The organism is Sediminibacillus halophilus (assembly GCF_900103695.1).
GTDB classification, from domain to species: domain Bacteria; phylum Bacillota; class Bacilli; order Bacillales; family Amphibacillaceae; genus Sediminibacillus; species Sediminibacillus halophilus.
On sequence record NZ_FNHF01000002.1, the window covers coordinates 115,059 to 229,683 of the forward strand.

Here is a 114,625-nt window from a genome sequence, read left to right on the forward strand (position 1 = left end):
AGTTAGTCGAGTAGCCAGCCGCTCTGTTGGATTACCTGGATGTCTAACCGAGTTAGCACCTTTTACAATGGTTTTATCTTTTGGATCCTCATCAAAGGGATACATTATTTCTTCTCTAAGAGAAGCTATCTCTCTTAGTGTTTGATGGTAGTTGTACCATTCGGATTCAGCATGTTTAAATGTTATTTTTTTTGGCTTATTGGCTGTCGTCATCTTAATGTCCCCCTTATCTATTCCCGTCCGCAAAGTCTAAGCGGACCTTATACTTGATAGCGTTTATCTCTTCTCTTGTCGTATCTAATGCGTTCTGCCATCGTTTCCAGTTCCCAAATGCTTCTGCTTCCGCTTTCCTCAGATCAGTTACAGCTAGTTCCGCTTTAGCATCTTTGTACTTATCCGCTGCCAGGTAAGCTTCAGCATATGCCTGCTTCCTGGCAGCATAGATGGTTTTATATTGCTCGGCAAACTCGCCGGCAAGCTTTCCAATGAAGACCAATTGCTTTGATTTTAAATCGATTAACTGTACCTTTGACTCTTCCGGAACCCGCTTAATGACTTTGTGGTACTTGATCACTTCTTTTACATATTCGTCTATCCAGTCTTTTTGAGACTTGCTGGAGCGGTCCAGTTCATTCATTCAGCCGCTCCTGGAATTGGATTAGTTCTTTATCGGTCATACGGTCAAAGGCTTGTTTATTCCATCCGCTTCTCCATGCTAGTTCTTCAATGAGCTGCAACCGCTCTTGATCTGTCATCCAATCCCTCCGTTTATGTGTCGAAGTTTCTTCGAAATGCGCACTAACTATAGTTTGTCTAAAAGCTCCAAGTTGCAAAATGTGCTTCTCGATAAGGCTTTGTCGTTACAGTCCAAACATCTCTCTTATTCCTCATATCTCGAATCGCTCTGAAAGATTCATTGCCATGTTTACCATCAAATGAACCTCTTGGTCTATCTGCTCTTCTTTGTTGATGTGGTGGACCAAATGAACTAATCGAACCTCTTATATCTTGCGTACCATAAATCGCTGGTTCCTTAATTGCCACATGATCGTAATAATACTTCGGTGATTTGCTCAACAAGAAGATAAACTCGTGTGATCTTGTTGGCCTGTCCGTAACACTTTCAGGCATTGCATTAGGTTTGTTCCATACTATGTCTGACCTTAAATACCAACCATCTTCCTGTAACGCAAAAGCTACTCTCCAAGGAATACCTATTAAATCTTTGGGCTTAAAACCTTCAAACTTAACTTTTGATTGAACACTATTAGGATCAGGTACATAAGTGTGTTTTTGTCTATTTTTTTGTTTCCAAGCACCCTTACCACTCCCGGCATAAGAATCACCAAGATTAAGCCAAACAGTTCCATCATCTTTTAGAACTCTTTTTACCTCTCGAAATAAGATCACTAAATTTTGAATGTACTCATTAACAGTGGTCTCCAACCCAAATTGGCCATCCACACCATAATCCCTTAATCCATAGTAAGGTGGACTAGTTACAACTGTATTAACAAAATTGTCAGGGAAATTATTTAGCACTTCGATACAGTTACCTTGAATTATGTTGTTCAGTTTCATGATCTACCTCCCCCTCAGCACGATGAATTTTGAGTCAACTCCGATTAAACTCCCTCAACCTATCCAGTAACGCCTCATCCTCCATCCTGGCCAGCTCGCTGTATGTAGCCGCGGTGTGTCCGACCAGGATGGTGATGATTACTTGCCTTTGTTGTGCGTTCATATATCAAAAACCGCCTGTCGAAAGCGCAATAAACGGTTCACCTTCCCAATACATTTCAACAATCTCTTTTACTGTGATTAACTCTTGACTGTCTTCGCTTTTACGAATCTTTGCATCCATTGGAACAATTTCCACCAAGTCATAGTCGTATAATTCATCGTCTTTGATTCCGGTTAGATTCTGATAAAACTCCTTAGCTTCTTCTTGTGTATAAGCTGCTACGGCATCACTTTCGCAAAGTTGAAAAACCTTTACATCCTTCAATCCTTTTTGTTCAGCAATTTTCAATCCCATTTTAGATAACCTCCCGTTTATTTTTTGATTTTCTTTCCGTTCACTTGTTCCATCAGCCGCTCCAAGGATTGCTCTGCATTTCTCTTAGCGTTTCTTCTGAGTGTTTTAGCAGACTTCTTTTTACCCATCTTCATCCCTCCTATATATTTCCATTTATAAGAACATCCGTTCGTGTTATACTTAAAAATAAAAAGGTGGTGTTACCATGAACCCTATAATTGAACGAACAATTTACAGCTTTATCCTACTTCCTTATGTCTTGAAGATATTTAAGCGAGATAGGCACCAGTTTTATAATTCCTCTTCTAAAGTGAAATGGATCTACTTAGATATGCTTGATGCTTCCATCGAAACTGTCCAGGAGGATTACAATGCCGTCCGGCAACAAGTATTCGCTAAGTACCATTTGAACGTTAAGTATGTTGGCAAGGAAGATGATATGGTTCAGTACAAGTGGACTCACAAAAATGAATCAGGAGTAATTTGGATTTCATCCGCTGAATTACGCGAGAAAACCAAACGATTAATGAGTGATTATCTTTATGGTCCACTTGCTGTTGAGGTAACTCCTTCCGGTAAACCATGGCCACCCTTAGATGATGAATAGGCAAGTTTTAGCCCTTTTTCACTTATAAATCATAAAACACCCGTCTGGACTTGTTTGACTTTGATTGTCCGACAGCTCTCACTCGCATACTCAACTGTTAAATCACTAATGCTGAGTCTTTCCATTGGCGTGCCATCTGCAGCATGAAAGTGACCCATTTTGTATAGTGCGCTTTCCATCTTTCTCCTGTTTTCAGCGGCCTTTTGATTCCTTTTTTGTTCGTTTACTGATATTACATTCATATAGAATCCTCCTTTTCAATTATCAAAAGAAACAACGGAGACTTCTAGTAATTCTAGTTTTTCTCGATTATCGTTTATCCGATCCAAACCCTTCTGACAGAATTCTTTATCCAGCTCGAAACCTATCCAATTGCGCCCCGTGTTATCTGCGGCAACGGCTGTAGTACAAGATCCCATGCAATTATCTAAAACAACATCCCCTGGGTTGGAGTAAGTTTTGATTAAGTACTCAAATAATGCCAAAGGTTTTTGTGTTGGATGAAAGGTCCCGCTTTCTCGAGGTATATCTAAAACCGATTTCGGATAATTCGTGTGAGTTGTTGTGTACTCTTTCATCAAGCTAGGATCATTTTCTTTAAAAACCCCGGCGACTCTTTTCCTTCGACTTTTCCTTACTTTAACCAATGGAACAATCCCTTGAGGATGATAGGTCGGCAGCTTTTTATAAAAGATACATATATTTTCATGATTCTTTAAAGGCATACGCTTTGCGTTCTGAAAACCTGTTGTATGTCTGCCTTTTTTCCACACCCACTCGTATCGGAACCAACTCAGATTGCTAGAAACCAGTCTACTGGTGAATGGTTGGCTAGCCGTCAGTACAATAGCTCCGTGGTCCTTAATAATCCGCTTGTACTGCTTCCATAATTCATCGAATGGGATAATCTCATCCCATTTACATTGGGTTGTACCATAAGGAAGATCACAGAGAATCATATCGATAGAATTGTCGTCAATCCTCTTCATACCTTGGATACATTCGTTGTTGTAGATTGTGTTTTTTTCTAAAGTCATTTCTTTTCCCCTCTCAAATATGGTAATATTGCCAAGGGGAACATATGTTCCTATATGCTATAGAGGCTTGGAAAAAAGCCTCTTTCCTAATCTACAAAGACTTTTTCTCGTACAGATTGCTTATGGATTTATTACCTCCGTTAATATCCAATCTCCTGACGCTTAAAGTTTTCAGCATTTTTCTCTTCATAGGCTTTGATTACTTCTTCTTCAGAAAATCCCAGCTGTCCACCTAATTCAAGATAAGCAGTGAAACCGAATAACCAATTTGTTTTATATTCACCCATCATATTGTCATGATAGTTCCACCAAGCATTGGTTAAGCGGCGATTGATGACAGCAAATTTAGTCATAAGGTCGCCGTGCCCGTTTAACACAAAGTCGCCGTCCCAATTGATTCCGATCTTATTGCCGAGGGAAAGATTGAAATGCAGTCCATCGATATATTCTTCTAAAGTTGGATTCACATAACGAAATCCTTTTTCCTCGTCTAAGTATCTTTTGTTTTTTCGTGGTAATCTGTTATGGCTCCAATGTTTAAAGAAACGCGCTTCGTTTGCCAACTCCGCTACTTCTACCTGGAGAGCGAATATCGTATTCAGTGTCAAGTCCTGCCCGCGCAATCCTTTCTTTTCGATGATGTAGTTATCTAGTTTTTGCTGCAGCTCCGCTAATCTTTTAAAATTCATTCAGCTTCTCCCCTAACTTGTAATAGCAGCTTTATATTCATATTTCTTGACGCACATTTCCGGTAAATTAGCTCTGACAAGAGCTTCAGCAAACGGTGGTGGTACCGAATTGCCGCACCTAGCAACTTGCTGGCTTTTCGGGTATCTATTGCCTTCATAATCACGGCCAATGATGTATTCATTTGGAAACCCTTGCGCTTTAAATAGCTCATGTGGCTGTAGCATCCTCATGCCGATATCGACAATCTTGTAATCTTGATCAGCAATTGTTACCAGTCCAAAACGGTCTTTTGTGGAAATAGTATGCAACGGTTCATCTAATGATTGGCCAACGCCTTGCCCGTAATATTTGATTAAAAACGCCGACACAAGAGCATGATGGTCTTTAACTGTAATGGTATGCAGCGGTTCTTTCATACTGATGCCGGAACCCTTATAGTTACCACCATAATGTTTGGCCAAGAACGCTGTTACTAAACCGAATCTATTAGCAGTAGGTATGGTGGCAACTGGTTCATCCAAACTACTTGCCCTTGTTTCCTTACCTTGGTGAGTATAATAATGCTGAATAAAGCAAGCCTTGTTTTCCACAATGTACGGGTTATTTGATTCAATTACATACTTTTGGAGTCCTCGGCTTATTCTAAGTAATGTATTTTCTTTAAGTGGCTGTTTTCTGGTAAATATGCTCGGCGCTGGCAAAGACCAGTCTATAATTTCCCCAGCTGTACGGTATGGCTTCTTTAACCCCATCTGGACATTTATTTCGCTAGGATCCCCGTGCGTTGGTTCCGGCCATTCAATTGGCTTGCCATCACATCTGGCAATAAGGAAAAGCCGTTTTCTCGTCGTTGGAGCTCCGTAATCGCAAGCTTGCAATTCCCTCGTATCTACTTCATATCCAAGTGCTTCTAGTGATTTGCGGAACGACCGAAAAGTCATTCCTTTTCTCTCAGGATCCGGAACCCAATCGCCCTTGTCGTTCTTTTTTAGTGGACCCCAGGTTTTGAATTCTTCCACGTTTTCCAACATGATCACTCTGGGCCGTACAGAGATTGCCCAATCTATAGCTATCCAAGCAAGTCCTCTTATCTTTTGGCTGACAGGCTTTCCGCCTTTGGCTTTGGAGAAATGCTTGCAATCCGGCGATAACCAACATAGACCGACTTTGCGCCCTTTCGTTACTTCTTTCGGGTCAATGTCCCAAACACTCTCGCAGTAATGCTCTGTTTCGGGGTGGTTCGCTTTGTGCATAGCTATGGCAGCTGGATCATGGTTGATGGCTACATCTACATTCAATCCTGTCGCCAATTCAATTCCGGTGCTTGCTCCTCCTCCGCCAGCAAAATTATCCACGATAATTTCTCTAAACAAATCTAATTGGAGCTTGATGTTGATTCCTCCCCTCTCCACTCTTTGATATCATCCAACGTTGCCCGCTTAACTAGAAATGGCTCACCATGGATGAAGATAATGTCTGTCGTATCGTCATCTAGTTGTTTTAATTGTTCTAAGACATTAGCGGCTGGACCGGATCCACTTACCACCCGTATAGCTCGGGGAGAATGGCTCCGCTTTTCAATAAATCCGAATTCCTCCAGCTCGTTCAGGTGCCGATGTACCGAAGATGTGGAAGTTAGTCCTACATGGTCCGCTATCTCTTGAACGGTTGGGGCATAACCTCTTTCCCTCGTTGATTCTTTGATGTATTCCAAAATTTCTTTTTTTCTATGTCCGTGCTTCATGATTTACCTCCTGGTCAGAAGGGAAGATCATCGTCTGATATGTCGATTGGCTCCCCTGTGTTTTCTTGTGGCGCAGTTTCTTGTCCGGATCCGCTGCTGTTATTTTTGCTTTTGCTTTCCAGAAACTGAATGCTTTCGGCAAGTACTTCCGTTACAAACACCCGCTTGCCGTCCTGTCCTTCAAAGTTTCTCGTTTGTAAGCGGCCATCTACACCAATAAGAGAACCTTTGTTCATGTATTGAGCCAAGTTTTCAGCGGCTTTCCGCCATACCACGCAATTAATGAAATCCGCTTCCCGTTCGCCTTGGTTATTGGAGAACGGCCTGTTGACTGCGATGGTAAAGTTGGAAACCGCCACACCATTAGGCGTGTATCTCATTTCAGGTGTTTTAGTTAATCTGCCAACCAGTACAACTCGATTTAACATCTAACCCCTCATTTCTGTGTAAAGATGATATAGGTGAACTTCTTGGGCTTGCTGAAGAACGTTTCGACCACTTGGCCTTTTGTTCCATCCGGCAGCTTTTTATATGATTCTTTCACGTAGATTTTCATAGTTTGCTAGCCTTCAATTCTTCCGATTCCATGAAAGTCTCAAACTTCCGGTTGTCCGGTGCATCAATGAGGCCCTGTTTCCAGCAGTCGTATTTATCAAAGTAGTAATAAGGCCCGAACCGTTTAATTGCTTCTTGCCGTAAATCTTCCGCTGCTTCCGGATGTTCATGCACATAGCGATGACAGCCTTCGCAAAGCGGTGCTCCATTCCTTGGATTGTTTCTGCCGCCTTGTGAGCGAAACTTTCGATGGTGGTAGCTGACACAAGGATTCATGCACACCACACAAGTCTCGCCGTAAATACGGTCGATTTCTTTCCGCTGCTTTTTGGTGAATTCAGTCCGCCTGGCCAAGGTCGGTTTTTTGTAGGTGTATAACTGATCTGCTTTGCTATAGGGATTCACTGCTCCAAACCTCCTATCCGTTCGTTTGCTCTTGTTGCGCCAAGTAATTTCTCACCAACTCTTTGGTGTCCTCGACCTCTACTTCTTCTGTTCCTGGATCCGCAGGACTTTTCTTTTCGGCTTTTTGTTGTTCAAACCAATCCGGAACAATCTCTTGTTTAGGAGGTCGATAGTAAGGCTTGCTATTGGCTTTTTTGTTTTTGAACTCTACTTCTTCGGCTTCAACTTGCTCCAAAGTTTTGATGTTTTTATCTGACCAGTTTTGCAATATACCTTTGGCATAGCCCCAAGAGCGTTTACTTTGATCTAATGCCTTCGTTAGTGCGAGCAATACCATTTCCTCACCCATGTCCTCAATCCAGGCCAGTATTTCTTCGGTAATATACGGGGAAGCAACTCCGAAATTATCTAAGTAAAATCGAATAGCGTCAGTTGGAGCAGCTGCATGGTTATTTGTTATTGTTATTTCTTTTTCTTGTTCTTCTTCTTTTTCTTCTTCTTCTTCTTTTTCTTGTCCACTTGTCGTCCACGAGTCGTGTAACGATTCGTAAAACAGAGCCTTTACACTTTCGTTAGGAATTTGTTCTGCCACAATGGAAATAAAAGAAGAGTCTTTAACCTCTGGCAATTCTTTTTTAACGCAATCCATTACAGGTTTTCCGCCTCGATTGAGGTTGTATTTGCCCCAATTTTTAATGACGATCTCCCTGGTATCCTCGTTATACAAAATCAGTTTATGGTGATTGATGAACCGATCAAATAGAGCTTTAACTGATTCCATGGAATATCCCAGTTCAAAAGCAACACGCTTCTTGGTAATCGTGTAAATCCCTATCTGTGTTGTACTGGGATTGGTCAGAAGATAAAGAAAAAATAGCTTGTCTTCTGGTGTCATTTCTTCTGTCACATTGGCGTCTAACCAAAAATCCGTATAAACAGGTCTAAACTTAGCCACTGTTTTCCCTCCTGTTAGTTGTGGTATAATGCTATTAATTGCTGGAGAAAGGGCTGATGGTGGTGCATCAACCCGTTTCTTCGTCTAAGAGCTTGTCCAGCCAGTCAACGCCTTTAGGTGTTACATAAGTCTGCGGCTTATTAATGACTTGCTCGCCCATCTTGATGGGTTTTTCTTTTACAACAAAGTATCCTCGGTCCATGTATGCCTGGTACGGTGTATTGTTGGCCATGAGGATCTTTTTTTGTTTCAACTTGCGGAACAAAATATTTCTGCCAATCCCCAAGGACTTTGCAGCTATACTCATGGTTTGATAATTTTCACCGCTGATAAAACGATCATGGGCTTCTACTTTCGGTCGGTTCCGTTCCGCTTCTTCCTGTAAATCCGCTGCCAGTCGCAAAGCTTCAGAGAATGTCTGAGGTACATTGGACGTATAGCTTCCCGTTTTCCTAATCGAAGGCAAAACATCATGAGTAACCCAACGCTTGAATTGCTTTGCTTCTTTTTTTCTACTGCCAAGTACCATAGAATAAAGACCAGACTCGCTAACAACAACTTTTCTTGGGTTTCCAATACCATCATTTAAAATGAGGGTATTCTTTTCGTCTTCATCCAGCCGTTTAACAGTTTGAGAAGGGTTGCCGATTTCTAGCACATCGCATATATCCGAAGCAACAAACCAAACAACTTCATCTACTACTGCAGTCCTTACTTGTCTTCCATCGTATTGAAAGACTTTTTGCAATTCATTCATTTCTGGACTCCTTTCCGCATAAGGTGTTACAAAGGGACGAGCTCGTCGCCCCCTCCAACTAAGCGATGATGTGGATTTTACCCTGGCCTATCTCTACTTTGAATTCCTGGATTAAGTATTTTCTGATGCTTTTCATGGCTTTGATTTTCCAAGCGCCCCCGTCTGCTTCAAACAAGGCACATTTCGGACCTTCCTGCATGCGGAAGATAAACTCACTTTCTGGCTGATCGATTTCTACAAAAGTTCTACGAGGGGCAAGCGTAACCGGATTAGGTACTTTTACATCCGCAACTGTAGTCACCCCTACTTTTGCAGTAACAACTTGAGAGGTTCCATCATCGCCTGTACTACGGACATTCTCTTCTTGAACATTGCTGGCTAGTTTTAGAAGGGCTTTACGATCGTCATTTGGAACAAAAGCGGACTGCAATTTGATATTGAATGATTCCGTATCATAAAAACGGTCATAGGAGAAGTTAGGTACCATAGCTTCCGCCTTAATCCAGTGTCTCCGCTCTTTGTTCTTGTTCGTTTTTGAAAACACAGAAACTTCTGTTGGGCTTTCGACATGGATCATAAGGTTTTCTTCCGTATCAAAATTGGATAATAGGTACTCGACCAAGCCAGAAAGAGTATTGACTTCAATCGCTGCCGGACGTGGTTCTTTAATCAGATGGAGCGGTTTGGTAGAATACTCTTGGCCATCAACTCTGATTGTTTCGGTTTGGCCCAGTTCCGTAAGATACTTTATTGCTTCTTTAATCATGATTGATTCACAACCTCTCGTTATTTTGTTTTTCTAAAGTCAAAGATTTTCTCACCGGTATCGGTATTGACCGCTTCACCGTCAAAATACGTCTGGCCCTTCAACCCAGACTTAAGTTCCTGGCCGACTACCTTCCCTTTTTCATCATGTCCCATGACAATGCTTGTAGGTACTGACACAGCTGGAGCCAATTTGGAACTTACGTCGATAATGGTATCTGCGATATCCCGTTTTTCATTTGGCTTAAATGTCAGCTTGATTGTAACGGAACGTTTCACAGAAGCATCGGTGTTCCGGTCTGCGATGTTTTCCAAGACGTTCCCCATTTCGTTTTCAAACCGCTCCTGTAGTCCACCGTTGGCTAATTCGCTCAATTTGATTTCCAATTGTTTCACCCCTCTTTCTGATGCCGACAACGCATCGGCTCAAGTAGTAAGCGGCTGCCTTCTACCCACGACGACAGGTTGTCCCCGTCGCACTTGCGAAGCTTGACCCGCTCCGCTACAATAAAAGTTAAGTAGGTTTTGAACTCACTGTTCCAGCAGTGGGTTTATTTTTTGTCTCCCTTTATATATAGAGCAACTTCATTAATGAGCCTTTCAGTTTCTTGGTCTGGAGCATTTTGTTTAATGCTGAGTAGTTTTTCAAGAACAGCTTCCTTTTGTCCCGATGATTGGTATTCACGGATGAACAGTCCTTCTTCCGAAGCCAACATTTCCAAAGATGTTCCAGGCTCCCATCCGTTTACCTTTCTTACTTCCTTAGGCACAACCACCCGTCCTAGTTCATCTAGCTTCCTTACAATGCCAAGAGCTTTCATATATAATCCTCCTCCTTTTCAGATAAAGAATAATGCAGTAATTACACCTACGATTAACAGAGCTCCACATAGGTTTTCAGCAAAGTCTCTTGCGTTGTACAACTGATTTCACCTCCTTTCAATAATTGGCAACCTCATAAGCCAGCCAGAAGACTGTCACAATCATCCAGAAACCGTACCAGCTATTTATGAAAAGTTTGGATTTTAACATCAGAACCATGCCTTTCTTGCAGCGGCTTCATGAGCGGCGTTTTGGTCCCGCTCTACCTTTTTGTGATTTAGAGCTTGTACCAGTTTCAAAGATTTAAAGATTTCCTGTGCAGCTTCTTCTGCAGCTAACATGTTGCCAGCTAGCGATTCCTGGATTACTGTTAAATTAGCTTGCTGGATGGTATTTAGTTGATCATTGAGGACTTCGAAATCTTCAGTGAGAAAATGCTGCTCAAAATTCATTTGGTCTGCCACCGGCATCCTAATCCCTCCTTAGTACCACTGGCCGGATGGTGTGTAGTGGAACCAGTCGCCATTTTTAAAATAGACTTTCACAGTTTTCAGCTTTGTCCCATTTCATCTTTTTAATATTTTCAACAGAATAATCTTCACTTGCTCTTACACCCATGGTTTTTAGATGTCTTTTATGTGTTTTATCAAATATTGACTTTTGATGATCCGTAAGCTTTTCAAAACCTTTCATGTTCTAACCCTCCTAATATATAAAACGCAGTCACTGGTTATTTCGCGCATCCTATAGGACTCTTTCTCTGGAGACTGATCGATACAGCTGCATAAGTTCCGGATGATTCGCTTCGAAATCAGCTCGTCTTTTTCCCCAGGCAAGAGGAATCTGATAAGCAGATTCCAAGTCACTCATCAAGGAAGCTAATCGACTATCCTTGATTTCCTGCTTGGCATTTGATTCCATGATTTCATTGAAGCGTTTTGTATATCCTTGCATTTCACCGAATGTCATTTGTTCTACAGTTACTGGCATTTGCTATCACCTCCTCTGTTTCAACCATTCATTTAAAAATCGCTTTGTTTCTTCAGCTGGGAAGTACCACTTGCCCCCAAGCTTCACCTTGGGAAAATCTTCTTCAAAGAAGAAAGTATTTTGTATTGTATTCCAGCTCATGCAAGTTCGGCGCTTTAGTTCATTTGAATCCCAATAAACTTTTTCAGAATCCAATTCATCTAAATGCTTATGGATAGCCTCTTCATATAGTTGTTTCAATTTACTCTGATCAACCTGAAGTTCTATCAAAGCGATCAACACCTTTGTAATCCGATTCTTGTCTAATTAAATTAGATTCATGGTCAAAAAAAAGATTTTCAAAATTTGCATCTACTATTTTAGAAAAATGTTTCGCAGTACCTACACTCATTTCTTCGGGATTTCGCTCCCATTTCATGTAAGTATGCACATGAACACCCAACATTTCAGCAATTTCCTTTTGAGTAAAACCTGCTAGTAGTCTGGCTTGCTTTAATGTTAATCTCAACTACTACACTCCTTTCGAAAGTTCTTGCATCCATATTAATCTAATTAAATTAGATTGTCAACGATTAAATCTAATTTAATTGTATTGTGATGTTGAATATTTTCTACATTAAAGTTATAATCTATATTAATTAGATTAGAGAGGTGTTCATTTTGGCTATAAAAGAAAATATGAAGAAACTACGCGAAAGATATGATTTAACTCAACAAGAATTAGCTGAAATAGCTAAAGTTACAAATAAAGCAGTTTGGGCATGGGAAAATGGATTATCAGAACCAAGAATGGGAGCGATCGAAAGAATAGCAAACCATTTCAATCTTAAAAAAAGTCAACTTATTGAAGAGGGGGGCTTGGAGGAAGTTGAAACAATAGCAGCACATCATGATGATGACTGGACTGAGGAAGAATTAGAAGAAATAGAAAAGTTTAAGGAGTACATCCGGTCTAAACGTAACAGATAAAGGGGCGATTTTATGTATGAGCAACTACTTGCAGAAGCAGACGCTCTAAACATTGAAGTATTGGAAATGGACCTGAAGCCTCGGACAAAAGGGCTCTATGGTGATAAAGTAATTTGGTTAAACAAGAACATTGATACCACTGTTGAAAAAGGGTGTATTCTGGCCGAGGAAATTGGACATTACCATATGACAGTTGGAGATATACTTAACCAGTCCAAAATCATGAATATTAAACAGGAGAAACTGGCCAGAAAATGGGCATTCAAAAGGATTATTCCTCTGCACAAGTTTATTGAATCTTTCGATGCAGGCTGTAGATCCAGATTTGAAATAGCGGAAATGCTAAATGTGACTGAATCATTTTTAGAAGAATGCTTAGACTTTTATCGTCAAAAACATGGTACAGAGGTAAGAGTGGATGATAAGCATATCTTATTTCTTAACCCTCTTGCTGTGTACGAAACAATAAACTAGAAAGGAGTATTATACGTGGCCACTTATAGAAAACTAAAAAGCGGTAATTGGCAAGCCAGGGTCTCAAAGGATGGAGAAGAATTTAGCATCGGTACTTTCCGAACTAAGAAAGAGGCACAAATAGAAGCGGCAGCTGTTGAAGAGAAGATATACTATGGCCATACATTAAATGACAGGGACAGAATATTTGAAGATGTAGCAAATGAATGGCTCTTTGAACACAAAAAGAATTCAGTGAAGGATTCCACTTTTGAACAATTAGAGGTTATAGTGCGATTACACATTCTCCCCTTCTTTGGCAACAAAAGGATTATGCTAATCAAACGACCGGAGATAAATCGTTGGCTCAATAAATACGCAGAAAAGAAAGACAATGATGGGAACGTAAAGTACTCATACGGTGCCAGGCTTAAATATTTATCTGTCCTAAAAAGCATTTTTCATTATGCTGTGTACGATTTAGAAATTCTTGAAAAGGATCCGACTCTAAAATTAAAAATACCTGTAAAAGACAAAACCGTACAAATAAACAAAGAAATAAAATACTATAACCTACAGGAACTAAATCAACTACTTGATTTTATGGAAAATTACAAACACCAAAGGTTCAAAGAATATCGTTTGTACTATGTCTTGATATATTTATTAAGTCAAACAGGCTTAAGAATTAGCGAAGCCTTGGCCTTAAGATGGACAGACATAGATGGAGATATGTTGACTGTAGAAAGACAAACAAGTAGGGACAAAAATAATCAACTGAAATTAACATCTTTAAAGACAACTTCTTCTTATAGAACGATTAAGTTAGATGAGGATCTGATAAAAGAGGTAAACAGATTTAAGTTGGAACAAAATCAAGTGATACTGAAGTATAAATCTTTTAAACGTAATCCAGATGGTATTATTTTTCAGAACTACCTGGGAAATTATTTAACACCATCTACTGTACGAGAGTCTATACAGAAATACTGCAAATGGGCTGACGTGGAATATAAAGGAACACACGTATTTAGACACACACATGCAGTTCTCTCATTGGAAGCTGGCGCCTCGATTTTTTATGTTTCAAAAAGGTTGGGACATAAAGACACAAAAGAAACCACAAAAACGTACTTGGATATCACCGAAAAAATAGAAGAAGACGAACTCAATAAGTTCGCCTCCTACACCAAACGGAAATCAAAATCGGCACAAAATCGGCACGATTCATATTCCTTATAATATATACCCCGGTCAGCCCCACCTGTACCGGGGTTTTTACATATTATCCTATTGAACCTTCCATTTCGAACTTGATCAGACGGTTCATTTCAACTGCATATTCCATTGGCAGCTCTTTCGTAAATGGCTCGATGAAGCCCATGACAATCATTTCTGTCGCTTCTTCTTCGGAGATACCGCGACTCATCAGATAGAATAACTGCTCTTCTGATACTTTGGAAACTTTCGCCTCGTGCTCCAACGAAATATTTTCATTCAAAATCTCGTTGTACGGAATCGTATCGGAAGTTGATTTGTTGTCCATAATCAACGTATCACATTCGATATTGGCCCGGGCGCCTTCTGCTTTACGTCCAAATTGAACGATACCGCGATAAGTTACTTTACCGCCATGCTTGGATATCGATTTCGAAACGATGGTCGACGACGTATTCGGAGCAAGATGATGCATTTTTGCCCCTGCATCCTGATGCTGGCCTTTCCCTGCCAATGCGATAGACAAGGTCATGCCACGGGCGCCTTGCCCTTTCAGGATGACTGCCGGATATTTCATCGTCAGCTTCGAACCAAGATTTCCGTCAATCCATTCCATGGTAGCATTTTCGTCACAAATCGAACGCTTGGTAACCAGGTTATAAACATTGTTTGCCCAGTTTTGAATGGTAGTGTAACGGCAGTAAGCATCTTTCTTAACAAAGATCTCAACGACTGCACTATGCAGGGAATTCGTTGTATAAACAGGAGCTGTACAACCCTCTACATAATGGACGGAAGCACCTTCATCTACAATGATTAATGTTCTTTCAAATTGACCCATGTTTTCCGAATTGATCCGGAAATAAGCCTGAAGCGGTGTGTCCGTTTTTACGCCCTTCGGTACATAAATAAAGGAACCACCAGACCACACAGCAGAGTTAAGTGCCGCAAACTTGTTGTCAGAAGGCGGAATAACTTTTCCGAAATACTCTTTAAACAAGTCCTCGTTTTCTTTTAATGCAGTGTCGGTGTCTTTAAAGACAATACCCATCTCTTCCAGGTCCTCCTGGAGACTATGGTAAACGACTTCTGATTCATACTGGGCAGAAACACCAGCAAGATACTTCTGTTCTGCTTCCGGAATCCCCAATTTATCGAAAGTATTTTTGATTTCTTCTGGCACTTCATCCCAAGAACGTTCGGATTTCTCAGAAGGCTTAACATAATACGTAATTTCGTCGAAATCCAATTCAGATAAATCGCCGCCCCATTGTGGCATTGGCTTTTTATAAAATTGCTCGAGAGCTTTCAGTCTGAAGTCGAGCATCCATTGGGGTTCGTCTTTCTGACGTGAAATTTCTTCAACAACCCGTTTTGTCAGGCCTCTTTCCGTGCGGAAAATCGAAATATCCTTGTCATGGAACCCATATTTGTAATCTTCAATTTCGGGCGCTTTTTTCGCCATGTCGCAAACCTCCTATTAGGTAATTATCTTCCAAAAGTTGTTTCTATTGCTCTTCGCCTACGCCCTTTTCCATTGCCTTCCACGCCAGTGTGGCGCACTTAATCCGGGCAGGAAACTTAGAAACACCCTGCAAAGCTTCGATATCACCTAAATCTATATCATCTTCTTCCACTTCATTGCCTAACATCATATCCGAGAAAATTTTGGACATCTTCAAAGCGTCGTCTACTTTCTTGCCTTTTATTGCCTGCGTCATCATCGATGCGGATGAAAGACTGATCGAGCATCCTTCCCCTTCAAACTTAGCATCCTCAACGATACCGTCGTTGACCTGGAGATGAATTTGAATCCTGTCCCCGCAGGTAGGATTATTCATGTCGATCGTCAAAGCATCGTCTGCCAAGCTCCCACGGTTGCGAGGGTTTTTATAGTGATCCATGATGACCTGTCTATATAACGTATCGAGATTATCAAAAGACATCTCCAAAATACTCCTTCGTTTTGTTTAATCCTTCCACAAGACGATCGACGTCTTCTGGAGTATTGTATAAATAAAAGCTAGCTCTGGCAGTAGCTGTTACCTCCAACCACTTCATCAACGGCTGAGCACAGTGATGCCCTGCTCTTACTGCAATTCCTTCAGCATCTAAAACGGTCGCCGTGTCGTGCGGATGGACATCCGTAAGATTGAAAGTAATCAACGCTGCCCGTTGTTCCGGTCCGTAAACAGTTAACCCGTCGAACGTCTTCATACGATCCATAGCATAAGCAATCAATTGTTCCTCATGGTCATGGATATTGTCCATACCGATATCCGTTAGAAAATCAATTGCAGCCCCCAGTCCGATTGCCCCGGCAATGATTGGCGTCCCGCCTTCAAATTTCCAGGGAAGTTCTTTCCAAGTGGAATCATAAAGGTTGACGAAATCAATCATTTCTCCGCCAAATTCTACAGGTTCCATGTTCTCAAGCAGTTCCCTCTTACCGTATAAAACCCCGATGCCTGTAGGACCGCACATCTTATGGCCGGAAAAAGCATAGAAGTCACAATCCAAATCCTGTACATCCACTTGCATATGCGGAACACTCTGGGCACCATCCACCACCATTACGGCACCATGCTGATGAGCAACTGCTGCTATTTCCTTAATAGGATTAATGGTACCCAGGACATTGGATACATGCATGACGGCAACAATTTTTGTGTTGTCCGTAATCGTATCCTTTACATCCTCCATATCTATTGTACCATCTGGTCGCAAGGGTAAATATTTTAAGCTTGCCCCTGTGGCCTTTGCAGCCTGCTGCCATGGAATGATATTACTATGATGCTCCATTGGCGTTACGACGATTTCATCGCCTTCCTTCAGGTTGGCCCGTGCATAACTATATGCCACTGTGTTTATCGACGTGGTGGTACCGCGTGTAAAGATTACCTCTTTCGTACTGGAGGCGTTTATGAAGTTCCGTACTTTTTCCCGGGCGCCTTCATATTTATCCGTAGCCCTTGTTCCCAGGGTGTGCACACCCCGGTGGACATTGGAATTGTCCTGCTTGTAGTAATCTTCCACTGCTTTGATGACAGAAACCGGTTTTTGGGAAGTTGCCGATGAATCCAAATAAACCAATGGATGGCCATTTATCTCCTGATTCAAAATCGGGAACTGCTCCCTAATGGCTTTTACATCCATTAATAAACTTTCCTTTCAATTACCTCTGTCAACTGTTCTCTAACCGCTTTGATCGGTATCTGTGTAACTACCGGAGCAAGGAAACCATGGATAACCAGGCGTTCTGCTTCCTGTTTAGAAATCCCACGGCTCATCAAGTAGTAAAGCTGGATCGGGTCGACCCGGCCTACGGATGCAGCGTGACCAGCCGTTACATCATCTTCGTCGATAAGAAGAATAGGGTTCGCATCGCCGCGGGCATCCTTACTAAGCATCAATACACGGGATTCCTGTTCAGCATTCGACTTAGAAGCACCATGCTCGATTTTCCCGATCCCGTTGAAAACAGATGTAGCACTGTCTTTCATAACACCGTGCTGCAGAATGTAACCATCTGACTGAAGACCATGATTAACAATTTTCGCCGTGAAATTCTGCGATTGTTTGCCGCGTCCTACAGTCACTGTCTTTGCGTTGGAAACGGAATTATCACCGATAAGATGTGTGATATTTTCCGATACAGTATTGCCGTCATTCATTTGTCCGAGTGCCCATTCAATTACTGCATCGCGGTAAGCGACACCCCTTCGGTTAATATATGCCGTTGTTCCCTGCGCAAAGTTATCAACTGCTCCGAAGGAAACTCTAGCGTTATCATGGGCAATTACTTCCGCTACAATATTTGCTACTGCTTCCTCTTCTTGATTATGTGAAATATAATTTTCCACATAAGTAAGGGAACTGTTCGCTTCTGCTACGACAATGACATGATTGAAGGAAGCCGCTTCAGCATCCTCTTGCCAAAAAATCGATTGCAAAGGCGCTTCGACCTGGACATTTTTCGGCACATAGACAAATACTCCGCCGTTCATCAAGGCTGCATGCAGTGCTGTCATGCGGTTTTCGTCCACCCCTACAGCATCTTTCATGAAATAGCGCTGGACAAGTTCTCCATGTTCAGCCATTGCCGTGTAGATATCGGTAAGGATAACGCCCTGTTCCTTAAGCTCTGAGGATAGGGAAGCATACGCTACCGACTGGTTGCGCTGAATGACCAGATTCTGATCTGTGTTTTCCAAGTCAAGGAACACTTTGATCTCCTGAGGAAGCTCCTCTAAAGACTGAATCGGCTCTCCAGCTGCTTCATGCTTGAAATTGGAGAAATTCCAATTTGTGATATTCGTTTTATCCGGTTTGGGCATTGGAAGCGCAGCAGCTTTTTCCAATGCTTGAAGGCGTAATGACTTCATCCATTCCGGTTCTTTATGCTTTTGTGAAAACTGGCTGATATATTCTTGGTCGTATGGCAGTTTTGTTTCTACAGTCATAGTACCCCTCCTTCCTGTTACGCTTCTTGCCCTACAGTTTCATCTTCAATGCCTAATTCTTCTTTAATCCACTCATAACCCTCTGCTTCCAAACGCTGTGCAAGCTCAGGACCGCCGGATTTAACCACTTTTCCCTGCATCATGACATGAACTTTATCCGGTGTGATGTAGTTCAACAGTCTTTGATAGTGCGTGATAATCAGGCAGCCGAAGTTCTCATCGCGAAGCTTGTTGATTCCTTTGGAAACAACCTTCAAAGCGTCAATATCCAAACCGGAGTCAATTTCATCAAGAATGGCAATTTCCGGTTTAATCATCATTAATTGAAGGATTTCATTACGTTTTTTCTCACCGCCGGAGAATCCTTCATTCAGATAACGCTGCGCCATGTTTTTATCCATTTCCAAGTAATCCATCGCTTCATCCATCTCTTTGATAAATTTCATCAAGGAAATTTCGTCGCCTTCTTCGCGGCGTGCATTGATGGAGGAACGAAGGAAATCAGAATTTGTTACACCGCTGATTTCGCTTGGGTATTGCATCGCCAAAAACAAACCAGCTTTAGCTCGTTCATCAACTTCCATTTCCAGTACGTCTTCTCCATCGAGAAGAACAGACCCTTGGGTGATTTCGTATTTTGGATGACCCATAATAGCAGAAGCCAGCGTTGATTTACCGGTTCCGTTAGGACCCATAACAGCGTGGAATTCGCCGCCTTTAATTGTCAAATTAACTCCCTTAAGTATTTCCTGGTCTTCAATCGATACATGAAGATCCTTTATTTCCAATGTTGAACCTGCCATAACAATACCTCCAGTTACTCTTTATTAATGCTGGAATGGATTTACACCCATTCTCAATTTATTCTCATTACAATCTTATATCATTTCGAATCTATTATCAACATTTTCAAATTTTCGATTAGCTTCTGCCTGACAACCGTTAACTACACGTATTTATGCCATCGCCCTATTTATAATGTAACATAAATCCCCTGCCGCCAAAAACAAGCAGCAGGGGATTTAATCTTTATTTTCTATTTGCATCCATCGTCAATTCATCGATGGATTTGCCGTTCAACTTCAGCAACAACACGGCGGCTCTGCCGATAGCTGTCTTCTCTTTCTTTTTCGACCTCGAGTCTCTTGTCAAGCTTTCTTCCATACTCCGCATAACCAATTCCATGGTTCTGCTGCATGGCCTTCTCCATCTCCGAGGTATAATTCAGACCTATACCACTGTCTGTGATAATGAATCCTTCCTTTCGGTGTTGTTATATTTTCTAACAAAGAAATTGTATCACGGATTCATTTCCCTTCCCAAACCGCAAATAAACAGGAAAATACTTTTCTGCATTGCTATGTTCCGCCAGACACGGTATAAATCATCCAACTTTAATAATGTTAGGAATATCTGCTGATTTCGGCTATTTTCAGAAAAATCAATCTCCAGGTGTAGCTGCTGGGACAATCGCCCCGTCATAATTATCGCTGATGAATTTTTGGATTTCTTCTGATTGCAATACTTCAACTAGTTTATTAAGTGCTTCATTATCTTTATCCTCTGAACGGACTACTACCTGATTAACATACGGAGACTCTTCGCCTTCCACAAAAATGGCATCTTCCGTTGGTACTAAGCCCGCTTCCAATGCATAATTCGTGTTGATCGCAACTAGCGCATCTTCTTCTGACTCATACATCTCGGGTAGTGTAGCAGCATCCACGTCCGGTGAAAAAGTCAAATTCTTGGGATTTTCCACAATGTCGTCCGTTGTGGCGCTAACCTTGTCTACACTTTCATCCAGTTTTATCAAGCCATTTGCTTCAAACAGGCTGAGAATACGTCCATGGTCGGCTACAGAACGGCTGATGATCACTTCTGTTCCTTCTGGTATCTCGTCGATGCTGGAGATGTTCTTGGAATATACCCCCATCGGCTCAACATGTACGCCGCCTAGGCTGACAAAGTCATAGCCGAATTCGTTAATCTGGTCTTGCAAATATGGCTTATGCTGAAAATAGTTGGCATCGATTTCGCCATCCTCTAAATCCTGATTAGGTAAGACATAATCCTGGTATTCTTCAATCGTAAGGGTAACACCTTCTTCTTCCAGGATTGGTTTTGCTTGTTCCAAAATTTCTGCATGAGGCGTACTGGATGCTCCTACTTTGATTTCCGTTGATTCGCTTCCCTCACCAGATGTACTTTCACCTGATTCACCTTCATCAGAGCTGCCGCAAGCAGCCAACACTGCAAGGATTGCAGCAGCTAGTAATAAGAATAAGTACTTTTTCATGAGTTCATTTCTCCTTTTTGTTATAATTTTGACTCTTTCCACTTGCGGTATCGCTACATTCCGCTACAGGATAACTGTATGTTGGAAATCGCCTTATCTTTTATCTAATTTATTTGCGATATAATCGCCGATAAATTGAAAAATAAATACAATTATTACGATGAGTACGGTACAGACAAACACGACATCAAAATCGTGTCGTTGAAAACCGTAAAAGTACGCAAAATCCCCAAGTCCTCCGGCACCGATTACTCCGGCAACGGCCGTATAACCGATCAAAGCAATTGCTGTTACGGTAATCCCGGATACCAGAGCAGGCATTGATTCCGGAATCAGAACCTTAAAAATGATCGTGTGCGTTTTTGCTCCCATCGCTTTTGCTGCTTCCACTACACCTTTATCGACTTCCTTCAGGCCGATTTCCACCAACCTTGCATAGAACGGTGCAGAACCGATGATCAAAGCAGGCAAAGCCGCCTTTGGCCCGCGAATCGTACCTATAAGAAAATCAGTGAATGGGAAAAGCAATAAAATCAAAATAATAAAAGGAATCGCCCGGAAAATATTAACTAGTCCGGCAGCCAGAAAGTTTAGTATTTTATTTTGCCATAAACCACCTTTGGCTGTAAGAAATAACAGAAGTCCTAGCAGAATCCCCAAAACGATCGTCCCTGCAAGGGAGATCAATGTCATATAGAATGTTTCACCGATCGCTGTCCAAATATCCTCCATTTTTACATTTGGAAAAAGTTCACTCAGCATCTGCATCCACCTCCACTTCTACAGAGGTAGTTTTTATAAAGGCAATCGCCCTCGCTATCTCCTCGTCAGAGCCTTCCATATGGACAAATAATGTTCCGTATGCCCCTTTTTGTGTTTGGGTTATTTTACCCTGAAGAATATTGACAGCCACATCAAACTGTTTTGACACCTGACTTATCAGCGCCTGATTGGTTGTTTCTCCAACAAAATGAAGCCTAGCGACTTTACCGTTCTGGTAATTTTCAAGTAAGTGGAGCGACTCTTCCTGATCCTTGTCCCCCATCACCTGTTCCACAAACCGCTTCGTAACCTGCTGTTGCGGATGCAGGAAAACATCCAATACATCTCCTTGTTCTGCTACTCTGCCAGACTCCATCACAGCAACTCGGTGGCAAATCTTGCGAATGACGTGCATTTCATGGGTAATCAAAATAATGGTTAATCCTAATTTCTCATTAATATCGACAAGCAGCCGCAAAATCGCGTCCGTTGTATCCGGATCAAGCGCCGATGTGGCTTCATCGCACAACAGCACCTTTGGATTGTTGGCCAACGCTCTGGCAATGCCAACCCGTTGTTTTTGCCCACCGCTTAATTGAGAAGGATAGGCATCCTCACGCCCTTTAAGACCGACTAATTCTATCAGTTCATCGACCCTGGCTCTCCTTTTCCCCTTCGAGATACCTGCTATTTCCAGAGGAAAAGCAATATTATCACGAACGGTACGGGACCAGAGTAAGTTGAAATGTTGAAAAATCATTCCTATTTCCTGGCGTGATTTACGCAGCTGTTGCTTTCCCATTGCGGAAATTTCTTTCCCATCAATATAAATTTGTCCTTCAGTCGGATCTTCCAGCCGATTAAGCAGTCGGATGAAGGTACTTTTACCAGCGCCGCTGTAGCCGATCACTCCGAATATTTCACCCTTGCTTACTTCGAGGTTGAGATTATCGACCGCGAGGACATCCTGGTGCTTGGCCGGATATACTTTTTTCAAGCCTTTAATTGTGATCAACTTTCTTCCTCCTCAGCAGTACTTGCCGAACTACCTAATAACGCTTTAGCGGGCATTAAAAAACGTCTTTCTGTTCAGAAGAGAACAGAAAGACGCAGTCATACTACTTTCATGTTCTCTCATCTGCCAAAGCTCGTCGCTTCGCAGGAATTGGCACCATTTTAACCAGTAAACTGGTTAACGGTTGCCGGGCTTCATAGGGCCAGTCCCTCCACCTCTCTTGATAAGAGATTGCTATATTTAATTAGGTCGTTCCTTAAGCGCTAAATAGGATTTTAGCATCAGGACAGTTAGGTGTCAAGCCAATTCATTAATAATAACTGCAATAATCGTTTTCCAATTTTGGATATGATAGGATTAAGAAGGAGAATAACATACAGAGAAGTAAGGAGTGGTAGGATGAAAGCCCCGAATTTTGAACTTCCGATGTTGGATTCGGACAAGACCTATCAACTGAAAAAGGATCTAGGAAAGGTTATCATGCTTACCTTCTGGGCATCCTGGTGCCCTGACTGTGCAGCAGATTTACCCAAAAAAGAGCAAATATACAAAACAATCAATAAGAAGGATGTAAAAATGCTGACTATCAATGTGACCGGGAGAGAGCGTTCGCCAGGTGAAGCAGAGAAATTTCATAAGAAATTTCTACAGCAGCCAGCATTGTCGGATGAAGGGACAAACGTTTACGATATGTACCGATGTCAAGGTGTTCCCACTACTGTCATCATTGACAAGCAGGGCAATATAGCGGAAAAATTTGGCGACAAAGCCCCTTTTTTGTCCATCGTCGAAGCACTGGGCAGGCAACTCGATTAAGGTAAGTAAAGTAGTGTTTCAAAAAGCAGACAATCGCTGTACCTTCCCTTCCAGGAGGCAAGTTCAGCAGGAAACATAGTCAATTTCCGCTCTCCGTTAAATAGTTTCACCGCTATGTCCTTCGTTGCTTTCACATGTAAAGAAACAGTAGACAAGCTTTGTGAATCAGCATGTAATTCAACGATTCCGGAATGGATTTCAATCCAAGCTGAAAAATCCTCAACGTTCACGATTATGTTCAAGTGCTTTCGCTCATATAAATGTAATAAATCATCGCGATTTTCCAAGCGTCGTTTCCAATCAACCAAAAGTTGTTCTGACAAATCTACCGCCTCCCTCTTACAGTAGTTCGCCATCCATTAGGTAATTCCTGCAAATCGGAAAGTACATTGATTGGTCTCGTAAGCATATGCAAAAAAGGAATGAATATTTCCCGAGAAATATTCATTCCTTTTTACTTCTGTATTTCTGCAGCTTTTCCTGAATATGCATCAATGACTGAAAAGCGTAGACTTTTTCCTGCACCCGACCATTTTCAACTATTAACAGGCAGGGAACACTTTCAACTTGATACGATTGCATGAAACCTGGAAAAAGAGAGGCGTTCATTTCATGGAAAAGCAAGTCCTCTTCTATTTGTTCCAATATTAACAGCATTTTCTCAGCCATTTTGCATGTCCCGCAAAAAGGGGTATGAATAAACACAAAGGCTTTTGAAAAATCTTTGAGTGTACGTTCATCCGAGATTGGCAACATATGATTCCTTCCCTTTCTTATTGCAAAGGGCTTACCATCACTTCTATAAATAAAGTGGATCCACCGCTATACTTCTGCTTAATAGAGCTGCTGCTAATTCCGCCTCAGGAGTAGCTGCCACTTCCCTGAAGGTTTTATCTACATAGATATGTTCTGCATGAGGAAGTTCGATGGACAATTGCTTTCGCAATTTATGGCCGGCACTATCTTCATCCACCAGTATAAAGACATCCTTATTATCCAGATCATATTCTATCAACAGCTCTTCCAGCCTTTCGACACCCAAGGTACCATTGGTACAAATAATTTCGATTTTTTCATCAATCACTTTCTGAATCTGTACTTTGTCGGTCCGCCCCTCCACAATAATCACTTTATCAGCATCATTCATAGCGTTCACCTGCTTTTAGTCGATAAGTTCAAAACTGCGGCCAGCTTAGCAATAATCCCCTGTCACATTAACGGTAACAAGGGATTGCGTTCACTCTCTTTAATCATTGTATTGATTATTTCTTTTTTGATGCATGGCATAGACAATATCATAAAAAAGAAAGCGCAAAAACAAAGAAACTTATTCTTCCTCAATCATTTCTTGATATTGATCTGCGCTCATCAGTTCGTCAATCTGTGAAAGGTCTTCTGTTTCCACAACGATCATCCACGCTTTTTCATATGGAGACTCATTGACAAATTCAGGGCTATCATCAAGATCTTCGTTTACTTCCACTACTTTACCATTAATCGGAGCATACAACTCAGATACCGTCTTGACGGATTCGACACTGCCAAACGGCTCGTCCGCTTCGATGGTATCTCCGACTTCTGGCAGCTCGACAAAAACAATATCTCCTAACTCGGATTGTGCATGGTCTGTAATTCCGATCCGAACTTTTTCCCCTTCCACTTTGACCCATTCATGTTCTTCTGAGTAACGTAATTCCTTTGGTAAACTCATTGTAAAACCTCCACTTTCGTTATCAGCTTTTGTTTCCTTTAGCTTGTCCAGTTGTCCTGTTACAAATGTCGTAACAGCGAACATCCTTTATCTAATATAGTAGCTCCCCAAGGCAAATTCCAGTGGTTTGCTTCACTAGATTATTTCCATGTTTCTTCATAAATTTCCGGTTTAAAACCGACTGTTGCTTTCTTCTCTGATTCTAATATGGGACGTTTAATCAACATTCCATCCGAGGCCAGCCATTCCAGCATTTGATCTTCATCTGCCTCTTTCAATTTATCTTTTAAGCCTAATTCTCGATACTTTTTTCCGCTTGTATTGAAGAATTTTTTCACAGGCTGTCCGCTTTTTTCAACGAGACTTTTCAATTCATTTTTGGATGGCGTTTGTTCCACAATATGTATTTCCTGATAATCCACTTCGTTATCGTCAAGCCACTTTTTCGCTTTTTTGCATGTTCCGCAGTTTGGATACCAGTAAAACTTCCTTGACATGGCAGCACCCCCTTCAATTTCTTCCTATATTATCATATCTTGCTGGTATATTTCATGCAAATCTGACAAGCAAGTTGATCAATCCGAAAAGTAAACTTGCTTCTTTTTGTCTCGCTTTGTTACTGAATAATCGTCGTAGTAGATAAAAACTGCGCAGTAATATCCTTCCTTTGCAGTCCCAAGGAAGGTTGCGGCAGCGATACATCGCACGAAGAAAATCATTTTGTATTTTCGAGGAGTCTACAGGTATTCCCTCCGCCAGGAACAGCTTCCTGTTTATAAATTGTACTAGCCATTTTCTCTGAATTACTGGGTACTGCATGTAGTTAGAAAAACAAGCAGAAAGTCCAAGAGAAAGAGAAAAGACGGAACCCCAACTGTCTCTTTCTGAAAAGAATTACAAATTTCCTGACAACCGTAAGGAAAAAGTTTCTACGCTTACGATAATCAGCACGCTTCTTAGCGCAGACAGCATCTGCAGACTCCTGCGGGAAAAGCGCGAGCTGAAGAACCACTCGGGAAAGCGGTATTCTTTACCAAGTTAGCTGAGGCCGTGCCCGCGGAAAGCGAAGCATGCTGCCGAAGCGGTAGTTAACACGCTTTTTAAATAGGCATGGCAATTTACATTACAGTTACTGCGCAGTTTCTATCCTATATGAAAAAACTCTCTTTAATCATTCCTCTGTTAGTGGTACCTTTGTTATTAAATCCGGCGACAATGTTGTACCACCACGTAAAAAGGGCCGCTACAGTCATTTGACTGAAGGCTGCCCTTTTTAGAAAGAATTAGTGATCAGACGACATATTTTTCTTCTTCGATAATCCGTTTGGCAATTTCCCGTTTCTTGGCAATGACATTAATCGGATCATGTCTCGTCAGCTTTCGCATCGCGGACAGCATCATTCTCAATGTATCGCCTTCTTCGCTCGCAATCAGTGTTTCCTTTGCATCGGCTTCTACTTGATTAAAAGCTTCCTGCACATATACCTGGGTATAAAGAAGTTTGAGCGAACTCGCTTCCAATCCGGACTTGTTAATTGCTTTTTCTGTACGCAAAATGGCCGCTTCCATGTTATAGACCTCATTGACTATATCAGCTATATTCGCAAGGATTTCCTGCTCCTGTTCCAACTTCTTCCCGTATTTCTGTGCAGCAAGACCAGCTGCCAACAAGCCGATTTTTTTTGCATTTTTCAGCAGATATTTTTCCTGCTCCAAAGGCTCTGAACCGACTTCTTCTGGCATTAGCATCATCAATTCTTCCTGAAGCGCCTGTGCTTTTTGCAGCAATGGCAATTCGCCCTTCATCGCCTTTTTCAGGAGAGAACCTGGAACTAACAACCGATTTATTTCATTCGTTCCTTCAAAAATTCGCTGGATACGAGAATCACGATACATCCGTTCCACTTCGTATTCCTGCATGAATCCATAACCACCATGGATTTGGACCGCCTCATCCGCCACAAAATCCATCAGTTCTGTCGCAGACACTTTATTCAACGAGCATTCCACCTGGTACTCAGCGATAGCAGCAGCAACTGCCTTTCCATCGTTGAGCTCCTCGCTGCTCAAATTGCTCATCCGTTGTTCGAACAAACCGACTGTACGATACACGGCACTCTCGTTGGCATAAGTTCTAGCAGCCATGGTAGCCAGTTTTTCCTGAATCAAAGAGAAGCGGGAGATTGGCGTGTTGAATTGTTTGCGTTCATTGGCATACTTGGCAGACAATTCGATACCGATTTTCGAGCCGCCTACACCTCCGATGGCCAACTTATATCGCCCGACATTCAATATGTTAAAAGCTATCACGTGCCCTCGACCGATTTCACCGAGTACGTTTTCTACCGGAACTTGGGCATCTTCGAGAATAACCGTTCTTGTGGAAGAACTTTTAATACCCATTTTCTTTTCTTCAGCACCTGTCGAAACCCCCGGAAAATCTCTTTCAACAATAAAAGCTGTGAATTTCTCTCCATCAACTTTTGCATACACAATGAATACGTCAGCAAAGGCTGAGTTGGTGATCCATTGTTTTTCGCCATTTAACAAATAATGAGTGCCGGCATCGTTTAATTTTGCTGTTGTTTTTGCGCCAAGTGCGTCCGAGCCGGATCCCGGCTCCGTTAATGCATATGCAGCGAGCTTTTCGCCTGTTGCCAATAGAGGCAGATACTTTTGCTTTTGCTCTTCATTTCCAAAAAAGACGATTGGAAGAGAACCAATTCCAACATGTGCTCCGTGAGTAACCGAAAATCCGCCTGCTTTGGAAAACTTTTCAGTGATCAGAGAGGAACTGATTTTATCCAGTCCCAATCCGCCATACTCCTCTGGAACATCGACGCCAAGCAGTCCTAATTCGCCAGCCTGCTTCAACAGTTGAACGGAATGTTCAAATTCATGGTTTTCCAGCTGATCGATTTTCGGCACTACTTCCCCTGCGACAAAGTCTTCAGTTGTCTTGGCAATCATGTGATGCTCATCTGTGAAATCTTCCGGAGTAATAATATCTTCCGGTTCTAAATCTTCTATGATGAATGCGCCGCCTTTAAACATTTTTTCTTTGGTTTCACTCATGTTCTTCTCCCCTTCTCGTTATTAAGTAGAAATGCCTTAAACCAGTTCGAATACGCCAGCAGCACCCATTCCTCCTCCAATACACATGGTGACAACGCCAAACTGCTCATTCCGACGTTTCATTTCATGAATAAGGCTGAGCGTCAATTTTGTTCCGGTGCAGCCGAGCGGATGCCCAAGCGCGATTGCTCCTCCATTCACATTTACTTTATCCTCATCCAGTCCAAGGGCACGAATGACGCGCAACGACTGGGAAGCGAATGCTTCATTCAATTCAAACAGCCCAATATCAGAGAGATCTAAACCAGCAAGTTTCAAGGCTTTTGGAATGGCCTTTATCGGTCCGACCCCCATGATTTCCGGTTCTACTCCGGCTAAAGCGAACGAACGAAACTTAACCAGTGGCGTCAGTCCCTCTGCTTCTGCTTTTTCTCGGTCCATAACAAGTACGGAAGCAGCTCCATCACTCATTTGCGAGGAATTCCCGGCTGTTACTGTTCCTTTTAGCGCAAATGCAGGCTTCAACTTTGCCAGCACCTCTTCTGTCGTATCGGCGCGGACTCCTTCATCCTTGCTGAACAAAAATGTTTTTTCCTCTACTTTGTTATCGGGACCGACTTGCCTTGCGGTAACTTCAACGGGAACCACTTCGTCATCAAACTTCCCCTCTTTCAGAGCGTTGGCTGCTTTCCTATGACTGTTGGCCGCAAAAGCATCCTGATCCTCGCGGGAAATATCAAACCTTCGGGACACTTCTTCAGCAGTATGGCCCATTGCCATGTAGTAGCCTGGCGCATTTTTCACCAGCTCCAGATTTGGTTTGATGACGTGGCCGCCCATAGGAATCAAACTCATCGATTCGGCTCCGCCGGCGATGATTGTATCGCTATGACCCAGCATGACGCGTTCTGCAGCATAGGCGATGCTTTGCAGGCCAGACGAACAATAACGATTGACTGTAATGCCAGGAACCTCCAATGGCAATCCTGCCAATCCGGCTATATTGCGGGCCATGTTCATGCCTTGTTCCGCTTCCGGCATCGCACAGCCGATAATCACATCATCGATATTGCCTTGATAGCCGTCAGCCCTTTTCAATGTTTCTTTGATGGTCAAAGCTGCAAGATCGTCGGGACGGACATTGGCTAAAGATCCTTTTTTAGCCTTTCCAACCGGCGTTCTTGAGCCAGAAACAATCACTGCTTCCTTCACAGCACTTCCCCCTCTTCTAAAATAAGTGTGGCATTAGTTGCGCAATGGTTTCCCCTTAAGCAGCATGTGCTGCATTCTTTCCTGCGTTTTTCTCTCACCGATCAAACTTAAAAATGCTTCCCGTTCCAAATCAAGTAAGTATTGTTCATCGACAAGGGTACCTGACTTCAGACGTCCGCCTGCAAGTACAAATGCCAGTTTTTCTGCTATTTTCACATCATGCTCAGATGCATATCCTCCAAATGCCAGTGACTTGGCCCCTAACAGCATGGCGGCATAGCCTGCCTCTCCAACAACAGGAATTTTTTCCCGCTTTGGCGGTTGGTACCCAGCCTTACTTAGAGCAAGCACTTTTTGCTTGGCGTCATGGAGTAAATGATCCGTGTTGACACTGATGGCATCCCGATTATTTAGAAAGCCGTTTTCTCTTCCTTCAGCTGCCGATGTCGATACTTTGGCAGTAGCAATTGTCTCAAAAACTTTATTGGCAGCTTTCTGCAAATCAAAATCGATTCCCTGCGGCAGATCTCTTACTTGTTTAATATATAATTCTTTGTTGCCGCCTCCTCCTGGAATAAGTCCTACTCCAGCTTCCACAAGCCCAATATACGTTTCCTGGGCAGCCTGAATGGAACTGGCAGGCAGACATACCTCTGCACCTCCACCGAGGGTCATTCCAAATGGTGCCGCCACAACTGGTTTCTCTGCATATTTAACTTTCATCATGGCATTCTGAAAATGCTTCACAACCATTTCGATCTCGAAGAAATTATCATCCTGCGCTTCCATCAACATCATCGCCAGATTGGCTCCCACACAGAAGTTTTTGCCTTGGTTGCCGATGACAAGGCCCTGGAAGTTCTTTTCAACCTCTTCCACGGAGTAGTTGATCATTTGGATGATGTCAAGACCAATAGCATTGCTCTTCGAATGGAATTCCAATCCAGCCACACCATCACCTAAATCAATAAGACTCGCGCCGGTATTTTTCTTGATGACTCCTTTTCTGTCTTTCAGAGCTTTTATGTTGATTTCTTTCTGGTTTGCCTGCTTTTGTCGGTACTCACCATCCTGATAATAAAGAAGGTTACCGGCTTCCTTTTTATAAAAAGATTCCGCACCTGTGGCAATCATCTGTTCTATCCATTCCGGGATGGTTTCGCCGTCGGCCTTCATCCGTTCTACCGCTTTTCCGACGCCGATTGCATCCCACATTTCAAATGGCCCGAGGCCCCAGCCGAACCCCCATTTCATTGCTTCATCAATCGAAACAATGTCGTCTGCGATCTCCCCCGTGAGCCGCGCAGCATACAACAAAACAGGTTTCGTAATGGACCAAATTAAATCGCCTGCCGGATCACCTGCCGAATATATAAGCGCTTTCATTTTTCTGCCTGGCCCTTTTTCTTGTTTTGCCTGTTCAGTGGCTTTGGTTTTTAGCTTCTTACGCTCCTGGTACTCCAGAGTGTCCGGGTTCAATTCATAGATTGTACTGCTGCCGCCTTGTTTTTTCTTTAAGTAGAAGCCCTGACCGCTCTTTTGACCTAACCAGCCTTTCTCATTCATGGTTTGAATGAATTCCGGGATTTCGAATACTTGTTTTTCGTGCCCTTCAACCTGATCATAGACATTTTTAGCCACATGGATAAAGGTGTCTAGTCCTACTACATCCAACGTGCGGAAGGTAGCACTCTTCGGTCTTCCAATCATTGGTCCGGTGATCGAATCCACTTCTCCGATACTCAATCCCTGTTTTCTCATCTCTCTGACGGTAACGAGCAGGCCATAAGTGCCGATACGGTTGGCGATAAAATTCGGAGTATCTTTCGCCTCCACTACTCCTTTACCGAGGATGTCCTCTCCAATTTGCTTCATTTCCCGTAAAACTTGCTGATCTGTCCATTTTGTCGGAATGACTTCGAGCAATTTCAAATAGCGTGGCGGATTGAAAAAATGTGTTCCAAGAAAATGTTGTTTAAAATCCTCTGAACAGTCTTCAGCCATCTTTTCGATTGAGATGCCTGACGTGTTAGAACTGACAATCGCTCCCGCTTTCCGATACTTGTCTACATTCTGGAATACCTGCTTTTTGACTTGAAGATTCTCCACGACCACCTCAATAATCCAGTCGACTTTTCCAAGCACGTCCAGATCATCCGTCATATTACCTGTATGGATCAAATCAAGACTGCCTCTGCTGGTAATCGGTGAAGGTTTTTGTTTTAGCAAAGCTTTTTTACTTGTATCCGCGAACTTGTTGCGGACCGCCTTGTCTTCTAAGGAAAGTCCCTTGGCCTGCTCCTTATCTGTTAATTCCCTAGGTACGATATCAAGCATCCAAGTTTCAATGCCGACATTTGCCAGGTGTGCAGCTATTCCAGACCCCATTACTCCTGAGCCTAAAACGGCTGCACGTCTGATTTTTCGAGTCATGCCTTTATCCCCCTATCATTTTGAATGAATACTCATTCATTACATGTGTAAAAAAAGTAGATAGTTTCCTATCTTCGTCTAATTCAACTATAAAGTATTTTCAGATATTTCGCAATCATTTTTTTCGGGGGTATATGCAGAAAATTTCCAGATTATATCAGTCCCCGCTTCTGGCAGGGACTGACCGGGAGCTATTTACCGAAGACTCCTTTGAGTACAAATGCCACATTGGCCGGTCGTTCGGCCAGACGCCGCATAAAGTATCCATACCAATCTGTACCGTAAGGAACGTATACCCGCATTTTATATCCTTCTGCTGTCAGTTCCTCCTGCCTTTCGACCCGTATACCGTAAAGCATTTGAAATTCAAATTGATCCCTGGGAATCCCATGTTCTTTTTCCAAGTGCTTTGTGTAAGCGATCATTTCATCGTCATGAGTAGCAATAGCGGTATAATTTCCGTTGAGCAAATGCATTTTGATGATTTTTTTATAATTTTCATCCACATCTTGTTTATCCGGAAAAGCAACCTTCGGTGATTCTTTGTAAGCGCCTTTGACCAGTCGGAGATTCGGATGATAAGCATTCAATTCTTCTATGTCTCCGACAGTGCGGTATAAATAAGCCTGGATAACAGTACCGATATTGTCATACTCTTCCTTTAATTCTTTGAATATATCGATCGTCTTTTGGCAGCGTTCGTAATCTTCCATATCGATTGTCACAAAAACACCATGTCTTTTACCGGCAGCAAGTATTTTTCGCATGTTTTCCATAACCAGTGCTTCCGATATATCCAGTCCCATGGAAGTCATTTTTAGAGATAGCTGAGAGTCCAGCTGATGTTCGGCAATTTTCTCAATCATCTCCACGCATTCATCAGCTGCCTGGCGTGCTTCCTGCTCGCTATCGATAAACTCACCAAGATGATCAACGGTAACGACCATCCCTTTTTGGTTCAATTGCTTAATAACCTTTGCAGCATTTTCTACTGACTCCCCCGCTACAAAGCGGCCGGCCCCGAAGCGAAGACCATATTTTTTTGCCAGCTTGGTAAAAAATTTGTTTTTGGATAAAAATAAAAAGAAGTTACGCAGGATTTGTTCCATTATAAGCCCCCCCAGTAATCATCCAGTACAGCGGAACCGCTTTCTTATAAAACGCCAACAAAGCAAACGGTTGCTTATCTATATCCGCCGCAGCCGATGTGAAAACTTTCAAACTAGTATGCTTTCTTATACTATTCTATCATTTTTATTAAGAAAGAGGTACTTTTTACATACAAATTTCGTCATGGTATTGCAAGTAGAATAAACCGGATTATATCGGAAATAATAAAGCTGAAAAACGACAGAATGTAAAGGGGGAATTCCTTTGAACCAGCAACCTATGCAGCACCCGCCGAATATGATTAGTTCAAAAGATTTGCTTTATTTGACCGATATGCTTTCCTGGAATTTGAATGCCAGTAAGAAAGCCAACTTTTATGCCAGTCAGTGTCAAATGCCGGAAATTCAGCAAGCACTTCAAACAACTGCCCAAATGCATCAGCGTCATTATCAGCAGATCCTCAACCATTTAAATACTCAGCCTGGAACTCTCAATTAGAAAGGGGATTAGCATGACTCAACAGCAAAAAGTTCAAAATGCAGAAACCCAAGTACCGAAGACACCGCAAATGAATGAAAGAGATTTTGTCAATGATGTATTGGCTTCAGAGAAATATTTGACTGGTGCGTACAGTATCGCTTTGAATGAGGCAAGCAATCAAGGGCTTTATCAAGAGTTAGCATCTATAAGCAAAGAAACACAGGATTGCCAGCGAAACCTTTACAACTTGATGTTTAAAAACGGATGGTATTCTCTGGAAAAAGCCGATCAGCAAAAAGTTCAACAAGCCTACCAGCAATACAGCGGATATATGAACCAATTTCCTCCACAGTAACTTGATAAAAAACTTAGTGAAAAACACTTTATAAGAGAGAATCCTTCAACGGATACTGTCTCGACCATTCCACTGAAAGCACATAAGTGGTTTCTTACGGAATTGCCGAGTTAATGCGCAGAGTAATAAAAACTAAAAAAACCGAACGAGATCGAATGCTTAGGAATTCGGATCATCGTTCGGTTTTTGCTTTAAATAGAAGATTTTTGTGTCAGACGAGTTTTGGTAGGTAATGATGCCTCGACTCTTTGAAGTTTTTGTCACTTATATCAGGTGGAGACTCCGTCGACTATTGTCATATTATAGAGATACTTGTAGGACTTTGGGCTTCCAAGGCCAATCCTGCCGTGTTATGGCAAAACTTTGCTTCGAACAAAATGCGTAGTGGCTTCGGCAGCATACTCCTAATCCGCGAGCAAGGACTATACAGAGGGTTCTTAGGTACTTAGGCGATTGAATTTATTTCGTCTGCGCTATGTTTTAGTAACGTAATGGTGACAATTCCTCAGAGTGTTCGGTTTCATCCAGTTTCTACAGCAGGCCATATATTTCGCGTACACCGTAATAAAACATTCTCACCTTGTTACTATCGTTGATTAGTAAGGATAATAGAAGCCCGAATTTACCGTATCGTAAGATACTCCATAGATTTCCATTTCGGTATCTATAGAAGATAATTAGGTCATATACCGGGGGAGGGAATGTATAGTGATTACGGTGGCCTACCAATCAAGGGACGTCTACTTCTTGAAGACATTTGGCAGCCGGTTGCGCCAGTACCGGCTACATCAGCGTATGACGCAAGAAGAATTGGCTGAGTTGGCTGGTTTTTCAAGATCCTATTACACAGAAATTGAAACCGGAAAAAGGAATATATCCTTGTTGAATATCCGCAGGCTTGCCGAAGCACTCGATATTCCCGTAAAGGATTTATTCGACTTTCCATTTGAATAAAGGTGTGGGGGAAGCTTATGAAAACAAAGACGATATTACAAGTGCTGCCAGAAGACATTTTGGCAGAGGACATTTATGCAGGAGAAACATTGATCATTAAAAAGGGAACAAAAATAACTGAAAGGCTTATCAACCGTTTGAAAAAACGAGGAATAAAGGAATTGAAGGTTTCACTTTCCGATACTCACACGATGACGAAGCGAAAACCAACAAATGACTCGCTACCATTTGCAAGAAAATTGACAGAAACAAGCATGGAGCAAAAATCAGAAGAAGAATTGGAAAAACTGTTTTTTCACATACTCGGAAAAATAGGTTATGAATATCGCTACGGAAAACTGCTGAACAAACAAGAAACGTTGTTGTTTCTAAAGCAGTTATTCATAAGCATCCATAAAAATTATCCCATCACAGACACGCTGGCAGCTCTTTATAAATGGGATTCCTATGCATATATCCACTCCTTTGATGTTTTCATCCTGGGGAGCCTTATGGCGAAAAAATTAGCTGTTACAGACATAGAGTCCTGTGCGGCAGGATATCTGTTTCATGATATTGGAAAAATAAAAACCCCACGCGATATATTACATAAACCAGCTAAACTGACGGGGGCCGAATTCAAACAGATTCAGCAGCATACAACTGACGGAGAACGGATTCTTCACTCTCTGGGCTACCAACAGTTAGATGCCTTTGCCCGCTCACACCATGAGCGATTGGATGGAACTGGGTACCCTGACGGCCTTTATGGTGAACAACTTCCATTAGAATTGCGGATCTTGTCTATCGTGGATGTTTTTTCAGCATTGACATTAAAGCGGGCATACAAGGAGGAATTACCAGCACATGAAGCGATAAAACTATTGCTAAAAGATCAACAGCAATTCGACTGGCATGTTCTTTATCATTTTATTGATTCACTTATGATTTATCCCCATGATGCAACCGTACTTCTTTCCAACAACGAGCAGGCAAAAATCTCAAGCGTCAGTAAATACTATCCTACCGTGCCCCAAGTACGGCTTCTAAAGGGGGGCGAACAATTTTCACTGCCTACCAATCTTTCGCTGACGGTACAAAAAATTTTGTCGTTCCAGCCCAAAACGGAGGAACAATTGTTCAGCGACTTTTTAAACTGCCTTGCTGCCGGCGATCATGAAGCAGTCACATCCTTGTATCAGACGCTTGCAGATGGACTTCCCTATCATCGTATATTCGAGAAGATTTTACATCCTGCAGTGGTCAAAGTCACTCAAATGGCAGCGCTGAATCAAATATCAGCTATTGCCTTCCAACAGAGTGAGAAAATAATTAACGCGTTACTGGATCAAATAGCAGAGGAGACAGAACCTTATACAAACTTTAACTCAACCGCAATCATCTTATATCCGGAGTACGGTAATGCGCGCTTGCATGCAAGATTGTTAGCCGGGTATTTACACATGGAAGCCGTCCAGGTAAAAATGACAACTAAGCCCGCCGGCCGCTTTGATCCGAACAAACTTTTCAATGATCAACACACGGATTACCTCATCATTCTGGATTTTCCGGATCACTGTTCTGCCGAGTTTACACAGGATCAGACAGCCCGATTAACGTTTTCCTCCTTTGATGAATCTAACACCATGCTTCTGTGGGAATCACTCCAGAAAAACAATAAAGTATTTATCCATATCCCAATGGATGTTCCTTTCATCCAACCTAACTAGTGACGTTTAATCAAGCCGATCCTCGTACCTGGAATGTCAGATTACAACCAACCCCTCTCTCCTTCTCTCCTCACTTAATGGCTCGCCAAGCAGCGAGTCTTCTTTATCTATAGTTTTGCTATTAATCCTTCGACCTCAACTCAAGGGTCATTCCTCGAGTAAATCCATCTCTAATATGGATGAACAAGGAATCTGCCCTTTTCTCTACTTCTTTAAAACGTAATCATTATTATTTACAAATCAAAACCATTACGATAAAATAAATGTTGATCTTTTCTATGGACAAGAAGAACAAGAAGATAAAGATGGAAAGAAATCTTGTTTACCACACAATTAGAAAACATAAAGAAACGAGGACAACGATGAAATGGAAGGTAATATTGCTGCTTCTGTTCAGCGGAATCTTGCTACAAGCCGGGTGCAGTCTCTCTTCTAGTCGTTATGACGATAAGGCGGAACATACTATCTATACGACTGTCTATCCCATCGAGTATATCATGGAAAGATTGGCTGGTGACTTCGTGGAGGTGACTACCATTTACCCTCCCGGCGCCGATGCCCATTCCTATGAGCCCACTGCCAAGACAATGACAGATATCGCAGAAGGGGATGCTTTCGTTTATCTTGGCGAGGAATTGGAGACATTTGCCTCCACTACTGCTGAAGCTTTACAACAAGAGAAGGTACGGCTGATCGGGCTTGCGGGCTATGAAGAGTTGTTTCATAGCGAAAGCACCGATGATAGTGATGGCGATCATGCTGAAACAGCCCGCCACGGCCATAACCATGGAAGCCATGATCCCCATGTGTGGCTCGATCCTCAAAGAATGCAGAAAATGGCCATTATCTTGGAAGAGCAATTAATGGACATATATCCAGATCGAGAAGCCGTTTTGCAGCAAAATCTTTCTTCATTACAAAAAGATTTAAAAAAGCTGGATCGACAATTCACAAAATCGTTGAGTTCCAGCAAGCATAAGGAAATTTTGGTCTCCCATGCCGCATATGGTTATTGGGAAGAACGCTATGGGATTAAGCAGATTGCCGTCAACGGCATTTCGAACAGCAGTGAACCATCGCAGCAGGATTTAATCAAAAATTATAGAACAGGCGAAGAAGCTAAAAATGGATTATGTAATTTTCGAGCAGAATGTCCAGGATAAAGTATCCAAAGAAATTCAAAGGGAAATAGACGGAAAGGCTCTGCAAATTCATAATTTAGCTGTCTTGACGGAACAGGATATCAACCAAGGGGAAGATTATTTTTCTCTGATGAAACAAAACCTTGAAGTGCTCAAAACAGCTACAGATTAACCAGCAAAAAGGAGGACGGCTGAATGAAAAACACGGTAATATCGATGAGAAATGTCGATTTCGACTATGATCAAAAGCCAGCTTTACAACAGATTAATTTTGAGATTCCACAAGGAGCATTCATGGGTCTGGTTGGTCCGAACGGCGGAGGAAAAACGACCCTGATCAAGCTGATTCTCGGTTTATTAAAACCACAACGCGGATCAATTGAATTGCTTGGTACTCCAATCAATAAATTTAAAAACTGGAATAAAATCGGATTTGTTTCCCAAAAGGCCAACACCTTTAACCGAGGGTTTCCTGCTACAGTAGAAGAAGTGGTATCAATGGGCTTGACTGCCAAAGTCGGTTATCTGCGTTTTTTCTCCCGTAACCATCGGGAGAAAATAAAAGAGGCGGTCGATCAGGTCGGCATGGCCGCTTATCTCCATGAGAATATTGGTGATTTATCTGGAGGACAGCAGCAACGCGTATTTATCGCCAGGGCGCTTGTAAGTGATCCAGAACTACTGATTCTCGATGAGCCGACTGTCGGGGTGGATACTGAGCATGTGCAGAAATTTTACGAGTTGCTTCACAAACTCAATCACGATAAAAACATTACCCTGTTGCTGGTCACGCATGATATTGGCACCATGACACGCCATGCGACAAATATTGTATGCTTGAATAAAACCATGCATTTTCATGGGAATCCGGATCAATTTTCTTCTTTATCCGACGCTGAACTATCCAACTACTATGGCCATGCCTTAAATTTAGTGTCTCATGAGCATTAAGGAGCGAAACAAACATGTTAGCTAATTTTTTTCAATACGAATTTTTACAAAACACTTTATATACTGGACTGTTGATCGGATTAATCGCTCCGCTTCTCGGTTCGTTTATCGTGGTCAGGCGGCTTTCCCTGATTGCCGACGCCCTGTCCCATGTAACGCTGGCCGGGATTGCGTTTGGTTTACTGATCGAAAAGAAGTTTGCCGCCGGCATTATAACCCCCTTCTATAGCGGAATGGGATTTTCGGTGATTGCCTCCATTTTCATCGAACAGCTGCGCAGTGTCTATAAAGCATATCAAGAACTGGCCATTCCCATCATCCTTTCTGGCGGGGTCGGCTTGAGCGTTGTCTTCATCTCGCTGGCCGATGGATTCAATACAGATTTATTCAATTACTTATTCGGATCTGTGTCCGCTGTCAGCCGGTCTGATTTATGGACAATCATCGTTATTTCCGTGATTGTATTGGCGGTTCTATTTTTATTTTTTAAAGAGCTGTTTATGTTATCATTTGATGAAGAACATGCAGTCGTTTCAGGTATTCATGCAAAACGGATTCATTTCTTATTTATTTTGTTGACGGCCCTCGTGATTGCGGCTTCTATCAGGATTGTCGGTGTGTTGCTTGTTTCAGCCTTAATGACGTTGCCGGTAGCGGCAAGCATCCGGCTTGCTAAAGGATTTAAACAATCCATTATATTGTCAGTTATTTTTGGTGAAATTTCCGTGGTTGCTGGATTGGTTTCCGGCTATTATTTTGAAATACCTCCCGGAGGAACAATCGTCATGACATCTATTATCATTCTATTGGCGGCATTAGCCGTGAAACGTCTCCGGATAAATTTCTTTACAAGGAGGACGCAGCAATGAACATGGAAGAAGCATTGGGTATTTTGAAACAGAAGGGTTATAAGTACACCAAGAAAAGAAAAGATATCTTATCTTATTTTGACCAGGAAGACGGTTACCGCAGCGCGAAGGATTTATTACATTTCATGGAGCCCGCCTATCCGGGCATCAGCTTTGATACGATTTACCGGAACCTTCATTTATTCGACGAATTGGCGATATTGGAATCAACCGAACTGGAAGGGGAAAAACATTTCAGAATCAGTTGTGTTGGTCATCATCATCACCATTTCATCTGCAAACAATGCGGAATTACCAAAGAAATCGATACGTGTCCAATGGATAATGTCAAAGGGGAATTGGGCGGCTTCCAAATTGAAGACCACAAATTTGAAATATACGGCCGTTGTCCGTCATGCCAAGCATCCTGACATTAGCGTCAGCAAACAATGGACAAGTCCAAGCTGAATGAATCGCCGAATACCGAACACCTATATAAAAAGGGCTGTCCATCTTCTTTTGGGACAGCTCCTTTTTATTATCATTGGAAATCTGTCAGGTTCACTAGAGTTCCTTTTTGTCTACTTATCACGATTGTACACAGTTCCCTCACCTTGAACATCGTTCTAATTTCAATTCTATTACTTTACCTAGCAAAACTCAAAGCAAGGGGTTTTTCGAATTAGTGGATTCTCCATTTTTCTCATAAAATCTGGCATATCCTTTACATCCATTCCAAGTAGTTATAGTTGTTTATAGAGAAATAGCAGATAAGTGTTGGTGCACATATGGCTTGAATTGTATGGGCATTGTATGGGCATGGAATGATGTTGTAGCGGTTAATCTTCATTGCGCATAAAAGTATAGCATATCCATTTAAATAAGCCATGAGTGCAAGTGTGCATTCATGGCTGCAATGTTTTATTAAATGCGTTTACTTATTTATTACCTGTAATACGAATGAACTATCAATTCAATGTTTTATAGTACGGTCAATTTCTTCCTTATTATTGGTAAAACCTGTATAAATAATATTTTTCTTTTTGCCGATAAGTCCTTCTTGTTCAATCACGATCGTTGGCACTAGGTTTGTACCGGCTGCTGACTGTAACTGTCTTTGTTTTTCTTCGGATTCGGTAATATCGACTTCTACGTACGGTACCTGGTCCTTCGACAAAAATTCTTTTAGCGACTGGCTTTCCTGGCAAGCTGCTTTCGTATAAATCTTGACCACTTGTTTCACCTTTATCGTCTCCTTTAACCAGTTAAATTTGCCTGGTAGAGGGCCAGGTCCCCTTCCTTCAGATACTGAGCCAACTACTTTTTTGTTGATTTGTTACCCGATTCCCAGTCTGGTTTTTCTTGAAACCGGTTACGGTTAAATTCTTTCGAAAGAACTACTTTCAGCGAATTAAGCGTGATTGATTACCTATTCCAATGGTTTAAAGCTGTACCTCTATCTCCCCTCCCCCATTTTATTCCTCCACGTCTTTTTGCATGCACAGTAATTTATAATATCGTCGTCCTGTTCCCCTTTTTCGTATGGTATCGAGATTTCTTTTTTTATTGATGGAACTGTTTATATGTTCGTTGACGTACTCTTGTTACAGGAAACGGTCTACACAAAAAAACATCGTCTTTTCATGAGATGGGCGCTCCTTCAACTGAAAAGACGATGTATATTCATTATTGATTACATTTTTACTTTACTATTGAAAATATTGATCTTTATCAATAACCACTAGGCTACGACTTTATCAATCACTTTCATTTCTTCATGATCAAGCATATTCTTTGCTTCTACTTGATATATTTCCTTATTCATATAGGATTCGATATCTTTTGCCTCTTCTTTTTCCCCTACCAGGTAAATGCGGTCCCATTGGTTGTCTTTGGCGAGCTTATCCAGCTTTGGTGCCAACCCTTTATACCACCGCTGCTGGTTCGCATTCACCCTTGCATTAAAGCTATCTCGGCTCGGATCCTTACCGCCTTTTCCCATCGACATTGGCCGTTTTTGTTCGGCTGTATATTCACGCCAGTCCTCTGTATCAAGATCCAATTCATAATGTTTCGTTTCCAGGATCGTGCCTAATTCAGCTTCAATTACCTTTACTTGGTTCTGTTGAACAAGAATGATGCCCGATTTCGGAAAAGTATTCCATAATTCTTTCAGTTGATCAATAACCGGAGCATCTTCCCAATGGAACTCCGTTTGTATCCGCATCTGTAATCGCTCAGCAAACCATACTTGTTCATCCGCAGAAGCGAACAAAACAATGCCTTTTTTTAGTGCCTGTTCATTCCCCTGGACAAAGCGTTCCACTTTTTCACGAACTGCTTGAAAATTTTCCAACTCTTGTTTGTCTCCACTTTCTTTCAGATAACTTTCAAAATGACTAAGTCCATTTTTTAAATGAATCTTCCATTCTCCACCTTGTTGCTCCGGGTCAGAAGGGTCTGTATTTAGATACATGGAGAGCACTCTGTTCGGACGTTGTAATTGAACATTTTCCAATTGCTTCAGCTGATTATCGAAATTCATCAAGGCTCACTCCTTTAGAAGTGTTTTCCATTTATATAAAGTGTGTATCCCTTCAAGCAATAATTAAAACCTGTTTCGATAAGTGGCCAAAGCGGTTATGATGGAAGGGAAGATACCGAAGGCAATGTATTTTTACGTTCTGTTGGAAACATGATAAACTTATAACCTAATCCCCAGAAAGAGAAGGATTATATGGCCAAAAAAGTAAAAGCACAGATACTTCAATTCAGTTTTATCGGTCTGGCCAACGCCGTAATCGACATCGGCGTCTTAAATCTCCTGTTATGGATATGGCCGACAGAAGAAACGCGCATGCTGTTTATCTTGAACACCGTTGCGTATTTTCTAGCGATATCAAATTCCTATATATGGAATGTAAAATACACGTTCAGTCATCATGCCCGTGTCAGTACCAAGGAAATTGGTTTATTTACATTACAAGCGATAGTCGCCTGGGTCATCAATAACGTTGTTTTTATCGGATTGAGCAAGTTACTACTCCAGTTTACCGCCCTGCCACTGTCGAGCTTTTTCGTACACAATATCGCAAAAGGAGCAGCAATGTTCCTCTCATTCTCTACCAGTTTTCTTTTGATGAAGTTTATCGTTTTCAGAAAGAAAAAAATTAAAAAAGTCATAAAAAAAGATAAGAGCTGATATCTGCTCTTATCTTTTTTAAGTTAACTACTTTACAATCATAACCGGACAATTTGCCCGTTTTGCCACTTTATGACTGACACTACCCAACACCATTTCCTGCAACGAATTCAATCCACGGCTGCCAATCACACAAACGTCAAACACTTTTTCATTCGCATATTTTACAATGCTCGGGCCAGGATCTCCATGAAGAATGTTGATCTCATAACGCACGCCGGCATGTTTTAACTTTTGCTCCGTAAATGCGAGCTTTTCTTTCCGTTTAAAGTCAATATCAACTGCATTCCAATTTTGCAAAACGTCTGCTTTTGATTTATCCCCATCAACAACATATACCACTTCAATGAAAGCGTTTGAATTATTTTGAGCTAAAAGTAACGCCTTTTCTACTGCTCTGATAGCATGTTCAGAGCCATCTGAGGCTAATAATATTTTATTAAACATTCCACGTCCTCCAGAAAATTAAAATTCTTTTCTTAATTATAACAAACATTCCTTCTTGTTAAAGATACATTTTTTGTCCAAAAGAAATACGGGCAGGAGCTTTGTTTCGCATCCTGCCCGTGCATTTATCAATGGTTTGCCGCTTTTGCGTCGGGTTTATTATAAACCGCACGCTTCTCGACCAACACGGAACTCTCATGATTCAAACCGATAACATTCACTTTTGTTCCATTATCCTGGTACTTCATAACAATTTTGTCAATTGCACCTACAGCTGAATCGTCCCATAAATGTGCTGCCTTTAAATCGATATCAATTTCCTCACATGCTTCTTTATAATCAAACGAAGCTACAAAGTCATTGACCGATGCAAAAAACAATTGTCCGGTTACCACATATACTTTCTTACGGCCTGCCTCCAGCTGTAAACTATGGACATGGACCTTGGAAATCTTGGCGGCAAAGAAGATGGCGCTCAACAATACACCAACCAGGACACCGATAGATAAATTGTGGGTCATTACAACGGTTGCCACCGTGACAACCATTACGACTGCGTCCGTTTTCGGCATCAAGTGTAAATGACGAAGTGAAGACCAATCGAAGGTACCGACCGAAACCATTATCATGACCCCAACTAGGGCAGCCATCGGGATTTGTACCAATAAATCATTGAAAACCATAATCAGAATCATGAGGAAAACACCTGCTGTTAAAGTCGATAATCGTCCCCTGCCTCCCGACTTCACATTAATAACCGATTGTCCGATCATCGCACAACCCGCCATACCACCAAAGAATCCGGCAACGACATTGGCAATACCCTGTCCTTTGGTTTCTTTATTCTTGTCACTCTCTGTATCCGTCATATCGTCGACAATTTGGGCAGTCAACAGGGATTCAAGCAAACCGACTACAGCCAGAGCCAATGAGTAAGGGAAGATAATCATTAATGTTTCCAAATTGAGCGGGATATCCGGCAACAAAAATAATGGTAGTGCCTGGGTAAGCTCTCCCATATCACCGACGGTCCGGACTTCGCTTCCCGTAAAGACTGCTATGAGGGTAATGACAATAATTGCGACGAGAGGAGCCGGTACCGCTTTGGTGAAGCGCGGAAGAATATAAATAATGGCTAAAGCACCTGCCACCATCGCGTACATGGGCCAAGATTCGCCAACAAAATGCTGTAATTGAGAAGTGAAAATCAAAATGGCCAGCGCGTTTACAAAACCAATCATTACCGATCTAGGCACAAATTTCATAAACCTGGCTAGTTTGAATATTCCCATCACAATCTGGATAACTCCGGTTAATATCGTAGCAGCCAATAAATACTGCAATCCGTGATCGGCAACCAAGGTAACCATAAGCAATGCCATAGCCCCTGTGGCTGCGGAAATCATTCCTGGTCTGCCGCCGACAAAAGCAATTACGACAGCAATACAAAAGGAAGCATATAAACCGACCATTGGGTCGACACCGGCAATAATCGAAAAAGCAATTGCTTCCGGAATTAATGCCAAGGCTACGACCATGCCAGCTAATACGTCTCCCTTGATATTGCCAAACCAACTCTGTTTAATCATAGTTAGGTTCAACACGACACCTCTTTCTTTTCTATTTATAACTTTCTGCACGAAAGTAAGTCCGCTCAAAACAAAGTGAATCTTACCACATCAGCATGAAATAGACAAACCCGCATGTAAACGTAAGTCATAGTATTTTCTCTTTCATTTTCTTCTTTTAGCTTGTCTTTTCGGCATAGTTTGGACAAGACATTTTTTTAACTTCTGCCAATAATTTTTATCAATCCGTACAGAATAAGCATGAACACATATTTTGGCTATAAAGGAGAGAATACCATGGAACATGTAAGAGCACTAGTCATCAAATTCGCAGTTACCGGGATTGTCCTTTACTCGATTCTAGGCATTTTTTATACAGCAACTGCAGGAGATATCTTTATCATCACTCTGCTTGTAACCGGAGTTGCCTACTTGCTTGGAGATCTATTTATCCTGCCGCGTTTTGGCAATTTGACTGCTTCCATAGCAGACTTCGGCCTAGCGTTTGCTGCAGTCTGGATATTAAGCGCCTTCTTTATCGGGACCGACGTAGCCGTAGTCAATGCAGCGCTGTTTTCTGCCTTGTTCATTGCAGCGGCTGAGGTCATTTTCCATATGTACATGCAGAACAGGGTACTGGATGATGAACCGGATTATGAGGAAGCAAACAGACAAACAACTGCTCGCCTGCAAACAGAATTTGCAGAAGAAAATGAAGGACAGGATATTATCGAGTTGAAGGATGGTAAAACAGAAGAAAAAAAGGACGAATAACCGGCCGCCCATGCCAATCTTTCAAGTAGAGCACTGGACAGGCTGGCCGATTGAAACGGGAACATAAGAAAACTATGAATTGTCGGGAAGCTTGCTGGCTTCTTCTGCAAGAAGCAGTCCAATCGACTGATTTTGTTTCCATATTGCAGGATAATGTTCGACAGGAACTGGCCGGGGACCAACATATGGAGAAATTTCAGGGGTGAACGCCGGTCTTCTCATCTCTGTTAAAAACCAATCTGTGTATCCACCCCCACTTGGATCGGGACCTGGGTCAACCAGACGATAACTGGTTTTTTCGCTTATCCTTTTCGCAATTTCACGGCTAATACCCAGCAGCTTCCCATCAATTTTATACTTCCAGTAAATTTCTTCTCCTGATGAGTGGTAAGCAGCAGCGATATGGAAGCAATGTTTTTTTGTGAATTGATAAACAGCCTTTGCTTCCGGCTCGCTTAGTGGATAAGGACCTTTATAATTCATCGGACCTGGAGTTTCGACAGAAGGGTTGATTGTTTCCCATCCTGCCGGATATTGGCGGTTAAGATCTACCCCTCTTATGTTTGCCTTCCATCCAGAAAAGTCAGTTTTGTTATCATTGAGCTGTAAAACGGCGTCTGGATGCTGGGCAGCTTCCGCTCCCTTTTGTACAAGGTTGACGCCATCAGGATTGACCATTGGAATAAACCAAATAGAGGTCCGGTTGAGAAGATCAGGTACCTCAAATCCAGAGTAGTTTTCTTTTTTATACCAAGCCATAGTGTAAGCCTCCACCATTTGCATCAATAAATAGGAGGTCAGCCATTCCCTCGCATGATGCGATCCGTTTAAAAGAACCTTTATCCTTCCTGTTCCCACTTTTAAAGCATAGAGAGGTCTGCCTTCTACGGATTCACCGATTACTTTTGCTTGAAGGATGTCCGGATAACCTTTTTCCAACTCTTGAATATCCGCTTCCATTTTCTCAAACGTATAGGGGGAATCATTCGTAATCAAATGCGTCATAGAAATGCTCTCCTCGATTCATTGGTTTCTGAGAAAGTGAGTGCGATCCAGGATGGAATGATTTGCATCCCATTTGTAAAGTGGTACTATATATATATTAACAAATGGATCGATAGGTGATGGAGTTCACCTTTAACCGCCGACAGGCTGATGACTCCTGCCAGTAAACGTTCTGGCAGGAGTCATTTTTATATTGGAAAATACTGGAGGTTTTTATATGATCTATCTTTATGTAGGGATAGCCGGATCGCTTGGCGCCATGTTACGATATGGAATCGGACTGGCTTTTTACCAGGGTGACGCCGTATTCCCATTTTCTACTTTACTCATCAATTTAACAGGGAGTTTTCTGCTAGCATGGCTGACAGGATTTGTTTTCACGAAAGCGACCATTTCTACTCCCGTTCAATCGGCTATTGGCACAGGGTTTGTTGGTTCTTTCACCACTTTTTCAACCTTGAGTGTAGAAACAGTCGACTTGTTCCAGGACGAAAGGTTGCTACTTGCCTTCCTATATGTGTTGATAAGCATATTCGGCGGTCTTGCAATGAGTAAGCTTGGTTACCATGCAGTAGTGAGGAGTGAATCAGAATGAGCGGAATATTATTTCTCTTAGTAGGAATTGGCGGGTTTGTCGGAGCGATTGCCCGCTTTGCAATCAGTCAATTAATAAAGCAGAACTATCGATTTAGCATTCCGGCTGCGATCGTGTTTGTTAATATTACTGGTTCATTTTTGCTCGGTTTATTGAACGGCCTGCAAGTCAGTACGTATATACTTCTTCTCATGGGAACTGGTTTTTGCGGTGCCTTCACTACTTTTTCCACTTTCAAGCTTGAAGCAGTCCAACTTCACCTCCGCAAACAAAAAAATGCTTTTATCTTCTATATTTTACTTACTTACATAGGCGGAATAACTCTTGCTTTTGCCGGCTATCGGCTCGGTATGTTCTTCCATTAAACCAAGCAGCAGCCTGAGCTAGCCAGGCTGCTGCTTTTTCAAACTGATTTTAATGCTTTTCCGGCAAGCATTTGAAGGACCATATCATCCATTGGCGGATTATGAAGTCCCGCTCTCACATTGCGGTAATATCGTTCGAAGTTGTACTGTTTCGATAACCCTCTGCCGCCAGCAATCCTTAGTGCCAAATCCACTACTTCATTGGCCGTGTTGGTAACGGATGTTTTGACTGCAGCAAGCTCTGCGCCAAGCTGTTCTCTTGACCCTGGTGATTCATCCCATTTCCTTGCGACACCGTACATGAAATAATGTGCTTGCAATAATTTCAAATCCATTTCACCAATTTTTTGCTTGATATGGGGTACTTCAGAAATAGGCGTATTTAAGCTGTTTGGCTGATAATTTTTAGCGAAGGTGACAGCATCATTGCGCGCGGCCACTGCAATTCCCAGATAGCAAGCCGGGATGTGGAGCAGCCAGCCCTTCGGTTTTGAGGATTTTCCTTGATTCACTTCAACCAAAGCCTGTTCAGGCAGTCTTACATCCTTCAGCACCAGGTCATCACTGCCCGTTCCCCGCATTGCCATGGTATCCCAAGTGTGTTCAACCTCTACACCAGGCGTATCACGCGGGATTAAAAAGGAGCCGACTGCTTCTTTTTCTTCTATATAAGCAGTTACGAGATAGTAGTCGAGTACACTGGCCATGGTGGTAAACGTTTTTCTCCCATTGACAATGTATTGATCGTCCTGCCTGATTGCTTTTGTTTCAGGTATGCCCCCGCGAGTCGGACTTCCGGTGGCCGGCTCGGACGCAGCACGATTGACCACCAGTTTTTTCTCTCCCAGTTCATGCGCGAAAGCTTCAAATTGATCTTGGCGCCATAGCTGTTGTTCACTGAGTTCCATTACCACTCCCATATGCCAGCCAATGGACAACGCTGCAGATCCGTCTCCTTCCGCCAGTTTCTCCTGCATCAGCAGCAATTCACTCAAATTAATATGTGCCCCGCCAAACTTTTCTGGAAGCGGCAATGTTACATATCCAACTTCTTTTAAGTCCTTTAGATTTTCAGGCGAAAACTGAGCCGTCTCTTCTGTTTCTTCCGTCCTTTGTTTGAACTTTGCTGCCAACCGGTCAGCTGTCTCCAGCAACTCCTGCTGTCGTTGATTTTCAACGAATGACTTTAAGAAATACGACACCATTATCACTCCGTTCTTCATTCATTTCCATCTCTTCTTCTATATTACATAAGGAATTTCTTACATTACAAGTTTTCGACTCGGGTTACTTGTATTTCTTATCTTTATGAATTAATCCAGCATTACCAGACCCTCGGCTTTCCGCATCTCTTTAGCTTTGGTATAGTTAACAAGGATAGCCGGAAAAAGGAGGAGGACTAACTATGCAGACACTTAAACAGGAAAGTCCTTTTTATTTAACAGGGCTGCTAATTCTCACCTTAGGAATTGGTCTAACCATTCAATCGCACTTAGGAACTTCTCCATTCGATGCCTTGCTGGTCGGATTGTATCGCACCTTCGGATTGACGATTGGCTCTTGGGAGATTGTCGTAGGTTTTTCTATGATTGTGGGAAATGCCTTAGCCAGAAAGAGCCGTCCTGAATTTAGCGCATTGATTACTTCCTTTATTACCGGAGCAGGTATTGACGGCTGGATATTTTTATTAAATAACAGGATAGAGCCGGAAACATTGGTCGGACAATCGGTTTGTTTCACTGCAGGATTGTTATGCACGGCAGTTGGAGTGGCGACCTATCTTCAATCAAAAATCGCGCCAAATCCTATGGACCGCTCCATGATTGTGATTACGGAAATCACCGGATGGAGTGTCACCTATTCAAGAGCTATGATAAGTATCATTCTGGTTCTTTTAGCTTTTCTGTGCAGCGGTGCAATCGGTCCAGGCACCTTGATTAATGCACTATTCAGCGGCGTTTTGATCAGCTTTCTGCTCCCTTATATTAAAATGCTAAAGCATAAGATAAGCATGAGAAATCATACTGCCTCTCATAGCTGAAGTGAAGGATCAGTGCTCACAGAGGGAGACTGGATATAATATCCTTGCTAAAAAAGCGAAAGCGCAGTCCATTTGTCATTTGATTGACACGGACTGCGCTCGTTTTTTTATTGTTTTTTAAATCGCTGGAACAGTTTTTAGTTTCTAAACAGGATCCAATGTAAGGCACCATTATTACAGCGAAAGAAAGTTAGTTGCCGTTTAATCTACGGCAAACAGCTATTCACCTCCTAAACAAGCAATGGCTCTTTGCTTTACACTTTAAAACGTCCAATCAACTCATTTAAATTTTCAGCAAGCTTGGAAAGTTCTGTCGACCTGCCTGCAATTTCTTCCATCGAACTGCTAGTTTGCTGAATGGAAGCTGAAGTTTCCTCGATGCCTGCCGCCGATTCCTCTGATACAGCAGCAATATCTTCAATCGACTGGCTCATTTGCCCGCTTTTTTCCACAATACTGGTCAAGTTCCCGGTTATGACCGTGACACTATCGACCATTTCATTGATAGAATAATTAATTCCGTCAAATGTTTTACCGGTGGTCTTGATTTGTGCTGTGCCGTTTTCCACTTCGTCATAACCACCCTGAAGTGCTTCGGCAACAGAGCCTGATTCTTCCTGAATGCTGGTGACGATACCTGTGATATCTGTCACCGAAGAAGATACCTGTTCGGCAAGCTTTCTTACTTCATCGGCCACTACAGCGAAACCCTTCCCTTGCTCACCCGCACGCGCTGCTTCGATTGCGGCATTTAAGGCAAGTAAATTGGTTTGCTCTGCGATATCCTTTATGACTCCAACTAGTTTCGATATTTCTTTTGATTGGTTGTCCAACCCTTTTACTTTATCTACGGCATTTTTGACAATAGAGTCGATTTTATTCATTTGCGTAATCGAGGAATTCATCATACGGTTGCCTTCCTCCGACAGTTCCAGAACCCTTTCAGACTTCTCATGAATCGTATTTCCGTTTTCGTGTGCTTCCTTAATTTTATCCGTGAAACCAGCCATCGATGCAGCCAAATCTGTCGTGGTATTGGCCTGTGATTCCGAGCCTGAAGAGAGCTCCTCCATCGTGACTGCAACTTGGTTACTTCCTTCTTTCACTTCATTTGCCGATTGGCTCAATTCTTCACTTTGTCCAGAAACGGTCGTAGAAACAGAGGTGATTTCCGTCACCAATTCCCGCATATTTTCGTTCATTTGGTTGACTGCTGTTACCAGCTGACCGACTTCATCCCGGGAATGAACCTTCAGAGGTTCATGGCTTAAATCACCTTCCGCTACCAGTTTCATCCGCTTCATCACACGGGAAACAGGGTTCGTAATCATACGGGCAGTCATAATTGCTATCAAAATACCTAGCACAGCAACAAGGATGGATATGGCTACACTGGTAAGCTGTGTTGTTTTCCCCGACGTAACCAGACCGTCTCCAACTGATTTGATTTCCGATTCTCTATGTTCAGCCATCTCATTGAAACCGTTCATCAACTCCCTAGCCAACGGTTTGACCTGCAAGGATAAATTGGAAATTGCCTGGTCTTCATTGCCGTTCTTATAGACGTCAAATACTTGGTCCCGGACTGTCGTTTCCCATTCGTCCCCTTTTTCCACCAATTGTTTTACTTGCTCATTATCACTTAACGCTAAAATTGTTTTTTCCATCTCTTCTAGCTCTTCAGCGTATTGATCAAACTGCTCCAGATATTCCGGGTCCCCATAAATGACATAACCCCTTGTCAAAGCAATCATCTCTGCTATAGTAAAGGCAGCCCGTTCATCGGCGATAAGCAATGGAAGCTGTTCCGAAACAATTGATTCTGTATCTTTGTTTACTTTTTCCTGTGATAAAAAATTATAAAGTCCAAATCCGATTACCAATAAAATAATTATGGAAAAACCCGCTAAAATCTTTGTTCTTAGTCGCTTAAATTGAAATAATTTCATTGCTGCACCTTCTTCCTAAGAGTTGGTCCAAAAGCTGGTGGACAGTCACGGCAATGTTCAGCATTTTTCCGCTGCATCATTCCTTTCCATCTTTTTGCCGGCAAGACTCCTTTGTCATTTATGGATGAATCAACAAAGCGATCTCCATCTTGCCAATAGTTTCATAGGTCAACTCGACCTGTATCGCTTGATGAAAGTTATTAAGTACCTTATTCCCATCTGAAGTAACCAAGGGAGAAGTAATATCTGTTTCCAATCCCTTTTCATAAATACCAGTTGACATGCTGCCGGCAATCATATTGCCGAGCTCACCCGAAAAAGAATGGAGCATCTCTCCTTCCAGAGGCATGCCGAACATTGCTTCACCAATTGAACCAAATAACCCATCATTGGCTTTCAAAACCAAAGTACCTTTGACATCTCCCGTTACCTCGATTACTACCCCAAAAGGAATAGTCAAAGATTCTGTTAGTACTTCTGCTTTGCCAATCTCCGCTTCTAACGGAATGACAGCTTGGATAGACTTTAAGGTTTCATTGTATAATTCTTTTACAAATCGATTCTTTTCACTTGTTACGATGATAATCACTCCTGTTTTTTTCTGAATATTCTAACAAAAATAGTCATTAAAAGTGGCTATTCCTGTTCTCTGAATAGCCACAGACTAGTTGAAAAGATATCGGCAGCCAGGCGATCATGGCCTCGGCGGCTTTAGACCCTAAGCTTTGCGTCCCCTTTTTTCAAAGAGTTTGCCCTTTTCGTTAGTTCTTTTTGACTAAGTATAAAGTTTTATTTGGTTTGCATTCATTATAATATATTTTCGACATAATTCAACATATTTTTGTGTAATCAGTAAATAAATTGTATCCTTTCCATTCTTGTGGTAATTCCACCATCTTAAAGAAAAAGCGTGTGAAGCGATTTTTCTCGGTTCTCTGGCAAATGTGGTGGTGTGATAATCACTCCACCCTCTCTTTATCGAAAGGCTCACTCCAAATAACAGCTATTTTCCTGCGGCCGCAGAGGAACTAAACTCGCTCTTTCCGCGGACGAACGCTCAAGCCTCCTCGCAAACCCCGCTGTGGGGTCTCGATCGTCCGTTTTTCCGCAAGAGTCTCGCTGCCCAATAATTCTATGATAAAATGACGTTGCACTCATATCCCTCTCTTTTTCCTTAGATGTAAGCAACTTTAGGGTAACAAAGAGAGAGGAAATGAGTGCATTTTTTTGCCCATTGTAGCAACCCCCATTACGACAGGGGACACCACCACATTCAGTATAGAGTCTTTTTCTCTCCCTATGCCGTCTCCTCGAGAAATAAAAAACACCGGAATCCCTTTTGAAGATTCCGGTGTTTATGTGATTATTCCATACTGCTTGCAACTTCGTTTACCATTTCCGATACGGAAATCAACCCTCCGCCGGATAGGTACCAATAATCCGGATTCAGATAAACGATGTTTTCATCTTTATATGCCTTGGTGTCTTGTACTAGTTTGTTATCCAATGTTTTTTCGGCAGAAGATTCACCGCCGACCACTTGATTCCTGTCCACGACAAATAAATAGTCCGGATCATTTTCTACTAAGTACTCAAAAGAAATATTTTGACCATGTGTGGAAGCTTCAATATTCTCATCAACTGCCTGGAATCCAAATACATCATGAATCACGCCAAAACGCGAACCAGGACCGTAAGCATTGATGCTGCCATCGTTGGTAAGGATGATTAAACTATCTTTTTCGCTTGCAGAAGCTTTTTCATTCAACTCAGAAATTTGCTCGTCGATTGCAGCAAGCTCTTCTTCCACTTGTGACTCTTTACCGAAAATTTTCCCCAGTACTGTGGCGTTTTCTTTAAAAGAATCCATATATCTAGTTGTGTCGACACCTAGATGGATGGTAGGAGCCAGCTCGTTCAAATCATCATATGCTTCGGCAGTACGACCGGAAATAATGATCAAATCCGGGTCGATTTCGCTTAATTTTTCGAAATCCGGTTCGAACAGGGTACCGGCATTTTCATACTCCTCACTATCATAATCGGATAGGTAAGACGGTAGATTTTCTTTTGGTACAGCAGTTACATCGACTCCAAGTTTTTTCAGTGTATCAAGAGTTCCAAAATCAAATACCACTACCTTTTCTGGATTGACTGGCACCTCGGTCTTCCCTAACTCATGCTCGACCGTAACGGTCTTCTGCTCCTTTTCTCCATTATCAGAAGCAGCTGCAGCATCCTCATTTGATGAGCTTTGATTGCCGCAAGCAGCTGTGAACACAGCCAATATAAGAATGGAAATTAGCATTGCTAATCTTTTCGTCATAACCTTTCACCTCTAGTTAAAATTTTTTTAATTGACAGGATAAAGCATTGCTTATCTCCCTCGCCCTGTCTCCCATCTTCCCAATACAGCAATAACTGAACAGTTATTTCATGGGCCCACTGTCAGTCTGCCATTTGGAAAAACGGGTGGCAAGGTTAACGGAAATACAGCACACCCTCCCATCATTTGACACACAAAGTTAAGAAAAGTATAAACAAATCCTGCATTGGTCGATATCCTGGATATCAATATCCATGTCATATACTTCTTTTAGGACCGCCTTATCGATAATTTCATTCGTCGGTCCCTTGCTCACGATTTTTCCATCTTTTAATGCAACAATATAATCAGAATAAACAGAAGCAAAGTTCACATCATGGATGACAAGAATGACCGTTTTACCAAGATCATTGACCAGCCGTCGCAATACTTTCATGATTTGCACGGAATGTTTCATATCCAGATTGTTCAGTGGCTCGTCGAGCAAAATATATTCCGTATCCTGTGCAATAACCATGGCGATATAGGCACGCTGCTGCTGCCCTCCACTTAACTGATCGAGGAATTTATCTTGAATGTCCTGTAACTCCATATAGGCGATTGCTTCATCGACAAATTGCTTGTCTTCTTTGCTTAATTTTCCCTGAGAATATGGGAATCGTCCGAAGCTGACTAGTTCCTTTACGGTAAGCCTGATATTTATATGGTTGGACTGCCGCAAAATCGATATTTTCTTGGCCAGCTCTTTGTTTTTACTTTGACTCACTTCCTGACCATCTATCAAAATTTCACCATGGTCTTTCGCTATTAAACGGCTGACCATCGACAACAGGGTGCTTTTACCGGCCCCGTTTGGACCGATAAAAGAAGTAATTTTCCCTCGTGGTATATTCATTGATACATTATCCACTACATTTTTCATTCCATACTGCTTGGAAACCTCTTTTACAACTACCATGCTTTACTCTCCTTTAATAAAAGATAGATGAAGTAAACACCACCGACAAAATTGACGATTACACTCAAGGTCGTGGAAAAGGTGAACACCCGTTCAACGATCAGCTGGCCACCGACAAGGGCGACGATGCTGATTAAGACAGACCCAATAATCAGGTAGCGATGGCGATAGGTTTTCAAAAATTCGTAGGCAACATTTGCCACCAGCAGGCCAAGGAAAGTTATCGGGCCTACCAGTGCCGTGGATATCGACACCAGTATCGCAATGATGACCAGCATCCGTTTAACCACATAATCATAATCAACGCCTAAATTGATCGCCTGCTCTTTTCCAAGTGCCATTACATCCAAGTATTTGGAAAAACGCCAAAAATAAATTGCAATCAACAACACAAGCACAAAGGAAATAGTAAGCAAATCGGTGTTGACATTATTGAAACTGGCAAACATCTTATTTTGAACGACCATAAATTCATTTGGATCGATCAGCACCTGCATAAAAGTCGACAAACTTTCAAAAAAAGTACCAAAAATCAATCCAACCAAGAGGAGAAAGTAAATATTCTTCCCACTCTGTTTAAAAAGCAGCTTATAAAGCACTCCGGCAAACAAGACCATCATGCCGACGGAAAGAATGAAATTAAAATTTTTATTTAAAACCATCACACTATTCGATCCAAATACAAATATGATAAACGTTTGAATCAATAAGTAGAGCGAATCCAAACCGATAATGCTCGGTGTAAGTATTCGGTTGTTGGTGATGGTTTGAAAAATGATAGTTGAAAACGCGATTACTCCACCTGTAAGCGCGATAGCTAAAATTTTCGTCGTCCTTCTTGGCAATATGTAGTCCCAATTGCTGCCTGCGCTTCCGAATAGGAAGATGAGCACCAGGACAGCAGACATCGCTGTAAGTATGATTAGTTTTGTTCGATTACTCATACGCTTTTCTCCTCAATACCAGGTATAGAAAAATTCCGCTGCCGATTACGCCGACAGTGACGCCGATGGCGATTTCATAGGGATAAATGATCACCCTGCCGATCACATCACAGGCAAGAACAAATACGGCACCTAATAAAGCGGTATGAGTAAGGCTTTTTTTCAAGTGGTCCCCTTGATAAATGGTAACGATATTCGGAATGATCAATCCCAAAAAAGGAATCATTCCGACAGTCAGTACGACTACCGTAGTTACCAGTGCGACAATCACCAAACCAATATTGACTACCTGTTTGTGGTTCAACCCCAGGTTAGTTGAAAACTCCTCGCCCATGCCGGCTATCGTAAAGCGATTGGCGTAAAGGTAAGCAATAGCCAGCAATGGAATACTGATAAACAATATTTCGTATCTCCCCTGCATTATCAAGGCAAAGTTGCCCTGCAGCCAGGATGACATATTTTGAATCAAATCCTCTTTATATGCAAAAAAAGTAGTGATTGAGCTGACAATATTGCCGAACATCAATCCAACTAATGGAATGAAGATGGCATCTTTGAATTTCACCTTGTCGAGAATCTTCATGAAAATAAAGGTGCCCAACAAAGCAAAGAAAAAAGCAACCAGCATTTTTTGCAAAGGTCCGGCTGAGGAAAACAACATTAACGACATCAGAATGCCGAATCTGGCCGAATCAATGGTTCCAGCCGTAGTGGGAGAGACAAATTTGTTTCTGCTTAGCTGCTGCATAATCAGACCACATATGCTCATACCCATTCCAGCAATTAATATACTGATAAGCCTCGGTATCCTGCTCACCCACAAAATCTCAAATTGATCCTCTGTGAGATGAAAAATATCGGAAGGTGACAAGCTTGTCACTCCAATGAATAATGACGCGAAAGATAATACTAGTAATGCCAGTGCCAAATAACGTAACTTCATAAATAAATCCTTCACTTTCCGTCTTCTCAAAAAAATTGATACTTAATTAATAATGAGATTCATTATCAATTAGCTACCCTTATATTATCATGTAATTTTCATCTGTCAACGGACTAGCGGTAATAATCAGATTTTTTTAAGCAGCTTAAGCAGTAAAATGATGCTGGATAGGGAGTAAAAGACGGAGAAAAATATTTTCCATTGGCCAGTATTTTTCTAAAACTCTTCGACAGGTTTATGGACATAGAAAATCCGCCTGCAAAGCATGCAGCCGGATTTTATTTACGTATGAAGTGTGCGAGCCTATACTCCCAGTAATACTGACAACCGTTCTTTATCAAATCCCATGACAACTTCTTGTTCATCGCCTTCTTGGATAACTGTCACCGGAGTAGCACTTGCCCCCAAGGCCATCACTTCATTCATATATTGAGAATCGCTGCGAATATCTCTGTCTTCAAATGCGATTCCGTTATGTTTCAGCCACTCTTTTTCCGCTTGACAAGGACTGCAGGTCTCCTGACTATAAATGATCACTTGTTTCGCCATCTTGTCATCCCTCCTTTTCTCTGTTCTTACTATACCCAAAATAAAAAGTGTTTTAAAGAATGGAATCTTTTTCAATTCTTCTCTATCGGGCAGAACTTTTCCCTTTGGCTTTTAGCCTGAACAATTAAATATCCAGCTTCTCTTCCTTCGAACTGAAACGGAACACGGCCATAGGACTGCCTGGATAATGGATTATCGCCTGAAAGTCTGGTAAAATCGCATACAAGAAGGCTTGAAAGGGGGATATAAATGAAATTAGTATCAATCGAGCCTACTCCCAGCCCGCATTCGATGAAAATCAATGTCGATGAGGAATTACCTGCAGGGCAAAACCATAACTATAAACAAGGAGATGACTTACTTTCTGCTCCTGACTATATTCAAGCACTACTAAACATAGAAGGCGTAAAGGGAATATATCGCGTCGCAGATTTTTTGGCTTTAGAACGCCATCCCAAGTATGCGTGGGAAACAATACTGCCGGCGGCGAGACAGATTTTCGGCGAGGCGCAGGAGGAACCTGCCGAAAGTTCGGGAGTCGGCCAAATTCCTGAAGACGCTTTTGGTGAAGTGAAAGTTTTCATCCAACAGTTCCGTGGGTTGCCAATGCAGGTGAAACTGGAAGAGGGCGATCGAGAACAGCGATTTGGACTGCCTCAACGGTTTTTAGATGCAGCAATGGAAGCTTCCACTGCATCCTCTAACATGGTAATGGAACGAAAATGGGTCGAACAAAGTCCCCGTTATGGAACGCTAGAGGAAATCGGGGAAACGGTGGTCGATGAAATAACGGCAAGTTACGATGAAGAACGTCTGAAAAAGCTGGTCAAGCTTGCTTTTCAGGGTGAAACAGAGATGAGAGAAACAGAATCTGCAATGGAGCGTCCGAATCTGGAAATACTGGACGACTCTGACTGGAAAAACCGCTATGCGGCGTTGGACAAATTAGTGGAGCCTGATAAGGAGGATCTTCCTTTTTTGGCTAAAGCTTTAAAGGACGATAAGGCATCGATCAGGCGTTTAGCCACAGCTTATTTAGGCATGATAGAAGATCCCATCGTTTTGCCTTACTTGTATCAAGCCCTTCAAGATAAGGTAGTTACAGTCCGCCGTACAGCAGGCGATTGTATCTCAGATCTTGGTTTTAAACAAGCTATGCCACAAATGATGGAATCGTTGCAAGACAAGAATCGTCTCGTACGTTGGCGTGCCGCCATGTTCTTATACGAGGTTGGAGATGAAAGCGCGCTTCCTGCCTTGGAGGCAGCAAGCGACGACCCGGAATTCGAAGTAAGAATGCAAGTGAACCTTGCCCTCGAACGCATTAAAGGCGGCGAAGAAGCAAAGGGATCAGTATGGAGCCAGATGACAGAAGCAACCAAAAAGTGATGCTTAAGGAGGAAGTAAAATGAACGCCTATGAACAATATATGAAAGAAATATCGCAGCCGATGAGAACAGAATTAACGGAAGCTGGTTTCAGGGAATTGACATCTACGGAAGAAGTCGACGAATTTATCCATTCTGCTGAGGGTACTTCACTAGTGGTAGTCAACTCAGTCTGTGGCTGTGCAGCAGGACTAGCAAGACCGGCTGTAAGAGAATCTCTGAATAACAATAAAAGGCCGGATAACCTTGTGACGGTTTTTGCTGGTCAAGATCGGGAAGCTACCTCACGGATGCGCGAATATTTCGTGGGGATAGAACCATCTTCCCCTTCTATGGCGGTTATGAAAGACGGAAAAGTACTTCACTTTATTCCGCGTGAAGATATTGAAGACCATGATGTGGAAGAAATCGTATCAAACCTTTCTCAAGCCTATAATAAACATTGTTAACAAAAGCAAACGGCAGTTCCTGTATCACGAAACAGGAGCTGCCGTTTTTTCATTGTCGCTGAATTCAACACTCGTGGGAGAAGGAAACCCATCACCGATTTATTGTTTGTTTTTCATTTGCTTCTCTGCCATTTCAATCATTTCTTTTACCATACTGCCACCAATTTTGCCGCCGATTTTCCCAGCATCCTTCGCTTTCATGTCTCCGTTGTATCCATGCTTTAAATCAATCCCTTGTTCTTCGGCTGTTTCGTACTTTGCATTTTCCGGAGTCTGTGATTTGGAGACTTTTGCTTTCAGTTTGTCCAATCCTTCTCTAGCTCCGGGAACAAGGATTTTATTCCTTCTTGCCATTCTCACTTTCTCCTTCCCATCAATTTCTTTTGTTGGAAATGTCTTTTCCCTGATGATCGATCAAATTGCCGTTGTCGTCGACTTCATCAATTGCTCCTTCGATTGTACCCTCTGTATAATCATCGGAGACTTGTTCGTGGGTTACAGCCAACCCTTTTGATAGCGGGTCCTTTTTTTGATAATCGGATGGATCATACATTTTTTCGGCCACCTTTTCCGCATCCTTTTTCATGGCCTTTCGCTTGTCTGTCATTTTCATTCCTCCAATCAATTTTCTTACAAGTGGGCGATTATCTCGTCCAATTCTGTTAACAATTGCTCTGCTTCCTGTTGGTTCAACAGAACAGGAATTTGATCATTTACTGTTATCGTACAACTTTCCTGCCTGCTATTTTGTCTGGATAAATAATGATGCAGCTGTTCAAGCTGCCGGTTGGACAGGATAGACTGCGTTTGCAGGTTTTTGACCCGCCGCAAGTAGAATAACTCATCGTCATCTGAAAATTCACCACTAAATAAAGCACCGTCAAAGTAATTCACTGGATTACTCCTTTTTTTATTTTTCTTCTGTTAGTATGTAGCATTTACCTCAGAATCATGCTATTCGTTTTAACAAAAGCGAAGATGTATGAAAAATAAAAGTGTCACGTTTAAATTAGAAATGAGACTGGAACAAGAGAATTGTGCGCAAAGCAAAAACCGAACGATGATTCGAATCCCATGCATTCGAACTCGCTCGGTTTTTTGATTTAACGATGAATTAACTTGCAACTAATAAGCCGATGATCCCACTGGAATGTTCAACTTCACCCTACTGCTATCCTACATAACAACACGTTTGATCCATTTTCGGAAAAACAGCAATCCAATACCTGCTATTATAATAATCCAGAGATAGGAAACACTGGACTGTTTATCGGTCCGATCGGCTGCCGCTTTTTTGTTCTTTTCAGCCTCTTGTTTATCCTTGTCACCTTCTAGCACAAAAGAAGTGTCTAATGACTCTTTATCCTGGTTGATAGCCAAAGTTCCTTGATCATCAACCGAAAGTTCTGCATCCTGCCCCTTCATCCTGGTATAGATGATATCCTGGTCCGTGCTATACGTAGAACCATTATCACTGACGAATTCTGTTCCTTCTGGGATGGTGACTGTTTCGAAATGATCGAAACCATAATCAAGCAGTGCTTCAGCATCTTGGTAAGCCCAAGCCTGAGATTCTGCTTTTAATGTTACAGCAATCAAACGTTGATCGCCACGCTCGGCTGTCGTAATCAATGTATGCCCTGATTCATCGACATAACCTGTTTTCCCCCCAGTTATCCCCTTATAGGGGTTTTCACGGATCATTTTATGATGATGGTAAAGCGTTGTTGACCAGGCTTCCCCTTCCCACTTCAATTCTTCTGTTCCGAAAATTTCCCTGAAAGTAGAATTTTTCATGGCGTACTGGGTTATTTTCGCCAGGTCTGAAGCCGTAGTGGTGTGGTCTTCGTTGAACAATCCATGAGCATTAGTAAAATGTGTATGGCGTACCCCAACTACAGCCTGTAAATAGCTGTTTAAATCCTCTGCAAACTGTTCGGATGTCCCTCCTAAATGTTCAGCTATTGCTACTCCGGCATCATTGCCCGAATTGATCAGCATTCCCTGAATCAACTTTTTTAAAGGGACCTGCTCTCCTTCCTCCAGATAAACTCTCGTTCCTTCAACAGCCCGTGCTTTTGCACTAACAGTAACTATTTCATCTAAATCAGCAGTTTCTATTGCATAAATGGCGGTTGCCACTTTGGTCAAACTGGCGGGATACATCTTTTGTTCTGCATTTTTTTCATAGAGGACCTGTCCGGAATCGGCATCGATCAGAATACCGGATTCGCTCAACAATTTTTCGTCTAAATCAGCGGCATCCACGTTTGATGGCAGTATATACTGGGTAAAGATAATCAATAATAAAAGAAAAAGTGGTCTCACAATCGCACCCCGCTAGTTAATCATAGAATTATTCATAAGAGGGACTTTCCTCTTCATCAAAAGAGCGTTTGGAATGTAATCCAGCGGCAACATTTGACAGTATGCTTCTGATTATGTGCTGTTAGTCAAATCGGCAGCAATAAAAAGAGAACTCTCCATAACGGAAAGTCCTCTATGTTAACTTTTCATTCAACCGTTTAGTTCATTACTCTGACAACATGGCCTTTGAAATGATTTTTCCAGTAACCGCTGGACATGTTTGCCACGGCAACACCTGTTGAACTTTGGGAACCAATGAAGTTACCGCCGCCGATATAAATACCGACATGTCCGTCTTTTTTGTATGTATCAAAGAAGACTAGGTCCCCAGGTTTCATATTACTGGCTGATACTTTGCTTCCAGCGCCGGTCAAAGCCCCTGTGCTTGCAGGAACACTTACTCCAGCCTGGGAGAATGCCCAGCTTACAAATCCGGAACAGTCGAAACGGCCGTTTGCAACATCAGAAGCCGTTCTGCCTCCACCGAATACATATACCGAGTTGCCAATATATTTATATCCTGCTGAAATAACAGTGCTAACATTTCCGCTTGCTCCAGCAGCTTTAGGGCTGGAAGAGGCTGCGGAAGTGTTGCCGGAAGACTGTGATGCATCACTACGGGATTGCTCGATACTCATAGCCTGAATCTGTTCTTCTTGCTTTTCGCGTTTTTCGATATCTTCTTTAATCTGCTGTTCTTCTGAAGCCAATTTTTGATCCTTTTCCTCTAAGGACGCTTTTTCATTACGTGTAGCTTCTTCTTTTTCCTTTAATTCTGCCTTCAATTGATCATTTTGTTCTTTTTGCTCAAGGATTTGAGCCTGCATGCCTTCTAGTTCCGTCTTCATATCATTTAATTCATTCAGCTTGTCATCCATATCCTGGCGCTTTGTTTCCAACTTTTCTTTGTCAGCTTCATGCTGTTCCAAAAGATCCGCATCCGAATCCATTACTTTTGATACTAGGTTTACACGGTCAATAAAATCTCCAAAATTTTTCGAACCGAGGATAACTTCCATGTAGCTGACCGTTCCGCCATTTTTTTGTAACGTCTTTGCACGATCTTTCAAAATATCGAATCGTTTTTCCATTGTTTCCTCGAGCTCGGCAATTTCAGTTTCCAGTTCTTCGATGTCCTGTTTGGTCCGCTTGATTTCTGTTTTGGTATCTTTGATTTTCTGCTCGTTGTCTTTGATTGCCTGCTCGACCCGCTTGATTTGTTCGTTTAATTGCTCCAGTTCAGCCAGTACTTCTTCAATCTCCGCTTGTTTCGCATCAATATCAGCTTGTACTTCCGACCGTTCGCTTTGCACTTGCTGATGTTCGTCCTCCAGGCTCGTTTCGGCAGAAACCGCCGGTGCCGCGATCACGCTTCCAAAACAAATCATTACGGCAGTGTTAATCCCGATCCACTTTCTCGTAAGCATGCTATTCCCCCTAGTACCTTGTTTATCATTAATAGTTTTTTATGTATGTACTCTCTCGTAGTTATTGTTATCTATTTTTCTCGTATATCTTTGATTGCACTTAGTAGTATATCACTACAAAATGACAGAAATATTATCTCAATATTACAATTGTGTATCAATTACAGGTAAAAAGTAACAAATATCGCATCGAAAGCTGTTTGATTGTGTAACTCTATCGAATTCGTTATGCTTTATTTCCCGATTAATCGCTTTTATACTGGGGTAAATAATAAAGGGCTTTTTACATTTTTGTTTCTATTAATTAATTCGCAAGACATTTTGTGGATTTCTTACTATCTTTTATAAAATAAGTGCGGATCAATTGTATTTCACTTTAATTGAAGAAAGGCAAGCAAATCTATGCATGTTTATTCGTCGATTTTGCAAGAAGTAACTGTTTGACAAGAGCCATGAATTGAACATTTATCGAATGATAGAAGCGTTAATCGGAAAAAGTAGTAACAATATGCTTGAAACTGATGAAAGAAGGGGTAATGATGAAAGCAGTCGTCATCGACCAATATGGATCCGCGGATCAATTACATGAAATCGAAATGGAAAAACCAGCATTAGAGGCTGGGCAGGTTTTAGTCGAAATGCATGCCACCTCTGTCAATCCAATCGATTGGAAGCTTAGGGAAGGGTATTTAAAAGAGATGCTGCCATTTGAGTTTCCAATTATTTTAGGGTGGGATGCCGCGGGAATTGTAAAAGAGGTCGGCTCTGACGTATCCGGGTTCCAACCGGGTGATCGTGTATTTGCCAGACCGGCAACTACACGGAATGGTACTTATGCAGAATATACAGCGATCGACAAAGAATTGTTGGCAAAAATACCTGAAAACATTAGCTTTGAAGAAGCCGCTGCTGTACCACTGGCTGGACTTACTGCCTGGCAATGTCTCGTTGACTTCGCCGGAATAAAACAAGGTGATAAAGTTCTGGTTCATGCCGGTTCAGGCGGGGTTGGAAGTTTTGCCATCCAAATCGCCAAAAGTTTTGGTGCTTACGTTGCTTCTACAGCAAGTGGGAAAAATGAAGACTTCCTGAAACAGTTAGGCGTTGACCGATTTATTAATTACCAGGAAGAAGACTTTGCAGAGGTGCTCGATGAATATGATGTCGTTGTCGATACATTAGGCGGGGATATCCAGAAAAAAAGCTTCGAAATCTTAAAAGAAGGCGGCACGCTCGTTTCGATTGTTGGTGAGCCGGACAAGGAGCTAGCCAACAAAAAGCAAATCAAGTCGGGATCCTTATGGCTCAATCCTAATGGCGATCAGCTTGCGGAACTCGGAAAGTTGATGGAAAGTGGTAAATTGCACGCCACCGTTGGGCAAACATTCCCTTTAACGACAGAGGGAGTCCGAGCGGCACATAAATTGAGTGAAACCCACCATGCCCGGGGAAAAATCGTGATTAAAATAAGATAAATCAAAAGTAAGAGGTCTTGAAGGCAAACATAGAAAGCACGCAGCAAATGTTTACCAGACGCTGCGTGTTTTTTTGCATCTCAAAAGTGATATTATATTATGATGATAAAATATTTCTCAGGAAGGAACCACATGAAAGTCTCTCCTAGTTAAGAACCCTTCACTCTGGCAATTTTTCAATGGCAATGGTTTGTAGTCGGTTTTCTTCTACTCGCAGAATTTCAAATTGCAAGTTTTGAAAATAAATAATATCCCCTTCCTCTGGAAAACGACCGAATTCACGTAACAAAAAACCAGATAAAATATCTTCTTCTTCCGGAATATTCGTACGAAACATCTCGTTCAGCCGGTGAAGGGATATTTTTCCGTTACATACGACTCTGTTTTCCGCTAATTCCTCAATCAGGACTTCCTCGTTTTCATCTGATTCATCTTTAATTTCCAGACCGATCATCGCTTCGATAATGTCCTCATTGCTCAATATCCCACTAGTTCCTCCATATTCATCGAGCACGATTGCCATATGCTTCCGCTCTTTCAGCATTAATTTAAACACTTTTTCAATCGAGTAAAATTCAAAAACATACAACGGCTCCACGTCCATGAATTCATCTAATGGTTTTTCCTGTTCAAGCGACCATGCCAACAGCTGTTTAGCATGGAACACGCCAATTATGTTATCCATACTGTCCTGGTAAACCGGATAACGTGTATGGTTACTGTTCATAACTGTAGTAAGGACGGCTTCGTAGGTGGCCTCAGCCGGGATTCCGTCAATTTCCATACGCGGTGTTTTCAACGCGTCCCTCACATCGAGACGTTGAAAATCGATGACTCCTTTTATCCGCTGCTTTTCTTCACTGGCAAACGTCCCCTCAGCCGTGGCAATATCCACCATGGTGATGAATTCTTCTTTTGAGATCGAAACCTTATCTGGATCTTCACTGGATACAAGCCTGATAACAAGTCTGGTTAACTTGTTCAATAAATAAGTTAGAGGCCTGGTTATCCACATCAATAAACGGATTACAGGGAAAACGATATATGAAACTTTCTCTGCAAACGCTGCGGCAATCGATTTGGGCAATACCTCCGCAAAAACAATCAACACGAAAGTCAAAATCCCCGTCGCCAGCCCAACATTAAATCCATATTCGATGGCGACCATCGTAACAAGGGTGGGCAGCATAATATTAGATACATTGTTACCAATCAGAATGGCCGTGATCAATTCGTCAGGCTTCTGAATCATCTTCAACAAAATTCGTGAACGCTTGTCCCCTTTTTCAGCTTTGGACTTCACGCTCATTTTGTTTACTGCTGTCAATGCAGTCTCACTGCCTGACAGAAAAAAAGATACGAGTAAAAAGAAAACAATGGCGAAAAACACGTTTCACCCTCCATTTTTCCATCTTGATTGGTAGAGTTCCCTATTACGCATCATTTAAGCCGCAAATCGGGACCGGGGAACGAACAGCAGAGCAGTTAACTGCCATCGCCACTTCCATTCCCCCAGGCCACACTAAATAAACAGCAACAAACTTAATGCCATGACAGCCATGCCGCCGATCAGTCCATAAATGGAAAGATGGGCTTCATCATATTTCTTTGAAGCAGGAAGCAGTTCATCAAGTGAAATAAACACCATGATACCAGCGACCGCTGCAAAAATCATGCCAAACATTACATCATTCAAAAACGGCATGAGCAAAAAGTAGGCTGCAACAGCACCGACTGGTTCTGATAACCCTGATAAGAAGGACAGCTTGAAAGCTTTACGTTTATCACCTGTAGAAAAATAAACAGGAACCGAAACTGCTATTCCTTCCGGGATATTATGAATCGCAATAGCGACGGCTATCGCCAAACCAAGCGCCGGATCCTGTAGTGCCGAAGTAAAGGTGGCAATCCCTTCAGGAAAGTTGTGGATTCCAATTGCCAGCGCGGTAAATGTGCCCATTTTCAATAGCGATGGATCACTGACAGATCGTTTTGTCTTGGACATATCCTCTACTTTCTTTACTTCATGCGGATTCCCTTGCTTCGGGATAACCTTATCAATCAGTGCAATCAACAACATTCCGGCAAAAAAACCAATAACCGTAAACCAGTGCCCCGGCCCGTTGCCAAGTGCTCCAATGAGGGCATCCTGGGCTTTTACAAAAATCTCGATCATGGAGACATAAATCATTACCCCTGCTGAAAAACCAAGGGAAAAAGATAAAAACTTCGTATTAGTAGTGGAAGTGAAGAAGGCCAGCAGACTGCCAATCCCGGTGGCCAAGCCAGCCATTAAAGTGAGGGCGAATGCAAGCATAACATTTTCCAAAGCACATCTTCTCCTCTGCTCAAAAGATTGCCATCAAATAATGGTTAGTATATGTTTTTCCGCCAATTCCTTTCCTGTAAATAAGTATATTCACGTCCGGCGGTTAAATAGTCTCTGGAAAAATAGTATGCAAATAATGAAGAAAACGTCAATCACAAAAAAATAAAGCATAAGCCCCCCTCGGAAAGCTTATGCTTTATCGGTTTATGATATAGGAAATCCACCAAAACCATCTTCTATGTATTTGGTGGAGACGGTGGGAATCGAACCCACGTCCAGAGATATCGTCACTCAGGCATCTACGAGCGTAGTTGGTATATTATCATTCACTACCCTTTCAGCCTACCAACAGGCTTCCGGGGAGCTAGTCTGATTAATCTCTTCTGACATCCTCAGACGGTGGATGACAGCGTAGCCCGCTTCAGTTGAGACCCTTCAATCTGCCACACGGGCGATGGCAGGAAGGATCCTTTAGCGCTACTTACGCAGCTGCTAAAGAGTAATTGTTTTCTTTGCCAGTTATATTTAGGCGAATAACGGTTTACGAGACGTAACCTCGACCCGCAGCCTGAGCTCGATCTATCCCTGTCGAATCCGTAACGTCCCCAATATAAAAAGGGTACAACGGAATATATGATCAAGCATCATCATATGGAGTTGTAAATGTCCCTAAGACAACTTTAATTATATCATAAACACATGAATTTTCAACCCTGCGCAATCATTGCAGACTTTCTTTCATTGCTCTGTCAACATCGCGTTTAGCCTGTTTGCGTTTCAAATCTTCTCGTTTATCGTATTTTTTCTTCCCTTTCCCTAAACCAATTAGCACTTTGGCCACACCATTTTTAATATATACTTTAAGTGGCACAAGCGAGTAACCCTGCTGCTGGGTGGCTCCGATCAGTTTATCGATTTCTTTACGGTGAAGCAGCAGCTTTCGCGTTCGGGTTGGATCATGATTGAAACGATTGCCCTGTTCATAAGGAGAGATATGCATATTCATCAAGTAGGCTTCTCCTTTGTCGATACGGGCAAAGCTGTCTTTCAGGTTTACCCGGCCGGCACGGATTGACTTAATCTCGGTACCTTTCAAGGCGATGCCTGCTTCAAATGTTTCTTCTATAAAAAAATCGTGTCCTGCTTTTCGATTCTGTGCGATTGTGTTCCCTTGTCCTTTTGGCATCCCTATTTCCTCCTATAATTCCGTACCTTACATTTTAACAAAAAAACCTTGCGATTCCAATTATCGGACCGTTTTCATTTAGAATCATTACCGCGATTCTTTTTTAGTGCAAATCAAAAATGTCTGTGAGAAAATATCGAAAGAAATATCAGCAGAAGGAGTACGATGACAGTGCCTCACGACTTATTGCAAATCAGAAAACTGACAGCCGATGATTGGAATTTAGTAAGACATATGAAAACAAATTTAGAATACGATTACGTCGTTGATATTTTCCCGGATTTGGTTAGCTCAAACGCACATGAGCTCTATGGTTTATTTTCCGGAAGCCAATTGGCCTCCATAGCAGGTTATACGCTGTTTCCTGGTGGATTGGCTATGCTGGGGAGATTGCGAAGTGATAACCGTTTCCTTTCTCAAGGACATGCGACAGAACTATTAGCTTCTATCCTCTCCAGCCTGAAAGAAAATCCACAAATACGTTGGGCAGGAGCTAACACGAATCAGCATAACTTTCCTGCACGCCGTGTGTTGGAAAAGCTTAATCTGGAAGTTTTTACGACATTGCATTCCTTGCCGGTTGTAGAGGCCCAATTTATTTCAGGCACACCCGGGCCTAAATGGAAACGGGTTAACAACTTAGAAGAAAAACGGGCTTTACTCCATTCATTAAATGAAAATGCAATCCATGTTTTTCCATACGAATGTTATTATCCTCTTCCGTTGACACAAGATTTACTGACGGATGAATATCTAGCTGAATCGGCTTTTTATGTAAGCCCAAACGGCCAACGATTCTGTACCATCAAAAACGATCATAAACGGGAATGGTATGCCCAAATTAAATACTTTTGGAATGATCATTTTGAACAACCTGGCTTCATGGAAACCGTTATGGACCATTTAGCCCAGGATGACCTTCAACCGACTGCCTGGTTCGATTTTTCTCAAACAGCTTTTGAAAACATTCCAGATAAACGGGCTTTTCGGATGGAAGATGCATGGGTATTGTATGGTGCATGGATTTAACGGGAAAACTTTTCGGGTAAACAAATAACAAGATTATTTGAGATAAGGAGAGGATCGCGATGGGACAAAACAAACAAGTCACGCTTAACTCCTTATATATCCCGTTGATTATTGCCATCCCGGCAAACATTTTGTTTTTAATCCGGCTCCAGTTTGGTCTTCCTTACCGTTGGGGCTGGGTAGCCTTTGTCGTGTTTACTTTGTTTCTCGTAATTACGGGAGGAATTTCTGTTCGGAAAAAGGAAACCAAATCACGCATACTCGGACTTGTTTACTTGATATCGGCCATATTGTTCATTTGTTTGGCACTTCTACTCTCCTGACCCTAAAAAAACCACTCGCTGAAACCTCTGCGAGTGGTTTTTCTACCGTTCTTCTCAAACCTACTTACTCTTTCGTAAAAAATATAAACGGTGACATTGAATTCGTCTTCCTAACTTTCTGCATCAATTAAGCTGGAGTTCGAGTGCTGCGGTAATACCCTGCGATTTCCGCGGGCGGCTGGTGAACTGAAGATCCACTTAGTACTGAAGCCGTGCCCGCGGAAAGCGAAGTACGTTTACCGAAGTGGTGGGTAACCGTTATAGATAGTGTGCAGTTTCTAATAACAGAAAATTAACGCACAGCCAAGTGTACTTGAAACTCTAGCAAAAAGGCTGCCGGTATGCTGCCGACAGCCAAAAAACGCAAGCCTCTACTTCTTCTTTTTCTTTCGCTTCCCATTGCTCTTTTTCGACGAGCCTTTCGGTTTTTTGTTTACTTTCCCATTTTGTTTATTGGAACGTTCCCTTTTAGGGGTGATCACCTTCGGCCGATCCGGTGCAACCCGTTCCTTTCTCGGCTTCATTCCGACAATCTCGAAGTCGACAACCCGTTCATCTAAATTGACATTCACGACACGAATCGTGATTTCGTCTCCTATTCGGAAGATATTGCCGGTCCGTTCACCGATCATCGCATAATGCTTTTCATCAAAATGATAATAGTCATCGGTCAAGTAGCTGACGTGTACTAATCCTTCAATTGTATTCGGCAATTCGACAAACAACCCGAATCCAGTTACCGAACTGATCACACCGTCGTACTCCTCACCGATTTTATCCTGCATATACTCTGCTTTCTTTAAATCATCGGTTTCACGCTCAGCATCGACAGCTGCCCTTTCCATTTCAGAGGAATGCCTGGCGATTTCCGGCATTTTTTCTTTCCAATGCTTCTGGGTTTGCTGATCCAACTGGCCATTCACCAAATACGTCCTGATCAGTCGATGAACAATCAAATCTGGATAACGACGGATCGGAGAAGTAAAGTGTGTATAAAAGTCTGTGGCCAATCCAAAGTGTCCAATGCTTTGCGGATCATATTTCGCCTGTTGCATAGATCGTAGCATCAGTTTGGAAATGATCATTTCTTCCTGCGTACCCTGTACTTCTTCCACGATGCTTTGAAGAGCTTGTGGATGGATTTCGTTCGATGTCCCTTTCACAACGTAACCCAAGTTGGCAATAAATTCAAAGAAATGTTGCAGCTTATCTGGATTAGGGTCCTGGTGAATCCGGTGGATGAATGGGACATCCATCCAATGGAAGTGCTCGGCCACTGTCTCATTGGCAGCAAGCATGAATTCCTCAATCAAGCGTTCGGCAACAGAACGTTCCCGTAGTGCGACATCTACTGCTTTTCCTTCCTTATCCACCAAAACTTGTGCTTCCTTGAAATCAAAGTCGATGGCTCCGCGATTCATCCGCTTACGACGTAAAATGGCTGCAAGCTCTTCCATATCCTTAAACATGGGAACCAATTCCTGATAGCGATCTTTCAAAGCTGGATCATCGTCTACCAAAATTTTATTAACATCATGATAGGTCATTCGTTCATTCGTCTTTATGACACTTTGAAAAATGTCATGGTTGATGACTTCTCCCTGTGGTGTGATTTCCATTTCACAGCCAAGTGTCAGTCTGTCCACTTGCGGATTCAAAGAACAAATTCCGTTAGAAAGCCGATGTGGAATCATCGGTATTACGCGGTCCACTAAATACACACTGGTCGCCCGTTCATTTGCTTCCTCGTCTATAGGCGATCCTTCTTCTACATAGTAAGAAACATCTGCGATGTAGACGCCTAGTTTATAATTGCCATTTTCCAATTGTTTAACAGTGACAGCGTCATCCAAATCCTTTGCGTCGGCACCGTCAATCGTAACAATCATTTCATCGCGCAAATCTTTTCGATTGGCGATTTCCTCCGGCCGAATCGTCTCCGGTGTATTTTCCGCCTGTTCCAAGACCGCCTCCGGGAAGTCGATTTTGATTCCATGTTTGTAAATAATCGAAATGATATCGATGCCCGGATCATTTTTGTGCCCTAGGATTTGCAATACTTCTCCCTCGGCACTCATGCGGCCTTCAGGAAACTTAGTGATTTTGACGATCACTTTATGGCCGTCTACTGCCCCTTTGGAAGCACTTTTTGGAACAAAAATATCATTTGGAATCCTTTTGTCGTCCGCAATGACAAAACCAAAATTCCCGTTGTCATCGTAAGTACCGACCACTTCAGTGGCAGCACGCTCCAATATGCGGACCACTACCCCTTCCGGCCGCTTGCCGTGCTCGTCCCTTCCCTCAATCCGGACGAGGACCTTATCGTTATTCATTGCCGACTGTAGGTCTGCGTGATTGATGTAGACATCGTCTGAACCTTCTTCTTCCGGTATCAAGAATGCAAAACCTTTCGCATGCATCTGTATTTTTCCGCGAATTAAATTCATTCTTTCAGGAGGACCATATCGGTTTTTCCTCGTCCTGACCAGTTCCCCTGCTTCTTCCAGCTCATTAAGATTTTTCATCAGAATTTTAAAATCGTCCGCCTCCTGTAAATCGAGAATTTCTTCGATTTCCTGTACAGACAATGGCTTGGACGCATTTTCTTTGAAGTAATCCATTATTTGCTGTTTCATTTCGTTTTCCAAACGCTCACCTTCCTTCGCAAATATTTAACTCATTACGTTCGGTCTTTTTTCCAGAATGGTATAAGTATTTCTATTATGCCTTAACTCCATTCCAAGGATTCCAAAAATTGATAAATATCCTCATGAAGCTGGTCTTTTTCTTTGTCTAGTGTTATCACATGGGAGGAATCTTCATACCATTTCATGTCTTTATGGTCTGCTTCCACATTATCATATATGTAAGAAGCACTATCCGTATTGATCATTTCATCATTCCTAGCCTGTACAACAAAGGTTGGTGCATAAATTTCATCCACCTTTCCCTTCACTTCAGTAATCAATCCTCCCAAGTCATGGAACATACGGCTGGAATGATCAAGTAATTCCTGAACCTCACGATCAATCGTCTGCTCATCTTTTTTCTCTAGTTGTTTGAACTCCTTGGCAAATGACTGAAAACCCTTCGTCAGCTGCTTTTCGTTGTCAAAAAACATCGGTGCACACATCGGAATGATTGCTTTGACAGGTCGGGAATGTGCAAGTTTCAACCCAAGTACCCCTCCAAGAGACAAACCGGCAATCGCGATTTCCCGGTGGCCCATATCCTCCAGATGTTTCATTGCCGCTTGGACGTCCTCCCACCATTGATCAGGATGGGCTTTGATCAATTCTTCAGGCGGTGCTCCATGCCCCCGATAAATGGGTGCGTGGCAGGTGTACCCCTTCTTTTGCAGGTATCTTCCAAGCATCCGTACATCAGCCGTATGGCCAGTGAATCCATGTAATAATAATACCGCACGCTCTCCACCTTCAAACGTGAATGGTTCCGGCAGTTTGATTTTCATAATTGCTTCCACTCCTCAATTTTCGCTGTTCAATATGTTTTTTGTCTACAACGTAAACCTGTTCTTCTTACAGGGGGCACCGTTGTATTTCTCTTCCCCTATTTTAGCTTTCTTATGAAGGATTGTAACGGAATAAGGTTTTCCTTTAAGCGACTAAACTAAACAATCCCCTGCCGCACTTGCAGCAAGGGATCATTGGGATACCTTATTCAAATTCACTCAGCCTTGTTCAGGCTATAGTCTTAAGGTTGCAAAATAAAACCAACTACAAACGTCAGCACGAACAAAACAACCGAAGCTACCACGGTCGCCCGGTGAAGTACTAAATCCATTCCCCGTGCTTTCTGTTTGCCGAAAAGCTGCTCCGCTCCTCCAGAGATTGCTCCCGAAAGACCAGCACTTTTTCCAGACTGAAGCAAAACCAATACGATAAGTGCAATTGCATCAATGATTAATAACGTAATCGCAGCTGCATACATGCTGCTACACCCCCTAATAAACTATCCGGCTGGTTTCCGCCGATAATAAGTACATTCAGAAATTATCCTTGTCCAATCTATTTCTTATCCAAATAACCCTGCATAAAAACGGACGATTACATATTAGTAATGTAGCATAACCCCCCGGCGCTTAGCAAGCCGATATTAGACGGTTTTCCAAATAAATATTATGATGAAATAAAAGGAGAGGAAAAATATGGAGCAAAAAACGTATTGGCTGACCACAGCTGATCAAGAAGAGGTTTTTGTCCGGAATTGGTACGAGCCAAACCAATCGCCGAAAGCCATTATTCAGCTTGCTCATGGAATGGCAGAACATACTGCCAGATACCAGCCATTCGCCGAATTTATGGTTAAGCAAAACTTTGCTGTGTACGGCAATGATCATCGCGGACATGGTTATACTGGAAAAAAGCAGGGCACCCTCGGTCTTCTTGACGAAAACAATGGATTTGACAAAACGGTCGAAGATCTATGGACCGTAACAAAAGTAATTAAAAGGGAACACCCCGGAAAACCTGTGTTTCTGCTCGGTCATAGTATGGGATCTTTTTTAACAAGGCGCTATATCCAGCTGCATAGCGATAAAGTTAACGGCGTTATGTTATCCGGTACAGGAAGCCATCCAGGATTCATGAACAATATTGGAAAAGGGCTGGCGATCGCAGAAAGAAAACGCAAGGGCCTTAAAGCTCCATCCAAGCTACTCAACAAGCTGGCATTCGCCAATTATAATCGGAACATTGACGATCAGGTGACTGATTTTGACTGGTTAAGCCGGGATGCTGAACTAGTTCGTGCTTATTTGGATGATCCCTTGTCCGGTTTTGTCCCGACAGCTGCTTTCTTTTTTGATTTGTTTACAGGGTTCGACCATATGGATGACCCTAACGGAATTGAGTCCATTGCCAAACAGCTTCCCATGTTGCTTTTTTCCGGAAGTATGGATCCAGTTGGAAAACAGGCAAAAGGGGTTTTTCGCACTGCTGAAACGTACTATCGACATGGCATAAGCGATATAACCGTCCGGATTTATGAAAATGGACGCCATGAAATGCTGAATGAAATAAACAAAGAAGAAGTTTATACCGACGTCGTTAACTGGATCGAGGATGTCTTGTCCTAGCTTAGCCACAAGTTAAAGGCATATCTTGTACTTGTGCCAGCATCACGCTGCGGAAAGATCCTTCGCTTTCCGCGGGCGACTGGTGCCTCCTCCTTAAGCTCTGCTATATAGGATCTCCCCTATGCCCCTCCTTCCCTTGAAGCTACTATTTCCCTTCGCTGTCCACGCTTTATATTATTTTATATCTGTTTTCAAGATCACCAAGACATAAAAACTCCGTGATTCTTACCAGAACTTATCCAATTGAGAAAATGGTTGTTAGCGAAAATCCCAGCATGCCTCCTGTCCCGAACAGAAAGACTTCCATGGAAGAGTTGTGATAAGGCCTTATAAACATGACAGTATAGTATGTCTGTGACTATTTCATGACGCATATGAATGTTTTTGAATGTTTTTGAGCATTTATGATTGAAAAATGTAAGGGGTTGCTTTATGATTTAATTGGTTGAGAGAAAAAAGAGGTGATGACTTATCCTGACACCAGAACGACATCAATTAATTGTAAAACAAGTCGCAGAACATGGAACCGTTGCCATTCAGGAGCTTATCAAGCTGACCGCAGCTTCAGAGTCAACAATTCGCAGAGATTTAAGCGAGCTGGAAAACCAACATAAGCTGGTTCGAGTCCATGGCGGAGCTGCTTCACGGCAAACAATCAGCCAGGAATTGAGCATTCCGGAAAAAACAACCAAAAACCTTCAAGAAAAAAAACGAATTGCAGCTGAAGCGGCAGCGTTGGTTGAACCCGATGAATACATTTACTTGGATGCAGGCACCACGACAATTGAGATGATCCCTCATTTAAAAAACAAAAATATTACGGTTGTAACAAATGGTCTCACCCATTTAGACGCATTGAGTGCACAGCAAATAACCACGTATCTGACTGGCGGTTTAGTAAAACATAAGACACGAGCCTTGATTGGCCGTGGAGCACAAATTAGTTTACAAAGCTACCGTTTTGACAAATGTTTTATCGGAGTCAACGGTATTGATTTGGCTTACGGGCTGACCACTCCCGATCCTGAAGAAGCATTGATAAAACACCAGGCCTTACAATCTGCTCAACAATGTTTTGTATTGGCGGATCATACGAAATTTGGTCAGGTATCTTTCAGCAAGATTGCAGATTTGGAAGAGGTGCTACTCATCACAAACAAAATGGATGAAGCCATCATCTCCCCTTATCATGACAAGACAAACATAAAGGTTGTGTAACAAATGATTTATACATGTACATTGAATCCATCGGTGGATTACATCATCCATGTGGAGCAGTTTTCACAGGGAGGATTGAACAGAGGGACAAATACCGCTTATTATCCAGGCGGTAAAGGGATCAACGTATCGAGAGTTCTACAACAATTGGGCCAACAAAATACGGCATTAGGATTCCTTGGTGGCTTTACGGGGGACTTCATAAAGAAAGAATTGGACAAATCTCATATAACCCATGATTTTATCGAAACGGAAGGTCCAACCAGAGTAAATATGAAATTGAAATCGACCGAGGAGACTGAAATCAACGGACCCGGTCCAGCCATATCTGTAAAACAGGAACAGGAATTACTTCAAAAAATCGCTTGCCTGAAAGAAGGTGACTATCTGGTCGCAGCAGGCAGTGTTCCTTCAACCATTACACCGGACTTTTATGTTAAGGCTGCAGCACTTTGCCGGAAAAACCGGGTGAACATGATAGCGGATACCTCCAGTCAGGCGTTGAAACAAATTGTCGGGCAGGAAGTTTTTCTAGTTAAACCAAATCACCATGAACTGGGAGAATTGTTCGATACCACGATCGTTAATGTGGAAGATGCTGTTCATTATGGCCAAAAACTGCACGAGCAAGGCGCCGAGCATGTCATTATTTCAATGGGGGGACAAGGAGCTGTTTATGTAAGCGGCGACACGTATTTACAGGCAGATGTCCCTGCAGGAGAGGTTCGAAACACCGTGGGATCCGGTGACTCCATGGTAGCAGGATTTCTCGCAAGCATTGCTGCTGGCAGCAAACCGGAAATAGCTTTTCAAACTGCTGTGGCGGCAGGTAGTGCCACTGCATTTCAGGATGATTTATGCAAAAGGGCAGACGTTGACAGCCTGCTTTCTCACGTTACGGTACATTCATTAGATAAAGGGAGGTTCTAAAATGAAAATCACTGACTTATTAAAAAAAGATACGATTATCCTTGATTTAAAAGCCTCGGACAAATCCGGCGTTATCGACGAGCTCGTGAGCAAGCTTGATGAAGCCGGCCGTTTAAACGATAAAGAGGCGTATAAAAATGCGATTCTCGAGCGGGAAGCCCAAAGCACGACTGGAATTGGCGAAGGCATCGCCATTCCACATGCAAAGACGGCAGCGGTTAAGACACCGGCTATCGTATTCGGAAGGTCTTCTCAGGGAATCGATTACGAGGCATTGGACGGAGCGCCCTCCAATTTATTTTTCATGATTGCCGCTTCTGAAGGCGCCAATCAGACTCACTTGGAAACCCTGTCACGCTTGTCTTCCTTCTTGATGGATAAAAAATTCCGTCAAAAGCTGGAAGAAGCATCCTCGGCAGAAGAAGTGATGGCCGTCGTTGATGCGAAAGAACAAGACGAAGCTGCTGAAGAAGAAACGACCGATGCTGGTGCTTCGAGCCGGATTCTGGCTGTAACTGGCTGTCCGACAGGCATCGCCCATACTTACATGGCGGCAGATAAACTGAAGGAAACCGCCTCTGAAATGGGCGTCTCGATTAAAGTAGAAACGAATGGTTCCGGTGGAGTAAAAAACCGATTGACAAAGGAAGAAATCGAAGCTGCCGATGCGATTATTGTCGCAGCCGATACTAAAATCGAAACAGACCGTTTTCGCGGAAAACCTTTGATTCAAGTTCCTGTAGGCAAAGCAATCCATCAACCGGAGGAACTGCTGAACAAAGCCATCGAGAAAGATGCACCGATTTATCAAGGCGACGGAGGATCTGCTCAGGATGAAGGACCACAGGAGGAAAAAGGACGTACCGGCTTTTATAAACATTTGATGAATGGTGTTTCCAACATGCTTCCATTCGTTGTCGGCGGTGGTATCCTGATTGCCATTTCTTTCTTGTGGGGCATCAATTCAGCCGACCCGGAAAGCGCCGATTATAACCGGTTTGCCGAAATGCTTAATACGATCGGCGGTGGAAATGCCTTCTTCTTGATGGTTCCTGTCCTTGCCGGATTTATCGCTTCCAGTATCGCTGACCGCCCTGGCTTTGCACCAGGTATGGTTGCTGGTTTGATTGCCATTTCTTCTGGTGTGGAAGGTGCAGATGGCGGATCAGGATTCCTTGGCGGCTTGATTGCAGGTTTCCTTGCCGGGTATATCACCCTGTTAGTAAAAAAAGCTATGGAAGTATTACCGGCTATTTTTGATGGATTAAAAACAGTATTGCTTTACCCGGTCTTCTCGATCGGAATTACCGGATTGATTATGCTGTTGATCAACCCACCGTTGACGACGATTTACACTGGATTGTCCAGCTGGCTGGAAAGCCTCGGCGGTTCTAACCTAGTCTTATTGGGATTGCTGCTGGGAGGCATGATGGCAATTGATATGGGTGGACCGATCAACAAAGCCGCCTATACTTTTGGTATTGCCATGCTCGACGCTGATAACTTTTCGTTTATCGCTGCCATTATGGCTGGCGGTATGGTACCGCCTCTTTCCCTGGCACTAGCTACAACCTTTTTCAAAAACAAGTTCACGAAACAGGAACGCGAAGCAGGTAAATCAGCCTATGCACTTGGTGCATTTTTCATCACGGAAGGGGCTATCCCGTTCGCAGCAGCCGACCCGGCCAGGGTCATCCCGTCAGTTGCCATCGGCTCTGCCATCGCAGGCGGCCTGACGATGTTGTTCGATATTGGACTAAGAGCCCCCCATGGTGGTATTGTAGTAGCTGGGCTTGTGGAAGGAAATCCACTACTGTACTTACTGGCAATCCTTGTCGGTTCTGCTGTGAGTGCTGTCATTCTTGGATTCTTGAAAAAAGACCTGACAAAAGAGTAAAATAGGACAGGGAGACTGCCCGTAATTTGCTTATTATAAATTTCTATAGGAGGTTTTATCTATGGTAGAAAAAACAATGACTATCACAGACGAAACAGGAGTACATGCACGTCCAGCGACGGTTCTAGTTAATAAAGCTGGTAACTTTGAATCAGACATCAATCTGGAATACAACGGAAAATCCGTCAATCTTAAATCGATTATGGGCGTAATGTCCCTTGGTATTCCAAAGGATGCTGAAATCAAAGTGACGGCCGAAGGTTCTGATGAAGAAGAAGCGTTGCAGACAATTGTTGACACCATTAAAAATGAAGGGCTAGGAGAATAAGCATAATGAACAGCATTAAGGGTATTGCAGCATCAAGCGGGATCGCAATCGCCAAAGCATATAAATTAGAGGTCCCGGAACTAACTTTCGATAAGAAAAATATCGAAAATCCAGATGCGGAGATCAAGCGCTTAGACGATGCGTTATCCGTATCTAAGCAAGAGCTGGAGATCATCAAAGAAAATGCCAGAAAGTCACTTGGCGATGAACATGCTGAGATTTTCTCGGCACACTTGCTGGTACTTAGCGATCCGGAAATGATCAATCCGATCAAGGATAAAATCAAATCAGAGAACGTCAATGCAGAAGCAGCATTAGATGAAACGGCAAACATGTTTATCGATATGTTCAAAAACATGGACAATGAGTACATGAGAGAGCGTGCTGCTGATATCCAGGACGTTACCAAACGCGTCATGGCTCACCTGCTGAAAGTGACCTTCCCTGACCCAGCATTGATCGATGAGGAAGTCGTCATTGTCGCGGAGGATTTAACTCCTTCGGACACCGCGCAGCTGAACAAACAGTTTGTCAAAGGATTCACCACCAATATTGGCGGAAGAACTTCCCATTCTGCGATTATGGCCAGATCCTTGGAAATTCCGGCTGTAGTGGGCACGAAAAATATTACCAACACTGCTGAAAAAGACACGTTGGTAATCGTCGATGGCATCGACGGTGAAGTCATCGTCGATCCGGGCGAGAAGCAGCTTGCAGCCTATAAGCAGAAGCAGGCTGACTTTGAAGAACAAAAACAAGAATGGGCAAAGCTGAAAGACGAACCGACGAAAACCGCTGATGGCGAGCATGTAGAGCTCGTAGCCAATATCGGTACTCCAGATGATGTTGCCGGCGTTGTCAATAATGGCGGCGAAGGTGTCGGACTATACCGTACTGAGTTCCTTTACATGGGTAAAAGCGAGCTTCCTACTGAAGAAGAACAGTATGAAGCCTATAAATCCGTATTGGAACAAATGGGTGATAAACCAGTAGTTGTCCGCACATTGGATATCGGTGGGGATAAAGAGCTTTCGTATTTAGACTTGCCGAAAGAATTGAATCCTTTCCTAGGATTCCGTGCAATCCGTCTCTGTCTGGAACGGGATGATATTTTCCGTACCCAACTGCGCGCACTATTGCGTGCAAGTACTTCCGGCAACCTGAAAATCATGTTCCCGATGATCGCTACACTAGACGAATTCCGTCAGGCGAAAGCGATTCTATTAGAAGAAAAAGAGAACTTGACGAACGGCGGTACCGAAGTATCTGATGATATCGAGATCGGCATTATGGTAGAGATTCCTTCCACTGCAGTTATTGCACGCCAATTCGCCAAGGAAGTCGACTTCTTCAGCATTGGTACCAACGACTTGATTCAATATACAATGGCGGCAGACCGGATGAACGAGCGGGTTTCTTACTTGTACCAGCCGTATAACCCTTCGATTTTGAATTTGGTCAACAATGTGATTGAAGCTGCCCACGCTGAAGGAAAATGGGCAGGAATGTGCGGGGAAATGGCTGGCGATTCAATCGCTATTCCAATCTTACTTGGACTTGGTCTGGACGAATTCAGCATGAGTGCGACATCGATTCTTCCTGCCAGGACACAAATCAAAGATTTGTCCAAGCAAGATCTCGCCTCCTTCAAGGACAAGCTGTTATCGATGAATACAGCAGAAGAAGTCGAACAGTTCATTCGCGAGAAAACAAATCAGTAAATAGTTGGAAAAAATAGCTAGCACAAAAACATACTGAGCAAAGCAAAAACCGAACGATGCTTCGAATTTATAACTATTCGAACACGTTCGGTTTTTTCTATTGTTAAATGAGTGCAGTCTCCCACTGCTACGGCAGGATACTCCGGTTTTCCACTGGCACGGATTCAACTTCCTCAAAAAAGCACAGAACGCTTTCCTGCGGGATTTTCAGCTCGTACTGTTCTGTAGGAGTCTCCGTATCTTGCCTTCGCTAAGTTATAGTGCTCTGACTTAAATATGATGGATACAGATTTACCAAGTTAGCTGAAGCCATGCACCGCGGAAAGTGAAATACCTTGCCGAGTGATACCACCATTCATACCAAGGTGAAATTGAAAAACAACTATTACTTGCCAAATTAATTCTCTGGTTATTCCATTTCTTAATACGTTAATTGCAGGACATGAAGTTCTTTACAACCCTTCATGTCCTGTTGTCATTCATCTTTTGAGTGGACTATGTCGGTTTCCCCTAAGCTTTTTTCGCGTGCGAGGACCGGTACATCAACCATAAAAAGTAAGGAGCGCCAATCAGGGCGACCAGAATACCTGATGGAATTTCTTTTGGTACTAATAACGTCCTGCTCAGAATATCGGCAATCACCAATAAAATAGCTCCTATCAGCGCTGAAGCAGGCAGTAAGTGTTTATGACCGGAACCAAGCAGAATCCTTGCTGCATGCGGGGCCAATAAACCGACAAAGCTGATGGTTCCAACAGCTGAAACACTTGCTGCAGCCAGGAGGGAAGCGATCAACGCCATATAAAAACGCGTTCTGGAAACTTTCATGCCCAACCCCTTCGCTGTTTCATCTCCAAGCGACAGAACATTCAAATTTCTGATTTGCAAATATAAAATCGGGACCAGCACAAGCATCGGACCGAGCAAATAGTACAGAAGCGCCTCCCAGCTTTTTGCATACGTGCTGCCAGACAACCATGTCAGAGCTGATGCCACAGCCATATCTGCCTGTACAACCACAATCTGAATGATTGCGGAACCAAATGCAGAGACACCAATTCCTAGCAGTGCCAACAAGGAAGGTTGGAAGTTGGCTCGGTAGGATAAACCCATTACAACCAGAAACGCGGCTAATGCACCAAGAAAGGCTCCCAGCGGAATAAACGTAGCGGAGAAGGCAGAAAAGATGACCAGCAAGGCTCCTACTCCCGCACCAGAAGTAATTCCGATCACCGAAGGATCGGCCAAGGGATTGCGGAGCACTCCTTGAAATACAAATCCACTGACAGCGAGCAACCCACCGCTTAGTGCGGCAACAAGCAGCCGGGGTATGCGTAATTGAAAAATCATATTGCGAAGGAACTCCTGGCCGCCATCAAAAACGGCTGAGAAGCTTTGAGTAAGCTGAATGCCACTATTACCTGTTGCTGCACCGACAACAATAGCGAAAACAAGTAACATGGCCAATATCGCGATAAACCAACCGCCCTGGAAAGGTAGTCGGACACTACCAGCAATCATAGCGGTATTTTTTTCTCCATATTGTCTGCTTCTATTTCGCAATACTAACCATATCAGCCAAGGTGCCCCGATCAGTGCTGTAATTGCGCCGACGGGAAGCTCGGAAAACGAAGGATCGACCCATCTTGCGAGAACATCCGCTCCAAGAAGGACATTTGCCCCCCAAATAAAAGAAGCAGTCACCAAAGCAAAGTGATTGCGAAAACCGAGCAATTTAATCAAATGGGGAGCAATCAACCCGACAAATCCGATTGGCCCTACCACACTTACTGTAACAGCAGTGAGCAGAACTGCAGCTAACAAAGCGATCATACGGATACGTCCTACCTGCTGTCCGAGAGACGCTGCTACATCCTCCCCCATCCGGAAAATGTCTAGCTGTTTTGCAAGAAGAAACGTTACGACCATACCAGTCAAAATCAATGGCATGGAAAACTGAACACCGCTCCAGTCATTTTGCACAAGTGTTCCAGCTCCCCATAAAAACAAACCAGCTGTCTCGTTTTCGTAAAATATTTGCAGGACAGAGGTAAACGATGAAAACATGATGGTAACAACCATCCCAGCTAAAACCATTCTGACCGGATTGGCTGAAGCCCCTCCTGCCAGTCCATAAACAAGCAGGGCAGTGAAAAGTCCTCCAAAGAAAGCAGCGAATAATCCTTGTAAAGGTAGAGAGGCAGGAAGAAAGATCGCACTCACTACTACCGCAAAGTATGTACCCGAATGAATCCCAAGTGTACTGGCAGATGCAAGCGGATTTTTGGTAATTGTTTGTAAGATCACCCCGGAAACAGCCAGAGATCCACCAGCCAAAATCCCCATCACAGCCCTCGGCAGCCGCAAATAACGCACAGTGTGATGCTCAATGATATCTTCAGGTGCCACCAAGGCATCCCATACCACCCGCCAGGACAAGTCGACACTGCCTTGATTGATATGTAAAAACATCAGTAAAATGAGAAGCACGGCCCCTCCTCCAAAAGTCAGAGCCGTCTTCAGCCATTTATTCCAAAAAGCATCATTCATTCTATCACTGCTCTACTCAATAAGTGCTTCTTTGATTTGTTCCGCAAATACTTCTGCCGACAAAGGGCCGCCGAATGTCCATGTATCCCCTGGCAGCTGATAGGTTTCGTTCTGTTTGACAAACTGGAGGTTTTCCCAAGCAGGATTCCCTTTCAGCTGATCGTCAAAAATATTATCTTCTTCCTGCACGATGTAAAAAAAGCGAGCATCCTGGAAGTTTTGCAAGGTTTCGACACTGGTTTCGTCATATCCATAGACCTGGAAACCATCTGATTGGTAAGCATTTTCCAAACCGATGTTTTCCATGATTTGAACGGCCATGGCATTATCCTTGAACAAACGGATTACCGGACTATTGTCTGAACTGTATGCTTGGGATAGAACAAACGGCTTGTCGTCCATTCCAGCATCGGATATTTCCTGTTCCGCCTGTTGGTAAGTAGAATTCAAATCACTTAGAACTTGATCTGCCTTGTCCTGTTTTCCGAACAGCTTAGCCAATTCCTGGAAGGTCGCAGTCATTTCCTCATACTGATTCCCCTCCCCTTCCGCTGGATACGGATTGTATGCGAGTGTCGGTGCAATCTCTTTCAGGCTGTCCATTATCGCCTCATGACGATAACCCGCTGTAATGATCAAATCTGGATTCAACTCGGCAATCGCTTCCAAACTAGGCTCCTGTCTCGTCCCGACATCCTGGACATCCTCTCCAAGCTCTGGTTCGATGTTTACCCAGTTATGATAGCCTTCCTTGTCAGCCATGCCGACCGGCTGAATACCAAGGGCCAATAAATCTTCTGCGTAAACCCACTCCAGCACTACAACGCGTTCCGGTGTCTGGTCAAAGGTCTGCTCACCGTATGCATCTTCTATCGTAACTGCCTCACTTCCTGAGGATTCATTTTCTTGTCCGGCTTGCTCGTCCTGATCAGAATTGTTTCCACAGGCAGCAAGCAAAGCAGCCATTACTATGATGATAATAAAATACCCTTTCTTCATCTAATTGCTCCTCCTCTATTTGTCTATGTGTAATATGTACATTTTTCAAATGATAAAGATTCTCATTATCATTTACAATGCCATCTTAGCCTATCCCTCCCCCTATGTCAATCACTTATCAAATAGTTTGCTTGATCAAACGAATTAATTAAGCTTTTTTTCATTTTTTGAAAAGTCTCGGCAACATGGAGGATAGAATGGAAAAGAAAAAGCTTGCAGAACGCGACCGTATCTACAAGCTTTTATTTCTTTATCTTTCCAGAATATCCACCCCTCTTTTCCGGCCGACAATCACTTTGTTCGTCCTATTGAGAAACAACCCTGTTTCCACCACCCCCAACAAAAGCTTGAGTTCCCGGTGTAATGCTTCTGGTTCTGTGATAGCATCGAAAAAACAATCCACTATATAATTGTCATTGTTGGTTACAAACGCCTCACCGTCTTCTGTTGTCCTCAGCGTAGGATTACACCCAAAGGTAGAGAGTTTTCTAACTGTGTTTTCCCATCCAAAACGGACGATTTCAACCGGGAGTGGAAAACTTCCTAGTTTTTGAACCTGCTTACTTTCATCTACGATAATGATCAATTTCTTCGCTGCATCAGCCACCAGCTTTTCCCGAAGCAGGGATCCTCCGCCTCCCTTTATCAGCTGAAAATCAGGGTCAACTTCATCGGCTCCATCGATAGCCAAATCAAGCCTGTTTACTTCAGAAAAATAAACCAGAGGGACGCCAAACTCGCGGGCCCAAGCTTCCGTCCGCAAAGAGGAAGGAACCCCCTTCACCTCAAGCCCTTGTTTGATCCGCTCTCCGAGTCGTTTTATCATCCAGTAGACGGTAGAGCCAGAACCCAAACCTATCGTCATCCCATCTTCTATGTATTCGACTGCTTTTTCGCCGGCTTTTTTCTTTTTCTCCTCCACGTCATATATCACGTTACCCGCCTCCATTCGATAAGGTTGGTTTGATTATACCCAGATTATTCCCGCGACGCATTTTATTCAACCTAGTCCTATTGTAGTTAGAGTGATTTCAAAATTTATTGGTATTTCATGTTAAAATCAAAGTGGATTTGTTATACGCAAAAAAGCGAATAATCATAGCATTAATAAAAGATAGAAGGATAAGATCTTGTTTCAAGTTTATATCCTATTTTTCTTTGCCGGGGTTGTGATGGTAACTCTTTCCTTATACCTAAGGAGCGGAGAGAGAAGAGAACGATATTCATGGCTAAGCTACATCTCTCCAATCATTCCGATCGTACTGATGACCCTATTGCTTTTTTACCCACGGCTTCCTGCCGATGAATATCCCTCTGCTAAAGTGATACCGTTTGTATTACTTGTTGGGTCTCCAATAGGACTCATCCTTAGCATATTTGCTTTGTTTAAAAAGAAGGAAAAAAACATCCTCGCTATAGCAGGATTATTCCTATCTTTACTGCTGGTCGGCACACTGACAATCTTCGGGATTTTTGTGACTTCTTATACACCATAATATCGTTTTAGGTACAAACAAACCGTTTTGAAGGAATCAATTATAATTGCAAAGTTAGACAACAAAAAACGTTTAGGTGCTGTTTTTATTCCCAAGGCGTTTAACTTTTAATGAAAAAATCGCTCAAAGGGAGCGATTTTTCATGTCATGATAGGAGGTTGGATTGGTGAACAAGCTCTTTCTAACTTAAAGCACCTGTACCATACGTAACATGATGTCGACCAATAGGCACCACGAAAGGCGAGCCTGAAATCGGGTCTTTTATCACAGTGCAATCCAGTCCAAAGATATCTTTAATCAAATTGCTGGTGATTACTCGGGAAGGGGTTCCATCTGCAACCAGCTTTCCTTTATTCAGAGCAAAAATATGGTCGGCATAGCGTGCGGACAAATTTATATCATGAAGTACCATAACAATCGTGGTTCCGTGCCTTCGATTAAGGTCTGTAAGCAGATCAAGAATTTCCACTTGATAAGTGATATCTAAAAAGGTAGTCGGTTCATCGAGAAATAAAATGTCAGTTTGCTGCGCCAACGCCATCGCTATCCAGACACGCTGTCTTTGGCCGCCTGATAACTCGTCAATGTGCTGATTGGCCAACTCGGTAATATTCATGATTTCCATCGCTTCAGCAACCGCCTCGTAATCCTTTTTTGTCCAACCCCCAAACAGGGCTTGATGTGGAAATCTCCCCCGTCCAACCAAATCAGCCACACTGATTCCTTCAGGAACAATCGGTGACTGTGGAAGAAGACCTACAATACGCGCAAGCTGCTTTGGTGGTACTTTGCTGATCGCTTTTCCATCAAGAGTGATTTTACCGGATATCGGTTTAATCAGTCTTGCCAATGTTTTAAGAAGGGTAGACTTTCCACAGGCATTTGCACCAATGATCACATTTATTTTATTACTTGGGATCTCAAGGCTTATTTCCTGGATAACCGTTTTATCATCATAGCCAGCGACGACCTTTTCTGCTTGAAAGATATGCTTCGGTTTCATGACAACTCTCCCTTTCGATTCATGCGGATTAGCAAGTAAATCAAATATGGCGCTCCGATGATTCCGGTAATGATTCCTACAGGGTATCTGACCTCAAATGCAAATTGACCGATCAAATCAGATGCCAAAACCAGATTTGCGCCAACAAGACCGGCCGGGATTGCGTTCGAAAACCCAACTCCCACAAGTCTTTTCGCAATCGGGCCCGCCAGAAAAGCTACAAAGGCTATCGGCCCCGTGACAGCCGTAGCCAATGCAATAATACAGACGGAACTCAAAATAAGTACTATTCTGGTTATATTCGTTCTAACTCCCAGGGAAGTGGCCGATTGCTCCCCAAGTTCCAAGATGTTAAGATGTTTCCCCAGCGCTATAATGATAGGCGTCAGGCACAGAACACTGACAGTAAGCAGCGGAAGTTCATCCATTTGTGAACCGTTGAGACTGCCGCTGAGCCATCTCAGTGCTGCGGGAATATCTTGTTGCGCTCCCACTAACAGAAGATAGGATATCAACGAGTTAAGCATGGCCTGTATACCAATTCCGACCAAAATGATTCGTCCTATCGAAAATGTTTTACCACTGGAGAACAGGTAAATGAACAAAACCGTAGCAAGACCGGCAACAATCGAGGCCATTGATACAATCGCATCACTGGTATGTAAGATGACAATGCAAAAAACCGCTGCCGCGCTTGAACCCGTTGTGATTCCGATGACATTCGGATTGGCGAGTGGATTACGCAGCATTGTCTGAAAGGTATTTCCGCCAATGCCAAAAGCAAAACCTGCAAGAAGACCGGCAAGCATTCTCGGTAACCGAATATTGCTAACAGCAAAGGAAACACCCTTAATTTGTTCTCCCAGAAGAACCTGCAGTACATCATTTATTGGATAAACAGTGCTCCCCAGCAAAAGCATCCCCCAACATAATGCAAATAGAAGCATTGCAAGCGCTCCAGTAATTATTATCCACCGCCGACGTCTTTGACGCCTTCCCGCCATGATAAACTCTACAGTTTTATTATTCTTCATAATGAACGCACTTTCGCCTTTCTGGCAAGTATAATCAATATCGGAGCTCCTATAAACGCTGTTACAACGCCAACCTCAAGCTCTCCAGGACTGCCGAGGAGTCTCCCGCATACATCTGATATAGTTAAAATGATAGCTCCCGAAATAGCTGACATCGGAATAATAAAGCGCATGTCCGGCCCCATAATAAGTCGCATGACATGAGTTGCCAGCAAGCCTATAAAACCGATCGGCCCTGCCAGTGCCGTTGTCGCTCCGCACAAAAGAACGGCAGCCAGAGCAGCGATAAGCCGCAGCATACCAGTACGAACACCCAATCCTGTCGCAACTTCATCCCCCAACGCTAACGCATTCAGTGCGGTGGTAGAAATAATCCCCAGCAGTATTCCTATGATCAGAAACGGGAGGAATGTAGTAATATCACTCCAGTTTGCCGAGCTGACGCTTCCCACCTGCCAAAATCTGAATTGGTCCATAACGTAAGAGCGTGGAATCATGATTGCGGTAACCAGAGAGGAAAGTGCGGCGCTCGTGGCGGCTCCTGCCAACACAAGCTTCAGGGGTGTAGCACCGCCTCTCCCCATAGAACCGATTCCAAACACGAAAACAGCTGTAAGCATCGCTCCGGCTAAAGCAAGCAAAATATATTGATTGGCGGTACTAATATTCAGGAATGCAATACCGCCTACCACAAACAAGGAAGCGCCTGTGTTCACTCCCAATATACTCGGATCTGCAATCGGGTTACGGGTGACCGCCTGCATAAGCGCCCCGGAAATGCCAAGGGCTGCACCGCAAAACAAGCTGAAAACGGTTCGAGAAACCCTCTTACGCACTACATTTGCTTCGTAGGAATCAATAGACGGATGAAACAACCCATTCATCAATTCATCCAGTCTTATTGGACGCGATCCAAGGACTAGAGAGCCAACCACACATAAAACCAACATGATGAAACAAATAACCAGCACCACTACAAAGTTCTTCGGAACATGTGGGGAAAAGTCTTTCTTTTTGAAAATTGGTAAACTATTCATCTAGCTTTTCAATAGCTCCTCCAATTAATTCTAGATAGTCATCAATCGTATAAGCGATTGAAAGCGGATTTGGATTTCCAGATGCCGCTAGAGGTGTATTGTTACCAATAAACACAACAGAACCTCTTTCAATAGCCGGGATTTGTCCGAGCAGGGGATCTTCTTTAACTGCCTGGTATAAGCTTTCATCCCCATAGCCAATCAGAATATCTGCATCATTAAGGACATCGGCATTCTCGGCGCTTAGTGTCAGCGAAAAGCTGTCTGGATCCGTGATTTCTTCCGTTACACTTTCCGGATATTCCATTCCCAACTCAGTCAAGAACGCTCCTCTAGGATCTGCAGGTGTATAAATGTGTATTTTGGACAAGTCATCGGCAGAGAAATTGGCAAAGGCAACTTTTTTCCCTTTCATCTCAGGGTAGTTGCTAGCTTTTTCCTTGATCAGGCTCTCGGTGTCCTTGATAAGTTGTTCGCCCTCTTTTTTCATTCCCAAGCCGGCTGCATCCAATCTGACTTGCTCGCGCCAAGTGGTCAGCCAAGGACCATCTTTATATGCAACAACTGGAGCGATTTCACTGAGAATATCATAATCTTCCTGTGTGATACCGGAATAACCGGCCAAAATGACATCTGGATTTGTATCTGAAATCGCCTCAAAATCTAGACCATCTGTATCTTGGAAAATATTCGGGTCTTTAGCTCCAAGCTCTTCCAGTTTTTCAGCTGTCCAAGGCAGCATCCCGCTGCCATCCTGGACCCCGTAATTCGCTGCTGAGAAGCCAACAGGAACCACCCCAAGAGCAAGCGCAACGTCGTGATTCGCCCATTGAACGGTAGCAACTCGTTCTGGCTTGCTCTCGATAACCGTTTCGCCGAAAGCATGCTCGATCACGATGGGATACTCCGTGTTTTCTTCGCTTGCAGAAGATGCTTCTGTTTCCGCCTTTTCTCCATTTGTCGAATTATCTTCATCATTTTTAGAATTAGATGCAGAGCTTGATTGCTCCGCTGAACATCCAAATAAAAGCAGGCTGCTCAAAGTCAAAATAAATAAAGTAGCAAGTGAAATTTTCTGTTTTGTCTTCATTTTTAAATCCATCCCTTTCTTTACATGATTTTATGTATTGGTGGCCAGCTGGACCTTCAGCTTCTTCATGGATATCCGCATGTTGTTCCTTAGCCGCTAATAATTATGTTGACATGCAGCAAAAAAGGTTGAGTGGTTCCCATTAGAGCTCTTCAATTGAAAATGATTCTCATTATCATCATAGAATTTCCTCTTTCACTTGTCAACGAAAATTCCAGAATTATTTTTCCGTTGCCTAAGAAGTTTCGAAGGGCCGCCCTATCAAGCTGGACATTTGATTGTTTCGTCTAAGATATAAACTACGATTTTGAATACGTCTTCCTAACTCCCTGCATTAATTAAGCTGGAGGTTGGCGTTGCGGAAATACCCTGCGCTTTCCGCGGGCGGCTGGTAAGCTTCCTCGAGCTGACACTCTGCGGGATCTCACCGAGGCCTTTCCTCCCGCTGGAGTCTCCGGGTATTTCCTTCGCTAGGATTTGCTTCCTGTTTATAATCGCGTGTACTAGACACTTTTTTATTCATGGTATCCTTCACCGTTTTATCAAAAGACATTGCTAGGAACACAAGCAGATAGTCCAAGAGAAGGAGAAAAAACAGAATCCTAATTGTTATTTATAAAAGAAGGTTATATCTCCTGACATACGTTTTTAAGATGGTTTATTGAGTTTCAAGGAAAAAGTTTCTACGCTTGCGATTGTCTCCATGCTTTTTAGCGGAGCTAGCATGCGCAGACTCCTGCGGGAACAGCGCGAGCTGAAGATCCACTTGGTAAAGCGGTTTTCTTTACCAAGTTAGCTGAGGCCGTGCCCGTGGAAAGCGAAGTATGCTACCGAACGGTGGATCACAGACTTTTCGAATAGACGATGGAACTTCCCGCTATAGTTAGTTCGCAGTTTCTATCAACTGCTAGGATTCAGATGAGAAGAGGCGATAAGAGAAAGAAATAGAAATTATTTTGGAGTGATAAAGGGAAGGAACTACACAAAAAAGACTGCCGGACTTTTTGCCCGACAGTCTAACCTTTCAATTGGAAAGGAACTTCAAAAACTTATTTGTTCAGGTTGTAGAAAGAATCCAGTCCGCCGTAAACGCCAGTGCCAACCAATTCGTCTTCAATGCGAAGAAGCTGGTTGTACTTCGCTACGCGGTCTGTACGGGAAGGTGCTCCCGTTTTGATTTGACCGGCATTCGTTGCAACAGCGATGTCCGCAATCGTTGCATCCTCGGTTTCACCGGAACGGTGGGAGATAACCGCTGTGTAGCCTGCACGTTTTGCCATCTCGATAGCCTGGAATGTTTCCGTCAGTGTACCGATTTGGTTTACTTTGATTAAGATCGAGTTGCCGACGCCTTGCTCGATTCCCTGCTTCAAGCGGACAGTGTTGGTTACGAACAAGTCGTCCCCGACAAGCTGCACTCTGTCGCCGATGCGCTCTGTAAGCAAGCGATGACCTTCCCAGTCGTTTTCATCCAGACCATCTTCAATCGAAATGATTGGATACTTGTTGACCATTTCTTCGAACCAATCGATCATTTCTTCAGATGAACGGACAACCCCTTCGCCTTTCAGGTTGTATTTGCCGTTTTCATAGAACTCAGAAGAAGCAACGTCCATTGCAAGCTGCACTTGCTCACCAGGCTTATAGCCGGCAGTTTCGATTGCTTCAATGATAGTTTGGAAAGCTTCCTCATTCGACTTCAGGTTTGGAGCAAATCCACCTTCGTCACCGACACCGGTATTGTAGCCTTTTGACTTCAATACTCCTTTAAGGGAATGGAAAATTTCTGCACCCATGCGAAGTGCTTCACGGAAAGTCGGAGCTCCAACAGGCATAATCATGAATTCTTGGATGTCGACGTTATTGTCTGCGTGCTCACCGCCATTCAAGATGTTCATCATTGGAGTTGGCAATGTTTGTGCACTGAAACCACCCAAGTACTTGTATAAGGGCTGGCCTAGGTAATCGGCTGCTGCATGTGCTACTGCCATGGAAACACCAAGAATCGCATTGGCACCTAGTTTGCCTTTGTTTTCTGTTCCATCCAATTCAATCAATAGCTGATCGATGATGATTTGACGGGTAACATCCATTCCGATCAGTTCTGGCGCAATTGTTTCGTTGACATTTTCCACTGCGCGCAGGACACCTTTTCCTAGATAGCGTTCTTTGTCACCGTCGCGAAGCTCTACCGCTTCGTGTTCTCCAGTGGAAGCACCACTTGGGACCAATGCAGAGCCGAATGCTCCAGATTCTGTGAATACTTCTACTTCAACTGTAGGGTTGCCGCGGGAATCCAAGACCTCGCGTGCATATACGTCTGTAATGTAAGGCATGTAAATCTCTCCTTTATTTTTTGATTAATGACTGACCTGTCATTTCTTTTGGTTGTTCTACATCGAGTAAATCCAACAATGTTGGCGATAAGTCACCTAGAATGCCGCCCTCGCGGAGTTCAACCCCTTCTCTTGTAACAATCACTGGAACAGGATTGGTTGTGTGGGCTGTCATTGGTTTTCCTTCCAATGTCACCACTTCATCCGAGTTACCGTGGTCGGCAGTAATGATTGCTTCGCCGCCAAGCTCGATGATTTTGTCGACAACTTTTCCAAGACACTCATCCACAGCTTCCAACGCATCGATGGTTGGCTGTAGCATACCGGAGTGGCCGACCATGTCCGGATTGGCAAAATTCAAGAGAATTGCGTTCTGATTTCCCTCATCCAATTCCTTCAACAATGCATCTGTCACTTCATATGCGCTCATTTCCGGTTTCAAATCATAGGTAGCGACTTTGGGAGAATCGATGAGAATCCGTTTTTCACCCGGAAATTCCTGTTCTCTTCCGCCGCTCATGAAAAAGGTCACGTGCGGATACTTTTCCGTTTCCGCAATGCGCAGCTGGTTCAAGTTGTTTTGGGACAATACTTCCCCTACTGTGTTATCAAGGTTGACTGGCTTATAGGCAACAAAACCATCTACCGTCTCGCTGAACTGGGTAAGTCCCACGAAATAAAGGTTTTTCGGATATTTGTCACCACGTTCAAAATCACGGAAGTCTTCGTTGGCAAAGGTACGGGAAATCTGGATAGCTCGGTCAGGACGGAAGTTATAAAAGATCAAGGAATCCTCATCTTTTATTGTCCCTTTCGGCTGTCCATTTTCGTCGACAATGACCGATGGCAGGACGAACTCATCATAGATTTCATTTTCGTACGAGTCATCAACTACTTCATACGGTGTCTTATACTTCGGACCTTCACCGTAAACCATGGCGTCGTAGGATTTTTTCACACGGTCCCAGCGTTTGTCACGATCCATGGAATAATAACGGCCGGAAATCGTAGCAAATTCTCCAACACCGTATTTTTCCATAATCTCTTCGGTTTGTCGGATATACTGCTCGGCAGATTTTTGTCCAACATCTCTTCCATCGAGTATCCCGTGCACATACACTTGCTCAAGTCCCTTGGTAGAAGCAAGCTTCAGTAAACCGAACAAGTGCTCAATATGGCTGTGAACCCCACCATCAGAAAGCAAACCGAAAACATGAAGCGCCTTGTTGTTTTCCTTGGCATGGTTAACCGCATTTACCAAAGCTTCGTTCTCGAAAAAGTCGCCTTCCTTAATCGATTTGTTTACCCTTGTCAGGCTTTGATAAACAACTCTGCCGGCACCGATATTCAAGTGTCCGACTTCCGAGTTACCCATTTGACCTTCTGGAAGACCGACAGCCTCACCTGACGCATTCAATTGCGTATGCGGATATTTATTAAAATAACGGTCAAAGTTTGGCATGTTTGCCTGTTTAACAGCGTTCCCTTTCACTTCATCCCGAATGCCGAAACCGTCCAGGATGATCAGAGCCGCTAATTTATCTTGTTTCATTTTGCACCAGCCTCCGCTAATTGAACAAATGAATCAGCTTCCAGGCTTGCTCCTCCGACAAGTGCGCCATCAATATCAGATTGCGACAATAGTTCATCGACATTGGCAGGCTTCACACTGCCGCCATATTGAAGTCTGATTGCTTCGCCCGCTTCTTCGGAAGAAAACTGTTTCACTACGTTGCGGATATGAGTGCACACTTCATTTGCTTGCTCTGAAGTGGCAGTTTTACCTGTACCGATAGCCCAGATTGGCTCATAAGCAATGATCGAAGCTTTGACTTGCTCCTCTGTCAAACCGGACAAAGCCTGTTTCACTTGCGCTTCAACATGGTTCATTGTTTCGTTGTTTTCACGCTGTTCAAGCGTTTCTCCCACACAAATAATCGGCGTCAGATTATGATTGAATGCAGCATGTGCCTTTTTGTTGACTGTTTCGTCCGTTTCTGCGAAGTACTCCCGGCGTTCCGAGTGGCCCAAAACCACATGGGTTACACCCAAATCTTTCAGCATAACAGGGCTGACTTCGCCAGTGAAAGCACCGTTATCTTCATAATGCATGTTTTGTGCGGCTACCTTCAAGTCTGACCCCTTGGCTTTTTCCACTAAAACAGGAAGAAAAGGGAATGGGGCACAAACGATCGACTCAGCCTTTTCTTCGCTTGGGATTCTAGTTTTTGTTTCTTCCACGAATTGTTCGGCTTCTGAAAGAACTTTGTTCATTTTCCAGTTACCAGCAATTACATTCTTACGCATAGGAATCACCTCTCCTGTTATTTATCGCTTAGTGCATCGACGCCTGGCAATACTTTGCCTTCCATAAATTCCAGGGAAGCTCCGCCGCCAGTGGACACATGGTCCATTTGTTCAGCATATCCGAATTTTTCTACGGCAGCTGCCGAATCTCCTCCGCCGATGACCGTGTAACCTTCTGTTTCAGCCATTGCTTTGGCAACAGCTTTCGTGCCATTAGCATAGATATCCAATTCAAATACACCCATTGGCCCATTCCAAATCACAAGTTTGGAGTCTGAAACAATTTCGCTGTACTTTTCTCTTGTTTTCGGACCGATATCCAGAGCTTCCCAATCAGCAGGAATGTTTTCGATATCGACGATTTGCGTATTTGCATCATTGGAGAAGTCATCTCCCACAACAACATCAACCGGCATGATGAAATTCACGCCATTGTCTTCTGCTTTCTTCATGAATTGCTTTGCCAAATCAATCTTATCCTCTTCCAGCAGAGACTTGCCGATTTCATAGCCGCGTGCTTTGATGAAGGTGTAAGCAAGTCCGCCGCCAATAATCAGATTATCGACTTTATCGAGTAAATGATCGATAACACCGATTTTATCTTTTACCTTGGCACCGCCGATAATGGCGGTAAACGGGCGTTCCGGATTAGACAATGCTTTGCCTAACACGCTTAATTCCTTCTCCATCAACAGTCCAGCAGCGGAAGGTAAATGCTCTGCAATACCGGCAGTGGATGCATGAGCCCTGTGGGCTGCACCGAATGCATCGTTGACATAAACATCAGCCATATCAGCAAATGCTTTGGACAGTTCTGGATCATTTTTTTCTTCACCAGGTTCGAACCGTACATTTTCAATCAACAGTACATCGCCGTCTTTCATTTCGGCCAACGCTTGATCGACTTCGCTTCCGTGCACCTCATCCGTTTTTGTCACCGTTTTACCGAGTAAATCGCTCAAGCGTTTCGCAACGGCATCCAAACGAAGCTCTTCTACCACTTCGCCTTTTGGTCTTCCCAAATGGCTGGCAAGAATTACTTGGGCACCCTGTTCAATCAGTTTTCCGATTGTCGGAAGGGCAGCTTTGATTCTGGTGTCATCACTGACTTCGCCATCGCTCATCGGCACGTTGAAGTCTACTCTGCAAAAGACCTTTTTTCCTTTTACATCAAGATCGGCAATTGTCTTTTTATCCATGCTGTTTCAGCCTCCTTACCTGTAATAGCTCCACATACTATCATTCCCGTATGTAGGTTCGTGTTAACCGGGAACCTTTCAATTAATACAAAAACCACGCAAGGGAGGAGGACAAATCCCCCTCCCTGCTGGTCATTCGTTCATTTTATTCCTGTTACTGCAGGGATTAAAGGCCTTGTTTCTTAAGGAAAACAGCCAAGTCTACACAACGTGTAGAGTATCCCATTTCGTTGTCATACCAAGTAACGACTTTCACCATGTTATCTTCAAGCACCATAGTAGATAGGCCATCTGCAATAGAAGAATGGGTGTTACCTACGATGTCAGAAGAAACCAGCGGTAGTTCACTGTATTCCAGGATGCCTTTTAAGTCGCCTTCTGCAGCTTCACGAAGTGCAGCATTTACGTCATCAGCTGTTACGTTTTGATCCAATTCTACAACCAAGTCCACGATGGAACCGTCTGGAGTTGGAACACGCATAGCCATACCATTCAATTTGCCTTCCAGTTCAGGAAGCACTTTAGCTACAGCTTTTGCTGCACCAGTAGTGGTAGGAATGATGTTTTGTGCAGCAGCACGTGCACGACGGTAGTCTTTATGCGGCAAATCAAGGATTTGCTGGTCATTAGTATAAGAGTGTACAGTAGTCATCAAACCGCGCTTGATACCGAATTTCTCATGAAGTACTTTAGCTGCAGGAGCCAAAGAGTTTGTGGTACAAGACGCGTTAGAAATGACATGATGGCTGGCTGCATCGTACTTATCTTCGTTAACACCCATAACCAATGTAAGGTCTTCGTTTTTAGCAGGTGCAGAGATAACTACTTTTTTAGCACCAGCATCCAGATGTTTCTTCGCATCATCACGGTTTGTGAAGATACCAGTAGATTCGATTACTACTTCTACGCCCAAATCTCCCCAACCAAGGTTAGCTGGATCACGTTCAGACTTAACGATGATTTCTTTTCCGGCTACTACCAGGTTATCACCGTTTACGGAAACCTCTTCTTCCAAGATTCCGTGTATAGAGTCATATTTCAAAAGATGTGCAAGCATATTTGCATCTGTAAGGTCGTTTACTGCAACTACCTCTACTTCGTCATTTTTCAATGCTTGACGGAAAACGTTACGACCGATTCGGCCAAAACCATTAATACCCACTTTTACTGCCATTTGTTATTCCTCCTTATTTTTCCTATATATTTAAAGGGATGATTACTCCCTTATTAACTCTTTTGCCGCCCCTTCATCTGTGACAAGGACGTTGCTTTTCCCCTGCTGGAAATAAGACATGATCGCCTTTGCTTTGGATGTACCTCCGGCAACAGCGACAACACACTGGGAACTGAATAGATCTTCCAGCTGCAGACCGACAGTCCTTACCTTGTGGATGACTTCTCCGGTTTTGTTGAAATAATAGCCGAATGCTTCACTGACCGCATTACCGGCCTGGATTCTCTGTAAAACCTCATCGGAAGCCTTTCTTCGCTCGGCCATGGTCATCGCATCGCCAATGCCATGGATAACCACATCTGCCTGTCTGATTAATTGAAGAATTTCTTTGACGGATGGCTCCCCGATAATCGACTGGTAAGATTCTTCGCTCAGCGGGTCCGGCACATGGAGCAACCTGTATTCTCCATTTGCTTTATTCGCCATTTCCGCACAAATCGTATTCGCCTGATTTTCTACACGCTCGCCCAAACCGCCACGGGCCGGCACAAACATGCAGTCTTTGGCGTTTTCCAAAGGAGTCATCATCTCGGCGACTGCAGCCATCGATGTTCCACCTGTCACAGCAATGGTTTGATTGTTTTTCAAAATCGATCGCAAAAATCCGATCGCAGCTTTTCCCATTTCTTGTTTTACCCAATCAACCTCATCACTATTACCAGGAACCACAATAACATGGTCTACGTGTAATTTATCCTTTACACTTTGTTCTAAAACACTAAACCCGGACACTTCCTTCATGAACTCCCCGAGTTGCTCCAGAATGTTGGTGCCTTCCGTGGTCAACATCATGCCCTTGGCTGTGATATCGAGAAAGCCATTGCTATTCAAGAAGTCGACTTCACTCCTGACTAGTCGTTCGCCCATCTCAATATTATCGGCCAGGCTTCTGCGACCGATCGGTCCCATCAATTGTATGTAGTGCAAGATCTTGTACCTGCGCTGCATAACCTCCAAAACATCAGGGAATAATTTTTTCTGAAGATCGATTAGTGCTCTCATGTTATTACTCCTTTATAACCAGTTAATGCTAACCGGGTTAAAAATGTCCCTGGTAGGCGTATTATGTCCCGCAGACTCCAAAAAAATTCCTCTTACAATAATTATTGTATCAGAAGCGCTATAATTCGACAACTAAAAGCACTCCTATTTTAAAAAACCACTAACGTTCGCCCCCTCAATTTGCCCATAATCGGCTTGCCGGCCGTCGATTTCCACCACAGGAATCATTAGTTGATATTTCTCCAAGAGTTCGTCATCACTATAAATATCGACTACTTTCAACTCATAATTGTATTGATCCTGAAATGCGATTAAAAGTTCTTTTGCCTCGTCACATAAAGGGCAGTTCGGCTTTGAATATAAAACCACTTTTTGCATGCTATTCCCTCCACTCCTCTATTGTGCCATATCTTTTTAAAATAAAACAGCAGGAAGCTCCTGTTACTGCGCCACTGCGGAGAAAACACACTCCGTTTTTCATGGAGAACGCTACGGTAAAAGTGCGACTCGCTTACTCTGCCTTTAATAATAGAAATCAAATAGCGTATAACTGTATAGAAGGAGATCGTTATAATTCTACCGAATAGATGAATAAAGCAGCTATTCTATCGATTCGAAGAGTTTGTGGTAAAGGAGTGATTGTATCTGGAAACAAATACTCATAGTCCTGAGCATCTTCCTGCTTTTTATTGTTTTAGTCCAATTATTCCTAGATAAAGGAACAGATGAAAAAACAGTAGCGGAAATAAAAATGGATATTTCGCAAATAGAGGTTAAAGATCAGGAGAAACCCAATCTTAAAAACAGAAATTTGATCATTGATAAGAAGATGTATTACGACTACTTCCACAATAATCGTAACGATGCAGCTGCGCTGAAAGCCAGAGAACTATTGAAGCAAACAGCGATTTCTATCAGTCCTGATGGAGCAGAGATAATTCCAAAGCAAGAAGATATCCCTTCGTTCTTTAGAGGAAATAAAGAAGAAATAGCCCATCTACAAGAGAAAAATAATAAGGAACACTCCGGGAATCTCATCAACAATTTGGCGCGGAAAGCCACTTTGTTAGAACAGGCCGAAAACTTGGTTGAAAATAAGCAGATCAAAGCCGAACTGTCCTATTTAATAGACGAGTTAACAAAAATAAAATTTTATCGGATAGATGAAACCGAGGAATTCATCCAAGCGTATAAAAAATATGCAGATTTACAAATAAAACTGTTGGACATTTACTATGCGATCTAAAAAGACACTAACCTCAGTGATTAGTGTCTTAGGCCAAATTCCCCTAGTAAACATGTCTATATACCACAGGTACTTTTACTTTTTCACTGCGCAAACTCTTTCCACAGGTTCCAAGGGTAAGTGTTTGGCGGTAAGGAACTCGCCTTCAATTCCTCTTTTTTTGTAGGATGTTTAAACGCAAGCGATTGAGACCATAAAGCGATTTGCTGGCCAGGACGATTCACTTCTTCCCCATACTTTTGATCACCATAAAGTGGACGATTTCGAGAGGAAAGCTGAACACGTATTTGGTGTGGTCTCCCCGTGTGCAGTTTTATCGACAGGAGTGACAATCCCTTTTTTTCACTGAGGACTTCATATTCCAATACTGCTTTTTTAGCTTTTTCATGAGTCGGGGAAGCCGTATATACTTGATTTTTGCGCGTGTCTTTTACCAAGTAATCCTCAAGCACATTATGATTTTCAGGCATTGTTCCCCGCACTACTGCCAAATAGCTTTTATTAATCGTTTTCCGGCGCATCATATCAGATAATCGCGAAGCTGCTTTTGACGTTTTGGCAAAAACCATGGTACCACCGACAGGCCGATCCAAGCGGTGAACCAACGCAAGGTAAACGTTGCCCGGCTTCTGATACCGGTACTTTATATCTTCTTTTAATATCGAAAGTAAATCTTTATCTTTTGTTTTATCTTCCTGGACCGGAACATTAACGGGCTTTTCAATGCAAAGCAGATGATTGTCCTCGTAAAGTATTTGTATATCCATGATTTATATACTCCTAACTAATAACTATAAAAATGGTAACATACAACCACCTACGGTTAAACCACCAGGATGGCAAGCATATTTTTGGAATCAGAGGATATCTTAACAGGAAATTCTTACGCAAAGCAACTTTAAAAACCTTTATTCCCTCTCCAATGAAATAGAAGATATCTCCACGTGAGTTTTCTTACGAAACGAAGCATTAAGAGAAACCAAAACAGAATACGGAACAATCCCAGTATGGACGAAAGTTCTCCATTTCCAGTTAACTTATTGTGCTTTTTTTAAAAAATAAAGCTGCATAACCAATTAAGGAACCTCCTATAAATATGGCAGGATAACCTAATAAATCCGCAAAGACCCCCGAGAAAACCGAGCCAATTGCTTGACCGAGTGCCAGTATTAAAAAGGGGATGCCTAAACCGAATGAGGGATTCAACTTAAATACGGAAATTCCCCACGCTATCAAAACACCTGTCATAAAAATATACGAGCTACCAAAAAGGGCTGGCGAAAGAAAACCAATCATACTATTATCTGCAAATCTTCCTAATAACAGGGACGAGGTTGAAAGAGCTAATACAGAGATCCTGTATGCAGTCGCTAAACCATGCTTATTTATAACAGCACCTGCAGTTCCTCCTAGCAATCCTGAAATTCCAATTACAACCCACAGCCACTTTCCGATATAATCAGGAATATTTTCGGCCTGTAAGATAAAATCTCTCGAAAACGTCCAGTAGGCCGAACAGGATATACCTAATAACATAGATGCGACAATTAATGGGACGGCCCTTCTCCATTCTTCCTTTGAGAAACCGAATGTCCCATTTTCTTTGATCGATTGATTTTTTGGCAGTACTTTGTAATTAGCGAATAATACTATTATGGCAATGACCATAAAAATCAAATAGGTTTCTCTCCAACTATCTGTCATAATTATAGCAATAGACCCTGTTAAAGCTGTTCCAATACTGGTACCTGAATTTATCCAAGAGTTCGTCTGATTCTGTAAGCTTCTTTCTACATTTAGGTCCACAATGGTGGCATAGGGAGGAGATGAAAAACCAGTACTTAACCCTGCCAAAAATATCCCTAGACCTAGTACGGCAGGATTAGCTGCGATTGAAATAATCCCCAAACCAATTATCGATAATAGTCCAGCCAAGAAAAGAATAGCTTTTGGAGATATCTTATTCGAAAATACCATTGCTACTATTATTGCGATACAGTATGCGATGTAGGAGAAAGACGAAATAACACCGCTGGTATATTGCTCCATTTTAATTGATTCACTAATATAGGGGAGCATTAAACCGTAACTAAATCTCGATAACCCATACGTCACAGCAATCATTGGCAAACCGACTATAATCAGTTTCTTTTCATCCATCGAGCACACCTTCTTTTTATATATAACGTTCATTATAATAAATAGGTGAAAAAACAGGGACCGTTGAGTGATATTATATCTTCGTCCCCTCTAATTACTAATATTCACTTGCCTGGACCTGTAACCCCTTCACTAAATCGACTGCTGCCTCTTTCACTTCATCCACTTCTTGTATTTGGGCCATGGATGTTAATCCCTCTAGTATAATGGATATTTGAACACCGAACGATCCCGGCACATCAAATGGCTTTAAATCATTTTCAATCCGGTTTAGCAATGTTTTTTTGTGTTCCCTGCTTAGCGAAGCAATCTCCTCATTTATGCCTTCATATTCCTGCTTTGCTCTTAAAAACAGGCAACCATTAGTACCTTCTGCTTCTATCCAGTCCATATGAGCGTGCATCAGGGACATGATGTACGTATCAATACTTTCTCTTTTATTAAGTTTCTCTTCAACCAATTCGAAATAGTGATTCTCTCGTCGGACTAATATTTCTTTAATTACTTCTTCCTTCGATTTGAAATGATAATACATCGTCATTGGTGCAACTCCGGCCTCATCCAATATAGCCTTTACACCAATCGAATGAAAACCATGCTGATAAAATAATTTTTCAGCCGTGTTTAGAATGGCTTCTTTTTTCTTTGATTTTTTCATTTAAGAACCTCCATTTTGTATTGAACGTTCATTATAATAATAACACTCTTATCTTGTCTTGCAAGCTGATTCTGAGAAAGTACTGTGATTCACAGCCACTACATTTATTCCATTGATAAACATATGTAAAATAACCGGTGCGTGGATACGTAACTGAATAAATTACCCATCATTATGTGAAGAAAATTCTTTCATATAATCGAATTTTCATAATTTATCAGATGTGATTCCAATGAAAAAGCAACTTTCAAAAGAAATGATTAATCAACTTTTAAAACGGTTTTGTCCCAGCCTCTTTAAATTTCTTTATTATCTTTCCAACGATAAAATTGTTTTCTGAGAAATAATACAAAACCTATGAAGATTAAAGTGTAAACTAACCAAGGGATAACTCCTTCAAGAGTTGAATATAAAATATACGTCACCATTACTAGTACGATAATAGCTCCTATTATATTGTAAACAATGTTTGCTTTTTCACTCTTGAACACCGAACTGCCTCCTTTAAATAAAATAACGATTATTGGAATTTTAACATTTTCATAAATAGAGCACTAACACCGCCGATTAGATCATATGATAGTATATCTCAGCACCAAAGCTTCATTTGTTTACAAATGTACTGTTTCGTGCTTATTGCTGAAAGGGTTTATGGTTCTGATAGAATCGTCAGAATGAATATAAATGTGACAATTATGCTCGCACGTCAAAAAAACTTGCAGCGCCCATACCATTGGTTTGAAGATTGTTTTGCACAGTGTTTCTCACTTTAAGCACCCTTTCTGTAGACCAACACATTCCTCTAGTGAGGGTTATAATTTTAAGTAATTGAATTAGCCGATGAGCTAAACGCAGATAATCCGAGTGACTTAGAATTAAGTATAGAGGAAACACAAGATGAAGTTTCGGTTATCACTGAATTAGAAGACTCGGTAATAGATGCAGAAGTTGAAGTTACAATTACTAGTGAAATAGAAGAAGACCTGGTGTAATTGAAGAAAAAGTTATGATGTATAATATTCATGGAGTTCAAGATGATATAATTACTGCAACAGTGATTGATCAGGTAACCAGTAAAGTCTATGAATTAAACTCTACCTGAAAATTAACGCTTCTGTTATTCCAGCAATCCCTATCCTAGTTGGATTTTTGCAAGAGCCGGTATTAAGTGGTTAGCCAAGAAATTCGGTACAAAAGTGACTAAAGATGCTGTTAAAGACCTATCCAAACAAATGGCTAATAAGGCTCCAGGTAAAGCAGGATAGCTACTTGAAGAACAGATCGCTATGAAAAATTTTTTTCGAACCGTTAAAAGGAGAAAAGGAAATTCTATCCACTTCCAAAATCACTGATAAACGTTGGCCTGGTAAGTCAGATTGGGTAAAAATGCAACGAACCTTAAAAGTATAAGGATCTAAGACTATAACCATACATTTCAATGATAATAAAGCCACCAAAAAATTCGCTGATTTTAAATTTAAGTGATGAGAAGGTGTTACTATGAAAGAAAAGCTCTTCATTATTTTTAATGATTGGAAGAGTAAGTTAGAAAAAGATGAATGGTATTTTAGAAACTCCTATGAAGATCTAATAAATCGCCTGACATCTCAAGAAGCATTCGATAACATTCCAGATGTGATTAGCGTCCTTCTTACAATAAAAAATAGTTTTTTAATTGGTGAGACAATTGATTTTCTTCATGAATTATATAACATAGCTGATACAACTGAGATACACCCTTATCTGCAAGAAAACTTAATGATAATAAATAAACATATTGAGAAGTATGCTGACACTTATGGCAAAGATGCTTTTGGGGAATTCAAATCATCAATAAGATTATAAAATCACAGTTTATTTAAAATAACTTCCCAAATGTCTGGTTTTGGGGGGATTATAATCAGCTTTTTATCTACTTACGTGAATAGTTACAATTTGGTACAGAGGAAAGCGTGCCAACGTTAAAGTCAAAACGTGTATTGGTTATGTAATGTACGAATCATTCTGCTACAGTGATTTTTAATCAAACAGAAGGGCTTGGTGATTTTTAGTAAGAGCATAGATCGAATGTCTTTGCTTTTTAACTACATTGAATATAAATAAAGAGCCGACAACTGGTTTGACTCACGGTTATCTGCTCTGCGTCTTAGCGTCTGGCTCTTAAATAACTGATATATTATTTGTTTTACATTGAAAATTGTTTCCTGTTTAAATGTTGGACAAAATATTGGAAAATTTTCAAGTACCGTATCAATCCCTATTTTGACCTGAGTTTTTTTGTTACAGACGGGGCATAATATCCGCTCGTATTACACACTCTTCCATCCATTACTTGTGTTTTTTTGATCACTAATACCTTTACTCTCTTTTATCTATAACCTTTTTCATGGCCTTGTTAACTTCTTGGTTAGCAGATTCTTGATAGATGTCTGCGTAAGTTTGTGAATCTTTAATTAGATCGTCGCAGAAAGCTGCTACATCACTACCCGTCACTTCAAGCACCCCTTTACCCACAGAAGCGCCTTCTTCAAATAGGTCTACGATTCCCGAGAGTATACCCGTCTCCTCAGTCAACTCAACAGGTCCGACTTTGAATAGATACTTTTGAATTTCTTTATATACAATCCGATAATCTTGTGGGAGCGCTTTGACACGCGCCATGTGTGCTCTCCACTCTTTTTTGCCTTCGATGATATCTTGTATTCTCATTATTACCCTCCTAGTTTACTTAATTTTTTAGCGATATTGTTGTTGAGTTGTTCGCGCCACTTGTCACGATAAGACTTTGCTCCTTCTTCTCCGGTTAACGCGGCACAGAAACCCTTGATATCGTCCCCTAATACTTCTTGGACACCTTGCCCATCTGCAGCCGATTCTTCGAGTAAACCAAGTACACCATCAAGAATTGGCATGAGGTTGCGACCGGTGAAGTCTGAGTACTGCCAAAGATTGGAGTTGATTTTTTTCCATGCCTCTTGATAATCAGCCGGCAGCTTTTTAGCTCGTGATTCAAAAGATTTAAATTCTTTAGTTATGTCTGCGCCTGTGATTTTTTCAAAAAAGTTCATTGATTTTACTCCTTTTTTAACTCGTTAATTTTTGAGGATATAAAACCCCATTTTGCCCAAAATTCTCTCAATTCCTCACGCCCAGCATCATTGAGCGCAAAAAACTTTCGTGGCGGTCCCTTATCAGATGGCTTTTTTGTAATCTCCACCAAATTATTTTTCTCAAGTCGGACCAGGATGGTATAAACTGTTCCATCGACAACTTCCGTAAACCCGAGTTCATTGAGCTGTCTCGTGATTTCGTAGCCGTAGGTTTCTTTCCGGCTTATAATTTCAAGGACACACCCCTCAAGCACGCCTTTAAGCATTTCCGTTAGGTTTACCAAAGTACTCACCGCTTTCCATTCATTATGACTGGTATTCTGTATTACTTAATACTCCTATATAGTATCACGCAGTAGTAATAGCGTCAATATAATGATTTTTTTCTTTTATTTTTAACTATGTAATTTAAAATTGTACTAAAAAATGAGAAGAATACCTTATATGTAGGAGGTCCAATTTTATGAAGTTTCCCTCTTACAAATAATATGTAAAACCCAAACCATCACGCAAGTATTATTAGTTTTGCGTAAAGGTAAGACCCTGGGAATCAAAAAGTCCCTCGAATCATTAGTCCGAGGGAACATAAATTACACTTCAATATTTAACTAAAATCCACTAAACCTATTGATACCAAGCTTTTAACGCCACGCACTCAGCATGTAGCTTGGTAATAAGATGATACTGTTATCTATAAATATTATATTTCTGCGTGCGGCCACGACAATCCCTTATGTTTCCTCTAGACAACTAGCAGTTGATTTTATGATGTTAAGTTATAATTATTTATTTTTTGAAAGTATTTATATACTTTTTTAATTTTTTTCTGCTGTTTTCCCTTTGAACTTTCCATATTCCCAAACTCAAAAAACTTTACCTTTTTAATACCTACGTATTGAAATAATGCCTTACGCATTAAAACTTTATGAGCATTATTTAGCCAAAACATTGGATAAAAGGTTGGACCTTTCATTACCGAAATACATACGACTGATTTACCCTTCAACAAACCATCTGGTAACAACTTACCATTATCCTTGTAGGCAAATCCCGAAGCAAACATTTTATCAATATAACCCATTAACATAGCAGGAGGCCTTCCCCACCATATAGGATAGATAAAAATAATCTTGTCAGCCCATGATAGTTGATTACGATATTTTTCTAATTCTGGATCTTTATACATATCTCTTCTCTTCTTTTTTTCACCAAATTCAAGGACCGGATTAAATTTTTCATCGTATAAATCTAAAATTTGAACATTTTCTATTACATGGTTTTCCTCGCACCCGCGAAGCACCCCTTGTAAGAATGTGTAGCTTAAGCTTTGGTGATTTGGATGGGTAAAAACAATTAAAACGTTCACTGTTAAACACCCCATTAGTTATCATTTGTTAACTAAATAGTACCACTTATCTAATTTAGTTGTCAAATGATAATTGTTTTTTGATAATTTATTTGATACTTTTTAAATGAGGTGATTTATATGGACAAGAGTAAGCTTTTCCAACAGTTCGTTCGATTTACGTCATCTGTACATCAAGTGACAAATGATATGACAAAAGAAATTAAAATTGAAAACATAACTACCGTTCAATACAAAATATTAGAGTTCATTACAGTTAGCCAACCTGTAACTCTCAGTGAAATCAGTGAATGCTTGCATTTATCTTTACCTAATTCTAGCCGCGAGTTAAAAAAATTAATTCAAAGTCAACTATGCGAAAAAATTATTGATCCAAATGATCGGCGAAAGTTTGATATTTGTCTTACAGAAAATGGAACGGTACTAATGAATAAAGTGTTTCGACAGCTTGAAATAAATTTTCAAGAGCGAATTAAAAATTTGACAGATTCCGAATTAAAAGAAGTTGAAGAGGCAATTAACATTTTACAAACTAAGTTTTTTGCATAGGTCAAAAGGAAAGGTTCAAGATGAAACATATCATGGTCTCTTATATGAATTTTTTAAAAGTTATAATATAACTCATATTCCCATAAGAAAGACTTATAAGTATTTGGTTTTCGAGTAAAAGTAACCGTGGGGATCAAAAAATCCCCCGAACTAATAAGTTCGGGGGAATATATACTCTACTATTATATATAGCTAATAACCACTAAATCCATTGATACCATTTTGTACAACCATAATAAACTCCTTCTAAATCACCCACCTCAAACCCGCATTCCACCGTTCGAGTAAAATTAAAGTTTTCCGACGAACCCCCATTTCCGCAATTTCGGCGAAAAATAAAGCCGTTTTTCACCGCTTTTCCAACTTTTTTTTGAGAGTTAAAAAAGAAATATCCGATAATAGAAGGAAGAGAAATCCTACAAAAGACAGACAGGGCAAAGGGAATGGAATGGAGTGATTAACAAAAGAGCAATTAGATAGAGCTAACGTCAACTTTCAAGTGAAAATGTTTTATGCACTGATTCTTGGCGTGCCTTTAAAACGTATGCTGCTGAAAAAGGTATAGATATATAATTAACAATTCAAGTCTATCGGAAAGATTCGCACATAGGGGATTTACCACATCCAAAACATCAATAATTATCACCAATGCCTTAAAGGATGGATGCAACGAGTTAACGGAGTTGCAACTAAATATCTGAACAATTTCCTTGCTTGGTTTGGGTTATTATCTATTCAATATCAAAGAAATTCTATCACTATGAATGAGTTGACTATTAAGGGGATTTTAATACAAAATATGGAAACGTATGATACACTTAGGTTATCTAAATATAAACATTGGCAGATTCATTGAAAGAATTAACACAAATATTTCATATTAGAAACAGCTTAAATAGCTAACTCGTAGTAAAGTTGAAGGGGGAATTTTTGATGGAAAAGAAACCTATGAACTTTTTCCAGATGGTTTTCGGAGTAGTAGTTGGAATTGCAATCTATGAAGGAATAAAAGAACTGGCACAGTATTTATTTTAATTCCGAAATTATTTACTTAAAGTTAACCAGCTAATAGTTTGTCAACATTTTTCAATAAAAAACTTAAAAATGATGTGATATACTAAATTTGCGCATGCCAAATAACCTTCCGTTTTCTTTCAGTTGGAAGGGTTTATATTATTTAGTTAGATATAGTTTTCAGGCTATATATTGGGAATATTTACCAACTAGGTTGCCAAATAAAGCCCAATACCAAGTAATAGTAGGAAAATGCTTATATTCTCGATATTTGTGATCACCGTAATAATTGGAGCTATATAGGTATAAGTCATAAACCCGCCTGTTGTGCCGATAATACTGACACTTAATGTTAATATAATAATTTTGTTGAAACTTTTGAGTCTCTCTTTTATTCTCACAGAAGCTTCTCGCTCAATTTTTGGTAAGAATATTAAAACCCCAATTGCAGTTACTAAAGATACCACTGCTACGAAAGCAAAAGAATAACGCAAGGTCATTGCATTTCCAATCCATGTACCAATAGGAGCGCCTAAAATTAGCCCAATAGTTATACCATCTATGACAAATGATAAAGCTTTTCCACGAATTGTATCAGCAACCAAACCTGTTGAAGTAGCCATAACCAAAGGGGTGAACACAAACATAGATAATACTCATAGCGTCTTAACAGGCATATTAAACATTAATGTTCCTAAAACAGGGGCTCCAATTGCATAGGCAAACTAGACAACAAATTGAGCAAATGGGAAATTCCCAAAGACATTTAAAAGAGTGCAGGTTAAAGATCGCCAGAATAGGAGTAATGAACAATGAATTACCACCTCAAATTATCGGTGTTAGGAACTTTTATTATCGGAAAAGATGATTATGTTATTGCTGGTTTACTACCGAGCATTGCAAAAAATATGGAGTCACGATTGCAGCAGCCGGACAATTAGTAACAGCCTTTGCCATTCAACAATATAAGTATGACACGATGTCAATGTAAAGAAGGAATGTTTTAGTTCATTTTTTTTAGCAAGCTCTATTCAACGAGTGCGATTGTAAAACAAAAAATCGATTCCCTGTAAGATAAAGAATCGATTTTTTCAGGTTGGGAATATGCTTAGCGTACAAAATGTTCGAAATGCTGGCGGTAGCCCATATAGCTTATCCCTCTTAAGTGATGATTATGATATAGCGTTTTTTACAATGTTGCGGTAGTAGCCTATGGTAAACAGAGCGAATACAAAATAGATAACCGTGTAAATCACCATGGCGATGGATGCCGGAAACGTGGTATCCGACCGGATCATAAATGAAGCCGCCTTGATAGCAAAGATCGAATGCAGCATACCGATTGTGAGAGGGAGAAGGAACACGATGGCCTGCTTTCGTATAATGCCTTTCATGATCATATTCACGTCAAATCCGAGCTGACGCAACGTCTTAAAGCTTTGCTTTTCCTGCTCGGCTTCGGTCATTTGCTTGAAGTACAAGATGCTGCCGGTTGAGATCAAAAAGACAAGTCCAAGGAAAGCTGCGATGAAAATGAGCAAGCCTGTCGTCTGCAGCACTTCTTTGTACTGCGCATAGAAATAATATAATCGTTCGTCACTGACGGATTTTGCGTATAGAGAGGAAGCTGTGGCGAGCTCTTCCTTGTCCGGAACTTGAAACGTATCAAAGCGAATTTTTTTATAACCGGGCGTACCGGCCATTTGTACTGCGATTTTGTCCATCGTCGCTTCTGACACTAGCAGCTGACTGCCGGGAGCATTTAAATTCATGATGTTCCTTTCCATCACTGTCCTCAATGTATACATAACGGTCTGTCCATTCTGCTCCAACTCTATTTCGGTTGGATATCGCTCATCTAAGTCCCCGGAAAGTGAGGCCCCAGCATTGTACAAAATGGCCTCTCCATCTGGTGGCATGTCGAGGTCTGCGTCTGTTTGTTTAAGCTGTTCGGCCGGAAGCCATAACAAACCTTCTTCAAACTTGTGGGATTCGTCATTCGGATCAAGGATGACGCCCTTCGTAAGAACCGCTTCAACGACATGGTGTTTCACGTCGATGCCTTCCTTCTCCAGCTCGTTCTGGAATGACAGCGCCTCCTGCTGTTCGTTTTCAAACATAAAATCATCAGGGAAATCGTGGCGGGTCTCTTGCTCTACGGAGTAGTAGAAGGAGTAAGCCATGGAAATCATCGTGATGGTCAACACCGACAACAATGTAATCAAAGTAAGTGAGTTGGCATTTGCTTTCGTATGGTGCATCAGCGGAGCCATTGACAGGCTGTTTGTTAAGCCTAGGTGTCCATCTTTACGTTTGCGGAACAGGTAAAAGCACCATCTGATCGTAACGCGAAACAATAAGTAAGTCCCTGCAACGATGGATCCGAGCATCAATAATGCGTTGACGAATAACTGTTTATTGATATGACCCGACAATTCATAGCCGTATCCAATCAGTGCCAGACCGAGCAGGGCGAAAATAGCAGATGCCACCGCTTTGGGCGGCTTAGTGAGGTCAGGTCGCTTGTCAGCTTGAAACAGATCCAGAAGAGTGCTGCGATAAACCTTCAGCATCATCTGTATGGAAGTGATGACGATGATGAGAAGATAGACCATAACCGTTTTAAAAGCCGCTAGTACGGAGAAGCTGATGCCGACAATCCCTTCTAAGTCGAGCAGATTCAACAAAACCAGGACGAACAGCCTTGAAATCAACGCGCCGCAAATGATCGCAGCAAGTAGTGCACCCAAGCCAAGCAGTATATTCTCGATCATTAGATATCGGGCTACCCAGCCTTTGGAAAGACCAATCAGCTGGTATAGTCCGATTTCTCGACTGCGCCGACGCAGGAAAATGCCGTTGGCCGAGACGGTAAAGATCCCAACAATCACAATCAGCATGACTCCCGCAATTTGAAACCCGGCAGAGAAGTCAACGCTCGGATGTGTCATATTCTGAACATCCTGATCGTGCTGTAGTGAGGTGAAGACAAAATACAGACTCATACTAAAGATCAGCGCAAAGAAATACAAATAATAATGCTTCACATTTTGCCGCATGCTGCGAAGCGCTAATTCAAAAACCGTCAACATGATCGCCCCCCAGTACAGCTTGCACGTCCATAATTTCATTAAAGAAGGCATGTCTTGTTTTATCGCCGCGGTATAGCTCGGAATAAATCTTCCCGTCTCTTAAAAACACAACACGGCTACAATAGCTGGAGGCTACCGGATCATGGGTCACCATGACAACGGTGACGCCTCGCTGCTGATTCACCTTCTCCATCACGTCCAGTAACGAGGAAGCGGATTTGGAATCCAGTGCACCGGTCGGTTCGTCCGCAAACACGATCGAAGGCTGGTGGATCAGAGCACGCCCTGCAGCTGTCCGTTGTTTCTGGCCTCCTGATATTTCATGCGGATATTTGTTCGACAGTGCTTTAATGTCAAGCACATCGGCGATGGCTGTGAACTCGCTTTCCGCCTTCCGCTTGCTTATTTTGCTAAGGGAGATGGGTAGCAGTATATTTTCCTTCACTGTCAACGTGTCCAGTAGATTGTAATCCTGGAAGATGAATCCCAACTTGTTGCGCCGAAAAGCGGAAAGCGCAGTATTACCCAGCTTGGAGATATCTGCTTCATCGATTAAAACCGTTCCGTCCGTAGTATGGTCAATCGTAGCTAAGACGTTAAGCAATGTCGTCTTGCCTGAGCCGGAAGGGCCCATAACACCGACAAATTCATTGCGGGTGACGCGTAAATCTATTCCTTTTAATACATGCTGTGCACTTCCTTTGGTACCAAAAGTTTTGTGGACATTTCGTGCTTGTAAAACGGTTTCTCCTACATTCAACTGATCTCTCCTCCAATTCATAATTGTTGCTTGATGATAGCTTTATTATACGGTGGAATTTTTCGCTTGTCGGACGTTTTACGTGACAATCTGGCAAGACAACATGACAATATTGTCACGTTCACTATTCCACACCAAAAACAGTCAGGAGCAATCCTGACTGCTTGATAGCTGGATATTACTTGCCCGCCCCTCTTCGGACAGCTTCGAATGCGTTGGGCTCGACAAAGATCATTCGCATCACCGTACCTTTCGTTTGACCGGGTTGCGCTATGAGGGTAATTCCTAATTTATCTGCCACGGTTTTTGCAAGATAGAGCCCAAGTCCTGTCGCTGCGTTTTGAATCCTGCCGTTTTCACCCGTGAAGCCTTTGTCAAAGATACGCGGCAATTCGTGTGGCTGTATTCCCGGCCCTTCATCGATGACATCTAAAAAGACTTGGCCTGTCTCCGTTACATCCGTCACGATCATAAGTGCCGTATTCGCAGGATTATATTTCACGGCATTCGTCAACAGTTGCCGAAGGATGAAGCGGCACCATTTTCGGTCTGTAATGGCCTTTACCTCCGTTCCTTCGATACTGACAGCCAGATTTTTTTCCATACACCATGGCGCCAGCTCCCGCACTTCTTCCGCGGCAAGGCGCTGTATGGAGGCCAATTCAAGAACATAGTCGGATTCGATCGCGGGCAGACGTGTCATATGCAGCTGACGGTCGACCAACAAATACACCCGCAACCATTCCGCTTCAATTTTACGTATTTCCGGATCACTTGGCCTGGCGTCCAGGATTAGCTTCATGGCGGTGAGAGGAGTCTTCACCTCATGGATCCATGAGGCCGTGAATTCATTCTCGATCAGTTGAGTTTCTTTATAGTCAGAAAACTTTCGTTTGAACTTAAGGGAGGCCTCCCGTAAGATGTCGTTGGTAATCTGATCTAGGCCGTCCCCAGGCTCAGGAAGTGTCTCGATCCAGTCTAAGGCCATGTCTTCCTGCAATGCAGCCAACGCGGCGGCATATTTTGTCTCTCTTTTGAAGCGCCATATAAAAAACAGGAGAAAGGACAGAATAAATAAGGCGTTAAAATAAAGGAGAGAAGTAGATGTGACCTGGATGCCTTGATCAAGCAGGATCAGAGTATTGGCTAAGCCGAGCAAGCCGGCAAACAGTAAAATCCAGCTTTTCCTTGCATCAACGTAACGGATAAACATGGCACGGTTCCCCCTATCAGTACATGTTCATAATCTCTATAAAGTGATGGCCATATAACCCAGCCCTTTTTTTGTCACAATAGTGTCTGCCAAATCGATCGTCTCCAGCTTATGCCGCAAACGGGTTATATTCGCCGTGAGGGTATTGTCGTTCACGAACTGCTCGTCCTCCCACAGCTTTCGTATCAAGTCATGGCGCGAGATAATGACATTGTTCGATCTCACGAGTGTGATCAGTATAAAAAATTCGTTTTTTGTTAAATCCACTTCTTTCCCAGTGTTTCGAATTACACCTTTATTCACATCAATCAAGGCGCCGTTCCATTCAAGAATATTCGATCTCTCTTCGCCATAAGTATATGTCCTCCGGAGAACGGCTTGAATTTTGGCATAAAGCACGTCTGTATGAAACGGCTTTTGGATGAAGTCGTCCGCTCCCATGCTCATCGCCATGACCATATCCATTGGATGATCGCGGGAGGAAAGGAAAACAATGGGTACTTTGGATACAGCGCGAATCTCGCGGCACCAATGAAAACCGTCAAATTTCGGGAGTATAACATCCATGATGACGAGCTGAGGCTGTTGTTCAAGAAATGAACGCATCACACCTTCAAAATCATCTGGTCTCGTGACTTGGAACGACCAAGCCTCTAGGCCTTTCTTCAACGCAGCAAACAAAGCATTATCATCTTCAATAACAAATATGTTTATCTTCATCGAGCCAGCCTCCTAGTATCGCAAATTTGACTGTTGTAAATAAAATAATTTGAGGTAACAAAGAATTACTCCTCATTAATATATCACAGATTAATGTTTCACCTATGGTGGGGGTACGGAAACGATTCGAGGATTAATGGGCCGCTATGGGAAATATTTACTTTTTAATGTGGTTAGCTTCTTTACTTCCTTTCTGCCAATTTTCTGTACAAAGCCGATTTTGACACATTTGTGATTTTACAAATTTTTTTACACAGTCATATTTCTTTCTCTGTAAAGTTCCACTGCATAGTTAATGCCTTCATGTTTCGAATGATATTTTTACCATCTCCCAATATTTCCCTTTTTTGGCAAGTCCTATTCCTTCACGCTGACGCATTCGAATTAGATCACGTTCTAATTGATTAACGTCTCCCATGACAGTCATTAAAAACTTACTATAGGGATAGTCTTCGGATAAATTTACTAAGTATCTTTCAAGGACTTCAAAATTGCCTTCTTTTGCTTGATGTCATCGACCAGTGCGGACGTTCTGCCCCGGCTACCGTAAATGATAAAAATAAGGTCAACCAGTAAATTCTGGCTGACCTTATAATACGAACGGTACGTTAGTTTATTAAGCCTATAATAATAAAATGGAACTTTCTAATTTGGGGGAGTTCCTTTTTTATACCTAATATCAACGTTAAACTTTAACAGAGCCAAAGAAATAATCCACGCTACAAGATTATACAAATGTCATAGTTTGGGTACAGAGTAGAAGAACTGAACCCGTATTGATTACAGTCTAATATATTGATACCTAATTGGTAAAACCGATTGGATGATAATTGAGAAACGTTTGAAAACAGATGTTTCTTCTCTCTTTACTTTCCCACTTCGATACCCATTAAAAATACCCCGAAATCGGGGTCTAAATCGGATATGTTTATTTTGGCGAGCAAGAGTTAGTTTTAATTAGACACTTTCTGTACAATTAAAATAAACAAAACTTTTTTCATCCCACTTAAAACCCCATTCCACCGTTCGAGTTAAAATAAGATTTCCGACCGAACCCCCATTTTGAAGGATTTTTGATTCAAAAACACTCCATTTCTTCCCTCAAATACGCCTGTATTTTCACCTTTTTTTCTGTTTTAAAATAAAGTTCTCCGATAAAAGAAGGAAGATAAAATCGAAAAAGGACAGACAGGGCAAGGGATAATAGAAAAAAGACCCTGAAATCGGAAATGTTTATTTTCACGAAATCGGGGTCTTAATCGGAAATGTTTATTTC

Annotated in this window: 128 protein-coding genes, 1 other RNA gene, 2 pseudogenes and 3 riboswitches (1 of these 134 running past the window's edge); of the genes and pseudogenes, 36 read left to right on the forward strand and 95 right to left on the reverse strand. The window is 42.2% G+C overall.

The genetic code is table 11. From position 1 onward, the window contains the following. The 6 genes in view from BLR82_RS07520 to BLR82_RS07535 are tightly spaced (at most 58 nt apart) and all read right to left on the reverse strand, a layout consistent with a single transcriptional unit that may run on beyond the window. Positions 1-213, reverse strand: the 5' portion of a protein-coding gene (locus BLR82_RS07520) for a transcriptional regulator (RefSeq protein ID WP_074598417.1). It extends 228 nt beyond the left edge of the window; 213 of the gene's 441 nt are visible here — the first part of the coding sequence; it begins with the start codon at positions 211-213; its stop codon lies beyond the left edge, outside the window. A gap of 13 nt (positions 214-226) precedes the next feature. After that, positions 227-637 (reverse strand): hypothetical protein, encoded by a 411-nt coding sequence (locus tag BLR82_RS07525; RefSeq protein ID WP_074598418.1) that lies wholly within the window; start codon positions 635-637, stop codon positions 227-229. Beyond that, positions 630-755 carry a hypothetical protein gene (locus BLR82_RS21450; protein WP_281242166.1) on the reverse strand — a complete coding sequence of 42 codons (126 nt, stop codon included), beginning with the start codon at positions 753-755 and terminating at the stop codon, positions 630-632. Before BLR82_RS21450 ends, BLR82_RS07525 begins: the two co-directional genes overlap by 8 nt. A gap of 58 nt (positions 756-813) precedes the next feature. After that, positions 814-1,581: a DNA-methyltransferase gene (locus BLR82_RS07530; protein ID WP_074598419.1), complete on the reverse strand. Its 768-nt coding sequence runs from the start codon at positions 1,579-1,581 to the stop codon at positions 814-816. Between the two features lie 34 nt (positions 1,582-1,615). Further along, on the reverse strand, positions 1,616-1,744 hold the full coding sequence (locus tag BLR82_RS21455) for a hypothetical protein (RefSeq protein WP_281242167.1): 129 nt from the start codon (positions 1,742-1,744) through the stop codon (positions 1,616-1,618). A 3-nt stretch (positions 1,745-1,747) separates the two neighbouring features. Further along, positions 1,748-2,038 carry a hypothetical protein gene (locus BLR82_RS07535; protein ID WP_074598420.1) on the reverse strand — a complete coding sequence of 97 codons (291 nt, stop codon included), beginning with the start codon at positions 2,036-2,038 and terminating at the stop codon, positions 1,748-1,750. 205 nt (positions 2,039-2,243) lie between these two features. Between BLR82_RS07535 and BLR82_RS07540 the strand changes: the two genes are divergently transcribed. Next, on the forward strand, positions 2,244-2,645 hold the full coding sequence (locus BLR82_RS07540; RefSeq protein WP_074598421.1) for a YhjD family protein: 402 nt from the start codon (positions 2,244-2,246) through the stop codon (positions 2,643-2,645). Between the two features lie 29 nt (positions 2,646-2,674). Here BLR82_RS07540 and BLR82_RS07545 read toward each other — a convergent pair whose 3' ends face one another. From BLR82_RS07545 to BLR82_RS07620, 17 genes are all read right to left on the reverse strand, one after another. Next, the gene (locus tag BLR82_RS07545) at positions 2,675-2,887 is read right to left on the reverse strand and encodes a hypothetical protein (protein ID WP_074598422.1); all 213 of its coding nucleotides are present in this window, start codon (positions 2,885-2,887) and stop codon (positions 2,675-2,677) included. 15 nt (positions 2,888-2,902) lie between these two features. Beyond that, positions 2,903-3,682 (reverse strand): DNA-methyltransferase, encoded by a 780-nt coding sequence (locus tag BLR82_RS07550; protein WP_074598423.1) that lies wholly within the window; start codon positions 3,680-3,682, stop codon positions 2,903-2,905. Between the two features lie 140 nt (positions 3,683-3,822). Further along, positions 3,823-4,371: a dUTP diphosphatase gene (locus tag BLR82_RS07555; RefSeq protein WP_074598424.1), complete on the reverse strand. Its 549-nt coding sequence runs from the start codon at positions 4,369-4,371 to the stop codon at positions 3,823-3,825. Positions 4,372-4,383: 12 nt separating this feature from the next. After that, positions 4,384-5,763, reverse strand: a complete 1,380-nt coding sequence (locus tag BLR82_RS07560; protein ID WP_074599020.1) for a DNA cytosine methyltransferase — start codon at positions 5,761-5,763, stop codon at positions 4,384-4,386. Beyond that, entirely contained in the window at positions 5,748-6,116 is a 369-nt protein-coding gene (locus tag BLR82_RS07565; protein ID WP_074598425.1) for a LexA family protein, read from the reverse strand. Before BLR82_RS07565 ends, BLR82_RS07560 begins: the two co-directional genes overlap by 16 nt. A 14-nt stretch (positions 6,117-6,130) precedes the next feature. Further along, the gene (gene ssb / locus BLR82_RS07570) at positions 6,131-6,544 is read right to left on the reverse strand and encodes a single-stranded DNA-binding protein (protein ID WP_074598426.1); all 414 of its coding nucleotides are present in this window, start codon (positions 6,542-6,544) and stop codon (positions 6,131-6,133) included. Positions 6,545-6,668: 124 nt separating this feature from the next. Continuing rightward, the gene (locus tag BLR82_RS07575) at positions 6,669-7,076 is read right to left on the reverse strand and encodes an HNH endonuclease (protein ID WP_074598427.1); all 408 of its coding nucleotides are present in this window, start codon (positions 7,074-7,076) and stop codon (positions 6,669-6,671) included. Positions 7,077-7,089: 13 nt separating this feature from the next. Beyond that, a complete protein-coding gene (locus tag BLR82_RS07580; RefSeq protein WP_074598428.1) occupies positions 7,090-8,031 on the reverse strand; it encodes a DnaD domain-containing protein in 942 nt (313 codons plus the stop codon). 67 nt (positions 8,032-8,098) lie between these two features. After that, a complete protein-coding gene (locus BLR82_RS07585) occupies positions 8,099-8,788 on the reverse strand; it encodes a phage antirepressor (RefSeq protein WP_074598429.1) in 690 nt (229 codons plus the stop codon). Between the two features lie 58 nt (positions 8,789-8,846). Continuing rightward, entirely contained in the window at positions 8,847-9,554 is a 708-nt protein-coding gene (locus tag BLR82_RS07590) for a hypothetical protein (protein ID WP_074598430.1), read from the reverse strand. Between the two features lie 20 nt (positions 9,555-9,574). Next, positions 9,575-9,940: a hypothetical protein gene (locus BLR82_RS07595; RefSeq protein ID WP_074598431.1), complete on the reverse strand. Its 366-nt coding sequence runs from the start codon at positions 9,938-9,940 to the stop codon at positions 9,575-9,577. A 164-nt stretch (positions 9,941-10,104) separates the two neighbouring features. Next, the gene (locus BLR82_RS07600; protein WP_074598432.1) at positions 10,105-10,374 is read right to left on the reverse strand and encodes an AbrB/MazE/SpoVT family DNA-binding domain-containing protein; all 270 of its coding nucleotides are present in this window, start codon (positions 10,372-10,374) and stop codon (positions 10,105-10,107) included. A 210-nt stretch (positions 10,375-10,584) separates the two neighbouring features. Further along, on the reverse strand, positions 10,585-10,845 hold the full coding sequence (locus BLR82_RS07605) for a hypothetical protein (protein WP_074598433.1): 261 nt from the start codon (positions 10,843-10,845) through the stop codon (positions 10,585-10,587). A 58-nt stretch (positions 10,846-10,903) separates the two neighbouring features. Beyond that, on the reverse strand, positions 10,904-11,068 hold the full coding sequence (locus BLR82_RS21010) for a hypothetical protein (RefSeq protein ID WP_175486776.1): 165 nt from the start codon (positions 11,066-11,068) through the stop codon (positions 10,904-10,906). 51 nt (positions 11,069-11,119) lie between these two features. Next, a complete protein-coding gene (locus tag BLR82_RS07610) occupies positions 11,120-11,365 on the reverse strand; it encodes a hypothetical protein (RefSeq protein ID WP_245693704.1) in 246 nt (81 codons plus the stop codon). Between the two features lie 6 nt (positions 11,366-11,371). Beyond that, the gene (locus BLR82_RS07615) at positions 11,372-11,635 is read right to left on the reverse strand and encodes a group-specific protein (protein WP_074598434.1); all 264 of its coding nucleotides are present in this window, start codon (positions 11,633-11,635) and stop codon (positions 11,372-11,374) included. Continuing rightward, a complete protein-coding gene (locus BLR82_RS07620; RefSeq protein ID WP_074598435.1) occupies positions 11,616-11,873 on the reverse strand; it encodes a helix-turn-helix transcriptional regulator in 258 nt (85 codons plus the stop codon). The genes BLR82_RS07615 and BLR82_RS07620 overlap by 20 nt, the downstream gene beginning before the upstream one ends. Before the next feature lie 152 nt (positions 11,874-12,025). Here BLR82_RS07620 and BLR82_RS07625 point away from each other — a divergent pair, with 152 nt between their 5' ends. From BLR82_RS07625 to BLR82_RS07635, 3 genes are read left to right on the forward strand one after another with little or no spacing between them, the layout of a single operon-like run. Next, a complete protein-coding gene (locus tag BLR82_RS07625; RefSeq protein ID WP_083334766.1) occupies positions 12,026-12,334 on the forward strand; it encodes a helix-turn-helix transcriptional regulator in 309 nt (102 codons plus the stop codon). Between the two features lie 12 nt (positions 12,335-12,346). Then, a complete protein-coding gene (locus tag BLR82_RS07630) occupies positions 12,347-12,808 on the forward strand; it encodes an ImmA/IrrE family metallo-endopeptidase (RefSeq protein ID WP_074598436.1) in 462 nt (153 codons plus the stop codon). A gap of 15 nt (positions 12,809-12,823) precedes the next feature. Next, positions 12,824-14,029 (forward strand): tyrosine-type recombinase/integrase, encoded by a 1,206-nt coding sequence (locus BLR82_RS07635; protein WP_074598437.1) that lies wholly within the window; start codon positions 12,824-12,826, stop codon positions 14,027-14,029. 43 nt (positions 14,030-14,072) lie between these two features. Here the strand turns inward: BLR82_RS07635 and sufB are convergent, their stop codons facing one another. The 9 genes from sufB to BLR82_RS07675 form a co-directional block, all read right to left on the reverse strand. Next, on the reverse strand, positions 14,073-15,470 hold the full coding sequence (sufB, locus tag BLR82_RS07640) for a Fe-S cluster assembly protein SufB (protein WP_026569563.1): 1,398 nt from the start codon (positions 15,468-15,470) through the stop codon (positions 14,073-14,075). A gap of 43 nt (positions 15,471-15,513) precedes the next feature. Beyond that, a complete protein-coding gene (gene sufU, locus BLR82_RS07645) occupies positions 15,514-15,951 on the reverse strand; it encodes a Fe-S cluster assembly sulfur transfer protein SufU (protein ID WP_074598438.1) in 438 nt (145 codons plus the stop codon). Next, a complete protein-coding gene (locus BLR82_RS07650; RefSeq protein ID WP_074598439.1) occupies positions 15,941-17,161 on the reverse strand; it encodes a cysteine desulfurase in 1,221 nt (406 codons plus the stop codon). Before BLR82_RS07650 ends, sufU begins: the two co-directional genes overlap by 11 nt. After that, positions 17,161-18,468 carry a Fe-S cluster assembly protein SufD gene (sufD, locus tag BLR82_RS07655; protein ID WP_074598440.1) on the reverse strand — a complete coding sequence of 436 codons (1,308 nt, stop codon included), beginning with the start codon at positions 18,466-18,468 and terminating at the stop codon, positions 17,161-17,163. Before sufD ends, BLR82_RS07650 begins: the two co-directional genes overlap by 1 nt. 17 nt (positions 18,469-18,485) lie before the next feature. Continuing rightward, the gene (gene sufC, locus BLR82_RS07660) at positions 18,486-19,271 is read right to left on the reverse strand and encodes a Fe-S cluster assembly ATPase SufC (protein WP_074598441.1); all 786 of its coding nucleotides are present in this window, start codon (positions 19,269-19,271) and stop codon (positions 18,486-18,488) included. A 254-nt stretch (positions 19,272-19,525) separates the two neighbouring features. After that, positions 19,526-19,666, reverse strand: coding sequence for a YuzK family famiily protein (locus BLR82_RS21015; protein ID WP_175486771.1), 141 nt, complete (start codon positions 19,664-19,666; stop codon positions 19,526-19,528). Between the two features lie 243 nt (positions 19,667-19,909). Further along, positions 19,910-20,767: a MetQ/NlpA family ABC transporter substrate-binding protein gene (locus tag BLR82_RS07665; protein ID WP_074598442.1), complete on the reverse strand. Its 858-nt coding sequence runs from the start codon at positions 20,765-20,767 to the stop codon at positions 19,910-19,912. A gap of 93 nt (positions 20,768-20,860) precedes the next feature. Further along, positions 20,861-21,529 (reverse strand): methionine ABC transporter permease, encoded by a 669-nt coding sequence (locus BLR82_RS07670; protein ID WP_074598443.1) that lies wholly within the window; start codon positions 21,527-21,529, stop codon positions 20,861-20,863. Beyond that, a complete protein-coding gene (locus BLR82_RS07675; RefSeq protein WP_074598444.1) occupies positions 21,519-22,544 on the reverse strand; it encodes a methionine ABC transporter ATP-binding protein in 1,026 nt (341 codons plus the stop codon). The genes BLR82_RS07670 and BLR82_RS07675 overlap by 11 nt, the downstream gene beginning before the upstream one ends. Before the next feature lie 116 nt (positions 22,545-22,660). Further along, a riboswitch (SAM riboswitch) is annotated at positions 22,661-22,774 on the reverse strand. A gap of 169 nt (positions 22,775-22,943) precedes the next feature. Between BLR82_RS07675 and BLR82_RS07680 the strand changes: the two genes are divergently transcribed. After that, positions 22,944-23,360, forward strand: a complete 417-nt coding sequence (locus BLR82_RS07680; RefSeq protein ID WP_074598445.1) for a TlpA family protein disulfide reductase — start codon at positions 22,944-22,946, stop codon at positions 23,358-23,360. Here the strand turns inward: BLR82_RS07680 and BLR82_RS07685 are convergent. From BLR82_RS07685 to BLR82_RS07725, 9 genes are all read right to left on the reverse strand, one after another. After that, positions 23,357-23,683, reverse strand: coding sequence for a hypothetical protein (locus BLR82_RS07685; RefSeq protein WP_074598446.1), 327 nt, complete (start codon positions 23,681-23,683; stop codon positions 23,357-23,359). The two genes, BLR82_RS07680 and BLR82_RS07685, sit on opposite strands and share 4 nt — an antisense overlap. A 121-nt stretch (positions 23,684-23,804) precedes the next feature. After that, entirely contained in the window at positions 23,805-24,116 is a 312-nt protein-coding gene (locus tag BLR82_RS07690) for a thioredoxin family protein (protein WP_074598447.1), read from the reverse strand. A 43-nt stretch (positions 24,117-24,159) separates the two neighbouring features. Further along, positions 24,160-24,507 (reverse strand): toprim domain-containing protein, encoded by a 348-nt coding sequence (locus BLR82_RS07695; RefSeq protein ID WP_074598448.1) that lies wholly within the window; start codon positions 24,505-24,507, stop codon positions 24,160-24,162. A 180-nt stretch (positions 24,508-24,687) separates the two neighbouring features. Continuing rightward, complete coding sequence (gene gcvH / locus BLR82_RS07700) at positions 24,688-25,071, reverse strand: glycine cleavage system protein GcvH (protein WP_074599026.1); 384 nt, start codon at positions 25,069-25,071, stop codon at positions 24,688-24,690. Positions 25,072-25,211: 140 nt separating this feature from the next. Continuing rightward, positions 25,212-25,568 (reverse strand): arsenate reductase family protein, encoded by a 357-nt coding sequence (locus tag BLR82_RS07705; RefSeq protein WP_074598449.1) that lies wholly within the window; start codon positions 25,566-25,568, stop codon positions 25,212-25,214. A 793-nt stretch (positions 25,569-26,361) separates the two neighbouring features. Next, positions 26,362-28,146: an acyl-CoA dehydrogenase family protein gene (locus BLR82_RS07710; protein ID WP_074598450.1), complete on the reverse strand. Its 1,785-nt coding sequence runs from the start codon at positions 28,144-28,146 to the stop codon at positions 26,362-26,364. A 36-nt stretch (positions 28,147-28,182) separates the two neighbouring features. Continuing rightward, positions 28,183-29,358 (reverse strand): acetyl-CoA C-acetyltransferase, encoded by a 1,176-nt coding sequence (locus BLR82_RS07715; protein ID WP_074598451.1) that lies wholly within the window; start codon positions 29,356-29,358, stop codon positions 28,183-28,185. A gap of 33 nt (positions 29,359-29,391) precedes the next feature. After that, a complete protein-coding gene (locus BLR82_RS07720) occupies positions 29,392-31,791 on the reverse strand; it encodes a 3-hydroxyacyl-CoA dehydrogenase/enoyl-CoA hydratase family protein (RefSeq protein WP_074598452.1) in 2,400 nt (799 codons plus the stop codon). A 191-nt stretch (positions 31,792-31,982) separates the two neighbouring features. Then, positions 31,983-32,900: a proline dehydrogenase family protein gene (locus BLR82_RS07725; RefSeq protein ID WP_074598453.1), complete on the reverse strand. Its 918-nt coding sequence runs from the start codon at positions 32,898-32,900 to the stop codon at positions 31,983-31,985. Between the two features lie 280 nt (positions 32,901-33,180). On the opposite strand from BLR82_RS07725, the gene BLR82_RS07730 reads away from it, so the two are divergent. The 9 genes from BLR82_RS07730 to BLR82_RS07765 all read left to right on the forward strand — a co-directional run bounded on the left by BLR82_RS07730 (position 33,181) and on the right by BLR82_RS07765 (position 39,771). Then, entirely contained in the window at positions 33,181-33,399 is a 219-nt protein-coding gene (locus BLR82_RS07730) for a spore coat protein (protein WP_074599028.1), read from the forward strand. 13 nt (positions 33,400-33,412) lie between these two features. Continuing rightward, positions 33,413-33,736 (forward strand): spore coat protein, encoded by a 324-nt coding sequence (locus BLR82_RS07735; protein ID WP_074598454.1) that lies wholly within the window; start codon positions 33,413-33,415, stop codon positions 33,734-33,736. A 708-nt stretch (positions 33,737-34,444) separates the two neighbouring features. Further along, a complete protein-coding gene (locus BLR82_RS21280) occupies positions 34,445-34,690 on the forward strand; it encodes a helix-turn-helix domain-containing protein (protein ID WP_245693706.1) in 246 nt (81 codons plus the stop codon). Between the two features lie 17 nt (positions 34,691-34,707). Further along, positions 34,708-36,399 (forward strand): HD-GYP domain-containing protein, encoded by a 1,692-nt coding sequence (locus BLR82_RS07745; RefSeq protein WP_074598455.1) that lies wholly within the window; start codon positions 34,708-34,710, stop codon positions 36,397-36,399. A 362-nt stretch (positions 36,400-36,761) separates the two neighbouring features. After that, positions 36,762-37,562, forward strand: a complete 801-nt coding sequence (locus BLR82_RS07750; RefSeq protein ID WP_281242168.1) for a metal ABC transporter solute-binding protein, Zn/Mn family — start codon at positions 36,762-36,764, stop codon at positions 37,560-37,562. Continuing rightward, complete coding sequence (locus tag BLR82_RS21460; protein WP_281242169.1) at positions 37,525-37,713, forward strand: metal ABC transporter solute-binding protein, Zn/Mn family; 189 nt, start codon at positions 37,525-37,527, stop codon at positions 37,711-37,713. Before BLR82_RS07750 ends, BLR82_RS21460 begins: the two co-directional genes overlap by 38 nt. A gap of 23 nt (positions 37,714-37,736) precedes the next feature. Continuing rightward, positions 37,737-38,492, forward strand: a complete 756-nt coding sequence (locus tag BLR82_RS07755) for a metal ABC transporter ATP-binding protein (RefSeq protein ID WP_074598456.1) — start codon at positions 37,737-37,739, stop codon at positions 38,490-38,492. A gap of 14 nt (positions 38,493-38,506) precedes the next feature. Further along, entirely contained in the window at positions 38,507-39,361 is an 855-nt protein-coding gene (locus tag BLR82_RS07760; protein WP_074598457.1) for a metal ABC transporter permease, read from the forward strand. Beyond that, the gene (locus BLR82_RS07765) at positions 39,358-39,771 is read left to right on the forward strand and encodes a Fur family transcriptional regulator (protein WP_074598458.1); all 414 of its coding nucleotides are present in this window, start codon (positions 39,358-39,360) and stop codon (positions 39,769-39,771) included. The genes BLR82_RS07760 and BLR82_RS07765 overlap by 4 nt, the downstream gene beginning before the upstream one ends. A gap of 542 nt (positions 39,772-40,313) precedes the next feature. On the opposite strand, the gene BLR82_RS07770 is transcribed toward BLR82_RS07765, so the two are convergent. Beyond that, on the reverse strand, positions 40,314-40,583 hold the full coding sequence (locus tag BLR82_RS07770; RefSeq protein WP_074598459.1) for a glutaredoxin family protein: 270 nt from the start codon (positions 40,581-40,583) through the stop codon (positions 40,314-40,316). Between the two features lie 498 nt (positions 40,584-41,081). After that, positions 41,082-41,885 carry a VLRF1 family aeRF1-type release factor gene (locus BLR82_RS07775; protein ID WP_074598460.1) on the reverse strand — a complete coding sequence of 268 codons (804 nt, stop codon included), beginning with the start codon at positions 41,883-41,885 and terminating at the stop codon, positions 41,082-41,084. Between the two features lie 192 nt (positions 41,886-42,077). Between BLR82_RS07775 and BLR82_RS07780 the strand changes: the two genes are divergently transcribed. Next, complete coding sequence (locus tag BLR82_RS07780) at positions 42,078-42,542, forward strand: GtrA family protein (RefSeq protein ID WP_074598461.1); 465 nt, start codon at positions 42,078-42,080, stop codon at positions 42,540-42,542. A gap of 27 nt (positions 42,543-42,569) precedes the next feature. On the opposite strand, the gene BLR82_RS07785 is transcribed toward BLR82_RS07780, so the two are convergent. Beyond that, a complete protein-coding gene (locus BLR82_RS07785; protein ID WP_074598462.1) occupies positions 42,570-42,989 on the reverse strand; it encodes a universal stress protein in 420 nt (139 codons plus the stop codon). Positions 42,990-43,117: 128 nt separating this feature from the next. Next, the gene (locus tag BLR82_RS07790) at positions 43,118-44,578 is read right to left on the reverse strand and encodes a SulP family inorganic anion transporter (RefSeq protein WP_074599031.1); all 1,461 of its coding nucleotides are present in this window, start codon (positions 44,576-44,578) and stop codon (positions 43,118-43,120) included. A gap of 276 nt (positions 44,579-44,854) precedes the next feature. Here BLR82_RS07790 and BLR82_RS07795 point away from each other — a divergent pair, with 276 nt between their 5' ends. Next, positions 44,855-45,331, forward strand: coding sequence for a YndM family protein (locus BLR82_RS07795; RefSeq protein WP_074598463.1), 477 nt, complete (start codon positions 44,855-44,857; stop codon positions 45,329-45,331). A gap of 72 nt (positions 45,332-45,403) precedes the next feature. Here the strand turns inward: BLR82_RS07795 and BLR82_RS07800 are convergent, their stop codons facing one another. Further along, the gene (locus BLR82_RS07800; RefSeq protein WP_074598464.1) at positions 45,404-46,336 is read right to left on the reverse strand and encodes a M14 family metallopeptidase; all 933 of its coding nucleotides are present in this window, start codon (positions 46,334-46,336) and stop codon (positions 45,404-45,406) included. A 106-nt stretch (positions 46,337-46,442) separates the two neighbouring features. After that, a riboswitch (Fluoride riboswitch) is annotated at positions 46,443-46,503 on the forward strand. A 50-nt stretch (positions 46,504-46,553) separates the two neighbouring features. Here BLR82_RS07800 and crcB (BLR82_RS07805) point away from each other — a divergent pair. Beyond that, the gene (gene crcB / locus BLR82_RS07805; protein ID WP_074598465.1) at positions 46,554-46,931 is read left to right on the forward strand and encodes a fluoride efflux transporter CrcB; all 378 of its coding nucleotides are present in this window, start codon (positions 46,554-46,556) and stop codon (positions 46,929-46,931) included. Beyond that, positions 46,928-47,296, forward strand: coding sequence for a fluoride efflux transporter CrcB (gene crcB, locus BLR82_RS07810; RefSeq protein ID WP_074598466.1), 369 nt, complete (start codon positions 46,928-46,930; stop codon positions 47,294-47,296). The genes crcB (BLR82_RS07805) and crcB (BLR82_RS07810) overlap by 4 nt, the downstream gene beginning before the upstream one ends. A 38-nt stretch (positions 47,297-47,334) precedes the next feature. Here the strand turns inward: crcB (BLR82_RS07810) and BLR82_RS07815 are convergent, their stop codons facing one another. After that, positions 47,335-48,519 carry an acyl-CoA dehydrogenase family protein gene (locus tag BLR82_RS07815; protein ID WP_245693708.1) on the reverse strand — a complete coding sequence of 395 codons (1,185 nt, stop codon included), beginning with the start codon at positions 48,517-48,519 and terminating at the stop codon, positions 47,335-47,337. A gap of 182 nt (positions 48,520-48,701) precedes the next feature. Between BLR82_RS07815 and BLR82_RS07820 the strand changes: the two genes are divergently transcribed. Next, on the forward strand, positions 48,702-49,337 hold the full coding sequence (locus BLR82_RS07820) for a YczE/YyaS/YitT family protein (RefSeq protein WP_074598467.1): 636 nt from the start codon (positions 48,702-48,704) through the stop codon (positions 49,335-49,337). A 254-nt stretch (positions 49,338-49,591) separates the two neighbouring features. Here the strand turns inward: BLR82_RS07820 and BLR82_RS07825 are convergent, their stop codons facing one another. The 7 genes from BLR82_RS07825 to BLR82_RS07855 form a co-directional block, all read right to left on the reverse strand. Next, positions 49,592-51,286: a methyl-accepting chemotaxis protein gene (locus BLR82_RS07825; RefSeq protein WP_074598468.1), complete on the reverse strand. Its 1,695-nt coding sequence runs from the start codon at positions 51,284-51,286 to the stop codon at positions 49,592-49,594. Between the two features lie 118 nt (positions 51,287-51,404). Next, complete coding sequence (locus tag BLR82_RS07830; RefSeq protein WP_175486777.1) at positions 51,405-51,875, reverse strand: chemotaxis protein CheX; 471 nt, start codon at positions 51,873-51,875, stop codon at positions 51,405-51,407. 89 nt (positions 51,876-51,964) lie between these two features. After that, positions 51,965-52,050, reverse strand: a riboswitch (cyclic di-GMP riboswitch). A gap of 599 nt (positions 52,051-52,649) precedes the next feature. Then, positions 52,650-53,612, reverse strand: coding sequence for a siderophore ABC transporter substrate-binding protein (locus BLR82_RS07835; RefSeq protein WP_074598470.1), 963 nt, complete (start codon positions 53,610-53,612; stop codon positions 52,650-52,652). Between the two features lie 199 nt (positions 53,613-53,811). Continuing rightward, positions 53,812-54,570 (reverse strand): iron ABC transporter ATP-binding protein, encoded by a 759-nt coding sequence (locus BLR82_RS07840; protein WP_074598471.1) that lies wholly within the window; start codon positions 54,568-54,570, stop codon positions 53,812-53,814. Then, entirely contained in the window at positions 54,564-55,478 is a 915-nt protein-coding gene (locus BLR82_RS07845; protein ID WP_425440895.1) for an iron chelate uptake ABC transporter family permease subunit, read from the reverse strand. The genes BLR82_RS07840 and BLR82_RS07845 overlap by 7 nt, the downstream gene beginning before the upstream one ends. Before the next feature lie 28 nt (positions 55,479-55,506). Further along, the gene (locus tag BLR82_RS07850; RefSeq protein ID WP_074598473.1) at positions 55,507-56,457 is read right to left on the reverse strand and encodes an ABC transporter permease; all 951 of its coding nucleotides are present in this window, start codon (positions 56,455-56,457) and stop codon (positions 55,507-55,509) included. Between the two features lie 303 nt (positions 56,458-56,760). Continuing rightward, positions 56,761-57,006, reverse strand: coding sequence for a glutaredoxin domain-containing protein (locus BLR82_RS07855; protein WP_074598474.1), 246 nt, complete (start codon positions 57,004-57,006; stop codon positions 56,761-56,763). A gap of 249 nt (positions 57,007-57,255) precedes the next feature. On the opposite strand from BLR82_RS07855, the gene BLR82_RS07860 reads away from it, so the two are divergent. Beyond that, positions 57,256-58,395 carry a conserved virulence factor C family protein gene (locus tag BLR82_RS07860; RefSeq protein ID WP_074598475.1) on the forward strand — a complete coding sequence of 380 codons (1,140 nt, stop codon included), beginning with the start codon at positions 57,256-57,258 and terminating at the stop codon, positions 58,393-58,395. 19 nt (positions 58,396-58,414) lie between these two features. After that, positions 58,415-58,843 (forward strand): BrxA/BrxB family bacilliredoxin, encoded by a 429-nt coding sequence (locus BLR82_RS07865; RefSeq protein ID WP_074598476.1) that lies wholly within the window; start codon positions 58,415-58,417, stop codon positions 58,841-58,843. A 99-nt stretch (positions 58,844-58,942) separates the two neighbouring features. Here BLR82_RS07865 and BLR82_RS07870 read toward each other — a convergent pair whose 3' ends face one another. The 5 genes from BLR82_RS07870 to BLR82_RS07890 form a co-directional block, all read right to left on the reverse strand. Further along, on the reverse strand, positions 58,943-59,197 hold the full coding sequence (locus tag BLR82_RS07870; protein WP_074598477.1) for an alpha/beta-type small acid-soluble spore protein: 255 nt from the start codon (positions 59,195-59,197) through the stop codon (positions 58,943-58,945). A 19-nt stretch (positions 59,198-59,216) separates the two neighbouring features. After that, positions 59,217-59,450 (reverse strand): YozQ family protein, encoded by a 234-nt coding sequence (locus tag BLR82_RS07875; RefSeq protein ID WP_074598478.1) that lies wholly within the window; start codon positions 59,448-59,450, stop codon positions 59,217-59,219. A gap of 23 nt (positions 59,451-59,473) precedes the next feature. Next, positions 59,474-59,737 carry a hypothetical protein gene (locus BLR82_RS07880; protein ID WP_074598479.1) on the reverse strand — a complete coding sequence of 88 codons (264 nt, stop codon included), beginning with the start codon at positions 59,735-59,737 and terminating at the stop codon, positions 59,474-59,476. Positions 59,738-60,019: 282 nt separating this feature from the next. Beyond that, a complete protein-coding gene (locus BLR82_RS07885; RefSeq protein WP_074598480.1) occupies positions 60,020-61,171 on the reverse strand; it encodes a D-alanyl-D-alanine carboxypeptidase family protein in 1,152 nt (383 codons plus the stop codon). Positions 61,172-61,368: 197 nt separating this feature from the next. Continuing rightward, on the reverse strand, positions 61,369-62,637 hold the full coding sequence (locus tag BLR82_RS07890; protein WP_074598481.1) for a coiled-coil domain-containing protein: 1,269 nt from the start codon (positions 62,635-62,637) through the stop codon (positions 61,369-61,371). Positions 62,638-63,176: 539 nt separating this feature from the next. Between BLR82_RS07890 and BLR82_RS07895 the strand changes: the two genes are divergently transcribed. Then, a complete protein-coding gene (locus BLR82_RS07895; protein ID WP_074598482.1) occupies positions 63,177-64,112 on the forward strand; it encodes an NADP-dependent oxidoreductase in 936 nt (311 codons plus the stop codon). Between the two features lie 160 nt (positions 64,113-64,272). Here BLR82_RS07895 and BLR82_RS07900 read toward each other — a convergent pair whose 3' ends face one another. The 4 genes from BLR82_RS07900 to smpB form a co-directional block, all read right to left on the reverse strand. Then, complete coding sequence (locus BLR82_RS07900; RefSeq protein WP_074598483.1) at positions 64,273-65,502, reverse strand: hemolysin family protein; 1,230 nt, start codon at positions 65,500-65,502, stop codon at positions 64,273-64,275. A gap of 132 nt (positions 65,503-65,634) precedes the next feature. Further along, entirely contained in the window at positions 65,635-66,429 is a 795-nt protein-coding gene (gene zupT, locus BLR82_RS07905) for a zinc transporter ZupT (protein ID WP_074599035.1), read from the reverse strand. Between the two features lie 257 nt (positions 66,430-66,686). Next, positions 66,687-67,048: a transfer-messenger RNA gene (gene ssrA / locus BLR82_RS07910) on the reverse strand. 114 nt (positions 67,049-67,162) lie between these two features. Then, positions 67,163-67,627, reverse strand: a complete 465-nt coding sequence (gene smpB / locus BLR82_RS07915; protein WP_074598484.1) for an SsrA-binding protein SmpB — start codon at positions 67,625-67,627, stop codon at positions 67,163-67,165. Positions 67,628-67,792: 165 nt separating this feature from the next. Here smpB and BLR82_RS07920 point away from each other — a divergent pair, with 165 nt between their 5' ends. Both BLR82_RS07920 and BLR82_RS07925 read left to right on the forward strand, forming a co-directional pair. Further along, positions 67,793-68,656, forward strand: coding sequence for a hypothetical protein (locus BLR82_RS07920; RefSeq protein ID WP_074598485.1), 864 nt, complete (start codon positions 67,793-67,795; stop codon positions 68,654-68,656). 59 nt (positions 68,657-68,715) lie between these two features. Then, positions 68,716-68,979: a hypothetical protein gene (locus BLR82_RS07925; protein ID WP_074598486.1), complete on the forward strand. Its 264-nt coding sequence runs from the start codon at positions 68,716-68,718 to the stop codon at positions 68,977-68,979. A 371-nt stretch (positions 68,980-69,350) separates the two neighbouring features. Here the strand turns inward: BLR82_RS07925 and rnr are convergent, their stop codons facing one another. The 3 genes from rnr to secG all read right to left on the reverse strand — a co-directional run bounded on the left by rnr (position 69,351) and on the right by secG (position 72,933). Continuing rightward, the gene (gene rnr / locus BLR82_RS07930) at positions 69,351-71,618 is read right to left on the reverse strand and encodes a ribonuclease R (RefSeq protein WP_074599037.1); all 2,268 of its coding nucleotides are present in this window, start codon (positions 71,616-71,618) and stop codon (positions 69,351-69,353) included. Between the two features lie 92 nt (positions 71,619-71,710). After that, entirely contained in the window at positions 71,711-72,454 is a 744-nt protein-coding gene (locus BLR82_RS07935; protein ID WP_074598487.1) for an alpha/beta hydrolase, read from the reverse strand. A 242-nt stretch (positions 72,455-72,696) separates the two neighbouring features. Then, complete coding sequence (gene secG, locus BLR82_RS07940) at positions 72,697-72,933, reverse strand: preprotein translocase subunit SecG (RefSeq protein WP_026569499.1); 237 nt, start codon at positions 72,931-72,933, stop codon at positions 72,697-72,699. Between the two features lie 217 nt (positions 72,934-73,150). Between secG and BLR82_RS07945 the strand changes: the two genes are divergently transcribed. The 6 genes from BLR82_RS07945 (at position 73,151) to ptsP (ending at position 80,174) form a co-directional block, all read left to right on the forward strand. Beyond that, a complete protein-coding gene (locus tag BLR82_RS07945; protein WP_074598488.1) occupies positions 73,151-74,080 on the forward strand; it encodes an alpha/beta hydrolase in 930 nt (309 codons plus the stop codon). Positions 74,081-74,551: 471 nt separating this feature from the next. After that, positions 74,552-75,298: a DeoR/GlpR family DNA-binding transcription regulator gene (locus tag BLR82_RS07950; protein ID WP_074598489.1), complete on the forward strand. Its 747-nt coding sequence runs from the start codon at positions 74,552-74,554 to the stop codon at positions 75,296-75,298. A 3-nt stretch (positions 75,299-75,301) separates the two neighbouring features. After that, the gene (gene pfkB / locus BLR82_RS07955) at positions 75,302-76,228 is read left to right on the forward strand and encodes a 1-phosphofructokinase (protein ID WP_074598490.1); all 927 of its coding nucleotides are present in this window, start codon (positions 75,302-75,304) and stop codon (positions 76,226-76,228) included. A gap of 1 nt (position 76,229) precedes the next feature. Next, positions 76,230-78,125, forward strand: coding sequence for a PTS fructose transporter subunit IIABC (locus BLR82_RS07960; protein ID WP_074598491.1), 1,896 nt, complete (start codon positions 76,230-76,232; stop codon positions 78,123-78,125). 61 nt (positions 78,126-78,186) lie between these two features. Then, complete coding sequence (locus tag BLR82_RS07965; RefSeq protein ID WP_074598492.1) at positions 78,187-78,453, forward strand: phosphocarrier protein HPr; 267 nt, start codon at positions 78,187-78,189, stop codon at positions 78,451-78,453. 5 nt (positions 78,454-78,458) lie between these two features. Further along, positions 78,459-80,174 carry a phosphoenolpyruvate--protein phosphotransferase gene (gene ptsP / locus BLR82_RS07970; protein WP_074598493.1) on the forward strand — a complete coding sequence of 572 codons (1,716 nt, stop codon included), beginning with the start codon at positions 78,459-78,461 and terminating at the stop codon, positions 80,172-80,174. 510 nt (positions 80,175-80,684) lie between these two features. Here the strand turns inward: ptsP and BLR82_RS07975 are convergent. From BLR82_RS07975 to rpiA, 3 genes are all read right to left on the reverse strand, one after another. After that, positions 80,685-82,724: an iron ABC transporter permease gene (locus tag BLR82_RS07975; protein ID WP_074598494.1), complete on the reverse strand. Its 2,040-nt coding sequence runs from the start codon at positions 82,722-82,724 to the stop codon at positions 80,685-80,687. A gap of 12 nt (positions 82,725-82,736) precedes the next feature. Next, complete coding sequence (locus BLR82_RS07980) at positions 82,737-83,723, reverse strand: ABC transporter substrate-binding protein (RefSeq protein WP_074598495.1); 987 nt, start codon at positions 83,721-83,723, stop codon at positions 82,737-82,739. A gap of 250 nt (positions 83,724-83,973) precedes the next feature. Beyond that, on the reverse strand, positions 83,974-84,657 hold the full coding sequence (gene rpiA, locus BLR82_RS07985) for a ribose-5-phosphate isomerase RpiA (protein ID WP_281242170.1): 684 nt from the start codon (positions 84,655-84,657) through the stop codon (positions 83,974-83,976). Between the two features lie 196 nt (positions 84,658-84,853). On the opposite strand from rpiA, the gene BLR82_RS07990 reads away from it, so the two are divergent. Further along, a complete protein-coding gene (locus tag BLR82_RS07990; RefSeq protein ID WP_074598497.1) occupies positions 84,854-85,219 on the forward strand; it encodes a hypothetical protein in 366 nt (121 codons plus the stop codon). Positions 85,220-85,400: 181 nt separating this feature from the next. Here the strand turns inward: BLR82_RS07990 and BLR82_RS07995 are convergent, their stop codons facing one another. The 11 genes from BLR82_RS07995 to BLR82_RS08045 form a co-directional block, all read right to left on the reverse strand. Next, positions 85,401-86,222: an ABC transporter ATP-binding protein gene (locus tag BLR82_RS07995; RefSeq protein WP_074598498.1), complete on the reverse strand. Its 822-nt coding sequence runs from the start codon at positions 86,220-86,222 to the stop codon at positions 85,401-85,403. Then, the gene (locus BLR82_RS08000; RefSeq protein WP_074598499.1) at positions 86,219-87,256 is read right to left on the reverse strand and encodes a FecCD family ABC transporter permease; all 1,038 of its coding nucleotides are present in this window, start codon (positions 87,254-87,256) and stop codon (positions 86,219-86,221) included. The genes BLR82_RS07995 and BLR82_RS08000 overlap by 4 nt, the downstream gene beginning before the upstream one ends. After that, positions 87,253-88,293, reverse strand: a complete 1,041-nt coding sequence (locus BLR82_RS08005) for a FecCD family ABC transporter permease (RefSeq protein WP_074598500.1) — start codon at positions 88,291-88,293, stop codon at positions 87,253-87,255. The genes BLR82_RS08000 and BLR82_RS08005 overlap by 4 nt, the downstream gene beginning before the upstream one ends. Beyond that, positions 88,286-89,383, reverse strand: a complete 1,098-nt coding sequence (locus tag BLR82_RS08010; RefSeq protein WP_175486778.1) for an iron-siderophore ABC transporter substrate-binding protein — start codon at positions 89,381-89,383, stop codon at positions 88,286-88,288. The genes BLR82_RS08005 and BLR82_RS08010 overlap by 8 nt, the downstream gene beginning before the upstream one ends. A 1,049-nt stretch (positions 89,384-90,432) precedes the next feature. Then, complete coding sequence (gene eno / locus BLR82_RS08015) at positions 90,433-91,719, reverse strand: phosphopyruvate hydratase (protein ID WP_074598502.1); 1,287 nt, start codon at positions 91,717-91,719, stop codon at positions 90,433-90,435. 13 nt (positions 91,720-91,732) lie between these two features. Further along, positions 91,733-93,271 carry a 2,3-bisphosphoglycerate-independent phosphoglycerate mutase gene (gpmI, locus tag BLR82_RS08020; protein ID WP_074598503.1) on the reverse strand — a complete coding sequence of 513 codons (1,539 nt, stop codon included), beginning with the start codon at positions 93,269-93,271 and terminating at the stop codon, positions 91,733-91,735. Continuing rightward, complete coding sequence (tpiA, locus tag BLR82_RS08025; protein ID WP_074598504.1) at positions 93,268-94,026, reverse strand: triose-phosphate isomerase; 759 nt, start codon at positions 94,024-94,026, stop codon at positions 93,268-93,270. The genes gpmI and tpiA overlap by 4 nt, the downstream gene beginning before the upstream one ends. Positions 94,027-94,043: 17 nt before the next feature. Beyond that, positions 94,044-95,225, reverse strand: a complete 1,182-nt coding sequence (locus BLR82_RS08030; protein ID WP_074598505.1) for a phosphoglycerate kinase — start codon at positions 95,223-95,225, stop codon at positions 94,044-94,046. Positions 95,226-95,391: 166 nt separating this feature from the next. Continuing rightward, positions 95,392-96,399: a type I glyceraldehyde-3-phosphate dehydrogenase gene (gene gap, locus BLR82_RS08035; RefSeq protein WP_074598506.1), complete on the reverse strand. Its 1,008-nt coding sequence runs from the start codon at positions 96,397-96,399 to the stop codon at positions 95,392-95,394. 42 nt (positions 96,400-96,441) lie between these two features. Beyond that, positions 96,442-97,461 (reverse strand): sugar-binding transcriptional regulator, encoded by a 1,020-nt coding sequence (locus BLR82_RS08040; protein ID WP_074598507.1) that lies wholly within the window; start codon positions 97,459-97,461, stop codon positions 96,442-96,444. 144 nt (positions 97,462-97,605) lie between these two features. Beyond that, positions 97,606-97,839 (reverse strand): glutaredoxin family protein, encoded by a 234-nt coding sequence (locus BLR82_RS08045; protein ID WP_074598508.1) that lies wholly within the window; start codon positions 97,837-97,839, stop codon positions 97,606-97,608. Positions 97,840-98,212: 373 nt separating this feature from the next. Between BLR82_RS08045 and BLR82_RS08050 the strand changes: the two genes are divergently transcribed. Then, positions 98,213-98,707, forward strand: a complete 495-nt coding sequence (locus tag BLR82_RS08050) for a hypothetical protein (protein ID WP_074598509.1) — start codon at positions 98,213-98,215, stop codon at positions 98,705-98,707. 83 nt (positions 98,708-98,790) lie between these two features. On the opposite strand, the gene BLR82_RS08055 is transcribed toward BLR82_RS08050, so the two are convergent. The 4 genes from BLR82_RS08055 to BLR82_RS08070 form a co-directional block, all read right to left on the reverse strand. Next, positions 98,791-99,474, reverse strand: coding sequence for an RluA family pseudouridine synthase (locus BLR82_RS08055; RefSeq protein ID WP_074598510.1), 684 nt, complete (start codon positions 99,472-99,474; stop codon positions 98,791-98,793). A 265-nt stretch (positions 99,475-99,739) separates the two neighbouring features. Next, a complete protein-coding gene (locus BLR82_RS08060) occupies positions 99,740-100,867 on the reverse strand; it encodes an MFS transporter (RefSeq protein ID WP_074598511.1) in 1,128 nt (375 codons plus the stop codon). Between the two features lie 97 nt (positions 100,868-100,964). Further along, positions 100,965-101,525, reverse strand: a complete 561-nt coding sequence (locus tag BLR82_RS08065; RefSeq protein WP_074598512.1) for a TetR/AcrR family transcriptional regulator — start codon at positions 101,523-101,525, stop codon at positions 100,965-100,967. A gap of 296 nt (positions 101,526-101,821) precedes the next feature. After that, entirely contained in the window at positions 101,822-102,016 is a 195-nt protein-coding gene (locus BLR82_RS08070; RefSeq protein WP_074598513.1) for a hypothetical protein, read from the reverse strand. A 1,009-nt stretch (positions 102,017-103,025) separates the two neighbouring features. Here BLR82_RS08070 and BLR82_RS08075 point away from each other — a divergent pair. Beyond that, entirely contained in the window at positions 103,026-103,370 is a 345-nt protein-coding gene (locus BLR82_RS08075) for a hypothetical protein (RefSeq protein ID WP_074598514.1), read from the forward strand. A gap of 239 nt (positions 103,371-103,609) precedes the next feature. Here the strand turns inward: BLR82_RS08075 and BLR82_RS21550 are convergent, their stop codons facing one another. From BLR82_RS21550 to BLR82_RS08100, 5 genes are all read right to left on the reverse strand, one after another. Continuing rightward, positions 103,610-103,825 (reverse strand): cysteine-rich KTR domain-containing protein, encoded by a 216-nt coding sequence (locus BLR82_RS21550; protein WP_139186943.1) that lies wholly within the window; start codon positions 103,823-103,825, stop codon positions 103,610-103,612. Between the two features lie 58 nt (positions 103,826-103,883). Continuing rightward, positions 103,884-104,234: a DUF1048 domain-containing protein gene (locus tag BLR82_RS08085; protein WP_074598515.1), complete on the reverse strand. Its 351-nt coding sequence runs from the start codon at positions 104,232-104,234 to the stop codon at positions 103,884-103,886. A gap of 2 nt (positions 104,235-104,236) precedes the next feature. Further along, entirely contained in the window at positions 104,237-104,593 is a 357-nt protein-coding gene (locus tag BLR82_RS08090) for a DUF1048 domain-containing protein (protein WP_074598516.1), read from the reverse strand. Positions 104,594-104,598: 5 nt separating this feature from the next. Beyond that, the gene (locus BLR82_RS08095; protein ID WP_074599039.1) at positions 104,599-104,901 is read right to left on the reverse strand and encodes a PadR family transcriptional regulator; all 303 of its coding nucleotides are present in this window, start codon (positions 104,899-104,901) and stop codon (positions 104,599-104,601) included. Between the two features lie 497 nt (positions 104,902-105,398). Then, positions 105,399-106,001, reverse strand: a complete 603-nt coding sequence (locus tag BLR82_RS08100; protein ID WP_139186920.1) for an NAD(P)H-dependent oxidoreductase — start codon at positions 105,999-106,001, stop codon at positions 105,399-105,401. A 120-nt stretch (positions 106,002-106,121) separates the two neighbouring features. On the opposite strand from BLR82_RS08100, the gene BLR82_RS08105 reads away from it, so the two are divergent. Continuing rightward, positions 106,122-106,550, forward strand: a complete 429-nt coding sequence (locus tag BLR82_RS08105; RefSeq protein WP_074598518.1) for a MarR family winged helix-turn-helix transcriptional regulator — start codon at positions 106,122-106,124, stop codon at positions 106,548-106,550. A 457-nt stretch (positions 106,551-107,007) separates the two neighbouring features. After that, a pseudogene (locus BLR82_RS20570) lies at positions 107,008-107,406 on the forward strand (IS1595 family transposase); the annotation flags it as partial. 367 nt (positions 107,407-107,773) lie between these two features. Here BLR82_RS20570 and BLR82_RS08115 read toward each other — a convergent pair. Continuing rightward, a complete protein-coding gene (locus tag BLR82_RS08115) occupies positions 107,774-108,211 on the reverse strand; it encodes an MFS transporter (RefSeq protein ID WP_074598520.1) in 438 nt (145 codons plus the stop codon). Between the two features lie 165 nt (positions 108,212-108,376). Here BLR82_RS08115 and BLR82_RS21465 point away from each other — a divergent pair, with 165 nt between their 5' ends. Then, positions 108,377-108,505 (forward strand): hypothetical protein, encoded by a 129-nt coding sequence (locus BLR82_RS21465; RefSeq protein ID WP_281242173.1) that lies wholly within the window; start codon positions 108,377-108,379, stop codon positions 108,503-108,505. A 231-nt stretch (positions 108,506-108,736) separates the two neighbouring features. On the opposite strand, the gene BLR82_RS08120 is transcribed toward BLR82_RS21465, so the two are convergent. The 5 genes and pseudogenes from BLR82_RS08120 to BLR82_RS21290 all read right to left on the reverse strand — a co-directional run. Continuing rightward, on the reverse strand, positions 108,737-110,656 hold the full coding sequence (locus tag BLR82_RS08120) for an ABC transporter permease (protein WP_245693711.1): 1,920 nt from the start codon (positions 110,654-110,656) through the stop codon (positions 108,737-108,739). Continuing rightward, positions 110,640-111,416 carry an ABC transporter ATP-binding protein gene (locus BLR82_RS08125; RefSeq protein ID WP_245693713.1) on the reverse strand — a complete coding sequence of 259 codons (777 nt, stop codon included), beginning with the start codon at positions 111,414-111,416 and terminating at the stop codon, positions 110,640-110,642. Before BLR82_RS08125 ends, BLR82_RS08120 begins: the two co-directional genes overlap by 17 nt. A gap of 178 nt (positions 111,417-111,594) precedes the next feature. Next, positions 111,595-112,629: a sensor histidine kinase gene (locus tag BLR82_RS08130; RefSeq protein WP_074598522.1), complete on the reverse strand. Its 1,035-nt coding sequence runs from the start codon at positions 112,627-112,629 to the stop codon at positions 111,595-111,597. A 36-nt stretch (positions 112,630-112,665) separates the two neighbouring features. Further along, positions 112,666-113,349, reverse strand: coding sequence for a response regulator transcription factor (locus BLR82_RS08135; protein ID WP_175486779.1), 684 nt, complete (start codon positions 113,347-113,349; stop codon positions 112,666-112,668). Positions 113,350-113,531: 182 nt separating this feature from the next. After that, positions 113,532-113,871: pseudogene (locus BLR82_RS21290) on the reverse strand (helix-turn-helix domain-containing protein); the annotation flags it as partial. Between the last annotated feature and the right edge of the window lie 754 nt (positions 113,872-114,625).

Coding starts and splice junctions, on each gene's coding strand:
- BLR82_RS07525 (WP_074598418.1), bottom strand. CDS start 637: ATGAATGAACTGGACCGCTCCAGCAAGTCTCAAAAAGACTGGATAGAC.
- BLR82_RS21450 (WP_281242166.1), bottom strand. CDS start 755: ATGACAGATCAAGAGCGGTTGCAGCTCATTGAAGAACTAGCATGGAGA.
- BLR82_RS07530 (WP_074598419.1), bottom strand. CDS start 1,581: ATGAAACTGAACAACATAATTCAAGGTAACTGTATCGAAGTGCTAAAT.
- BLR82_RS21455 (WP_281242167.1), bottom strand. CDS start 1,744: ATGAACGCACAACAAAGGCAAGTAATCATCACCATCCTGGTCGGACAC.
- BLR82_RS07535 (WP_074598420.1), bottom strand. CDS start 2,038: ATGGGATTGAAAATTGCTGAACAAAAAGGATTGAAGGATGTAAAGGTT.
- BLR82_RS07540 (WP_074598421.1), top strand. CDS start 2,244: ATGAACCCTATAATTGAACGAACAATTTACAGCTTTATCCTACTTCCT.
- BLR82_RS07545 (WP_074598422.1), bottom strand. CDS start 2,887: ATGAATGTAATATCAGTAAACGAACAAAAAAGGAATCAAAAGGCCGCT.
- BLR82_RS07550 (WP_074598423.1), bottom strand. CDS start 3,682: ATGACTTTAGAAAAAAACACAATCTACAACAACGAATGTATCCAAGGT.
- BLR82_RS07555 (WP_074598424.1), bottom strand. CDS start 4,371: ATGAATTTTAAAAGATTAGCGGAGCTGCAGCAAAAACTAGATAACTAC.
- BLR82_RS07565 (WP_074598425.1), bottom strand. CDS start 6,116: ATGAAGCACGGACATAGAAAAAAAGAAATTTTGGAATACATCAAAGAA.
- ssb (WP_074598426.1), bottom strand. CDS start 6,544: ATGTTAAATCGAGTTGTACTGGTTGGCAGATTAACTAAAACACCTGAA.
- BLR82_RS07585 (WP_074598429.1), bottom strand. CDS start 8,788: ATGAATGAATTGCAAAAAGTCTTTCAATACGATGGAAGACAAGTAAGG.
- BLR82_RS07590 (WP_074598430.1), bottom strand. CDS start 9,554: ATGATTAAAGAAGCAATAAAGTATCTTACGGAACTGGGCCAAACCGAA.
- BLR82_RS07600 (WP_074598432.1), bottom strand. CDS start 10,374: ATGAAAGCTCTTGGCATTGTAAGGAAGCTAGATGAACTAGGACGGGTG.
- BLR82_RS07605 (WP_074598433.1), bottom strand. CDS start 10,845: ATGCCGGTGGCAGACCAAATGAATTTTGAGCAGCATTTTCTCACTGAA.
- BLR82_RS21010 (WP_175486776.1), bottom strand. CDS start 11,068: ATGAAAGGTTTTGAAAAGCTTACGGATCATCAAAAGTCAATATTTGAT.
- BLR82_RS07610 (WP_245693704.1), bottom strand. CDS start 11,365: ATGCCAGTAACTGTAGAACAAATGACATTCGGTGAAATGCAAGGATAT.
- BLR82_RS07630 (WP_074598436.1), top strand. CDS start 12,347: ATGTATGAGCAACTACTTGCAGAAGCAGACGCTCTAAACATTGAAGTA.
- sufB (WP_026569563.1), bottom strand. CDS start 15,470: ATGGCGAAAAAAGCGCCCGAAATTGAAGATTACAAATATGGGTTCCAT.
- sufU (WP_074598438.1), bottom strand. CDS start 15,951: ATGTCTTTTGATAATCTCGATACGTTATATAGACAGGTCATCATGGAT.
- BLR82_RS07650 (WP_074598439.1), bottom strand. CDS start 17,161: ATGGATGTAAAAGCCATTAGGGAGCAGTTCCCGATTTTGAATCAGGAG.
- sufD (WP_074598440.1), bottom strand. CDS start 18,468: ATGACTGTAGAAACAAAACTGCCATACGACCAAGAATATATCAGCCAG.
- sufC (WP_074598441.1), bottom strand. CDS start 19,271: ATGGCAGGTTCAACATTGGAAATAAAGGATCTTCATGTATCGATTGAA.
- BLR82_RS21015 (WP_175486771.1), bottom strand. CDS start 19,666: ATGCAGCAGAACCATGGAATTGGTTATGCGGAGTATGGAAGAAAGCTT.
- BLR82_RS07665 (WP_074598442.1), bottom strand. CDS start 20,767: ATGAAAAAGTACTTATTCTTATTACTAGCTGCTGCAATCCTTGCAGTG.
- BLR82_RS07670 (WP_074598443.1), bottom strand. CDS start 21,529: ATGCTGAGTGAACTTTTTCCAAATGTAAAAATGGAGGATATTTGGACA.
- BLR82_RS07680 (WP_074598445.1), top strand. CDS start 22,944: ATGAAAGCCCCGAATTTTGAACTTCCGATGTTGGATTCGGACAAGACC.
- BLR82_RS07690 (WP_074598447.1), bottom strand. CDS start 24,116: ATGTTGCCAATCTCGGATGAACGTACACTCAAAGATTTTTCAAAAGCC.
- BLR82_RS07695 (WP_074598448.1), bottom strand. CDS start 24,507: ATGAATGATGCTGATAAAGTGATTATTGTGGAGGGGCGGACCGACAAA.
- gcvH (WP_074599026.1), bottom strand. CDS start 25,071: ATGAGTTTACCAAAGGAATTACGTTACTCAGAAGAACATGAATGGGTC.
- BLR82_RS07705 (WP_074598449.1), bottom strand. CDS start 25,568: ATGTCAAGGAAGTTTTACTGGTATCCAAACTGCGGAACATGCAAAAAA.
- BLR82_RS07710 (WP_074598450.1), bottom strand. CDS start 28,146: ATGAGTGAAACCAAAGAAAAAATGTTTAAAGGCGGCGCATTCATCATA.
- BLR82_RS07720 (WP_074598452.1), bottom strand. CDS start 31,791: ATGACTCGAAAAATCAGACGTGCAGCCGTTTTAGGCTCAGGAGTAATG.
- BLR82_RS07725 (WP_074598453.1), bottom strand. CDS start 32,900: ATGGAACAAATCCTGCGTAACTTCTTTTTATTTTTATCCAAAAACAAA.
- BLR82_RS07730 (WP_074599028.1), top strand. CDS start 33,181: ATGCAGCACCCGCCGAATATGATTAGTTCAAAAGATTTGCTTTATTTG.
- BLR82_RS07735 (WP_074598454.1), top strand. CDS start 33,413: ATGACTCAACAGCAAAAAGTTCAAAATGCAGAAACCCAAGTACCGAAG.
- BLR82_RS07745 (WP_074598455.1), top strand. CDS start 34,708: ATGAAAACAAAGACGATATTACAAGTGCTGCCAGAAGACATTTTGGCA.
- BLR82_RS07750 (WP_281242168.1), top strand. CDS start 36,762: ATGAAATGGAAGGTAATATTGCTGCTTCTGTTCAGCGGAATCTTGCTA.
- BLR82_RS21460 (WP_281242169.1), top strand. CDS start 37,525: ATGGATTATGTAATTTTCGAGCAGAATGTCCAGGATAAAGTATCCAAA.
- BLR82_RS07755 (WP_074598456.1), top strand. CDS start 37,737: ATGAAAAACACGGTAATATCGATGAGAAATGTCGATTTCGACTATGAT.
- BLR82_RS07760 (WP_074598457.1), top strand. CDS start 38,507: ATGTTAGCTAATTTTTTTCAATACGAATTTTTACAAAACACTTTATAT.
- BLR82_RS07765 (WP_074598458.1), top strand. CDS start 39,358: ATGAACATGGAAGAAGCATTGGGTATTTTGAAACAGAAGGGTTATAAG.
- BLR82_RS07775 (WP_074598460.1), bottom strand. CDS start 41,885: ATGAATTTCGATAATCAGCTGAAGCAATTGGAAAATGTTCAATTACAA.
- BLR82_RS07780 (WP_074598461.1), top strand. CDS start 42,078: ATGGCCAAAAAAGTAAAAGCACAGATACTTCAATTCAGTTTTATCGGT.
- BLR82_RS07785 (WP_074598462.1), bottom strand. CDS start 42,989: ATGTTTAATAAAATATTATTAGCCTCAGATGGCTCTGAACATGCTATC.
- BLR82_RS07790 (WP_074599031.1), bottom strand. CDS start 44,578: ATGATTAAACAGAGTTGGTTTGGCAATATCAAGGGAGACGTATTAGCT.
- BLR82_RS07795 (WP_074598463.1), top strand. CDS start 44,855: ATGGAACATGTAAGAGCACTAGTCATCAAATTCGCAGTTACCGGGATT.
- BLR82_RS07800 (WP_074598464.1), bottom strand. CDS start 46,336: ATGACGCATTTGATTACGAATGATTCCCCCTATACGTTTGAGAAAATG.
- crcB (WP_074598465.1), top strand. CDS start 46,554: ATGATCTATCTTTATGTAGGGATAGCCGGATCGCTTGGCGCCATGTTA.
- crcB (WP_074598466.1), top strand. CDS start 46,928: ATGAGCGGAATATTATTTCTCTTAGTAGGAATTGGCGGGTTTGTCGGA.
- BLR82_RS07815 (WP_245693708.1), bottom strand. CDS start 48,519: ATGAAGAACGGAGTGATAATGGTGTCGTATTTCTTAAAGTCATTCGTT.
- BLR82_RS07820 (WP_074598467.1), top strand. CDS start 48,702: ATGCAGACACTTAAACAGGAAAGTCCTTTTTATTTAACAGGGCTGCTA.
- BLR82_RS07825 (WP_074598468.1), bottom strand. CDS start 51,286: ATGAAATTATTTCAATTTAAGCGACTAAGAACAAAGATTTTAGCGGGT.
- BLR82_RS07835 (WP_074598470.1), bottom strand. CDS start 53,612: ATGACGAAAAGATTAGCAATGCTAATTTCCATTCTTATATTGGCTGTG.
- BLR82_RS07840 (WP_074598471.1), bottom strand. CDS start 54,570: ATGGTAGTTGTAAAAGAGGTTTCCAAGCAGTATGGAATGAAAAATGTA.
- BLR82_RS07845 (WP_425440895.1), bottom strand. CDS start 55,478: ATGTCTGCTGTCCTGGTGCTCATCTTCCTATTCGGAAGCGCAGGCAGC.
- BLR82_RS07850 (WP_074598473.1), bottom strand. CDS start 56,457: ATGAAGTTACGTTATTTGGCACTGGCATTACTAGTATTATCTTTCGCG.
- BLR82_RS07855 (WP_074598474.1), bottom strand. CDS start 57,006: ATGGCGAAACAAGTGATCATTTATAGTCAGGAGACCTGCAGTCCTTGT.
- BLR82_RS07860 (WP_074598475.1), top strand. CDS start 57,256: ATGAAATTAGTATCAATCGAGCCTACTCCCAGCCCGCATTCGATGAAA.
- BLR82_RS07865 (WP_074598476.1), top strand. CDS start 58,415: ATGAACGCCTATGAACAATATATGAAAGAAATATCGCAGCCGATGAGA.
- BLR82_RS07870 (WP_074598477.1), bottom strand. CDS start 59,197: ATGGCAAGAAGGAATAAAATCCTTGTTCCCGGAGCTAGAGAAGGATTG.
- BLR82_RS07875 (WP_074598478.1), bottom strand. CDS start 59,450: ATGACAGACAAGCGAAAGGCCATGAAAAAGGATGCGGAAAAGGTGGCC.
- BLR82_RS07890 (WP_074598481.1), bottom strand. CDS start 62,637: ATGCTTACGAGAAAGTGGATCGGGATTAACACTGCCGTAATGATTTGT.
- BLR82_RS07895 (WP_074598482.1), top strand. CDS start 63,177: ATGAAAGCAGTCGTCATCGACCAATATGGATCCGCGGATCAATTACAT.
- zupT (WP_074599035.1), bottom strand. CDS start 66,429: ATGCTTGCATTCGCCCTCACTTTAATGGCTGGCTTGGCCACCGGGATT.
- smpB (WP_074598484.1), bottom strand. CDS start 67,627: ATGCCAAAAGGACAAGGGAACACAATCGCACAGAATCGAAAAGCAGGA.
- BLR82_RS07920 (WP_074598485.1), top strand. CDS start 67,793: ATGACAGTGCCTCACGACTTATTGCAAATCAGAAAACTGACAGCCGAT.
- BLR82_RS07925 (WP_074598486.1), top strand. CDS start 68,716: ATGGGACAAAACAAACAAGTCACGCTTAACTCCTTATATATCCCGTTG.
- rnr (WP_074599037.1), bottom strand. CDS start 71,618: ATGAAACAGCAAATAATGGATTACTTCAAAGAAAATGCGTCCAAGCCA.
- BLR82_RS07935 (WP_074598487.1), bottom strand. CDS start 72,454: ATGAAAATCAAACTGCCGGAACCATTCACGTTTGAAGGTGGAGAGCGT.
- secG (WP_026569499.1), bottom strand. CDS start 72,933: ATGTATGCAGCTGCGATTACGTTATTAATCATTGATGCAATTGCACTT.
- BLR82_RS07945 (WP_074598488.1), top strand. CDS start 73,151: ATGGAGCAAAAAACGTATTGGCTGACCACAGCTGATCAAGAAGAGGTT.
- pfkB (WP_074598490.1), top strand. CDS start 75,302: ATGATTTATACATGTACATTGAATCCATCGGTGGATTACATCATCCAT.
- BLR82_RS07960 (WP_074598491.1), top strand. CDS start 76,230: ATGAAAATCACTGACTTATTAAAAAAAGATACGATTATCCTTGATTTA.
- BLR82_RS07965 (WP_074598492.1), top strand. CDS start 78,187: ATGGTAGAAAAAACAATGACTATCACAGACGAAACAGGAGTACATGCA.
- ptsP (WP_074598493.1), top strand. CDS start 78,459: ATGAACAGCATTAAGGGTATTGCAGCATCAAGCGGGATCGCAATCGCC.
- BLR82_RS07975 (WP_074598494.1), bottom strand. CDS start 82,724: ATGAATGATGCTTTTTGGAATAAATGGCTGAAGACGGCTCTGACTTTT.
- BLR82_RS07980 (WP_074598495.1), bottom strand. CDS start 83,723: ATGAAGAAAGGGTATTTTATTATCATCATAGTAATGGCTGCTTTGCTT.
- BLR82_RS07995 (WP_074598498.1), bottom strand. CDS start 86,222: ATGAAACCGAAGCATATCTTTCAAGCAGAAAAGGTCGTCGCTGGCTAT.
- BLR82_RS08000 (WP_074598499.1), bottom strand. CDS start 87,256: ATGAAGAATAATAAAACTGTAGAGTTTATCATGGCGGGAAGGCGTCAA.
- BLR82_RS08005 (WP_074598500.1), bottom strand. CDS start 88,293: ATGAATAGTTTACCAATTTTCAAAAAGAAAGACTTTTCCCCACATGTT.
- BLR82_RS08010 (WP_175486778.1), bottom strand. CDS start 89,383: ATGAAGACAAAACAGAAAATTTCACTTGCTACTTTATTTATTTTGACT.
- eno (WP_074598502.1), bottom strand. CDS start 91,719: ATGCCTTACATTACAGACGTATATGCACGCGAGGTCTTGGATTCCCGC.
- gpmI (WP_074598503.1), bottom strand. CDS start 93,271: ATGAAACAAGATAAATTAGCGGCTCTGATCATCCTGGACGGTTTCGGC.
- tpiA (WP_074598504.1), bottom strand. CDS start 94,026: ATGCGTAAGAATGTAATTGCTGGTAACTGGAAAATGAACAAAGTTCTT.
- BLR82_RS08030 (WP_074598505.1), bottom strand. CDS start 95,225: ATGGATAAAAAGACAATTGCCGATCTTGATGTAAAAGGAAAAAAGGTC.
- gap (WP_074598506.1), bottom strand. CDS start 96,399: ATGGCAGTAAAAGTGGGTATTAATGGTTTTGGCCGAATCGGTCGTAAC.
- BLR82_RS08040 (WP_074598507.1), bottom strand. CDS start 97,461: ATGAGAGCACTAATCGATCTTCAGAAAAAATTATTCCCTGATGTTTTG.
- BLR82_RS08045 (WP_074598508.1), bottom strand. CDS start 97,839: ATGCAAAAAGTGGTTTTATATTCAAAGCCGAACTGCCCTTTATGTGAC.
- BLR82_RS08050 (WP_074598509.1), top strand. CDS start 98,213: ATGGATATTTCGCAAATAGAGGTTAAAGATCAGGAGAAACCCAATCTT.
- BLR82_RS08055 (WP_074598510.1), bottom strand. CDS start 99,474: ATGGATATACAAATACTTTACGAGGACAATCATCTGCTTTGCATTGAA.
- BLR82_RS08060 (WP_074598511.1), bottom strand. CDS start 100,867: ATGGATGAAAAGAAACTGATTATAGTCGGTTTGCCAATGATTGCTGTG.
- BLR82_RS08065 (WP_074598512.1), bottom strand. CDS start 101,525: ATGAAAAAATCAAAGAAAAAAGAAGCCATTCTAAACACGGCTGAAAAA.
- BLR82_RS08075 (WP_074598514.1), top strand. CDS start 103,026: ATGAAAGAAAAGCTCTTCATTATTTTTAATGATTGGAAGAGTAAGTTA.
- BLR82_RS08085 (WP_074598515.1), bottom strand. CDS start 104,234: ATGAGAATACAAGATATCATCGAAGGCAAAAAAGAGTGGAGAGCACAC.
- BLR82_RS08090 (WP_074598516.1), bottom strand. CDS start 104,593: ATGAACTTTTTTGAAAAAATCACAGGCGCAGACATAACTAAAGAATTT.
- BLR82_RS08095 (WP_074599039.1), bottom strand. CDS start 104,901: ATGCTTAAAGGCGTGCTTGAGGGGTGTGTCCTTGAAATTATAAGCCGG.
- BLR82_RS08105 (WP_074598518.1), top strand. CDS start 106,122: ATGGACAAGAGTAAGCTTTTCCAACAGTTCGTTCGATTTACGTCATCT.
- BLR82_RS08115 (WP_074598520.1), bottom strand. CDS start 108,211: ATGTTTGTGTTCACCCCTTTGGTTATGGCTACTTCAACAGGTTTGGTT.
- BLR82_RS21465 (WP_281242173.1), top strand. CDS start 108,377: ATGAATTACCACCTCAAATTATCGGTGTTAGGAACTTTTATTATCGGA.
- BLR82_RS08120 (WP_245693711.1), bottom strand. CDS start 110,656: ATGTTGACGGTTTTTGAATTAGCGCTTCGCAGCATGCGGCAAAATGTG.
- BLR82_RS08130 (WP_074598522.1), bottom strand. CDS start 112,629: ATGTTTATCCGTTACGTTGATGCAAGGAAAAGCTGGATTTTACTGTTT.
- BLR82_RS08135 (WP_175486779.1), bottom strand. CDS start 113,349: ATGAAGATAAACATATTTGTTATTGAAGATGATAATGCTTTGTTTGCT.